The sequence below is a fragment of the Corynebacterium sp. ACRQK genome (assembly GCF_022345965.1).
In the GTDB taxonomy this organism is placed as follows: Bacteria; Actinomycetota; Actinomycetes; order Mycobacteriales; family Mycobacteriaceae; genus Corynebacterium.
Window position 1 is genome coordinate 1 of sequence record NZ_JAKRMU010000007.1, and the last position, 115343, is coordinate 115343.

The 115343-nt window shown below is 62.8% G+C and carries 93 protein-coding genes, 1 rRNA gene and 2 pseudogenes (1 of these 96 running past the window's edge); 53 read left to right on the forward strand and 43 right to left on the reverse strand.

What is annotated here, in order from left to right; genetic code table 11:
- Both rrf and MHX63_RS08310 read left to right on the forward strand, forming a co-directional pair.
- A 5S ribosomal RNA gene (gene rrf, locus MHX63_RS08305) occupies positions 1-108 on the forward strand; the annotation flags it as partial.
- 90 nt (positions 109-198) lie between these two features.
- A complete protein-coding gene (locus tag MHX63_RS08310) occupies positions 199-1710 on the forward strand; it encodes an MFS transporter (RefSeq protein WP_239388096.1) in 1512 nt (503 codons plus the stop codon).
- An 18-nt stretch (positions 1711-1728) separates the two neighbouring features.
- Here MHX63_RS08310 and MHX63_RS08315 read toward each other — a convergent pair whose 3' ends face one another.
- Complete coding sequence (locus MHX63_RS08315) at positions 1729-2571, reverse strand: pseudouridine synthase (RefSeq protein ID WP_239388097.1); 843 nt, start codon at positions 2569-2571, stop codon at positions 1729-1731.
- Between the two features lie 195 nt (positions 2572-2766).
- On the opposite strand from MHX63_RS08315, the gene MHX63_RS08320 reads away from it, so the two are divergent.
- From MHX63_RS08320 to MHX63_RS08330, 3 genes are all read left to right on the forward strand, one after another.
- Entirely contained in the window at positions 2767-2922 is a 156-nt protein-coding gene (locus MHX63_RS08320) for a hypothetical protein (RefSeq protein WP_239388098.1), read from the forward strand.
- A gap of 162 nt (positions 2923-3084) precedes the next feature.
- Positions 3085-3996 (forward strand): universal stress protein, encoded by a 912-nt coding sequence (locus MHX63_RS08325; RefSeq protein ID WP_239388099.1) that lies wholly within the window; start codon positions 3085-3087, stop codon positions 3994-3996.
- A gap of 154 nt (positions 3997-4150) precedes the next feature.
- Positions 4151-4894, forward strand: coding sequence for a TetR/AcrR family transcriptional regulator (locus tag MHX63_RS08330; protein WP_239388100.1), 744 nt, complete (start codon positions 4151-4153; stop codon positions 4892-4894).
- On the opposite strand, the gene yidC is transcribed toward MHX63_RS08330, so the two are convergent.
- Entirely contained in the window at positions 4891-5820 is a 930-nt protein-coding gene (gene yidC / locus MHX63_RS08335; RefSeq protein WP_239388101.1) for a membrane protein insertase YidC, read from the reverse strand. The genes MHX63_RS08330 and yidC overlap by 4 nt on opposite strands.
- Positions 5821-5899: 79 nt before the next feature.
- Here yidC and MHX63_RS08340 point away from each other — a divergent pair, with 79 nt between their 5' ends.
- Both MHX63_RS08340 and MHX63_RS08345 read left to right on the forward strand, forming a co-directional pair.
- Positions 5900-6700, forward strand: a complete 801-nt coding sequence (locus MHX63_RS08340; RefSeq protein ID WP_239388102.1) for a class E sortase — start codon at positions 5900-5902, stop codon at positions 6698-6700.
- The gene (locus MHX63_RS08345; protein ID WP_239388103.1) at positions 6701-6874 is read left to right on the forward strand and encodes a hypothetical protein; all 174 of its coding nucleotides are present in this window, start codon (positions 6701-6703) and stop codon (positions 6872-6874) included.
- Here the strand turns inward: MHX63_RS08345 and MHX63_RS08350 are convergent.
- The 4 genes from MHX63_RS08350 to MHX63_RS08365 all read right to left on the reverse strand — a co-directional run bounded on the left by MHX63_RS08350 (position 6864) and on the right by MHX63_RS08365 (position 10511).
- On the reverse strand, positions 6864-7433 hold the full coding sequence (locus tag MHX63_RS08350; RefSeq protein ID WP_370644181.1) for a DUF2020 domain-containing protein: 570 nt from the start codon (positions 7431-7433) through the stop codon (positions 6864-6866). The two genes, MHX63_RS08345 and MHX63_RS08350, sit on opposite strands and share 11 nt — an antisense overlap.
- 51 nt (positions 7434-7484) lie before the next feature.
- A complete protein-coding gene (locus tag MHX63_RS08355) occupies positions 7485-7829 on the reverse strand; it encodes an Lsr2 family protein (RefSeq protein ID WP_239388105.1) in 345 nt (114 codons plus the stop codon).
- Between the two features lie 214 nt (positions 7830-8043).
- Positions 8044-9822 carry an alkaline phosphatase gene (locus MHX63_RS08360; protein ID WP_239388106.1) on the reverse strand — a complete coding sequence of 593 codons (1779 nt, stop codon included), beginning with the start codon at positions 9820-9822 and terminating at the stop codon, positions 8044-8046.
- A gap of 62 nt (positions 9823-9884) precedes the next feature.
- On the reverse strand, positions 9885-10511 hold the full coding sequence (locus MHX63_RS08365) for a DUF6474 family protein (protein ID WP_239388107.1): 627 nt from the start codon (positions 10509-10511) through the stop codon (positions 9885-9887).
- A gap of 401 nt (positions 10512-10912) precedes the next feature.
- Here MHX63_RS08365 and MHX63_RS08370 point away from each other — a divergent pair, with 401 nt between their 5' ends.
- Both MHX63_RS08370 and msrA read left to right on the forward strand, forming a co-directional pair.
- Positions 10913-12352, forward strand: a complete 1440-nt coding sequence (locus MHX63_RS08370) for a TM0106 family RecB-like putative nuclease (RefSeq protein ID WP_239388183.1) — start codon at positions 10913-10915, stop codon at positions 12350-12352.
- A 15-nt stretch (positions 12353-12367) separates the two neighbouring features.
- Positions 12368-13096 carry a peptide-methionine (S)-S-oxide reductase MsrA gene (gene msrA, locus MHX63_RS08375; RefSeq protein ID WP_239388108.1) on the forward strand — a complete coding sequence of 243 codons (729 nt, stop codon included), beginning with the start codon at positions 12368-12370 and terminating at the stop codon, positions 13094-13096.
- Between the two features lie 24 nt (positions 13097-13120).
- On the opposite strand, the gene MHX63_RS08380 is transcribed toward msrA, so the two are convergent.
- Positions 13121-13762: an LppP/LprE family lipoprotein gene (locus MHX63_RS08380; protein ID WP_239388109.1), complete on the reverse strand. Its 642-nt coding sequence runs from the start codon at positions 13760-13762 to the stop codon at positions 13121-13123.
- Positions 13763-14037: 275 nt separating this feature from the next.
- A complete protein-coding gene (locus MHX63_RS08385; protein ID WP_239388110.1) occupies positions 14038-14640 on the reverse strand; it encodes a superoxide dismutase in 603 nt (200 codons plus the stop codon).
- Between the two features lie 248 nt (positions 14641-14888).
- Between MHX63_RS08385 and MHX63_RS08390 the strand changes: the two genes are divergently transcribed.
- The 4 genes and pseudogenes from MHX63_RS08390 to MHX63_RS08400 all read left to right on the forward strand — a co-directional run bounded on the left by MHX63_RS08390 (position 14889) and on the right by MHX63_RS08400 (position 17833).
- A complete protein-coding gene (locus MHX63_RS08390; RefSeq protein ID WP_239388111.1) occupies positions 14889-15890 on the forward strand; it encodes an L-lactate dehydrogenase in 1002 nt (333 codons plus the stop codon).
- A gap of 5 nt (positions 15891-15895) precedes the next feature.
- A pseudogene (locus tag MHX63_RS10525) lies at positions 15896-15958 on the forward strand (hypothetical protein); the annotation flags it as partial.
- Between the two features lie 41 nt (positions 15959-15999).
- The gene (locus MHX63_RS08395; RefSeq protein WP_239388112.1) at positions 16000-16926 is read left to right on the forward strand and encodes a glycerophosphodiester phosphodiesterase family protein; all 927 of its coding nucleotides are present in this window, start codon (positions 16000-16002) and stop codon (positions 16924-16926) included.
- Positions 16927-16960: 34 nt separating this feature from the next.
- Positions 16961-17833 carry a DUF5926 family protein gene (locus MHX63_RS08400; protein WP_255710597.1) on the forward strand — a complete coding sequence of 291 codons (873 nt, stop codon included), beginning with the start codon at positions 16961-16963 and terminating at the stop codon, positions 17831-17833.
- Between the two features lie 44 nt (positions 17834-17877).
- On the opposite strand, the gene MHX63_RS08405 is transcribed toward MHX63_RS08400, so the two are convergent.
- From MHX63_RS08405 to MHX63_RS08415, 3 genes are all read right to left on the reverse strand, one after another.
- Positions 17878-19242 (reverse strand): LCP family protein, encoded by a 1365-nt coding sequence (locus MHX63_RS08405; RefSeq protein WP_370644075.1) that lies wholly within the window; start codon positions 19240-19242, stop codon positions 17878-17880.
- Between the two features lie 81 nt (positions 19243-19323).
- Entirely contained in the window at positions 19324-20058 is a 735-nt protein-coding gene (locus MHX63_RS08410) for a type II CAAX endopeptidase family protein (RefSeq protein ID WP_239388114.1), read from the reverse strand.
- Complete coding sequence (locus MHX63_RS08415; protein WP_239388115.1) at positions 20048-21415, reverse strand: amidase; 1368 nt, start codon at positions 21413-21415, stop codon at positions 20048-20050. Before MHX63_RS08415 ends, MHX63_RS08410 begins: the two co-directional genes overlap by 11 nt.
- An 85-nt stretch (positions 21416-21500) precedes the next feature.
- On the opposite strand from MHX63_RS08415, the gene pheA reads away from it, so the two are divergent.
- Together pheA and MHX63_RS08425 are read left to right on the forward strand one after the other, a co-directional pair.
- Positions 21501-22517, forward strand: a complete 1017-nt coding sequence (gene pheA, locus MHX63_RS08420; protein WP_239388116.1) for a prephenate dehydratase — start codon at positions 21501-21503, stop codon at positions 22515-22517.
- A gap of 3 nt (positions 22518-22520) precedes the next feature.
- A complete protein-coding gene (locus tag MHX63_RS08425) occupies positions 22521-23372 on the forward strand; it encodes a histidine phosphatase family protein (protein WP_304504261.1) in 852 nt (283 codons plus the stop codon).
- Here the strand turns inward: MHX63_RS08425 and MHX63_RS08430 are convergent.
- Positions 23369-23719 carry a metallopeptidase family protein gene (locus MHX63_RS08430; RefSeq protein WP_239388117.1) on the reverse strand — a complete coding sequence of 117 codons (351 nt, stop codon included), beginning with the start codon at positions 23717-23719 and terminating at the stop codon, positions 23369-23371. The two genes, MHX63_RS08425 and MHX63_RS08430, sit on opposite strands and share 4 nt — an antisense overlap.
- Positions 23720-23732: 13 nt before the next feature.
- Entirely contained in the window at positions 23733-24776 is a 1044-nt protein-coding gene (locus MHX63_RS08435; protein WP_239388118.1) for a septum formation family protein, read from the reverse strand.
- 122 nt (positions 24777-24898) lie between these two features.
- Between MHX63_RS08435 and serS the strand changes: the two genes are divergently transcribed.
- From serS to glf, 5 genes are all read left to right on the forward strand, one after another.
- Positions 24899-26173, forward strand: coding sequence for a serine--tRNA ligase (gene serS / locus MHX63_RS08440; RefSeq protein WP_239388119.1), 1275 nt, complete (start codon positions 24899-24901; stop codon positions 26171-26173).
- A 103-nt stretch (positions 26174-26276) separates the two neighbouring features.
- On the forward strand, positions 26277-27227 hold the full coding sequence (locus tag MHX63_RS08445) for a 1-acyl-sn-glycerol-3-phosphate acyltransferase (protein ID WP_239388120.1): 951 nt from the start codon (positions 26277-26279) through the stop codon (positions 27225-27227).
- Between the two features lie 9 nt (positions 27228-27236).
- Complete coding sequence (locus MHX63_RS08450; RefSeq protein WP_239388121.1) at positions 27237-28055, forward strand: HAD family hydrolase; 819 nt, start codon at positions 27237-27239, stop codon at positions 28053-28055.
- 6 nt (positions 28056-28061) lie between these two features.
- The gene (locus MHX63_RS08455) at positions 28062-28523 is read left to right on the forward strand and encodes a TIGR02611 family protein (RefSeq protein WP_239388122.1); all 462 of its coding nucleotides are present in this window, start codon (positions 28062-28064) and stop codon (positions 28521-28523) included.
- A 76-nt stretch (positions 28524-28599) separates the two neighbouring features.
- The gene (gene glf, locus MHX63_RS08460) at positions 28600-29817 is read left to right on the forward strand and encodes a UDP-galactopyranose mutase (protein ID WP_239388123.1); all 1218 of its coding nucleotides are present in this window, start codon (positions 28600-28602) and stop codon (positions 29815-29817) included.
- Between the two features lie 43 nt (positions 29818-29860).
- On the opposite strand, the gene MHX63_RS08465 is transcribed toward glf, so the two are convergent.
- Positions 29861-30442: a GAP family protein gene (locus MHX63_RS08465; RefSeq protein WP_239388124.1), complete on the reverse strand. Its 582-nt coding sequence runs from the start codon at positions 30440-30442 to the stop codon at positions 29861-29863.
- 166 nt (positions 30443-30608) lie between these two features.
- Here MHX63_RS08465 and MHX63_RS10530 point away from each other — a divergent pair, with 166 nt between their 5' ends.
- The 13 genes from MHX63_RS10530 to MHX63_RS08525 all read left to right on the forward strand — a co-directional run bounded on the left by MHX63_RS10530 (position 30609) and on the right by MHX63_RS08525 (position 51945).
- Positions 30609-30851 carry a TetR family transcriptional regulator C-terminal domain-containing protein gene (locus MHX63_RS10530; RefSeq protein ID WP_370644182.1) on the forward strand — a complete coding sequence of 81 codons (243 nt, stop codon included), beginning with the start codon at positions 30609-30611 and terminating at the stop codon, positions 30849-30851.
- A gap of 171 nt (positions 30852-31022) precedes the next feature.
- Positions 31023-31904, forward strand: coding sequence for an EamA family transporter (locus tag MHX63_RS08470; RefSeq protein WP_239388125.1), 882 nt, complete (start codon positions 31023-31025; stop codon positions 31902-31904).
- Between the two features lie 193 nt (positions 31905-32097).
- Positions 32098-33564 (forward strand): ATP-binding protein, encoded by a 1467-nt coding sequence (locus MHX63_RS08475; protein WP_239388126.1) that lies wholly within the window; start codon positions 32098-32100, stop codon positions 33562-33564.
- A 248-nt stretch (positions 33565-33812) separates the two neighbouring features.
- A complete protein-coding gene (locus MHX63_RS08480) occupies positions 33813-35876 on the forward strand; it encodes a glycosyltransferase (protein WP_239388127.1) in 2064 nt (687 codons plus the stop codon).
- A gap of 88 nt (positions 35877-35964) precedes the next feature.
- On the forward strand, positions 35965-36567 hold the full coding sequence (locus MHX63_RS08485; protein WP_239388128.1) for a phosphatase PAP2 family protein: 603 nt from the start codon (positions 35965-35967) through the stop codon (positions 36565-36567).
- Positions 36564-37592 (forward strand): decaprenyl-phosphate phosphoribosyltransferase, encoded by a 1029-nt coding sequence (locus MHX63_RS08490; RefSeq protein ID WP_239388129.1) that lies wholly within the window; start codon positions 36564-36566, stop codon positions 37590-37592. Before MHX63_RS08485 ends, MHX63_RS08490 begins: the two co-directional genes overlap by 4 nt.
- A 319-nt stretch (positions 37593-37911) precedes the next feature.
- Positions 37912-38925: an alpha/beta hydrolase family protein gene (locus tag MHX63_RS08495; RefSeq protein ID WP_239388130.1), complete on the forward strand. Its 1014-nt coding sequence runs from the start codon at positions 37912-37914 to the stop codon at positions 38923-38925.
- Positions 38926-39409: 484 nt separating this feature from the next.
- Positions 39410-41371: an alpha/beta hydrolase-fold protein gene (locus MHX63_RS08500; RefSeq protein ID WP_239388131.1), complete on the forward strand. Its 1962-nt coding sequence runs from the start codon at positions 39410-39412 to the stop codon at positions 41369-41371.
- 2 nt (positions 41372-41373) lie between these two features.
- On the forward strand, positions 41374-41976 hold the full coding sequence (locus MHX63_RS08505; protein WP_239388132.1) for a DUF732 domain-containing protein: 603 nt from the start codon (positions 41374-41376) through the stop codon (positions 41974-41976).
- Positions 41977-42082: 106 nt separating this feature from the next.
- Positions 42083-43015, forward strand: a complete 933-nt coding sequence (locus tag MHX63_RS08510) for a cutinase family protein (protein ID WP_239388133.1) — start codon at positions 42083-42085, stop codon at positions 43013-43015.
- A 218-nt stretch (positions 43016-43233) separates the two neighbouring features.
- Positions 43234-45123 (forward strand): FadD32-like long-chain-fatty-acid--AMP ligase, encoded by a 1890-nt coding sequence (locus tag MHX63_RS08515; protein WP_239388134.1) that lies wholly within the window; start codon positions 43234-43236, stop codon positions 45121-45123.
- Between the two features lie 97 nt (positions 45124-45220).
- Positions 45221-50278 (forward strand): polyketide synthase Pks13, encoded by a 5058-nt coding sequence (gene pks13, locus MHX63_RS08520; RefSeq protein ID WP_239388135.1) that lies wholly within the window; start codon positions 45221-45223, stop codon positions 50276-50278.
- Between the two features lie 74 nt (positions 50279-50352).
- Positions 50353-51945, forward strand: a complete 1593-nt coding sequence (locus MHX63_RS08525; RefSeq protein WP_239388136.1) for an acyl-CoA carboxylase subunit beta — start codon at positions 50353-50355, stop codon at positions 51943-51945.
- A 9-nt stretch (positions 51946-51954) separates the two neighbouring features.
- Here the strand turns inward: MHX63_RS08525 and MHX63_RS08530 are convergent, their stop codons facing one another.
- The 4 genes from MHX63_RS08530 to MHX63_RS08545 all read right to left on the reverse strand — a co-directional run bounded on the left by MHX63_RS08530 (position 51955) and on the right by MHX63_RS08545 (position 55256).
- Positions 51955-52722 (reverse strand): hypothetical protein, encoded by a 768-nt coding sequence (locus MHX63_RS08530; protein WP_239388137.1) that lies wholly within the window; start codon positions 52720-52722, stop codon positions 51955-51957.
- A complete protein-coding gene (locus tag MHX63_RS08535; protein ID WP_239388138.1) occupies positions 52706-53308 on the reverse strand; it encodes a DUF6114 domain-containing protein in 603 nt (200 codons plus the stop codon). Before MHX63_RS08535 ends, MHX63_RS08530 begins: the two co-directional genes overlap by 17 nt.
- Positions 53295-53864: a DUF6230 family protein gene (locus MHX63_RS08540; protein WP_239388139.1), complete on the reverse strand. Its 570-nt coding sequence runs from the start codon at positions 53862-53864 to the stop codon at positions 53295-53297. The genes MHX63_RS08535 and MHX63_RS08540 overlap by 14 nt, the downstream gene beginning before the upstream one ends.
- A gap of 159 nt (positions 53865-54023) precedes the next feature.
- Positions 54024-55256: an MFS transporter gene (locus MHX63_RS08545; protein ID WP_239388140.1), complete on the reverse strand. Its 1233-nt coding sequence runs from the start codon at positions 55254-55256 to the stop codon at positions 54024-54026.
- A 195-nt stretch (positions 55257-55451) separates the two neighbouring features.
- Here MHX63_RS08545 and MHX63_RS08550 point away from each other — a divergent pair, with 195 nt between their 5' ends.
- Positions 55452-56360, forward strand: coding sequence for a LysR family transcriptional regulator (locus tag MHX63_RS08550; RefSeq protein WP_239388141.1), 909 nt, complete (start codon positions 55452-55454; stop codon positions 56358-56360).
- Positions 56361-56370: 10 nt separating this feature from the next.
- On the opposite strand, the gene MHX63_RS08555 is transcribed toward MHX63_RS08550, so the two are convergent.
- The 5 genes from MHX63_RS08555 to trmB all read right to left on the reverse strand — a co-directional run bounded on the left by MHX63_RS08555 (position 56371) and on the right by trmB (position 63399).
- Complete coding sequence (locus tag MHX63_RS08555; RefSeq protein WP_239388142.1) at positions 56371-58473, reverse strand: PhoX family phosphatase; 2103 nt, start codon at positions 58471-58473, stop codon at positions 56371-56373.
- 142 nt (positions 58474-58615) lie between these two features.
- Positions 58616-59101: a DUF3054 domain-containing protein gene (locus MHX63_RS08560; RefSeq protein WP_239388143.1), complete on the reverse strand. Its 486-nt coding sequence runs from the start codon at positions 59099-59101 to the stop codon at positions 58616-58618.
- Positions 59102-59131: 30 nt separating this feature from the next.
- Positions 59132-60202, reverse strand: coding sequence for a YbhN family protein (locus tag MHX63_RS08565; RefSeq protein WP_239388144.1), 1071 nt, complete (start codon positions 60200-60202; stop codon positions 59132-59134).
- A complete protein-coding gene (locus MHX63_RS08570; RefSeq protein WP_239388145.1) occupies positions 60202-62547 on the reverse strand; it encodes an MMPL family transporter in 2346 nt (781 codons plus the stop codon). The genes MHX63_RS08565 and MHX63_RS08570 overlap by 1 nt, the downstream gene beginning before the upstream one ends.
- 87 nt (positions 62548-62634) lie before the next feature.
- Positions 62635-63399 carry a tRNA (guanosine(46)-N7)-methyltransferase TrmB gene (gene trmB, locus MHX63_RS08575; RefSeq protein ID WP_239388146.1) on the reverse strand — a complete coding sequence of 255 codons (765 nt, stop codon included), beginning with the start codon at positions 63397-63399 and terminating at the stop codon, positions 62635-62637.
- Positions 63400-63451: 52 nt separating this feature from the next.
- Between trmB and MHX63_RS08580 the strand changes: the two genes are divergently transcribed.
- The 3 genes from MHX63_RS08580 to MHX63_RS08590 all read left to right on the forward strand — a co-directional run bounded on the left by MHX63_RS08580 (position 63452) and on the right by MHX63_RS08590 (position 67124).
- Entirely contained in the window at positions 63452-64432 is a 981-nt protein-coding gene (locus tag MHX63_RS08580; protein WP_239388147.1) for a hypothetical protein, read from the forward strand.
- Positions 64432-65025 (forward strand): DUF6802 family protein, encoded by a 594-nt coding sequence (locus MHX63_RS08585; RefSeq protein WP_239388148.1) that lies wholly within the window; start codon positions 64432-64434, stop codon positions 65023-65025. Before MHX63_RS08580 ends, MHX63_RS08585 begins: the two co-directional genes overlap by 1 nt.
- A gap of 278 nt (positions 65026-65303) precedes the next feature.
- Entirely contained in the window at positions 65304-67124 is a 1821-nt protein-coding gene (locus MHX63_RS08590; RefSeq protein WP_239388149.1) for a phosphoenolpyruvate carboxykinase (GTP), read from the forward strand.
- A gap of 79 nt (positions 67125-67203) precedes the next feature.
- On the opposite strand, the gene ahpF is transcribed toward MHX63_RS08590, so the two are convergent.
- Complete coding sequence (gene ahpF / locus MHX63_RS08595) at positions 67204-68784, reverse strand: alkyl hydroperoxide reductase subunit F (protein ID WP_239388150.1); 1581 nt, start codon at positions 68782-68784, stop codon at positions 67204-67206.
- A 186-nt stretch (positions 68785-68970) separates the two neighbouring features.
- Positions 68971-69534, reverse strand: coding sequence for an alkyl hydroperoxide reductase subunit C (ahpC, locus tag MHX63_RS08600; RefSeq protein WP_239388151.1), 564 nt, complete (start codon positions 69532-69534; stop codon positions 68971-68973).
- A 393-nt stretch (positions 69535-69927) separates the two neighbouring features.
- Here ahpC and MHX63_RS08605 point away from each other — a divergent pair, with 393 nt between their 5' ends.
- From MHX63_RS08605 to MHX63_RS08615, 3 genes are all read left to right on the forward strand, one after another.
- Positions 69928-71424 (forward strand): YeeE/YedE thiosulfate transporter family protein, encoded by a 1497-nt coding sequence (locus MHX63_RS08605; protein ID WP_239388152.1) that lies wholly within the window; start codon positions 69928-69930, stop codon positions 71422-71424.
- 109 nt (positions 71425-71533) lie between these two features.
- Entirely contained in the window at positions 71534-72265 is a 732-nt protein-coding gene (gene budA / locus MHX63_RS08610; RefSeq protein ID WP_239388153.1) for an acetolactate decarboxylase, read from the forward strand.
- A 76-nt stretch (positions 72266-72341) separates the two neighbouring features.
- Positions 72342-74288, forward strand: coding sequence for a VWA domain-containing protein (locus tag MHX63_RS08615; protein WP_239388154.1), 1947 nt, complete (start codon positions 72342-72344; stop codon positions 74286-74288).
- Between the two features lie 135 nt (positions 74289-74423).
- Here the strand turns inward: MHX63_RS08615 and MHX63_RS08620 are convergent, their stop codons facing one another.
- The 3 genes from MHX63_RS08620 to MHX63_RS08630 all read right to left on the reverse strand — a co-directional run bounded on the left by MHX63_RS08620 (position 74424) and on the right by MHX63_RS08630 (position 79171).
- Positions 74424-76751 carry a 3-hydroxyacyl-CoA dehydrogenase NAD-binding domain-containing protein gene (locus MHX63_RS08620; RefSeq protein ID WP_239388155.1) on the reverse strand — a complete coding sequence of 776 codons (2328 nt, stop codon included), beginning with the start codon at positions 76749-76751 and terminating at the stop codon, positions 74424-74426.
- 107 nt (positions 76752-76858) lie between these two features.
- Positions 76859-78088: an acetyl-CoA C-acetyltransferase gene (locus MHX63_RS08625; protein ID WP_239388156.1), complete on the reverse strand. Its 1230-nt coding sequence runs from the start codon at positions 78086-78088 to the stop codon at positions 76859-76861.
- Positions 78089-78322: 234 nt separating this feature from the next.
- A complete protein-coding gene (locus MHX63_RS08630; RefSeq protein ID WP_239388157.1) occupies positions 78323-79171 on the reverse strand; it encodes a bifunctional 2-polyprenyl-6-hydroxyphenol methylase/3-demethylubiquinol 3-O-methyltransferase UbiG in 849 nt (282 codons plus the stop codon).
- Positions 79172-79265: 94 nt separating this feature from the next.
- Here MHX63_RS08630 and MHX63_RS08635 point away from each other — a divergent pair, with 94 nt between their 5' ends.
- Complete coding sequence (locus MHX63_RS08635) at positions 79266-80426, forward strand: glycosyltransferase family 4 protein (protein WP_239388158.1); 1161 nt, start codon at positions 79266-79268, stop codon at positions 80424-80426.
- On the opposite strand, the gene MHX63_RS08640 is transcribed toward MHX63_RS08635, so the two are convergent.
- The gene (locus MHX63_RS08640; RefSeq protein ID WP_239388159.1) at positions 80423-82234 is read right to left on the reverse strand and encodes a hypothetical protein; all 1812 of its coding nucleotides are present in this window, start codon (positions 82232-82234) and stop codon (positions 80423-80425) included. The two genes, MHX63_RS08635 and MHX63_RS08640, sit on opposite strands and share 4 nt — an antisense overlap.
- A 40-nt stretch (positions 82235-82274) precedes the next feature.
- On the reverse strand, positions 82275-83555 hold the full coding sequence (locus MHX63_RS08645) for a DUF3068 domain-containing protein (protein ID WP_239388160.1): 1281 nt from the start codon (positions 83553-83555) through the stop codon (positions 82275-82277).
- 180 nt (positions 83556-83735) lie between these two features.
- On the opposite strand from MHX63_RS08645, the gene MHX63_RS08650 reads away from it, so the two are divergent.
- Complete coding sequence (locus tag MHX63_RS08650) at positions 83736-85031, forward strand: acyltransferase (protein ID WP_239388161.1); 1296 nt, start codon at positions 83736-83738, stop codon at positions 85029-85031.
- Between the two features lie 1391 nt (positions 85032-86422).
- Here MHX63_RS08650 and MHX63_RS08655 read toward each other — a convergent pair.
- The 3 genes and pseudogenes from MHX63_RS08655 to MHX63_RS08665 all read right to left on the reverse strand — a co-directional run.
- Positions 86423-88522: pseudogene (locus MHX63_RS08655) on the reverse strand (DUF3367 domain-containing protein); the annotation flags it as partial.
- A gap of 14 nt (positions 88523-88536) precedes the next feature.
- Positions 88537-88743: a DUF2613 domain-containing protein gene (locus tag MHX63_RS08660; protein WP_005297166.1), complete on the reverse strand. Its 207-nt coding sequence runs from the start codon at positions 88741-88743 to the stop codon at positions 88537-88539.
- A 98-nt stretch (positions 88744-88841) separates the two neighbouring features.
- Complete coding sequence (locus MHX63_RS08665) at positions 88842-89381, reverse strand: universal stress protein (protein WP_239388162.1); 540 nt, start codon at positions 89379-89381, stop codon at positions 88842-88844.
- Positions 89382-89473: 92 nt separating this feature from the next.
- On the opposite strand from MHX63_RS08665, the gene MHX63_RS08670 reads away from it, so the two are divergent.
- Entirely contained in the window at positions 89474-90679 is a 1206-nt protein-coding gene (locus tag MHX63_RS08670; protein ID WP_239388163.1) for a glycoside hydrolase family 3 N-terminal domain-containing protein, read from the forward strand.
- Between the two features lie 41 nt (positions 90680-90720).
- Positions 90721-92442, forward strand: coding sequence for a VanW family protein (locus MHX63_RS08675; RefSeq protein WP_239388164.1), 1722 nt, complete (start codon positions 90721-90723; stop codon positions 92440-92442).
- A 145-nt stretch (positions 92443-92587) separates the two neighbouring features.
- Here the strand turns inward: MHX63_RS08675 and MHX63_RS08680 are convergent, their stop codons facing one another.
- Positions 92588-92914: a hypothetical protein gene (locus MHX63_RS08680; protein WP_239388165.1), complete on the reverse strand. Its 327-nt coding sequence runs from the start codon at positions 92912-92914 to the stop codon at positions 92588-92590.
- Positions 92915-92969: 55 nt separating this feature from the next.
- Positions 92970-93314, reverse strand: a complete 345-nt coding sequence (locus MHX63_RS08685) for a hypothetical protein (RefSeq protein ID WP_239388166.1) — start codon at positions 93312-93314, stop codon at positions 92970-92972.
- A gap of 506 nt (positions 93315-93820) precedes the next feature.
- On the opposite strand from MHX63_RS08685, the gene MHX63_RS08690 reads away from it, so the two are divergent.
- On the forward strand, positions 93821-95182 hold the full coding sequence (locus tag MHX63_RS08690) for a UDP-glucose/GDP-mannose dehydrogenase family protein (protein ID WP_239388167.1): 1362 nt from the start codon (positions 93821-93823) through the stop codon (positions 95180-95182).
- 50 nt (positions 95183-95232) lie between these two features.
- Positions 95233-95799: a dCTP deaminase gene (gene dcd, locus MHX63_RS08695; protein WP_034984458.1), complete on the forward strand. Its 567-nt coding sequence runs from the start codon at positions 95233-95235 to the stop codon at positions 95797-95799.
- A gap of 22 nt (positions 95800-95821) precedes the next feature.
- Here the strand turns inward: dcd and MHX63_RS08700 are convergent, their stop codons facing one another.
- The 4 genes from MHX63_RS08700 to MHX63_RS08715 all read right to left on the reverse strand — a co-directional run bounded on the left by MHX63_RS08700 (position 95822) and on the right by MHX63_RS08715 (position 102956).
- Positions 95822-97066 carry a pyridoxal phosphate-dependent aminotransferase gene (locus MHX63_RS08700; RefSeq protein WP_304504262.1) on the reverse strand — a complete coding sequence of 415 codons (1245 nt, stop codon included), beginning with the start codon at positions 97064-97066 and terminating at the stop codon, positions 95822-95824.
- Positions 97067-97159: 93 nt separating this feature from the next.
- Positions 97160-98023 carry a hypothetical protein gene (locus MHX63_RS08705; protein ID WP_239388168.1) on the reverse strand — a complete coding sequence of 288 codons (864 nt, stop codon included), beginning with the start codon at positions 98021-98023 and terminating at the stop codon, positions 97160-97162.
- 320 nt (positions 98024-98343) lie between these two features.
- Entirely contained in the window at positions 98344-101850 is a 3507-nt protein-coding gene (locus MHX63_RS08710; protein WP_239388169.1) for a (Fe-S)-binding protein, read from the reverse strand.
- Between the two features lie 152 nt (positions 101851-102002).
- Positions 102003-102956: an alpha/beta hydrolase gene (locus tag MHX63_RS08715; RefSeq protein WP_239388170.1), complete on the reverse strand. Its 954-nt coding sequence runs from the start codon at positions 102954-102956 to the stop codon at positions 102003-102005.
- Positions 102957-103179: 223 nt separating this feature from the next.
- Here MHX63_RS08715 and dnaK point away from each other — a divergent pair, with 223 nt between their 5' ends.
- The 3 genes from dnaK (at position 103180) to MHX63_RS08730 (ending at position 107258) form a co-directional block, all read left to right on the forward strand.
- A complete protein-coding gene (dnaK, locus tag MHX63_RS08720) occupies positions 103180-105045 on the forward strand; it encodes a molecular chaperone DnaK (protein ID WP_239388171.1) in 1866 nt (621 codons plus the stop codon).
- A complete protein-coding gene (gene grpE / locus MHX63_RS08725) occupies positions 105045-105641 on the forward strand; it encodes a nucleotide exchange factor GrpE (RefSeq protein ID WP_239388172.1) in 597 nt (198 codons plus the stop codon). Before dnaK ends, grpE begins: the two co-directional genes overlap by 1 nt.
- Positions 105642-105980: 339 nt before the next feature.
- A complete protein-coding gene (locus tag MHX63_RS08730) occupies positions 105981-107258 on the forward strand; it encodes an HNH endonuclease signature motif containing protein (RefSeq protein ID WP_239388173.1) in 1278 nt (425 codons plus the stop codon).
- 16 nt (positions 107259-107274) lie between these two features.
- On the opposite strand, the gene MHX63_RS08735 is transcribed toward MHX63_RS08730, so the two are convergent.
- Entirely contained in the window at positions 107275-108456 is a 1182-nt protein-coding gene (locus MHX63_RS08735; RefSeq protein ID WP_239388174.1) for a hypothetical protein, read from the reverse strand.
- A gap of 216 nt (positions 108457-108672) precedes the next feature.
- On the opposite strand from MHX63_RS08735, the gene dnaJ reads away from it, so the two are divergent.
- Together dnaJ and MHX63_RS08745 are read left to right on the forward strand one after the other, a co-directional pair.
- Positions 108673-109878, forward strand: coding sequence for a molecular chaperone DnaJ (dnaJ, locus tag MHX63_RS08740; RefSeq protein ID WP_239388175.1), 1206 nt, complete (start codon positions 108673-108675; stop codon positions 109876-109878).
- Positions 109878-110294: a heat shock protein transcriptional repressor HspR gene (locus MHX63_RS08745; protein ID WP_070488348.1), complete on the forward strand. Its 417-nt coding sequence runs from the start codon at positions 109878-109880 to the stop codon at positions 110292-110294. The genes dnaJ and MHX63_RS08745 overlap by 1 nt, the downstream gene beginning before the upstream one ends.
- On the opposite strand, the gene MHX63_RS08750 is transcribed toward MHX63_RS08745, so the two are convergent.
- A complete protein-coding gene (locus tag MHX63_RS08750) occupies positions 110295-111791 on the reverse strand; it encodes an amino acid permease (RefSeq protein ID WP_370644077.1) in 1497 nt (498 codons plus the stop codon).
- 147 nt (positions 111792-111938) lie between these two features.
- Positions 111939-112760, reverse strand: a complete 822-nt coding sequence (locus MHX63_RS08755) for an LLM class flavin-dependent oxidoreductase (protein ID WP_239388187.1) — start codon at positions 112758-112760, stop codon at positions 111939-111941.
- A 66-nt stretch (positions 112761-112826) separates the two neighbouring features.
- Here MHX63_RS08755 and MHX63_RS08760 point away from each other — a divergent pair, with 66 nt between their 5' ends.
- Positions 112827-114332: a SulP family inorganic anion transporter gene (locus tag MHX63_RS08760; protein WP_239388176.1), complete on the forward strand. Its 1506-nt coding sequence runs from the start codon at positions 112827-112829 to the stop codon at positions 114330-114332.
- Entirely contained in the window at positions 114332-114874 is a 543-nt protein-coding gene (locus MHX63_RS08765) for a methylated-DNA--[protein]-cysteine S-methyltransferase (RefSeq protein WP_239388177.1), read from the forward strand. The genes MHX63_RS08760 and MHX63_RS08765 overlap by 1 nt, the downstream gene beginning before the upstream one ends.
- 35 nt (positions 114875-114909) lie before the next feature.
- Here the strand turns inward: MHX63_RS08765 and MHX63_RS08770 are convergent, their stop codons facing one another.
- Positions 114910-115343: the final stretch of an alpha/beta hydrolase gene (locus MHX63_RS08770; protein ID WP_239388178.1), read on the reverse strand. The gene runs 880 nt beyond the window's last position; the window shows 434 of its 1314 coding nt (coding positions 881-1314); the start codon falls outside the window, past its right edge; it ends in the stop codon at positions 114910-114912.

The following is a 115343-nucleotide window of genomic DNA, read 5'->3' on the forward strand; positions in this document are numbered from 1 at the left end:
GTTAGCGGTGGGGTCACGCCCGGTCCCTTTCCGAACCCGGAAGCTAAGCCTACCTGCGCTGATGGTACTGCACCTGGGAGGGTGTGGGAGAGTAAGTCACCGCCGGCACTAAAACTAAAGATTGAGGGAGTGTGTACGTGTTTCTACGTGCACACTCCCTTTTTTCATGCCCATTTCCGTATTGCTAAAGTCTCATTCATGAATACACAGCCAGCACCCGCCACACCCCTACAACGCTGGCTGCTTCTTGCCACAGTTGGCGTAGGCATCACCATCATTACGATCGACAACACCATCCTCTACACGGCGCTCCCCAGCCTCGTCGAGGACCTCGGCGCATCCAGCACCCAACAGCTCTGGATCGTCAACATCTACGCCATCGTGATCGCCGGCTTACTACTCGGCACCGGCACCCTCGGGGACAAGATCGGCCACCGACGCATGTTCGTCGCAGGCCTCATCATCTTCGGCCTAGCCTCGCTCATCGCGGCCTTCGCGCCTACCGCCGGAGTCCTGATTCTCGGCCGCGCCCTCCTAGCCGTAGGCGGCGCAACGATGATGCCGTCCACGCTATCGCTCATCCGACTTACCTTTACAAACCCGGCCGAGCTGAATCTCGCCATCGGCATTTGGGGAAGCCTCTCAACCGTTTCCGCCGCCCTCGGCCCGATCGCCGGCGGACTGCTTTTGGAACTGTACTGGTGGGGGTCCTGTTTCCTGATTAACGTTCCCCTCGTTATCGCAGCCCTTATAGCCGTGCCCTTCGTCGCCCCGAAGGATCAGCCACGGCCGGACAAGCATTGGGACTTCATCTCCTCCCTCTACGCGATGATCACCCTGGTGAGTGCCGTCATGCTCATCAAGGAGGGCAGCCATTCCCCGCAGAATTGGCCCGTCATTGGCCTGGCAGCCGTCATGCTCATCCTTGGCGGTTGGGCCTTTACACGGCGTCAGAACGGGCTAGAGCAACCGCTCATCACAATGGACATCTTCCGTTTCCCCGCCTTCCGCGCCGGCGCCCTGGGAGCCGCCTTGTCAATGTTTGCCCTCGCTGGCCTGCAGTACGTCATTACGCAGAAGTTGCAGCTCGCCGACGGCTTATCCCCGCTGCACTCCGGCGTGTACGTGACCTTTGCGGCTCTGGGCGCCTTGTTCACGTCAATCTACGCCGGTGCCCGCCTAACGCGCTTCGGCATTCGGCGCCTTATTGCCGGCGGTTTCGGGCTGGCCACCATTGGTGCGGCGATCGTTTGTCTTTATGGTTTTTGGGGATCGACGCCCCTTCTTCTCAGCGGCCTATTTATTAAGGGCATGGGGCTAGGCGCGGTGATGGCGGTAGCCTCCATTGCGATGATCTCTGGCGTGCCCAGCCATCGCGCAGGCATGGCCTCCTCTATAGAGGAGGTCAGCTACGAGTTCGGTTCTCTGTCTTCCATCGCTATCCTCGGCAGCCTGGTCACGGCCTTCTACTCGGCGTTGATCACTCTGCCAGCTGAAGTTCCTGTGGAAGCAAAGGAAAGCTTGCATTCGGCTGTGCACATTGCGCACTTCTCGCACGCCAGCTGGGCCGACCCGTTGCTAGCGGCTGCAGATACTGCTTACTCTCACGCCTTCGCACTGATCACCGCCCTGGTCGTGGTGACATTGGCGGCCGGTTGCCTCTATACTGCCCGAATCCTGCGCGGTGTGACCGTGGAGCTGCAAGACTGATCCATGGTCTATGGCTCGCTAGAAGCGGCTGATGAACTCCCTTTCCTGGCCGCTCAATGGGTCGGGGAAGCGGAGCTCCTTGGCAATAAGGCCCATGGGGGCGGCAAAGTCCTCGTCCTCCACGTAGACCGGGCGGGGCGTAGGGGCATCAATAGAGAAGAGTGCCGCATCCGTGAGCTCGGTGTACAGAGGATCGTTCAGGATCGGCAACCCCAGCGAGCGAAGGACGACGCGAAGCTGGTGGGTCTTGCCAGTGCGCGGTTCCAGGCGCCACACCAGGACATTACGGCCGTCGCGGTGCTCTGTACGCAGTCCCGTGACCAGGGTAAAGGCATTGGGTGGGCCGTCGGTGAGGATGGTGCTGAGGTGCCCGCGAGTCTTGGACATGGTGTGCTCCAGCCGCCATGGACGCTCCGGCGTAGGAGGATCCCACGAGCGCCAGTCAGCTAGTCGGGGGATGGGGGCGAAGGGAGCCTCCGCGGGCAGGGGAGTCAGCGCCTCGTAGACCTTGTGAGGAATGCGGCGCTCGAACATCGTCTGGTAGGCGCCGCGCACCTCCGGGCGGGCGGTCATCAGCAGCACTCCGCGGGTCAGGCGGTCGAGGCGGTGAGACGGGGACAGCTCCGGAATGCCGAGCTGCACACGAGCCTTGACCAGCGCGGTTTCGGTAATGTGCTGGCCACGGGGGAGGGTGGCTAGAAAAGGGGGCTTATCCACCACGACGATATCCGCATCCTGGTGTAGCATCGCAATCTCCCCGGGGACGGTGCGCTCCGGGGCGGGACGGCGATAAAAGTTGATAAAGCTTCCGGGGCGCAAAACGTCATCCGGGGCAAGCGGCTCACCTGAGTCAAGGCACACTTCTCCTGCGGTAAAGCGCTCTAAAACGGCGCTAAAATTATCATCTTCTGCGCGGTGGCGCTGGGAGGAAATAAGGTGCCACAAAAAATCTTTTGCCACCCACGGCGTGTCGGTGGCTGGGGGAACAAGAATCCGCGTAGGATTTAAGCCACTTTTTACTGGTAAAGGTCCCATCAATCCGTTATGCTACCCGGCATGGATATTGCTGCAATTACCGGTTCCCTGTCTAACCTGTTCAAGAGCGAGCTTGGCGGTGTTCTGCTGAACATCTTCCGCGTGCTCCTCGAGTTCTTCTCCCCGTCCAACGCGCCCGGCGCTGAGGACGTTCCGCTGCCCGGCACCCAGGCCTAGTCCCTCAACCTAAAATCTAAATTCCCACCCAAAGGGTGCCCGATTTGTCCCGAAAAGAGGGGCAAATGGGCACCCTTTCTGCATTGATTGGCGCTTTTAAGGATAATGGGAAGTGGTAGAGGATCAATCAAATAATGCCCTTGCAAGGAAGGATCGTTTCCCATGGCTACCACGAGCGATAAGGAAATCATCGTCGCAGTTGATGGCTCTGATGCCAGCAACGAGGCCGTTAGGTGGGCTGCGAACGCCGCCCTGAAGCGTAAGCAGCCGCTGAAGCTGGTGAGTGCTTACACCATGCCGCAGTTCATGTACGCCGACGGCATGGTTCCGCCGCAGGAGCTATACGACGAGCTCGAGAGCGAAGCCGGCGACAAGATTGATAACGCCCGCAAGATCGTCACCGACTTCAGCGCCGACGTTGAGGTCAGCTACCTGGTCAAGGAGGGTGCCCCGATCGATACTCTCCTGGATCTCTCCGAGACTGCGGAGATGATCGTCATGGGGTCCCGTGGCCTGGGTGGCCTCTCCGGCCTGGTTATGGGTTCCGTCTCCAGCGCTGTAGTCTCCCACGCCGAATGCCCGGTCGTGGTTGTGCGCAAGGACAACGACGTCACCGTCGATAACAAGTACGGCCCCGTCGTGGTCGGTGTGGATGGCTCCGAGATCTCCCGCCAGGCATTGAAGATCGCCTTCCGCGAGGCAGAGGCACGCGGTGCCCTGCTGCGCGCCGTTCACTCTTGGATGGACACGCAGATCCACACCACCTACGTTGGCCTGGTGGATGCTCAGAACCAGATGGATCGCATGATCGTCGAGCGTCAGAACATGATGGAAGACGAGCTGAAGGAGCTCATCAAGGAGTACCCGAGCGTACAGGTCGAAGAGATCGTGGAGCGCGAGCGCCCGGTACAGTCCCTCACCGAGGCGGCCAACGATGCGCAGCTGCTGATCGTCGGCTCCCACGGCCGTGGCGGCTTCAAGGGCATGCTGCTGGGCTCCACCTCCCGCACCCTGCTGCAGTACGCACCGTGCCCGATGATGGTTGTCCGTCCGAAGGACAATAAGCGCAAGTAAGCAAGCGCAAAATAACACAGATCCTGTAGAGTCCAATGGGCTCTACAGGATTTTGTAGACTTATGCGAGTAAGCGTGCCCAAGGCCGACAGCCAGAGATGGCGATGGTGATGGCGATGGCGATGACAAGGAAGACAAAGATAAGGAGAAAGTAGATGGCAACGGCAGAGGATAAAACCCGCACGGCGGGCTCCGCGGCCTCTACTGACTCCTCGGCCAAGGCAGCGGGCGCGAAGACGGCCAAAAAGGTCGCGAAGAAAACGGCCAAGAAAACCAGTAAGGCGACTAAGCAGACAGCGCGCTCCAGCCGCCGCAACCGTCCCGGACCGCGCCAGCGTCTGCTGGCAAGTGCGACGAACCTCTTTACCACGCAGGGCATCCGCGTGATCGGCATCGACCGAATCCTGCGCGACGCAGACGTGGCGAAGGCCAGCCTGTATTCCCTGTTTGGATCGAAGGACAATCTAGTTGTTGCCTACCTGCAGGAGCTGGATCAGAAGTGGCGCGAGGACTGGCATGCGCTGGCGGATCAGCGTGAAAAGCCGGAGGACCGCATCATCGCGTTCTTCGACCTGTGCATTCAGCAGGAGCCAGACAATAACTTCCGTGGCTCGCACTTCCAGAACGCAGCCAGCGAATACCCGCGGCCCGAGACCGACTCGGAGCAGCGCATCCGCGACGCAGCGATGGAGTACCGCCGCTGGTGTCGCGACACGATGGCCGAGCTACTCACGGAACGCTTTGGCTATGCCTCGCAGACGCTGGCCGACCAGCTGATGGTGTTCATGGATGGCGGGCTTAACGGCGCGAAGATGTCCCGCAACACCGTGCCGCTGGAAACCGCTAGAGGCCTGGCGAAGCAGCTACTGCTGACGGCGCCGATGAGCTACAACATCTAGCTATTTCGCTTGGCCTTCCGCTCCAGCTTCTTCTCCTTCTTTCGCTCGACCAGCTGGTTCTTCATCACCTTGTGGTGCTCCAGGAACTCCTCAGAGTAGGGAATCTTGCGATCCAGGATCCGCTGAATGGTGATCGTCTGGGTGGTAGTCCACAGGTTGTTGCCCACCCAGTAGATCATCAACGCGACCGGGCCGACTGCGCCCAGGGCAATGGTAAACGGAGCAAGCAGGACGATGGGACCGATCAGCCACATCAACTTCAGCAGTCCGCGGGCCAAACCTGAGTTGTGATCCACCGTGAGGTAATTCCGGTACATGGAATAACCCCAGTTAGATGTGGTGAAAATCGCCGCCAGAATAGCCATGGGGAACACTACCCAAAAGACCTGCTCTTGCGTGGTGTGGATTTCCGCGAACTGCGAATCCGACATCTGCGCGTAGGCGGCCATAGGCACCCCGAAGAGCTTTGCGGAAAGCAGTGACTGGACTTCCTCGGCATTCAGAGGGCCAAAGCCGTTGACGGAAGCGTTGATCTCTGGGTCCGGGCTGGTGACGTGAATGAGCATGCGGTACAGGCCAATCAGAACCGGAATTTGGATAAGCGCGGGAATGCAACCGTCGGAGAAGCGATACTCGTGTTCCTTCTGTAGCTCGCGCCGCCTCTTTGCCAGCTCCTTGCGGCCTTCCGCCGATTTATCGTCGCTGTATTCCTGTTCCAGCCGATAAACCTTTGGTCGGATGTTAACCAAAATACGGCTGGAATAAGACTGTCGGTAGACGAAAGGCAAAAGCAGCGACCGAACGGTAACAATCAGAAGCACAAGTGCCAGCAACCAAGATTGCGCTGCATCCCAGCCAAGAATGTCGGCAAAAAGGTAATGCCATGCCTTCAGGAATAGGGCAACGGGATACTCGACAATCTTCATGGAGGAGAGCTTACCCGCCATGAGAGATAGCTGCGGGATACGGTGGGGAAACGCCCCAGAACGTAGTACGATGTGACGCATGGCGCGACACCGACGAAAGGCGAAAACACGACTCGACCCGATTAGTGTTTTCGGCGAAATCCTCATCACGTTTGGTGTCCTCGCCTTGCTCTTCGGCTTCTGGGATGTTTTTTGGACGGATGTTCAATCCGGCCGTCAACAAGCCGCCGTCGCCCAGGAGCTGGATGATCAGTGGGATGAAAAGAACCCTCGTCCGCTGACCGAACCGGCTGAAGGCGCCGCCTTTGCCCGGCTATATGTCCCCTCCTTCGGCTCGGACTTTAACTTCTCCGTGGTCAAGGGTGTGGCCGACGAGGATCTGACCAAGGGGCCGGGCCACTACCAAGACACTCAGGCGCCGGGTAAACCCGGCAACTTCGCCATGGCCGGCCACCGCGTGGGACGCGGTTCCCCCTTTAACGACCTAGGGCTTCTGAAAACCTGCGATTCCGTGGTGGTGGAAACCGCCGGCAGCTGGAATATCTACCGTGTGCTGCCGATCGACGTAGCCCCGGGCGAGCGTCAGGCAGCGGCAGAGAAGTGCATGGACTCAGAGCTGGCGCAGAAGATCTCCAGCGGTGAATACGCGGGCGTCAACGGTCGTTATATCACTACCCCGAACGACATCAACGTGATCAACCCCGTCCCTGGCCAGGAGCGCATCGAGGTGCACCCCAAGGTCGATGCGGCGTTGCTGACGATGACGACCTGCCACCCGCAGTTTTCCAACAAGGAGCGCATGATCGTCCACGCGGCGCTCGTCCGTTCGGAGCCGAAGAAGGGCGGAGAACTGCCCGAGGAATTGACGGAGGGAGCTTAAATGTACGCGATGCTGTGGCGTAACCTGCCGGGCCCCTGGTGGATCAAACTGTTGATCGTTCTTGTGCTGCTGGCGGGCATCTTCTTCCTGCTCATGGAGGTCGTGTTCCCGTGGGTCGGACCGATGATGCCCTGGACCGATGTGGGGGTCTCGGAGGGACTACTTAGAGCTTGAGGTTCTTGATCGTCTCCTCGGCGATCTTCTGAGCCTTGACGGACTGTTCCTGTGCGGTGGTGACCACCACGGCGGTTTCGTCCTTCCACACCGCGTACACTGCGCCGGATTCCTCGTCGCCACCACGGCGCCCGCCGCTCCACCCCTCCGGGTCGAGGGCCTTCAGCGTGGAATCGATTGGCGCGGCATGGTCCACTACCGCGATCGCATCGGAGTTGGTCCGCATGTGGCGCACCATTACCGTGGCCTGCGGGTAGTCCTCGTATGACCAAAAAACGCAGGCGGGAGGGTCGAAGCGTTCGTCCGTTCCGGTTCCGGTGAGGCGCTGGCCGTTGGTGTTCTGCAACCATTCGCCGTCTAGGTAGGGGCAGACCTCCTGGCCGCCCTGGCCCACTGGCTCCGGGGCGGCGTCAATCGGCAGCTCGGTTCCCTTCACTGGGTCGACGGTGCGTTCAGCGGAGGTTTCTGAGGTCGGCTCTTCGTCTCCCGTGTCCCCACAGGCGCTAACGCTAAAAGTTAGCGCGGTGCCTGCGACCAACGCTAGGGATGCTCTTTTTATCTTGTGACGCCCCAACTTCGGAAACCTCGAATCTCTTAAAATGAAAAGCGTTTACTTGCCCTGAGCCTTTTCAAACTTTTCGATTACGTCGGCGGAAATACGGCCACGCTCGGAGACTGGAACGTTGTTTTCACGTGCCCATTCGCGGATCATACGGTTGCGCTCCGGATTGGTGTTCCGGCCAGTGGCGCGGCGTCCGACACCACTTCGGGTCTTACGGCGAGCAACCTGAATGTAAGGCTCCAAGGCCTTCTCAAAAGCCGTCCGGTTCTTGGCGGACAAATCTAGGGTGTAATCAATTCCGTTGACGCTGAAATCAACAACATTGACTTCGTCTTCGGAAAGTGGGGCATTGTCCAGATCATCAAAGAACTGGGTAATTTCGCGGCGTGCCATCGGAACATTCCCTTCTTCCAGGCGTTTGTTGGCTTTACTTAGTTAAATCCTTTCGCATCCTAGTTTAACGCATTAAAGGCAGATGTTGATGAGGTGATTTGTTTAAAGTTAAATCATCTGCAAAGGTGCTGGAAAAGGTGGCGTCATTAAGAAAAGAATAATTAAAAATACCCCCAGGTGTGTGCCTGAGGGTAATAAAGCGCCTAAACGCTTTTTAGCGAGCGGAGTGCTTAGCCGGGTCGATGCGCACGTTGGAAGTGTGAATGCCCTCGCCCCATTTGGTGGTGGCGGCCTTGCCGAAGTGCAGCGGCTGGTTCGGCTTCAGCTTGCCGTCCGGAGCCAGGAAGATCCAGTTAGCGTCCACCGCATCCTTCGTTACACGCACGACCGTGTAGCCGTGGGAGTCGAAGTCCAGGTACTTCACGTGGCGGTTCATGTTGGTGAAGGCGTACTCCACGGTGTGGGACAGTGCGTTATCCTCCGGCAACTTCAGAATGTCGTCGATGTTGGAGGAGGTAACGGAGGTGCAGACAATCTCCACGCCTGCGGTACCACCGTTCGGGTAGGTGCCCGGCTTGGCCGGAATGTCGTTGGCCCAGGAGGAGTGGATGTCGCCGGTCAGCCAGACCGTGTTGCGGATCTTGTTGTCCACCAGGTACTTGATCACGCGGCGACGCTCTGCGGCGTAGCCATCCCACTGGTCGAAGTTGTAGGGCATGCCCTCTTCCGGCAGTCCCAGCAGCTGGGTGACGGCCTTGGTGGCCTCCGGATCCAGCGGCGGAATCAGAACTGGGCTGAACATGACGGAGTTGCCGATGAAGTTCCAGCGTGCCGTCGAGGTGGATAGCTTCTTGGTCAGCCACCCGAACTGCTCGGAGCCCAGCATGGTGCGGGAGTTGTCATCGGTCTTGCGGGCAGCGGTGAAGCCGGGCTTTTCGTTGCGGTAGGTGCGCAGATCCAGCATGTTCAGCTCGACCAGGTTGCCGAAGGACAGGTTGCGGTAGATGTGGCCCTTCTCGGACAGCGGGGTGGCGCGGATCGGCAGCCACTCCAGGTAGGCCTGCATGGCGGCGTTGCGGCGGGCGATGAAGTCACCCTCCTTGTCCGGCTGGTGGTTCTCCGCACCGTGGGACCAGTTATCGTTGGCGACCTCGTGGTCATCCCAGGTGACGATCCACGGGCACGCAGCGTGCGCGGCCTGCAGGTCCGGGTCGGTGCGGTGCTGAGCATAGCGCTGGCGGTAGTCGGCCAGGGAGACGATCTCGTTGGCCGGCTCGTGCAGGCGGACGGAGCCGGTCTTACCGGTGTACTCGCCACGCGGGTACTCGTAGATGTAGTCGCCGACGTGCAGCGCGTAGTCGATGTCGCCGCGCTTGGCCATATCGCGGTAGGCGTTGAAGAAGCCAGCCTCCCAGTTGGAGCAGCTAAACAGCGCGAAGCGCAGCTCGGACACGTCGGCACCCTTGGCGGGGGCGGTGCGAGTCTTGCCGACCGGGGAAGTCTGCCCCTTGCGGGGGCCGTCGACGGTGGTGAAGCGGTAAAAGTAGCCGGTGTAGGGCTTCAGGCCTCGAGCCTCTACCTTCACGGTCATGTCGCCGGCAGGCTCAGCCTTCGCTGTGCCGGAGGTGACGATCTGGGTGAACTTTTCGTCGCTGGCGACCTCCCACTTGACGTTGGTGGCCTGGCCTTCGCCGTCACCTGGGTAGTCTTTTTCGTTGGAGGTCACGCGGGTCCACAGCAGTACGCTATCCGGGTATGGGTCACCGGAAGCAACGCCGTGCTGGAAGGCTGCCTTGCCCATCTTCTTGTTGATGGGCGGGTTCGGGCGCTTGGCGGAACCCAGCGGCGCGGCGGAGGCGGTGGAGTTGGCGGCAACGGCGCCGATGCCGGCGGCAGCTGCACCGGCCGCACTGGTCTGTAGGACTTGGCGGCGGGTGAACTGGCCGGACTGGGCCGGGGTGGGGGTGGAGTTTTCCTGAGGCTCGTTCGTCATAGCCTAATGAAACCACGCGTAAATGGGTTTCGCTTGGTGAGATCCCCCAGCTTGGGCTAGCCCTACTTGCGCTTGGCCTTAATCTGGGCTTCCACCAGATCCAGCTCGTTGGATACGGAACGCAGCACACGCTTCGCCTGGCCGTCGTTCATGGAGCGGGAGTTTTCGACGGCCGTATCCAGGTCGTCCATCCGCTCGGAGATGTCCTTAGCGAAGCCGGTCGGCACTCCATCGCCCAGGGACTTGCGGATTTTCTTGATGCGCGCCTGCTGCAGGCCGCCATCGCCAGGGAACTGGGCGGTTGCCTTGGTGGCCAGGCCGCTGCGGCGGGCCGCGGAGCTGTTGGAGGCCTCTTGCAGGGCGGTTGCGCCACGGTAGAACAGCGGGATTGCAAAGGGGGCGGCTGCGCGGGCAGCGCCGGCGATCTTCAGCACATTCTTGGCGTTGAAGCGACCGGCCTTGATCTGCTCCAGCGAAGCCTTCGCCATCTTCTCGTTGTGCTTGCGCTGAGCCTTGAGCTCCTTGGCGTCCATCTTGCGCACCTGCTTGGCCGTCTTGCGCAGGTAGGCCTCCTTGCGCTTCTCCAGCTTCGAGTCGGCCTTTACTTGTGCCTTGGCGCGAACCTTCGCTGCCTTCTCGATGGCCTTCTTTTCCTGACGGCGCTTGCGCATACCGCTGAGCAGTCCCATGTCACTCCGATGCGAATTGATCTGTCTTACTGTTCAACCAGATTACTTAAGAAACATCTTTACTGTACTTGCTTCACTGTACTTCGACACCCCGGGGCGGAAGGCTTAACCCTCTGGGGAGACGCACTGCCTGTCCGGTGGACGCGCTAGGCTTAGAAACTATTGTGAGCCTGCCTGAAGATCTTCCGCCGCTCGGCCCTAGCGACCTCGTGGGCTGCCGCCACCGTGCGGCACTGCGGCGTCAGCACAAACAGCGCCACCAAGAGCAGCGGAAACCATCGGCCAACCCGCGCATCCACATCGCACGGGACCTCGAGGCCTATGTGGAGGCCGTCCAGCACAAAGCCAACGCGGCGCTCCGCCGAGAGCAGGTGTTTCGGCGCTTGCCGAGTAAACCGCGGATGGGCGACAAAGTGTTCCCCACCAGGGTGGATATTGACCCCAGCGAGTCTGATACCGCCGTCGAGCAGACCCTGGAGGCGCTAGCTTCCGGCGCTCGACTGATCACTCGCCCCGTGCTGGCCGAAGGCCCATTTCGGGTGGAGTTGGACCTGCTTGTTCGCGCGGACCGTGGCAAGGGGGTCGACGAGTTTATGCAGTACACGCCCGTCGCCATTTCCTCGCACTCCGTGGCTCGTCGCGCCCGGGCCACACAGCTGGCGGATTGCCGCGTGACGGACATCGGTGCCCTGGGGCTGGCAGTGCCGGCGCCGACTGACTTCCGCCACCGCGCCACTGCGGGGGATGCCCAGAAAGTGGCCATCGCCCACGTCGTACTGCGGAAGTGGGGTTTCGCCGCCAGCACCGTTGCACTTATCGGTCGCGCCGGGCCGGGCAGGCCACGCTGTTTCTTTTTTGACGCCCCCTCCGTGCTCCCCGGGCTGCAGGCCGCGTTGGAGGAACCGATACCAACCGGGCCGCGCAGGATCAAGGAATGCCAGACCTGCGAATTCCACAATCTCTGCCGGGCCCAATTGCTGCAGGCGCAGGAGATCAGCCTGCTGCTGCCGGGGGATAAAGCCCGCAAGTGGCGAGAGAAGGGAATCGAAACTCTCCCGCAGCTGGCGGCCTCTGGGAACGGAGAACAGGCAGAGCTGGCGCAAGCCTGGATGGATGGGCAGGTGGCCTTGCGCCGCCCGAAGAAAGATTGGCTGGAGCAGCCGGAGCTTTGGGGCGGTGGCGCGCGAAGCGCCGCCGGGGCCTTGCGCGACTGGGTGGAGATTGACGTGGACATGGAGGCCCACCCCAACCGCGGCACGTTCCTCTGGGGCACCTTCGATGGCTCGCGCTACATCGGGTTCGGGGACTTTAGCCGGGATGGCGATGAAGGCCAACACGTTGCCGAGTTCTGGCATTGGCTGCAAACGCAGAAAAAGTGCGCCCTGGGGGAGGGAAAGAATTTCCAGGTGTGGGTGTATGCCGCGCAGGGGGAAAACTACTGGCTGCGCCACGCCGCCGAGCACTTTGGCGGGCGCCGCTACACGGTCGCGGGCACTAACGTAAAGGTGACCATGCCCACGCTGGAGGAGGTGAATGCCTTCATCGCCTCCGAGCACTGGTGCGACTGCTTCGGCCTGGTGAAAAAGGCACTGGCACCCACGGACTCGCTGGGGCTAAAGACGATCGCGCCGCTGGCGGGGTTCGAGTTCAGCCAGGCGGGCATCAACGGCAAGGCGGCGGTGGAACTGTTTGAACAGGCCATCGGCGGATCCCGTAGTACGGCGCAGGCGGCCAGGCGTAAGCTGGAGCGCTACAACGCTGACGACTGCGTGGCGACCGCGGCGGTTCGCGCGTGGCTGCGCCGGGGCGCGCCGGGATTGCGGGAGCTGCGGCGTCAATAAGAAAGAGGACAAGGCATGACGAACTTCTTCGAACGCATCATGGCGCTCAATAGCCAGGGACCGTACCGGGCTGAAAGAGTCGGGCCGGAGGACGCACTGAAGGGCGGGCGCACGCCCGTGCTGGAGAACCCGCAGCCGAATGTGGTTCTGGGCACACCGCTTTCCGGCCTGGAGGATAGCTACTGGGCTGAGGCCGCCGGGCTAGAGCAACCCGCGCAGATCGTCCTGGGCTTGGGCTGCTTCTGGGGTGTAGAGCGCATGTTCTGGGGTGTGGACGGGGTGTGGGGGACTTCCGTGGGCTATGCGGGCGGATATACTCCGAACCCCACCTACCGCGAGGTCTGCACCGGACGGACCGGCCACGCTGAGGTAGTGCAGATTGTCTTCGACACCGCCACGGTGAGCCTGGAACAACTGCTGCAGATCGCCTTTGAAAACCACGACCCTACACAGGGCGACCGGCAGGGCAACGACGTGGGCACGCAGTATCGCTCGTGCGTGTACACGCAGGGTGCCGAGCAGTTGGGGCGCGTGCAACAGGCCATCGAGGGTTGGCAGCAGCGCTTTAGCGACGCGGGCTTCGGGGAGATCACCACGGAAGTAGCCGAGCTGGCGGAGATTGGCGACGGGCAGTACTACCTGGCCGAGGACGAGCATCAGCAGTACCTACACAAGCACCCCGGCGGGTACTGCAACCACGGCCCTAATGGCGTGAGTTGCCCCGTCGGGGTGCTGGGGGACTAGCTGTGACTAGCTAGCGTTTGTACCTTAGTGGCCTCCGATTTCCTTGGGGAGGTTCTGGTTCGGGATGCGGCCTTCGGGCACGACCTTGCTGCCATCCCAGCGGAAGGTGACATCAGAGAAGTACTTGCCGGCCATGACATTGGCCTCGCCCGATTCGCGCAATGCCTCCCAGTCGCGCATACGCACCTTGACGGAGTTGGGGGTGGTGCGGAGGATCTCAGTCTGCTGAATCGTGTCGGACGCAATGCCGATGTACTTGCCCTTGTGGAAGAGCATCAGCTGCGTGGCGAATTGAGCATTACCCTGCCTTGCCTGAGTGATCAGCGCGTAGCTGAGATCGGAGCACGGGTTGTAGTTGGTCTGATTCGTCAGCTTCCAACCGTAAGGGTTATGAGGGAGCTTGCTGATGTTTTCAGTGATCTCCGGAGCGTTCGAATCTATCGGGCAATCCTGAGCTCCGTGGGCGCCATTGCCTGTGCGGGGGCTGGAGGCTGCGGCGTTGTACGTCTTGACGTTGGCGGATGCGGCGGGAGCCGCTGCGTCCTCGGGTGCCTTCTCATCACCGCAGGCAGCAGTGCCCAGCAGCAGACCGGACATGGCGATTGCGGTGCCGATCAGACGTGTACGACGGGTGCGAAAAGTGTGGTGGGTGGTCGGAGTCTTCATCGTTCTCTCCAATCTTGGAAGTGTGCGAGTGACTGTCTGCATAGGCCAGGCATGAAAACCGACCCATGCTGTGGATGCTTCCTCAGCTGGGTGAGCGAGAATGTGGGAGTCGAGTGAGTTGAAACCCCGCCCACCTTGATGGCTGGGGACGCAAAAGGCCCCATATCGATTGCCAGAATTTTTCTCCGGTGGATATAGGGCCTGCCTTATTCAGTTGGGAAATTATGAAGTTATGTATGTAGTTCTAGTGCTATGGAGTTGTAGAGTGCTTCGGGCTACTTCTTGGCAGCCTCGTAGCGCTTGGCAACCTCATCCCAGTTGAAGACGTTCCAGACAGCCTTGACGTAATCTGCCTTAACGTTCTTGTACTGCAGGTAGAAAGCGTGCTCCCACATATCCAGCAGCAGCAGCGGGGTCAGGTTGATGGACAGGTTACCCTGCTGATCGGTCATCTGCTCAACAACCAGGTTGCCAGCGATGTGGTCGTAACCCAGAACCGCCCAACCGGAGCCCTGCAGACCCAGAGCAGCGCCGGAGAAGTGATCCTTGAAGGCCTCGAAAGAGCCAAAGTCACGGTTAATGGCCTCGGCCAGCTCACCAGTTGGCTCGCCGCCGCCATTCGGGGACAGGTTCTTCCAGAACAGGGAGTGGTTGGTGTGGCCACCCAGGTTGAAGGCAAGATCCTTGGACAGTGCGGTAACTACGCCAGCGATGGAGCCATCCTTACGGGCGGCCTCCAGCTTTTCCAGAGCAGCATTAGCGCCATTGACGTAGTTCTGGTGGTGCTTGGTGTGGTGCAGCTCCATAATCTCGCCGGAGATGTGGGGCTCCAGAGCGTCGTATGCGTAATCCAGCTCGGGCAGTTCGTACTTAGCCATGGTTTCTCTTGATCCTTTCACACGTTGGAAGTGCCTGTGACAACAAGTGTGACGGCAAAAAACCGTTCCTGCAAGGTTTTTTCTCATGAACTTCTTAATTCTTGACGCCGTATTCCAAAAGTTCAATATTCAGAAACCTTTGACATGAGCTTGATTGGACGTGTCGCTATGCTGGCCGATGGCGTCAGAAAAAACGGCAGCTACCAACTAGCAACCAGCAGCACCTAGCAAGGAAGAAGGCCAAGACGTTGACGGCATCTACTGGGCAAGAACAACCACTTAACCGCAACAACACCGCAGCACCAACCCCCGGCTCCAAGATCGTCCTGATCGGCGCGGGTGACGTTGGTATCGCTTATGCATACACCCTGGTCAATCAGGGGCTCACCGATCACCTCGCCATCATCGACCTGGACGAGCGCAAGACCTGGGGTCACGTACAGGACCTGAACCACGCAGTGCCGTGGTCGCACCACAACACCCGCGTGACGGTCGGCACCTACGAGGACTGCCGCGATGCCGCGATGGTCTGCATCTGCGCGGGTGCGGCGCAGAAGCCGGGGGAAACCCGCCTGGACCTCGTCGCCAAGAACACCGCAATTTTCAAGACGATCGTCGGCGATGTGATGGAGCACGGCTTTAACGGTGTTTTCCTGGTTGCCAGCAACCCGGTGGACATCCTGAGCTACGCGACGTGGAAGTTCTCCGGTATGGACTCCAGCCGCGTGATCGGCTCCGGCACGATCCTGGATACCGCGCGCTTCCGCTACGCGCTGGGCCGCTACTTTGACCTCGCGCCGACCTCCGTGCACGCCTATGTGATCGGTGAGCACGGAGATACCGAGCTGCCGGTGCTATCCGCCGGTTCGGTGGCGGGCACTTCCATCCACCACCGCCTGGAGATGATCGGCGAATCCGCCGACGAGGACGTCGACGAAATCTTCGTGAAGACCCGCGACGCGGCCTACGAGATTATCCAGGCCAAGGGTTCCACCAGCTTCGGCATCGGCATGGGGCTGGCGCGCATCACCCAGGCAGTGTTCAGCAACCAGGATGTCGTGCTGCCGATCTCCACCCTTTTACAAGGCGAGTACGGATTCGAGGACATCTACATCGGCACTCCCGCGGTGATCAACCGCCAAGGCGTGCGCCATGCCGTGGAGCTACAGCTGGATTCCGAAGAAAAGGAGAAGTTCGACCACTCCGCGAACGTGCTGCGTAAGGTGATGGGCGAAGCGGGGCTGATCTAGCCCGGGCTGATCTAACCGGGGCTGATTTAAGTAAACAATACGTGAAACTTGGAGGCAGCCAGGCGTGAGCGGATGCCGGTTGCACGCCGGCGCATTAAAAATAGAGGGTATGAAAATTGTCGCCCACCGCGGAGCCTCCAAGGAACGCCCAGAACACACCCTGGCAGCCTATGAACTTGCCGAACAAAGGGGAGCGGACGGCTTCGAATGCGACATCCGCCTGACCCGCGACGGAGAACTCGTCTGCCTGCACGACCGCACCATCGACCGGGTGGCGGTGGACAAGCCCGCGAAATCCAACGGCGTGGTCAGTGAAATGACGTTGGCGCAGCTGCGGGAGCTCAATGTCGGCACTCCTGAAGAGCCCGCGCAGGTGCTTACCTTGCGTGAGCTTCTGACTTTCTTTAACGATGTGAATTCCTCGCGGATCGATGCCAGGCAGAAGCACAGCCAGAGGCCGGACAATGCGGCCGCTGGAGAGGGGGCGTCACTAAAGAAAGACATCTTTATCGAGACCAAGCACCCGAACCGCTACGGCCCCAAGGTCGAGCACGCCCTGCACTACGAACTGCAGCGGGCGCACTTGGCGGAAAGCCCGCACGTACACCTGATCAGCTTCAGTCCGCAATCCCTGGTGCGCTTCAAGATGATCAACCCGGCGGTTCACCGCATTCTGCTGCGGCGCGAGTACCAGCGCATGCTCAACCCAGGTCTCGAAGCTCTGCATGTTGTGGACGCCCACGGCCTGTCGGTTGCACGTGGTCGGATTCGCCCCGACATCATCGGTCGCTTCGGCGATGGAACCTACGTATGGACCGCCGATAAGGAAGACGAGGTGCGGTGGGCAGCGCGCCAAGGTGTGACCTGGCTGGCAACGAACTACCCCGGGCGGGCGCGAATGTGGCGCGACAATGAGCTAGGGCTGGATAGGCCGGTGTCTGCCAAGCTAGCGGCAGACAAGCCGGGGCCAGCCAGCGAAACCAGTGCTGCTGCATTTTCCTTGGTGCAGCCAGGTACAATTAACGACCGTGGCTAAGAAGAAAAAGAACCAAGAGAACCTGCCCGAGGGTATGAGCCGCCGTCAGGCGAAGCTCGCCGCCCGCGCCGCGGAACGCGCGAAGCTGCAGAAGGACCCGCGCCCCTTCGACGGATTCGCCATGGAGGCCGACCTGATCGCCCTGCAGGAATTCGTCCCTTCGGCGCACTTCGTTGCCGACGTGAAGGACGCAGCGCACAAGATCTCCATCGTTACCGTCCTGCCGGGTGCGGTTGCAGCGCTGCGCCGCTCGGAGGAAGACGGCGGCGAGGCCTTCGTCGCACTGCAGACCCAGCGCCGCGGTGATAACCCGAACCGTGACCTGGCCTTCGCCCTGAACTGGGTAAAGCAGGCCGAGCCGGGCCAGTCCCTGGAGGTCGGCGTGGCCGACGGTACTGAGCCCTCCCTGGCGGACATCCTGAACAAGGACGCTGCTTCCGAGATCACCGTCGCCCAGGACTTCGCCTGGTGGCTGACTGAGGAAAACCGCAACAATCCGCAGATCGCCGCTACCCTGCAGCGCGCTAACGACTCTGTGCTGCCCTCTGAGCGCGTCGAGGCAGACATCAAGGGTGCCGCATGGTGGATCGACCCGTCCGACAAGGCGCACATCCGCTGGGTTCGCCAGGAGGGTGAGGAGGAGCTGCTGAACGCTCTGGCACGCCTGCACGCCGCTGGTGAACTGCACCTGGGCGAGGGGTCCAAGTTCGCCGGTGTGTTCCGCACCCACGGCATCCTGGTTCCGGTGTGGGACCTGGACCGCAGTCGCGAGTCCGCTTCCTGGAAGGAGGGGCTAGAGGCTCTGGATCCGAAGATTGCAGAAGCCCTGGCCAAGGATGCTCCGCTGACTGCCGACGAGCAGAAGGCCAAGCAGACCATCCAGTCCCGCGAGGTAACCATCCGCTAGCAGCGGCTGGCTTGTAGCTGGCTAGCGAGTTAGCCAGCTACTGCTTAACGCAGCTTCGCGAACATCTCCTCTGCGCCGGCATCGTCCCACAGCGCGACGTTGCCGGCGTAAGTGTTTTCGTAACCTGCGATCGGCACGGTCTCTTGCGTCGCGCCGCCGGCGATAGCCAGGCCCAGTGAGGCGAGGTTCCACACGTGGTCGTCCTCGTTGACCGTCATGTTCGCACTGAGGGCGTCGGCGACCTTCAAGTTCTTAAACGGGTTCAGCAGCGTTCCGGGGGATTTGATCTTCTTGGAGAGCGCGGCCAGGAACTTGCGCTGGCGCTCCACACGGTCCAGGTCTCCCTGTGCCGAAGCGTAGCGGGAGCGCACGTACCCCAACGCGGTCGGTCCATCGAGTTCCTGGCAGCCGGCCTGCAGGTTGATGCCCGCCATCGGGTCATCCAGTGGCTCGTCCAGGCACATCTCCACTCCGCCGACCGCATCGACAACATTGGAGAATCCGCCGAAACCGATCTCTGCGTAGTGGTCCAGGTGGATGCCCGTCGCCTGCTCCACGGTCTGCTGCAGCAGTGCCGGGCCGCCGAGGGAAAACGCCTGGTTGAGCTTGTTTTGCCCGTAGCCGGGGATGTCCACCCAGCTGTCGCGCGGCAGAGAGAGCATGGTCGCGTCCCCGCCAAAGCGGGGAATGTGCACCACCATGATCGTGTCCGTGCGCCCCACCGAATCGTCCAGTTCCCCGGCCATCAGACGGTCAGCGTCTTCCTCGCTTAGCCCGGCACGGGAATCCGAACCAACCAGCAGCCAGTTGGTGCCGGAGGTGCTTCCCAGACGGCCGTCGTAATCCTGCAGGGCATCGATGCGCTGGAGTTTCGTATCGATCCACACGGCTGCGCCGATGCTGAATGCCAGCACGATGGCCAGCAACAGACCTAGCGCCTTGAAGAAGCCGAAGCGCTTGCGCTTCCTCGGCCGCTGAGCAGCCCTCCCGCGGGGGCGCCGAGTGGCGCGCGGGGGCTCGCCCCTGCCGGCACTGCCCCTGCCGGAGCGGTCGTCTGGGTAGCCGCCGAATTGCGGATCGCCGAAAGGTTGACCCTGTTGGCCCGGCTGTGGCTGGTAGCCCCGGTCGGCATTGAGGTTGGCATCGCGAGGTGGAAGCGGCTCGGCACGGCGGTAGCGCGGTCCTTCGGGCTGGTCCGGGATCTCGCGGCGCTGGGGCTCTTTGCGCCCGGTGGATCCGGTGGGCCCGTTGTTGCTCGGAGGGATGACGCCCTTACGTACCGGCCGCCCGTAGCGATCCAGGATGGGCTTGCCGTGTCGATCCCGGGCGATCTCCATGCCTCCGGTGCCATCCGTACCGCCGGAATTGTTGGCGGGGCGGCGGGAGCCGAAATTATCGCGAGAATTCATGGGGACAATAATAACGGGTTCCGGGGCTAGGGCTGGCGTCAATGCAGTGGTACGGCGGCGCTCGAACGGCCCAACCGCGCACTAGAACAGCACAGCGTAGCCGACGAATGCGACGGTATCGATCAGCCCGTGTCCGATCACGAGGGGCCAGATCCGCCCGGTTCGTTTGAAGTACCAGAGGTAGATGACGCCCATGATGATGTTGCCTAGTCCGGCGGAATACCCCTGGTAGAGGTGGTAGCTGCCACGGAGCAGCGCGCTGGCGGCGAACACCCACGCCCAGCTGATGCGCAGCTGTCGGAGGCGCGTGCTGAGCCAAGCCACGACCACTAGCTCCTCGGCGAATCCATTGGCCCAGGAGTTCACTATCAGCAACGGAAACCGCCACCAGGATTCATCCAGCTCCGTGGGTACGACTTGCTTTGATAGCCCAAGGTGCACCGCGCCGAAGTAAAACGCCAGTCCCGGCAGCCCGATGATCGCGGCCAGGCCCGCCCCATGCAGCCAGTCGCGCCCCCGGAGCCGCCAGCTGCGCACCAGCGCCGGACGGGGCAGGTGCCGTAGCAGTAGGAACATCGCCAACCCGCCCCAGGCGAAGAGCACGCCGCTGGAGAGCAGCTGCAGTATCGGGTCCAGCCAGGGCAGCACCGACTGCGCCTGGTTGAGGGTGGCTTTTTGCTCGTTGAGTGCCTCCGGGCTGACGGTTGCTTCTATCAGCCGGGCGATGGCGCGCAACCCGGAGGTGCCGAAGGTGATGCCCAGGATGAGCAGCAGCTCCCACCGCAGTGCCGTGCGGTCGCGGGTACTAGTGCTCATGCTCATGGCTGTGGCTGTTGTCGGGCTTGCCGCGGAAATCCAGGGTCTCGATATCGCCCGGCACCGCAACGCTGAGGCTTTCGGCAGGCAGGCGCGAGGCGGCGTCCATAATAAAGGCAGCGAGGGCAAGCAGCGTCGCGGCGCTCGTGCGATTGCCGACCGCACCCAGCATTAGGGCGATCGGCCAGCGGCCAGGCACGCGCTCGGGGGCGACGAGTGGCAGCGTGACGGCCGCCCAGCCGGTTAGATTCCACAGAGTACCCCACGGGGTCCAGGCGGTTTGCGCCCAGAAGTTATCAGCGGGCTTGAGCTGCGAAAATGCCCCGGGAGGCGGCGGTGCACAGGCGAGGGTTGGGGTGGCGATCACGTCGAAGTGCGGCCACGCCCGCTGTGGGTCTAGCCCTACTATCTGTTTTTCTAACTGTTGACGCCGCCATTTCGGCACCTGCCGGCCTTCTTCGCGCAGCCAGGTAGTAATGGGCGACAGCGTGCCCGGCAGATCTGCACAGCGGGCGGCGATGAGGTCGCGGAAGAGCTGGAAGGTGGCCGGGGGATAGGGTGCGGGCGCCTGGGTTACGGACTCGACGCGCGGATGCGTGGTGGCCAGAGCTGTGGCCGCGGCGGTGGCGGCGGCGATCTCCGGGGAGACAACGCTGCGAGTGTGGAAGGGCTGGTTGGTATAGCCGATGCGCAGAGGCTGTGGCGATTGGGCGGGCTCCAGGTGCAGCGTGTCCATATCCGGCTCGGGCAGGCCGTAAGCGCGGGCGGTGGTGGGCAGGTCGGAGGCGATAAACCCCTGTGCGACCGGCGTAAAAGAGCCAAACCGGTGGTTGTGGGTGGGCTTCAACGCGGCAAGCCCGCAGCAGGCCGCGGGGATGCGGATGGAACCGCCGCCGTCGGTGGCGTGGGCAATGTTTACCAATCCACGGGCGACGGCCGTGGCCGCCCCGCCGGAGGAGCCGCCGACCATCATCGCGGAATTCAGCGGGTTAACGGGCTGAGGCATGCCGACGGGCTCGGTATAGGCGGTGGTGCCGTACTCCGCGGAGGAAGACGCACCCACTAGCGTGGCTCCGCCCACTAGCAGCCGGTGGGCGGCCGTGTCGTGGTAGTTGGCCACGAAGCTGTGGTGAACCGAGCCCATGGTCGTGACCTCGCCCGCCACCTGCTGCAGGTCCTTGATCAGCACCTCCTCGCCGCCGAGGGGAAGATCCGGGTGACTGCGCAGGAAGTCGTAGCTGTGGGGGTTGTCGTAGACGCGGGCCACGCCCAATTGTGCGTTGCTGAGGCCGGTATCGCGCCGGGCGCGGGCGAGGCGGGCGGCGAAAGTGCTGGGCTGGTTGGGCGTGCGGTTCATTGCTTCCCAAGGATATACCCGGGGTATCGCCTGGGAGGCTTCGTCTCCGGGAATTCCCGGTGGGGTTCTCTACTAGACTGGCCGCATGAATGGTTGCAAGAACGGTTCGACGAGTGATTCTTCTGTGTGCGTAGCGTTCCTAGGCCCCGAAGGGACCTTCACCGAGCAGGCGCTGAAGCAGTTTAAGCAGCTCGGCGCGGTGCCGGAGGAAGCAACGGAGATTCCTGTCACCTCCCCACGCGAGGCGCTGGACATGGTGCGCGACGGCGAGGCCGACTTCGCCTGCGTGGCGCTGGAAAGCTCTGTGGATGGGCCGGTCTCGCAGACGGAAGATGCGCTGACCTACGGTAAGCAGCTACAGATCTACCGCGAGGTGCTTGTCGCGGTGGAGTTCTCCATCCTGGTACGCCCCGGCACCAAGTTGGAGGATATTAAGACGCTGACCACCCACCCCGTAGGCGAGGCACAGGTACGCAACTGGGTGGCGGAGAACCTGCCGGACGTTTCCTTCGTCCCCGCCTCCAGCAATGGTGCAGCTGCGGCCGCGGTGAAGGCCGGGCAGGCGGATGCCGCCGCAGCGCCGGCCCGCGCAGGGGAAATCCACCAGTTAGATGCCGTGGCCGAGGGGGTGGCCGACGTCGCCGGTGCCCAGACCCGCTTCATCCTGGTCGGCAACCCCGGCAAGCCCACCGAACGCACGGGCAACGACCGCAGCGGCATGGTGCTCTGGCTACCGAACGTGCCCTCCAGCCTGTTGGACGCCATCGCCGAGCTGTCCACCCGTCAGGTGGATATGGCGCGCATTGGCTCCCGCCCCCGCCGTACCGGGGAGAAGGGTGAGGGCGCAGCCAACGGCAATTACGTCTTCCACATCGGCATTGTTGGCCACATCGAGGATGCCGCCGTGGCCGAAGCCTTGGCGGGCCTGTACCGCCGCGCGGAGGACGTGCGCTTCCTAGGCAGCTGGCCCTCGGCGGAAGCTCTACCGGTCGCGGAAGCCGCCACCCATCGACTGCATCGCCATGCGGGCAGTGCCCCGCCGAACTACGCTGAGTCCAGTAGATGGATTGAGGAACTCAAGAGCGGCCAGAAGGGTAGCTAGGCAATGGCACAATCGACACGTCTTTTCCTGGTCAGGCACGGCCAGACGACCTCCAACGCCATTCACGCCCTGGATACCGCGCTACCCGGCGCCGACCTCACCGAACTGGGCTGGGAGCAGGCCGCCGAGGCCGGCCACTGGCTCACCGAGCGCACCCAACGCCTGAAGATCGCCTCCTCGTTCGCCGCCCGCGCACAGCAAACGGCCGTGGGCCTAGCCGGTGCCTTCGGCGGAGAGATCGTTCCTGCGGGCTTCTCCCGCGGGGAATCCTTAGATGACGCCACCGCCTCCGCCCGCGCGACGGATCACATTCAAGCTGCGCTGCAGCGCCTACCTCGGGTCTCCGAGATTCCCGCCGGGCAGTACGAGATGAAGAACGACGAGGACTCACACGAGGCCTACCACTCCATCCTGGGCACCTGGATGCTCGGCCGGGTGGACAAGGCCGTGCCCGGCGGCCTGTCCGGCGCGGAGGTGCTGCGCGAGTACCTTGCCACGCTGCTGGTTGCGCTGGCTGACAACGAGGCGGCGAGCCGGGAGGCAGTGCGAAGAGGAGCTGAGCCCACCGATGTTGCGCTGGTCAGCCATGGTGCCGTGATCCGCCTGGTCGCGCGTTTCCTGGGTGGGGTGGATCCCGAATGGGCCTTCATGCACTACCTGGCCAACGGCAACGTCATTACCCTGCGTGTGCCAGACAACATTGCCGAGTTGGCTGATGTTGCGGTGGGCCGGCCTGGGGCGTCACAAAGAAAGACAGAAAAGAATAATGCGGAGAACAAGGCAGCGCCTTCCGGTGTGCTCGACAGCCTGGAGGGCTCTTTCGAAGTGCTGGGGTGGGGCGCGGCGACGCTCTAGCCCCAGCCGAGCTCGTGCAGGCGGTCGTCGTCGATGCCGAAGTGGTGGCCGAGCTCGTGAATGACGGTGATGGCGACCTGCTCGACTAGCTCTTCCTCGGAGTCGCAGATGTCCTCGAGGGCGTAGCGGTAGATCGTGATCTTGTCGGGCAGGGCGGAGGTGTACTCGGAAGTGCGCTCAGTCAGTGCGATGCCCTCGTAGAGCCCCAGGATGTCTGGGCTTTCGGGGTTGTAGTCCTCGGTGACGATGGCGACGTTGCTGACGTTATCCAGCAGCTCGCGGGGGATGCGCCGAAGTCCGAGGTCAACGAGCTCTTCGAAACGCTCGGGGGAAACGTCGATGGCCATGGAAAGCGCCCGCCTACGGTGCCGGAGTAGGGTCGGCGTTCTCAGCATTCTCGGCATTGCCGGGCCGTGAATCCCGGCGCAGCGGGTTGCGCTTCGGCGGGGTCTTCGGTGGGTGGCCGTTGATGGTGAATTCGCTGCGCACATCGCCGGCCAGGGTGGCGAATCCGCCGCCGGGGCGGCCGAACGTCAACGCGCAGTTTACGGTGCGTGAGCCCGCATCCCAGGACTGGCGCTGCAGCGTGGTCCAGAACGGCGTGAGCGTGGAGTTGTACAGCGCATCGTCGCCGCCTAGGTAATCCTGCGCGTCCTTGGTACAGACCTTGTTCAGGAACTCGTTCTGCTTCTTCGTATCCGGCCACGCGCCGGGGAACTCCTCGCCAAGGTTCACCACGGAGGTCACCTGCCAGGCGTGCGGCTCTTCGCACGGAACCTCGTTGGTCAAATCGCCATCGGCGCGGACGCAACGGTCCTTTTCGAAGTAGCGCGACTGATCCTGCTTAGCGGCGAAGCCGGTGGTCTCGGTGGTGCGGCCGGTGGCGTCCGGCACCATCACGCCGCACAGCATCGTGCGATCGCCGTCGTTCCACGCGGACTGCGGGGGCAGGATCGGGGAGATGGAGTAGCGTCCTTCTGGGTCTAGCTTGCCTTCGAGGTACTGCATCGTCGGCCCGGTGCATAGCTCGTTGGTCAATTCTTCTTGACGCTTCAAGTCTGGCTGCTTTGCGGATGGGCCAAACTCGCTGGTGGGGTACTGGCCGAGGTCTTCACGGGAGCTGACCTCGAAGCGGTGAGGTTGCTCGCAATCCACGGTGGCGAAGCCGGAGTTCACACCGTCTTTGCCGGGCTTCCAATTTACGCAGTCGCCGTAGTTGGCCTCGGTGAACGTGGTGTTGTTTACGTGCTGCCCCTGCTTTTCATCGGCCGGTACCAGCGGGGTGCTGCCTTCGGGGGCGACGAAGGCGAACGCTGCAGCGCTTACACCACCGCACAGGGCGGAGAATAATGCGATGGTGAGGCTGCGTGCTCTGCGGCGGGTTTTCGCTTCGCTGGTGGTCATGGGCTCGCTCTAAATCTGCTTCGTAATTTTCGGCTGTAATTGGAGGCCAGTCTAGTAGGGGTTGTGCCATAGGGGGGAACTGGGCGGACAACTGCGCGGGCGAACCGGCTAAGCTAAGCACCATGATTGATCTGAAGTTTCTGCGCGATAACCCCGATGTAGCCCGTGAATCCCAGCGCACTCGTGGGGAGGATCCGACGCTGATCGACCAGCTGCTGGAAGCCGATTCCCAGCGCCGCGAGGCCATCAGCGCCGCCGACGCGGCCCGTGCGGAACAGAAGGCATTCTCCAAGGAGATGGGGCAGAAGATGCGCTCCGCCTCCGACGAGGAGAAGCAGACTCTGCGCGAGGAGGGCAAGCAGAAGGCTGAGGAAGTCAAGAAGCTAGAAGAGGCACAGTCCAACGCCGAGCAGGCCGTCTACGACCTGCAGATGCAGATCTCCAACATTGTGGAGGAAGGCGCGCCGGCCGGTGGCGAGGAGGACTTCGTCACCCTCGACGTGGTGGGCGAGCCGCCGCAGTTCGACTTTGAGCCGAAGGATCACCTCGAGCTGGGCGAATCCCTGGGGCTGATCGACATGAAGCGCGGCACGAAGGTCTCCGGCGCCCGCTTCTACTTCCTCACCGGCGACGGTGCGCTGCTGCAGCTGGGCATGCTGCAGCTGGCAGCTCAGAAGGCGGTGGAGCACGGCTTTAAGCTTATGATTCCGCCGGTGCTGGTGCGCCCCGAGATCATGTCCGGCACCGGTTTCCTGGGTGCCCACGCCGATGAGATCTACCACCTGGAGGAAGACGACATGTACCTGGTCGGCACCTCCGAGGTGGCGCTGGCCGGTTACCACTCCGAGGAGATTATCGACCTTTCCAACGGCCCGCTGCGCTACGCCGGCTGGTCTTCTTGCTTCCGCCGCGAAGCTGGCTCCTACGGCAAAGACACCCGCGGCATCATCCGCGTCCACCAGTTCGACAAGGTGGAGATGTTCGTTTACTGCAAGCCGGAGGAGGCCACGGAGCTGCACCAGGAGCTGTTGGCCATGGAGCGCGAAATGCTGGCTGCCATCGAGGTGCCTTACCGCGTGATCGACGTTGCCGGTGGCGACCTCGGCTCCTCGGCGGCCCGCAAGTTCGACACGGAGGCGTGGGTTCCCACCCAGCAGACGTACCGTGAGCTGACCAGTACCTCTAACTGCACCACTTTCCAGGGCCGCCGCCTGAAGACTCGCTACCGCGATGCTGACGGCAAGGCGCAGACCGCCGCTACCCTGAACGGCACGCTGGCGACAACCCGCTGGTTGGTGGCTATTTTGGAGAACCACCAGCAGGCCGACGGCTCCGTGGTTGTGCCGAAGGCGCTGCGTCCTTTCGTAGGTAAAGATATTCTGAAGCCCAGCAAATAGCTCAGCGAATCCGGCGCCTAAAACGCCGACTCGGCCCAGTGTGCGACCCCGCGCGCTGGTTGAGCCACAGTTTCCAAGGACCCAGGAGAGGTAACCGCCACCCATGTCGTTGCTCGATAGCTTCAGCTTCCCCGATGGCTACCAGCCCAAGATCACCGGCCACAAGGAAGCCAAGGAGTTCCCCTATGGCTTCCCGACGATCGGCATCGCCAAGCTGTGGTTCCGCTACATGCAGCACCTAGATTGCGCGGTCTACGGCGCGGAAAACATCCCCGCCGATGGTCCGGCAATGATCGCCGTTAACCACACTGGCTACTGGGACTTCACCTACGGCGGCATCCCGGCGCACGTGCGCGGCGGCCGCCTGGTGCGGTTCATGGCGAAAAAGGAGATCTTCGACGTCAAGGGCGTGGGCGCGCTCATGGGCTCTTATAACCACATCCCGGTCGACCGTGCGGACGGCCAAGCCTCGGTGGATCAGGCCATCAAGCAGCTGAAGGCCGGCGACCTGGTGGGCATCTTCCCGGAGGCCACGATCTCTCGATCCTTCGAGATCAAGGAGTTCCGCCAGGGCGCCGCGCGTATCGCCTACCAGGCCGGCGTGCCCCTGATCCCCTTGACGATTTGGGGTTCCCAGCGCGTGTGGACGAAGGGCCGCAAGCCGATTTGGCGGCCGAAGGAGACCCAGCTGGTGATCACCGTCGGCAAGCCGGTCGAGGTCACCGAGGATGCTCAGGCCACCACCGAGCGACTGCACCAGGCCATGGTTGAGCAAATGGATCTGACTCGCCAGCGTTGGGAAGAGCGCTTCGGCTCCATGCCCAAGGGCGAATTCTGGGTGCCGGCTGCCCTCGGCGGAACCGCGCCGACGCTGGAGGAAGCCACCGTCCAGGATCGCGCCGATGCCGCAGCCCGTAAGGAAAAGCGTGCCCAGGAGAAGGCCGAGGCCGAGCGTCGCGCCGCCGCCGAGGCTCGCGAACGCGAGCAGGCCACGGGCATCAATAAGATCCTGGTGCCGCTGCGACAGCGCATTAACCGTCTGCGCAAAAAGTAGGCCCGAGCGATGCAGGATTCCCCGTTGCTGGTGGTCAGCGACGTTGACGGCACCCTGCTCAACAGCAGGGAGCGGGTCTCGCAGCGGATGCGCCGCGCGGTGAATTCGATGCTGCGCCGAGGCACCGTCTTCACCATCGCCACCGGCCGCCCGCCGCGCTGGCTGATGCCCGTCTTCGAGCAGCTGCCCGTCCGGCCCGTTTGCGCCTGCGCCAACGGCGCAATTATTTATGACGCCGACCGGGATCAGATCGTGCACGCCGCGACCCTCGAGCCCGACCTCATCCGGGCGCTCATTGAGCAGCTCAGCGAGTCCGTCCCTGGGGTGGGCTTCGCCGTCGAGCGTGCCGGGACCAGCGCCTTCGACCGTGCCGACGAGCTATTTTCCGTCTCTCCCGGCTACGACCACGCCTGGGATTCCACCGAGCATGCGGTTCAATCCCTCGCCGAGCTTGCCGCCACACCCGTGGTGAAGTTGCTGGTTCGGGATCCCAATCGAACCTCGGCCGAGCTCTTTGCCGCGGTGCGGCCTTTTATTGACGCCACCCAGGCGAAAGCCACCTACAGCTATGAAGGGGGGCTGGTGGAGGTGGCGGCAGCGGGGATCTCCAAGCGCTCCGCGCTGGAATGGATTGCCGCACAGATCGGCGTAGAGGCTGCGCAGACCATCGCCTTTGGGGATATGCCGAATGACACGGAGATGCTTTCCTGGGCGGGGCACGGCGTGGCGATGGGCAATGCCGAGGAATCGCTGAAGGAAATCGCCGATGAGGTCACCCTGACGAATGACGAGGACGGCGTGGCCACCGTCCTCGAACGGTGGTTTTAGGCAGCCATGTCCAAGCTGAGCGAAAGCGTACGTCGGAAGGTAGCCCAGCTGCAGGTGCGCCACGAGGGGCTGAAGAAGCGCAGCTATGGATTCCTGGTCGGCCCGCTGACGCTGCTCATAGGGTGGCTGCTGGTGGTCGGCGGCATCCTCATTATCCCCACTCCCGGGCCAGGCTGGTTCCTGCTGTTCTTCGGCATCGGCGTGCTCTCTTTCGAGATGGCCTGGCCCAACCGACTGTTGGATTGGGGGCTGCGGAAATACGACGACTTCGAGCACTTTTGGAAGGGCCAAGGGCCCGGTATGAAGACCCTTATCGGCGTGCTTTTTCTGCTCGGCTGCGCCGTGGTCTTCAGCGGCATCTTCTGGGTGATGTGGAACACCGGGATGCTCGGCTTCGCTGAAGGCTGGCTGGGGGAGTGGGTGGAGGAGCTGCCCGACTGGGCTGGGTTTAAAGAACCGCTTGCTTGAAATCGCTGCACCGGGCGGCACACCGAGGTGGCGTCATGACCAAAAAACAGTGAGTTAGCGCGGTAACCTGGCAGGCATGACTGAGCAGACACAGAGCGGACAGAACTACGACCTCATCGTTGTCGGCAGCGGCTTCTTCGGCCTTACCGTGGCCGAGCGCGCGGCAACCCAGGCCGGCAAGAATGTGCTGGTGGTGGAGAAGCGTTCCCACATCGGCGGCAACGCATACTCCGAGGCCGAGCCGGAGACGGGCATCGAGATTCACAAGTACGGTGCGCACCTGTTCCACACCTCCAACAAGCGCGTGTGGGATTACGTCAACCAGTTCACGGACTTCACCGACTACCAGCACCGCGTGTTTGCAATGCACAAGGGCACCGCCTACCAGTTCCCGATGGGGCTGGGGCTGATCAACCAGTTCTTCGGCAAGTACTACAGCCCGGACGAGGCTCGCCAGCTGATTAAGGACCAGACCGACGGGCTGGACCCGGCAGAGGCCAAGAACCTCGAGGAGAAAGGCATCGCCCTGATCGGCCGCCCGCTGTACGAAGCCTTCGTGCGCGACTACACCGCCAAGCAGTGGCAGACCGACCCCAAGGAACTGCCGGCCTCTAATATCTCCCGCCTGCCGGTGCGCTACACCTTCAACAACCGCTACTTCAACGACACCTACGAGGGCCTGCCGGTGGAGGGCTACACTGCGTGGCTGGAGAACATGGCCGCCGATGAGAAGATCGAGGTGCGCCTGGATACCGACTGGTTCGAGATCCGCGACGAGGTTCGCGCGGCCAACCCGGATGCGCCGGTTGTCTACACCGGCCCGCTGGACCGCTACTTCGACTATGCCGAAGGCCACCTGGGCTGGCGCACCCTCGACTTCGAGACCGAGGTGCTGAACACCGGCGACTTCCAGGGCACCCCGGTGATGAACTACAACGATGCCGAGTTCCCGTACACCCGCATCCACGAGTTCCGCCACTTCCACCCGGAACGGGGCGACAAGTACCCGAAGGACAAGACGGTCATCATGAAGGAGTTCTCCCGCTTCGCGGAGGAGGGCGACGAACCGTACTACCCGATCAACACCCCGGAAGACCGCGAGAAGCTGGAGGCCTACCGCAAGCTGGCCGCGGCGGAGGCCGCGGAGAACAAGGTGCTATTCGGCGGACGCCTGGGCACTTACCAGTACCTGGACATGCACATGGCCATCGGTTCTGCGCTGTCGATGTACGACAACAAGCTGGCGCCGTTCTTTGAGTCGGGCGAGCCGCTGGAGCAGGAGCGCGGGCACTAGGGCGATTAGTGAGGTAGGGGCCATGGGCGGCAAGTGGGGCCGATTAGGCTCCTAGATTCAGCATGCCAATGCTGTTCACTACTTTGTAGATTCCGACAATCGCGGCGACCCACAGTAACGTCACTTTTGCCTCGTATTCCATTCGAGGGGCAATACGTTCGAGTAGAGGAAGAACCTTTTCTTTGAATGCCAGTGCAAAGGCTGCAAAAGTGAATGCGGGAATAACCATGACTAGGCAGTAGATTCCCACGGTTGAGGCCTTAGCGACTGGCGATACGTCCCAGCTGCTGATAATGCCCATGGCGGCGATGTGAGGGAGCATCGTCGCAGCCTCAGTGAGCGACGCGCCGAGTCCGAGAGCGAGCATTCCGGACACACCGTTTCGGGGGTTCGGTAGCTGTTTTGGCATTTCTCCCGGATTCGACTTTCGCGGGGTGCGTGCAAATACTCCGAAGCCGGCAAGGGCGACGCCGAGTATCAGAGTTATCCATGGGAAGACGCTGGCCTGTGTGAATTGCTTGGCGAAGGTGCTTAGACCCGAGAAGCCGAGCAGTATGGCTATGCCCAAGAGGAAGTAAACGGCTGCGACTGTAGATAGATAGGCCGTCAGGGCGGGGGTTTTCACCGTGCGCGAAGTCGCTAAAGAGTCCGGATTTGCCCCGGGATCTGTGCAATACCACGCTCCAAACAAGGAAATTCTGCTTGCTCACGTGTTCATTCGCTCCTTTCAACGGCAAACCGCTCGTCTGAAAGAAGTGTCAGTGCCAGACGACAGGTTGGAGGCGCATGTAGTGAGGTTTGCTGAGCTTCTCCCTCTCGGGGGCGAACGGTCCGAAGACTCCGCGATGTGGGTTACGTATGGCTCGGCATCGGCCACACGTGATTGGATGGCCGACCTCTACGATCAAGTTCTCCGCTATTTTCAAGGAGCTGTCACAAAGGCACTTGATGGCACGGATCAAGCTGCTCTTAAAGGGCGATTGATCACAGCACTCGTCAACGGTTTAACTCTTGATAATCTGCGGGCCCCGTAGCGGACGCAGATCGCATTGTCGGAGACCTTCGTGAGGGTTTGCGCCTAATCGTCGGTGACTAGACCTGTTGGCTCGAACGATGGCTCCGTACTTTGCTGCACTAATATCGCACGAGTGTCGCGTGAGGAAACCCAAACAAAGGCAGCTCAGCAAGAGCCATCGTCGCGGCGAGTGAGCAAGTTCCTCGCCTTGCCGGTTGCACCGATCCTGTTAGTTCTCGTCGGGTCACTGGGTACCCAAGCTGCGGCGGTACTGGTCACGGACATTCTTACTACGGTCGGCGCGTCGGGCGTATCGGGCCTGCGCATGACTGCCGCCGCCATCATCATGGTGGTTGTCTTCCGCCCGAAGCTGTCTGGCATGACACGCGCCCGCGCCCTCAACATCGTCGTTTACGGCATCGCCATTGGCATGATGAACATGATGGTTTATGCAGCCATCGCCCGCCTGCCCCAGGGGGTTGCCTTCACTATTGACTTCCTTGGCCCTTGCGTCGTGTCTTTTCTAGGACTGACCATCTGGCGCTCCCGCCTGTGGGCTATTGCCGCTTTCGTCGGCGTTACTCTGATCGCGCAGCCTTCCAATGGCCTGGATATCGTCGGTATTGGATTCGGCGCGGTCGGCGCGATTTTCTTCGGCGCCTACACGCTGTTTGCCGCCCGTGTCGGCAAGACCGAGGGTGGTGGCATGCCGGATCTGGCGCTGTCTGTGGTCGTCGCCGCGATAGTGCTCGCACCGTTCTCTGTCCCGGCGGTGCCGCATGTTGACGGCTCGATGTGGGGCATCATCGTCATCTCTGGTTTTATCGGCGCCGTTGTTCCCTATGTAGTGGATACGATCGCTGCTGGAATTGTCTCGGCGGCGGTTGTCGGCACGCTCTTCGCGCTGGATCCTGTGATCGGAGCAATCCTGGGCTGGGCTTTTTCCGGAGACCAGCTCACCTGGTCCATGGTGATGGGCATCGTCCTGATCGCGACAGCCGGCGCGGTTATTACCTGGCGGGGAGCCCAGGAATCTCGGGATCTGACGCCGCCCCCTTATGGGCAGGACTGAAACAAAGTCATTCTGCCTCCGCAGGATCTGTTCACAGCTTCACCAATGTGAAACAGTGCAGGCTTCTTGCGGCGAGTCTGTCATTCTTGCACTGAATGGGAAGAGAAGCATAACACCTAGCTTCCCACTTAACATCCCACAGTGTTATGTTAGGTGTGAAGATGAGTGGGAAGTTGATTTAGGTGGAGCCACCATGGACGAAGGTTCTTTGAAGGAAATCGTCGCGAATCTACGCCTGGTAGGTTCAGACACTCAAGCTGTTGAAGTTAAGGGCAACGTCGGCAAGAGTATTCGTGAAACTCTGAGCGCCTTTGCTAATGCTGGTGGCGGTCTCATCATTGTCGGGCTTGACGAAGATGCTGGATTTGTTCCAGTAGACAAATTCGATGCTCTCAAAGCGCAGGATGCGCTAGAGACGCGCTGCAGGCAAGTGACGCCACCAGTACGACCGCAAATATCGGTGCTTCCTTTTGAAGGCGGCCGTATCGTCGCGGCGGAACTGGAGGAATTCAGCCCCTTCGACAAACCTTGCTACGTAACGGATCAAGGCCGATACGGAGGAAGCTACATTCGTACGGGGGAGGGGGATACCAAGCTTTCAAATTACGAAATCGACAAGCTTCTCGAAGAGCGTACCCAGCCAAAATGGGACGAAAGGCCAGTTCCCGAGGCCACTGTAGAGGATCTAGATCCAGAGGTGCTCGGAGAATATCTGCAGGTGCAGCAACGGCAGCGCCCCAAGACTTTCAAAGAAGGTCGTGAAGTAGCGCTAAAAAGGCTCAGAATCACCAAGGATGGGAGTGCGACCTTGGCTGCCTTGTTGGTCATGGGGGAGTATCCTCAAGAGTTCTTCCCACGCTTGACTGTTACATTTGCGCTCTTTCCAGGGACAAGTAAAGGTAGCGTAACCACTGGTTTGAGGCTTCTCGACAGTGCAAGGCTGACGGGTACTATCCCCGAACTGGTTGACGCCGGTGTCGATATAGTCAAGCGGAATATGCGCACTGGGGCCATGATTAGTGAAAAGTTTCGGACCGATCTTCCCGACTATCCGCCAATTGCCGTACGTGAGGCTTTAGTGAACGCGCTGATGCACCGAGATTACTCGCCATCAGCTCAAGGGAGTCAGGTGCAGATCAATATGTTTATAGATCGGCTAGAGATTACAAGTTCAGGTGGCCTATATGGTGGTGTAACGGTTCGTCATTTGGGGGAACCCGGGGTTAGCTCCACTCGTAACCAACGGATTTCAAGTTTCTTGGAGGAAGTTTCCCTGCCGGGTGAAGGGAATCAGGCGGGGCGCGTGGCGGAGAATCGTGGTACGGGTATCGCAACGATTAATCAGTCCTTGGAAGACGCTCTTATGCCAAAACCTGAGTACATTAATCGGCTTGATAGTTTCACAATAATATTCCACCGTCGGCGGGTTGCTACCCAGGAGAGGTATACAACGGCGCGGGACCATGTTCTGGCAATTCTAAAAGAGGGGTCCTCTTCTTCGACTAGCGAAATTGTAGGGAAAACCCAGTTGAGCCGGACAGCTGTTCAAAAAGCAGTCAATGCTCTGATTGGTGAAGGTTTGGTAGAGCGAACGGAACCTGCGAGGAGCCCGAAGCAGCGTTATCGAATGCTCGAAGATCGGAAGAACCCTGGTAGATAGTGGAAAAGAGTGGAAATCTGCAGCTAGAGGAGGGTGCGGCGACAGCATAACACCTAGCTTCCCACTTAACATCACACAGTGTTATGTTAGGTGTGAAGTTATCAGCTGCTAAGCGTGCGCTTCTCGGCTAAGAGTCCAACTTGGGCTGAACTGGGGCTGTGTCGCACAAGCTCTTGTGACGGGCTTTCATGGATAATCGGATATATTCCAATGTCTTTATTGCCTATGCGGAGGTCTGTGTTCAGCAAATGAACGCTCAGCCAGTGAAAGCCAATACCAACGATGAGTTCGATGCCACCCGCTTGGCGCGCATCTTGCTGCCGAAGCGTGGCGAACCACGCAACGTGCGTTCCCTGTACTTCGTAGAGAACGAGGCCACCACCCCCGGCCGCGTTAACGCCGTCTCCCGTACCGAAGCGATCCTGCCAGCGGGCAGCGAGACGTCCTTCGAGACTTACTTCAACGCCTTCCCCGCCTCCTACTGGCGCCGCTGGTCCCAGCTGGACGAGGTCAAGCTGCGCATCGAAATCACTGGTGAGGCTCGCGTAGACCTATACCGCTCCAAGTACGACGGCTCCCGCATTGGCATCGAGGGCGCCCAGATCGAAACCGACGAAAGCGGCCACGGAATCGCCGAGTTCACCATCTCCCTGGCTCCTTTCGAGGACGGCGGCTGGATCTGGTTCGACCTGACCTGCGAGAAGGAAACCCGCCTGCACTCCGCGGGCTGGTACGCCACCGTCGATGCCGGCGAGCAGACCTTCGAAGGCGAGACGCTGCCGGTCGCTGAGCCGAGCGTCACCATCGGCATCCCAACGTTCAACCGTCCGGCCGACGCGGTCGCAGCACTCCACGCACTCGCTTCCGACCCCGAGGTCGATGGCCGCATCGAGGCCATCATCATGCCCGACCAGGGCGACAAGCACCCCGCCGACGAACCGGACTTTGACGAGGTTGCGGAGCACTTCGGCGACCGTCTGCACATCGTGCAACAGGGCAATTTGGGCGGATCCGGCGGCTACTCCCGCATCATGTACGAGGCTCTCCACGAGGAGCGAGGCACCACCAGCCCGTACATCCTGTACATGGACGACGACATCGCCATCGAGCCCGATAGCGTGCTGCGCGCCCTGGCGGCTGCTCGCTACGCGAAGTCCCCGATGCTGATCGGCGGCCAGATGCTGAACCTGCAGGAGCGCAGCCACCTGCACACCATGGGTGAGGTCATCGACCGTGGCTCCTTCATGTGGACCGCCGCACCCCACACCCACTACGACCACGACTTTTACCAGCACCCGCTACGCGACCTGGGCGATGGTGCGGCCCACAACGCGGCAGGCCAGCCCATCGCGCCGGTGGCCCGGGACGTGGTGAGCAAGGGCTACGGCACCCCGAACAGTTCGGAGAACTCCAAGGATCTGCACCGCCGCATCGACGTTGACTACAACGGCTGGTGGATGTGCATGATCCCGCGCGTTGTCGCGAAAACCATTGGTCAGCCTCTCCCGCTGTTCATCAAGTGGGATGATGGCGAGTTCGGCCTGCGCGCGAAAGATGCTGGCTTCCCGACCGCCTCCTGGCCGGGTATCGCGATCTGGCACATGGCCTGGTCCGATAAGGACGATGCCATCGACTGGCAGGCATACTTCCACCTGCGAAACCGCCTGATTGTCGCTGCGATCCAGCACGATGGAAGCCCGCGTGGCATCGTTGCCTCGATGGCGAAGGCCACCGCCAAGCACCTGCTGTGCCTCGAGTACTCCACCGTCGCAATCCAGAACGAGGCGATGAAGGACTTCCTGGCTGGTCCGGATCAGCTGTTCGACATCCTGGAGACTTCTCTGCCGCGCATTGCGAAGCTGCGTAAGAACTACTCCGATGCGGTCGTTATCCCGTCGGCCACCGACCTGCCCGCCGCGACGGGCGGACCGGCCGACCTCACACGCATTCCGCTGAGCAAGAAGGCCAAGATTGTCACGCTCGCCAAGGGCCTGCTGAACAACGCTAAGCCCGCCGACGCCCGCCACCACCACGCACCGCAGGTAAACCTCCCGCCCATCGAGGCTCGATGGTTCAGCCTTTCCCGCGTGGACGGGGCGACCGTGACCACCGCTGATGGCAAGGGGGTGGTGTACCGCAAGCGCGACCGCGGCCAAATGCTCGCGTTGGCACAGGAGTCCATGCGCCTGCAGAAGCAGGTCGCGGACCGTTTCGGCGAGCTCCGCGATGCTTACCGGGCCGCTCACCCGTACCTGACCAGCCGGGAAGGCTGGGCGCAGATCTTCGAGCCCGAGCGCGCGGCTGAAAACTAACGCCTCATATCTCGACCAAGACCACGCCCCAGACCGAACCCGAGCCAGACTGAAAAGCCAGACTGAAGTTAAGGACAACGCAGAAACAATGAGCTCCACACGCATAAGCGGCGATCCGCTGGGCGAGTCCGACCTGCTGGTCGCGCTGCAAAAGCAGCTGACCGGCAAGCCGGGAGTGCTGCCCACCGCCAGGGGCATGAGCCACTTCGGCGAGCACGCCCTCGGCTGGATGGGCTCCGCCGCCCTGGGCTACGGCCTGGCCGCCGCGCAAGGCAAGCCCGCCGATGGGCCGGAACGCCGCGGATGGCTGACCGTGGGGGTCAGCGCCTTCTTGGCGCACGCCGCCAGCGTGGTGCTCAAGCGCATCATTCGCCGCCCGCGCCCGCACGATCCGCGCATTAAGATCGGCGTGGGTACTCCCTCGAAGCTCAGCTTCCCGTCTTCGCATGCAACCAGCTCCACCGCCGCGCTTGTGGCTTTTACTCAGTCGGCGAACAACCGCACCGGAGCGTTGCCGCTCGTGGGTATCCCGGCGATGGCGCTGTCGCGCATGGTGTTGGGCGTACACTATCCCTCTGACGTCGCCCTCGGAAGCTGCATCGGCGCTGCTACGGCCATCGCCGTGCGCGGGGTTGTCGATGGGGGACGTGGGGGCGTCACAAAGAAAAACAGTGAGGAGAAGAGTCAGTGAGCGAACAGCCTAGCAACGGCCGGCCGGAGCCGTTGATCGGCACGGAGCCGCACACGTCCGGGCTGGAAGATCCCAACCAGGCGACCAGCACCGCCACCGAAACGAAGAAGCTGCGCCCGCCGCGCAACCTGCCGGAGGCGATGATCAAGGCGCTGCGTCCGAAGCAGTGGGTCAAGAACGTGCTGGTCATCGCGGCTCCTGCGGCGGCTGGTGGAGAATTGCTCTTCCACAGCCGGGTGCTGTTGGACGTGCTGATCGCATTCGTTGCCTTCTGCCTGGCGGCCAGCTCGATCTACCTGATCAACGATGCCCGCGACGTGGAGGCCGACCGCGCGCACCCGACCAAGCGCTTCCGCCCGATCGCGGCGGGCGTGCTGCCGGTGGGGTTGGCGTATGCGATGTCGGTGGTGCTGATCATCGCGGCGATCGGTGGTTCACTGTTGGCCTCGTCGGGCACGAACCTGGCGATCGTCGTGGCTGTGTATATCGCACTGCAGCTGGGCTACTGTTTCGGATGGAAGCACCAGCCGGTTATCGACATTGCGCTGGTGAGCTCCGGTTTTATGCTGCGCGCGATGGCCGGCGGTGTGGCCGCTTCGATCCTGCTTTCCCAGTGGTTCCTGCTGGTCGCGGCGTTCGGCTCGCTGTTCATGGCGGCGGGTAAGCGCTACGCGGAGCTGAAGCTTTCGCTGCGTTCAGGTGCGAAGATCCGCAAGTCCCTGGAGAGCTACACCCCGACCTACCTGCGCTTTGTCTGGACCCTGGCCGCCACTGCTGTGGTGTTGAGCTACGCACTGTGGGGCTTTGGCCTGGCGCAGACGGTCGAGTCCGGTGTGGCCGCCGTGTGGTACCAGGTCTCGATGGTGCCGTTTACCATCGCGATCCTGCGTTATGCCGCGGACGTCGACCGTGGTGAGGGCGGCGCACCCGACGAGATCGCCCTCGAGGATCGTACCCTGCAGCTGCTGGCTCTGGCCTGGCTGTTTTGTGTGGCGATGGCGGTTTACATCGTGCCGCTGTTCTAGGTTTAACTCTCTGTTCTTTCTTTGTGACGCCGACTTCTCCTTTGTTGGGGAGTCGGCGTTCTGCACTTTCGGGGGTGGGCTGGGTTTCCAGATTGCGAGTGGTGGGGTTGCAGTGGTGCGAGTGAAGCGAGGGGAGCGGGTGATTAGGTGGATCTAAGGATATGCTGAGAAGCTTCTAGGGGTGTAGCGTTTTGGGGAAGAGATTCGATCATTACGTTGAGTGCAATCGTAAAGATTTGGTAACGTATACGCATCCTGTGTTTCGAGACGAGCCTTCGGCGCGTCTCTCGTCAGAACGTTTCAAGACATTTAGGACTACATGAACACGACTAAGAAGACCAAGGGTCTGGGCTCCAAGCTCACCGCTTTCCTAGTTGCAGTCGCCACTGCACTGGGCATGGCTGTTGTCACTGCACCCACCGCTGCTGCTGACAACCGCGGGCACCTGCGCCCAGGCTGCTACTGGAGCAAGCACAAGTACTACCTGCAGAACTGCTGGGTCTACTCCCCGGCGATGGGTCAGAAGATCCAGGTGCAGATCAAGCCATCTTCCCGTGGTGGTAACGCTGGCGTCTACATGCTGGATGGCCTGCGGGCGCGCCAGGACTGGAACGCTTGGGTTTGGTCGGGCAACGCTGTAAAGAAGTTTGTTAACGACGACGTGACTCTGGTCATGCCGGTCGGTGGCCAGGCTCAGTTCTACACGGACTGGATGGGCCCGTACGGCGGTAAGGGTGGCCCGAAGAAGCCGCGTTGGGAGACCTTCTTGACCCGCGAGCTGCCGGGCTACCTGCAGCGCAACTTCGGCGTGAGCCCGACCCGCAACTCCATCGTTGGTCTTTCCATGGGTGGCACTGCCGCAATGAACCTGGCTGCATGGCACCGCAACCAGTTCAAGCAGGCAACCTCCCTGTCCGGTTACCTGAACCCGACCTGGCCAGGCATGTACGCCGGAATCCAGTACGCGATGTCCGACGCTGACAAGGGTGCGAACCTCTGGGATATGTGGGGCAGCCCGGTCGACCCGCGCCGCTTCCGCAATGACCCGACTGTTCAGGCCGGCCGCTTCCGCGGTATGCCGCTGTACCTGGCCGCTTCCGGTGGTGTGCCGTCTCGTGGCGAGAAGTTCCTGGATAACCCGCGGGGTGTTGCTGCTGGCATCGGCCTGGAGTGGATGGCGCGTACTTCCACCGCAAAGTTCGAGATGGCCGCCCGCGCAGCTGGCGCTCGCCCGGTTGTGAGCTACCCGATCAACGGCCTGCACGCATGGCCGTACTGGGATGCGGAGCTGAATAAGGCTCGTCCGCACATTCTGCGTGCGCTGGGTGCCTAAACTTAGGTCGCTCTAGCGATTTCCTAAACTCTTAAAGCCACTGCCCTAGGTACTGCCTGGGGCGGTGGCTTTTTGCTTGCCTGAGGGTTGACGCTGCGCGTGAGGGGGGGGATTGAGGCTTAATGGCGAATGAGGTGTAGGGGGGCGTCAATAAGAAAGAACATCAAGCGTCACATAAGCGACACTGGTAACACGGTAGGCTAACCCTCAAGTAAAACTTTAAATGCTCCGCGTGTTGTCCATGTGAAAGCGCTTTTGCTTGCCATAATTGCTCACGTGCTAGAAGCGCACCTGCGATAAAAGCTCGAGAAGCTATAGAGAATCCAGGTCGTGATAGACGCAAACGTGAATACAGAATGGCCTAATGAAGCGCCCGGTGGTGTTCGAAGCAGGAGGGGAACCTGCTTCGAGCCAATCAGACCACAGCAGCTAAAGCCACCAAAGCTACTACAACAACCAAAAAGCAACAGAAAGAATGAAGACTATGCGCCTTGCAGCGAACCTCTCCCGTCGCACTCGCTCCGCCCGCAGCCCCCGTCGTATGGGCTCGGCAATCCTGGCCCTGCCGCTTTCCGTTGCGCTGGCAATGCCAATGATGCCGGCTGCCACCGCGCAGAGCTCCCTCGGCGGCTCCATGGGCCCGGGTTCTGGCACCAGCTATCTGGACCCGGACAGCATTCCGAAGCGCACCCCGCGCCAGGTCACCGAGCAGCACCTGGAAGGCCTGCCGGAGGGCGTGAGCGTGGACCGCGTTGAGTGGATCACCGAGCGCTGGGCCAACGTCTTCATCAACTCCGCCGCCATGCCGGACAAGCCCATCAAGGTGCAAATCCTGCTGGCCCGTGACTGGTACTCCCAGCCCGACCGCAAGTTCCCGACCGTATGGGCCCTGGATGGTCTGCGCGCCCGCGAGGACGAGTCCGGCTGGACCCTGTCCACCAACATCGCCAACCAGTACGCCGACCGCAACGTCAACGTGATTCTGCCCGTCGGCGGCGAGTCTTCCTTCTACACGGACTGGCAGCAGCCGGAAAACGGCAAGCACTACAAGTGGGAGACCTTCCTGACTAAGGAGCTGCCTTCCGTGCTGCGCGAGGGCTGGCGCGCCAACGAAGATCGCGCGATCACCGGCCTGTCCATGGGCGGCACCGCCGCAATGAACCTGGCCGAGCGCTTCCCGGACATGTGGAAGTTCGCCGGATCCTTCTCTGGCTACCTGGACACGACCTCCTACGGCATGCCGGAAGCCATCGCCTACGCCACCAACGACGGTAATGGTTACGACGCGAAGAAGATGTGGGGCGAGTTCGGCTCTCAGGACTGGATCGACCACGACCCGAAGCTGGGTGTGGATGCGCTGAAGGACATGACCGTCTACGTTTCCGCGGGTAACGGCAACGCCGGAAAATTCGACAAGCCGGGCACCATCCCGGGCATGCCCGACAACATGGCCGGCTTCGGCCTGGAGGTCATGTCCCGCATGACCACCGAGACTTTCGTCAAGTACGCAAAGAAGGCCGGCGTGAAGCCGATCACGGCCTTCCGCCCGTCCGGTACCCACGACTGGCCGTACTGGCAGTACGAGATGATCCAGGCATGGCCGCACATTGCGGACGCTCTGGGCATCCCGGAAGCTGACCGCGGCGCGAAGTGCAAGATTGGCGGTGCCATCGCGGAGAATATGAAGAACGCCCCGGAGACCCTGGGCGCCTGCATCTCCAACGAGTACGACGCCAAGGACGGCGGCAAGGTTCAGGACTTCCGCGGCGGCCGTGCCTACTGGTCCCCGAAGACCGGCGCCCACTTCGTATGGGGCCGCATCGGCGCCCACTACGCCTCCATGAACGGTCCGGACTCCTGGTTGGGCTACCCGACCTCCGAGGAGAACGTCATCTCCAACGGTCGCGGCCGCTATACCACCTTCGAGAACGGCGCGATCTACTGGACCCACGAGACCGGCGCCCACGCTGTGCCGAAGGACTTCATGGATGAGTGGGGCAAGACCGGCTGGGAGAACGGCCCGCTGGGCTACCCGATCTCCGAGCTGGAGAAGGTCGGCGATAGCTACATGCAGAAGTACCAGAACGGCGTGATTGTCCGCGACAAGGACAACAAGACCCACTACGTCCAGGGCAAGATCGCCGAGAAGTACCTGCAGTTGGGTGGCGTGACCTCTAAGCTGGGCAACCCGAAGAGCGGCGAGCTGAAAATCAAGGGTGGCCGCTTCTCCGAGTTCGAGCACGGCAACATCTACTGGTCCCCGTCCACTGGTGCGCACGTGATCTACTACGGAAACGTGTTCGACGAGTGGGGTAAGCGTGGCTGGGAGCAGGGCAAGCTCGGCTACCCGATCAGCGACCACGAGGACATCCCGGAGGGCGGAACTCGGATCAAGTTCCAGCACGGCGAGATCCGCGAGGTCAACGGACGCGTTGAGGTGCTCTAACTGTGGGCGTCACAAAGAATAGGCAGTTTCGTGTGGCCGCTGGTGCCGCGTGTGCGGCGCTACTGTCGCTGGCCACGCTGACGGCGTGCGGCGGCGATGAGACGGTCGACAATTCGGCGGAGTCCACGACGGTACCTTCAGTGACGGAGTCCGCGACCGAGACCGAAAAGTCCGACGGCGACGACGACAAGGACGGCAAGGACGCTAAGGGCGACGAGGACGGCGAATCTGGTTCTTCGGAAGGTAATGACGCCCCAGAACCCGCCGGTGACCGTGGCGGCGCCCCGGCACAGGATGGCGCCGTGGGCGAGGTCGACGACATTCCATCCGGTGCGCAGCGCAGCGATGAGGACAAGGATTTCCTGAAGCGCCTGAAGGATAGCGGCATCGACCTGGCGAAGGCCAACGACGCAGCGGAGATCGGTGGCCTGGAAGATCAGCTCATCGCGGCTGGTCACGCCCACTGCGCCGCCGAGGGTGGCGGACAGGCCGATGTGTACACCCCGCTGGCTGCGGGACAGCTGGAGGCCAACGGCGTGATCGACGGCGATCCGAAGAAGGCCGAGGACGCTATTCGCAAGGCCGCGAAATCCGCGTATTGTTAGTGGTCACTCGTTTCCCATAACCAGGTTGTCCGCCATAGGTGGCGAGGGCAGCCTGGTTTTGTTTTAGAAGCTCTAGAACCCCTAGAGGAAGGTCTAGAAAGAAGCTATGAAGAAAGTTTTGACCATCCTGGCAGTGCTGGTCCTGCTCGCACTCATTGTGGTGGGCGTGGGCAATTGGCTGCTCACCGGCGACGGTGTTGATGTCCCGGGGCCGGACAAGCCCGCCTCTCCGCCCGCCCCGGAGGCACAGAACCCGCCTGGGTGCGTGGACGTAGAGGTGCTGGCCGCACCGGGCACGTGGGAATCCAAGGCCGACGACGATCCGCTGGCACCGCACGCCAACCCTCACTCGCTGATGCTGAACGTCACCCGCCCGCTGGCCGATGAGTTTTCTCCGGACAAGGTGAAGGTGTGGACCCTGCCGTACACCGCACAGTTCCGCAACATGAACGCACAGCACGAGATGAGTTATGACGACTCCCGTAACCAGGGCTTCGAGCGGATGAAGGAGGAGCTGCGGGTGATGCACGAGAAGTGTCCGGCAACGTCCTTCATCCTGACCGGCTTTAGCCAGGGCGCGGTGATAACTGGTGACCTGGCAGGAGAGATCGGCAATGGGCGCGGCCCCGTGCCTGCCGATCGGGTGCTGGGAGTGTCGCTGATCGCCGACGGTAGGCAGGAGCTGGATAAAGGCAAACTAGTTGGCGCGCAGGGCATACGCGGCATTGGTGCGGAGATTGCGCTGAACCCGGTGAGCGGGCTGATTCAGACGATCGTGCCGGGCGCTACGATGCGCGGCCCGCGCCCGGATGGGTTCGGTGAACTGAACGATCGGGTGAATAACTACTGCGCCCCTGCGGATCTTATTTGTGACGCCCCAGCGGATCTGGGCAACGCTCTTGTGCGAGCCAAGGACCTAGTGGCCGCCAACGCTGTGCATGCGGAGTATGCGACAAACGGGAAGGTCGTGGAGGGCCAGACCGTTCCGGAATACATCGTTGGATGGGCGCGGGATCTGATTAACGAGCGCGTGCAGTAGCCGCTCGCCGTTTCGGCGGGCCCATGCGTGCCGATGTGCCGGAGCTGTGGGGGCACACGGCACACGGGAATGCGAAATTGCCGGGTAACAGGAGCGGTGCCCGGTACGATGTGTTTCACAAGTGAAACTAAATGTTTATGGCGTTAGGGCTATGGCGTTGGAGCTAGGTAGCTAACCCGATACCGTTTGAACCGAGTGGATAAGTAGAGGAGACCCGCGTGGACATCACTGCAGCAATGGGCCAGTTTTACGACGAGCAGGGCGACATCAACGTCCCCGATCAGCTCACCCTTTCCGGCATGTGCGAGATGCTTTACACCATGGCGCAGATGGAGGGCACGGTAGATAATGTGCTGATCCGCTACTGGGACTTCGCCGAGTCCCGCGAGGGCACGGTGCACGAGATCACCCGCGCGCAGGTGAACACCCGCATCAAGGCCGTGTGTGTCCGTCTGCAGCAGGTCGCCAAGCCCGGCGACCGCGTGGCCATCCTGGCTAATAACTCCCCGGAGTACATGTACGCCTTCCTGGGTGCGATGTATGCCCGCATGGTGCCCGTGCCGCTGTATGACCCGAACGAGCCGGGCCACACCGGCCACCTGACTGCCGTGCTGGGTTCCTCCGAGCCGACGGTGGTGCTGACGAATAAGCGCTCCGCCACGGCCGTGCGCAAGCACTTCGCCTCCACGCCCACCACCGAGCGCCCCCGCGTGCTGACGGTGGATGCGCTGCCGGATGCGCTAGCCGACGACTGGCAGAACCCCATGGCCGCCATCATGGCGGATCCATCGCTGGCGCCGAAGTCCAGCGAGGAGGCGTTCCTGCAGTACACCTCCGGCTCCACGCGTACCCCGGCGGGCGTGGTGCTTACCCACAAGTCAATCGTCACCAACGTGCTGCAGATCTTCAAGGCAGCGAGCCTGCAGACTCCGCTGCGCCTGAGCACCTGGCTGCCGCTACACCACGATATGGGCGTGATCCTGTCCGCCTTCGTGATCATCCTGGGCCTGCCCTTCGACCTGATGTCCCCGCGTGATTTCATCCAGGACCCGGCCCGCTGGGTTCGCCAGCTGAACCGCCAGAGCGAGGAAGAGAACGTCTACACCGTCGTGCCGAACTTCGCCCTGGAGCTGGCCGTTCGCTACGCCGACCCGGCAAAGGTCGCGGAGCTGGCCGACGTGGATCTGTCCGCAATCGACGGCATCATCAACGGTTCCGAGCCGGTGCACCACAGCTCTGTGCAGAAGTTCCTGGATACCTTCGGCCCCTATGGCTTTAAGAAGGAGGCCATGCGTCCGTCCTACGGCTTGGCCGAGGCCACGCTGCTGGTCACCACTCCGCAGACTGACGAGCGTCCCCTGACGAAGTGGTTCAAGCGCGAGGAGCTCTCCGAAGGCACCGTCGTGGAGGGCAGCGCGGATGACGCAGACAGTCTCTCCCTGGTATCCCTGGGCCAAGTGTGTGCCCCGCAGACCATTGCGATCGTCGATCCGGAGACCGGCAAGGAGCTGACGGATGGAAACGTCGGCGAGATCTGGGTCCACGGCGACAACATGGCCGCGGGCTACCTGAACCGTCCAGAGGAGACCCAGGAGACGTTCCGCAACTCCCTGCCGACCGCCAACCGCCTGGATTCCGATAGCCGCGCGGGCGACGCTCCGGAGGACAACTGGATGCGCACCGGTGACCTGGCGGTCATCGTGGATGGTCACCTGTTCATCACCGGACGCCTGAAGGACCTCATCATCGTCGCCGGCCGTAACCACTACCCGCAGGACATTGAGGCCACCGCCGACGAGGCCACCGAGCAGACCGCCCCGGCCGTCATCGCCGCCTTCGCAGTGGAGGCCGGTGGTTCCGCAAGCGGTGCCGTCGACGGCGAGTTCGTCGAAGGTCTCATCATCGTCGCCGAGCGCGATCCGGACGCCAGCGAGGACGGGGACGCGGAGGCAATCGAGGCCATGCGCGCGGCCGTCACCGCTACCCACGGTGTGCAGCCTTCCGATGTGCGCATCATTGCACCGGGCACCCTGCCGCGTTCCTCCGCCAACAAGATCGCCCGCCGTGTGGCCGCGAAGGCATATCTGGAGGGCACGCTGGGCGCTTAATCCATAAAGCGACCTCGGCGCGTTAAAATATAGCGCTACTGCGACTCACTCACGCCTTGCATAAGGCATCCCGGCACGAAAGGAAACGCGACCTTCCATGGCAGACAACCAGCAGGGCGCCCCCACAGCTGACCAGCAATCCCGCCCCGCCACGATTCAGCAGATGCGGGAGTGGTTACGCACCTGGGTGGCGAACACCACCGGTTTGGATGCCACGGAGATCTCCGACGAACGCTCGATGCAGGACTTCGGCCTGTCTTCCCGCGACGTCGTAGTCCTTTCCGGCGACCTGGAGCGCCTGCTTGGCACCACACTCGACGCGACGATTGCCTACGAGTTCAACACCATTGCCGCCCTGGCCGAGCACCTGATGCAGGGTCGTGGTTCCGGCGCTGTTTTTGGTAGTGACGCCACCACCTCCGCCGACGCGGCGGCCAGCGCAGGTGGCCCGCTTCCACTGGGCCAGCGCGACATCGCTGTGGTCGGCATGGCGGGGCGCTACCCCGGGGCAGACAGTGCGGATGAGATGTGGGAGCTGTTTTCCAACTACCGCTCCGGCGTGGGCGAGCTGCCCGCGGGCCGTTGGTCGGAGTACTCCCGCGACCCGGAGATGACCCGCCGCATGGAGCAGGCTCAGCTGACGGGCGGCTACATCGAGGACATCGCCTCCTTCGACGCGGAGTTCTTCGGTCTCTCCCCGCTGGAGGCCGCGAACATGGACCCTCAGCAGCGCATTATCCTGCAGCTGACGTGGGAGGCACTGGAGGACGCGCACATTCCCGCCAATCAGCTGCGCGGCAAGCACGTCGGCGTGTTCATGGGCAACACCAATAACGACTACGGCATGTTAATCTCCGCCGACCCGGCGGAGGCGCACCCCTATGCGCTGATTGGTAACTCCAGCTCCATCATCGCCAACCGCGTTTCCTATGCTTTCGACTTCCGCGGCCCATCCGTGGCGATGGATACGGCCTGCTCTTCGTCGCTGGTGGCAATTCACCAGGCGGTGCGCTCCCTGCGTGATGGTGATTCTGAGGTCGCTGTGGCGGGTGGCGTCAACCTCCTGTGCAGCCCCTTTGCAACCGTGGCGTTTTCCGAGCTCGGCGTGCTCAGCCCGACGGGCGGCATTCGTGCCTTCAGCGATGATGCCGACGGCATCGTGCGTTCCGACGGCGCGGGCGTGGTTGTGTTGAAGCGCCTGGAGGATGCGCGCCGCGACGGCGACAACGTGCTGGCCGTGATCAAGGGCTCGGCGGTGAACTCCGATGGCCGTTCGAACGGCCTGACCGCCCCGAACCCGGATGCGCAGGTGGACGTGTTGCGCAGCGCCTACGCCGACGCGCGGATCGATCCGCAGGCCGTGGACTACGTGGAGGCGCACGGCACCGGCACCATCCTGGGCGACCCGATCGAAGCCACTGCCCTGGGGACTGTCCTGGGGCGCCAACGCGACGTGGCCGAGCCGCTGCTGCTGGGTAGTGCGAAGACGAACTTTGGCCACACCGAGGCCGCCGCGGGCGTCGCGGGCGTGATGAAGGTCGTGCTGGCAATGCGCGAGGGCGTGCTGCCGCCGAGCCTGAACTACAGCGGCCCGAACCCGTACATCGATTTCGACCGCGAACACCTGGAGGTCGTGGAGGATCCGCGCGAGTGGCCGGAGTACTCCGGGCGCGCCATCGCCGGTGTGTCCGGCTTCGGCTTCGGCGGCACGAACGCGCACGTGGTCATCGCGGCGCCGAATCTGGAAGAAGAGGCCGCGGCGGGCGTTGGGGCGGCCGGCGCAAACTCCGCTGCCCCCATCGGCCTGGACCGTGAGGATTCCGCGGGCGAGGCCCCGCGCGTGCTGCTGCCCGTCAGCGGGCTGCTGCCTTCCCGCCGTCGCCAGGCCGCGGAAGCACTGGCCGCGTACCTGGAGCAGAACAAGGAATCCTTCACCAAGGCAGGCGATGAAGCCGACCAGCTACGCGGCGTAGCCCTGGCGCTGGCTGGCCACAACCACGGCCGTTCCCGCGGCGTGGTTTCCGCCGCCACCTTCGACGAAGCCATCGCCGGGTTGCAGCGCATCGCCGCCGGCAAGCAGGGCGCGACGGTGAAGACTGCCGACTCGCCCTCGGTAAATGGTCCGGTGTGGGTCTTCTCGGGCTTCGGCTCCCAGCACCGCAAGATGGCCAAGGATCTCTACGAGCTCTCCGATTTCTTCGCCGCCCGCCTGGACGAGCTGGACCAGGTCGTGCTGGCGGAATCCGGCTGGTCTTTCGTCGAGATGGTGCTGGACGACGAGCAGAACTACGACACGGAGCGCGCCCAGGTGGGTATCACCTGCGTGCAAATTGCACTGAACGACCTCGTGCGCGCCCTGGGTGCCAAGCCCGCCGCCGTCGTCGGCCAGTCCATGGGCGAGATTGCGGCGGCCTACGCCGTGGGGGGTATCACCGCTGAGGAGGCCGTGCGCACCGCCTGCCACCGCGCCCGCCTGATGGGCGAGGGCGAGCGCCTGCTGCCAGAGGACAAACAGGGCGCCATGGCTGTGGTCGAGTTCGGCGTGGAGGAGCTCGCGACCTTCACCTCCGAGCACCCCGAATACGCCCAGGTGGAGCCCGCCGTGTACGCCGCGCCGGGCATGACCACCGTCGGCGGCCCCGCCGAGCCAGTGCAGAAGCTGGTGGAGTACCTCGAGGGGGAGGGCAAGTTCGCCCGCCTGCTGAAGGTCAAGGGCGCGGGCCACACCTCGATGCTGGATCCGATCCTGGGCGAGCTCCACTACGAGATCAGCGACCTGGATCCGCAGTCGATCCACACCCCGCTGTACTCCACCGTGGACCGTGGCCGCGTGTACCAGCCGGGCGAGGTCGTCCACGATGCCGAGTACTTCCTGCGCTGCACCCGCCAGCCCGTCTGGTTCTCCGAGGCGACGGGCAAGCAGTTCGACGATGGCTACCGGACCTTCATCGAGTTCTCCCCGAACCCGGTAGCTCTGATGCCGCTGATGAACAACTCCTTCGCGCACAACGCCAGCGATTCCAAGCTGATGTTCCTGCTTAAGCGCAAGGAGCCGGTTTCCCAGACCCTACTGTCCACCCTCGCGGAGCTGTACGTGCAGGGCGCGGATCTGAACCTGAAGGCTCTGGCAGGTGGCTCCCGCGCGAGCCTGCCGAAGGTGCCGGGCACGCAGTGGAACCTGCAGCGCCACTGGACGAGCGCTCGCCCGTCTTCCGGCCCTGCCGTGGACCTGCCGGGCACGCGCGTGGATCTGCCCGACGGTCGCGTTGTCTTCAGCGTGCCGGCCGAGGATGTGCCGAGCATCGAGCTGCTGGCCGAAGCTGCGGCGGAGGTGCTGGCCGACGGTGCCACGGTGGCCGCCACCCGCGACCACGCCCCGCTGCCGACGGCGGGCCAGCTGACGACCATCGCCGCCGGTTCCCTCGGCGGCTGGTCCCTGTCCGTCTACGCCGCCGATGCGCCCGGTGCACAGTCGATGCCGCTGGTCGCGGAGGCTTTCGTCGCTACTCTCGGTGGCGTGGTTGGGGCTCTGGGCGCTAAGGGTACTGACGCCGCCTCGGCCTCTGCTTCCGCGAAGATCAGCGGGGCGCCGAACGCCTCCGCCGCTGACACTTCCACAAAGGAGAGCGCGGGCAACGCGCTGCCCGAAGTAGACGAGTCTGCTGACCGCTGGGATCCGAACTCCGGTGAGTCCGCCGGAGACCGCCTGCGCGCCATCGTCTCCGAATCCATGGGTTATGACATCGAGGATCTGCCGGGCGAGCTGCCCCTGATCGACCTGGGCCTGGATTCCCTGATGGGCATGCGCATCAAGAACCGCGTGGAGTATGATTTCGACCTGCCGCCGCTGCAGGTCCAGGCACTCCGCGATGGCTCGGTGGACGACGTGATCGCGCTCGTGGAGCAGATGATCGCGGAGCGTCACGCAAGCGCTGCCGACGCTGATGGTGCCGACAGTGCTGAGGTCGCTGCCGGGGGAGAAGGTGGCGTCACTAAACAAGACACTGGTGAAGAAGACAGCGCAAACGAAGACGGCGCAGCGACCGACTACACCGCGACCGGGGGCGGCGTGGCACCGCGAGATGCGAGCGAGCGCCTGGTGTTCGCCACCTGGGCAAAGGTCACCGGCAAGGCAGCCCAGGGCGTAACGAGCCAGCTGCCGAGCATCGACGAGGAGCAGGCGCGGGGCATCGCGGACCGCTTGACCGAACGCTCTGGAGCGGAGGTCAGCGCCGAGGATGTGCTGGCCGCCGAAACCCTCGAGCCGCTGAGCGAGAAGGTACGCAGCAGCTTCGAAAGCGAAGTGGAGGGCAACATTCGCGTGCTGCGGGCGCGCCCTGCAGGCAGCACTCAGCCTGCGGTGTTCCTGTTCCACCCTGCTGGTGGTTCCTCGGTGGTGTACGCGCCACTAATGCGCCGCCTGCCGGACGACGTGCCGGTCTACGGCGTGGAGCGCCTGGAAGGCGAACTCGCGGACCGCGCGGCGGCTTACCTGGAGGAGATCATCGAGCTGGCCGACGGCCGCCCGGTTCTGCTGGGAGGCTGGAGCTTCGGTGGCGCCCTGGCGTACGAAGTTGCCCACCAGCTGGGTAAACGCGCCGCAGCGGGCGAACCGAGCGCAGAGGTCGAGCGCATCGTGCTGCTGGACACCGTGCAGCCGAAGAACCCCGCCCCGGATACGAAGGAAGAAATGCACGCGCGCTGGGATCGTTACGCGGCGTTTGCGCAGAAGACCTACGGCCTGCCGCTAGAGGTTCCCCACGAGCTGCTGGACCAGCAGGGCGAGGGCGTGATGATGCAGATGTTCCAGCAGTTCCTTACCTCCCCGGAGGCCAAGGGGATGGGCCTGCCCGCGGGCGTGCTGGAGCACCAGCGCGCCAGCTTCGTGGATAACCGCATCCTGGAATCCCTGGACTTCCGGGCTTGGGCGGAGGTGAAGGCACCCGTCACGCTGTTCCGCGCGGAGCGGATGCACGACGGCGCGATCGAGCTGGAACCGGCCTACGCCGAGGTGGCGCCAGACGGTGGCTGGGGTGAGATCGTCGAGGATCTGGAGATCGTCCAGCTACGCGGCGACCACCTGGCTATTGTGGACGAGCCAGAGATCTCTAAAGTGGGACGTGTGATCGCCAAGCACATTGCGGACGGCGTTTAGCTGAAACGCGCACGGCGACTAAATAGATAGCCCCTTAGTAGAAGGGGTTTGTCGAATACGAAGGGACTTTCACTGTGACTGTTGCCGATGAGGGAGCAACCGCCGCTAACGGCACCGAAGCCACCGGCGCTACCGCCGAGAAGCTGGCGGAGCTGCACCGGAGGTTGGAACAGGCGCAGGACCCGGGCTCCGAGAAGGCCAAGGCCAGGCGCGATGAGGCCGGGCTGACCACGCCCCGCCAGCGCATCGATGCGCTGCTGGACGAGGGCACGTTCGTGGAGATTGGCGCGCTGGGACGCACCCCCGGCGAGGAGGATGCCCCCTACGGCGACGGCGTGGTCACCGGCTACGGCCGGGTGGGCGGTCGCACCGTGGCGGTGTACGCCCACGATAAGACGGTGTACGGCGGCTCGGTGGGCGAGACCTTCGGCAAGAAGGTCTGCGAGGTCATGGACATGGCCATCCGCATCGGCTGCCCGGTCATCGGCATTAACGATTCCGGCGGCGCCCGCATTCAGGATGCCGTGATGTCCCTGGCGATGTACTCCGAGATCTCCCGCCGTCAACTGCCGCTGAGTGGCCAGTCCCCGCAGATCTCCATCCTGCTCGGCCCGTCCGCCGGTGGCGCCGTCTATGCGCCTGTGACCACCGACTTTGTAGTGGCAGTCGAAGGCCGCACGCAGATGTTCGTGACGGGCCCGGCGGTCATCGAATCGGTGACGGGCGAGAAAATTTCGATGGAAGAGCTCGGTGGGGCGCGTCAGCAAGCCCGCAACGGCAACGTCTCCTACGTCGCAACCAGCGAGGAAGACGCTTTCAACTACGTCAAGGACCTGCTGGACTTCCTGCCTTCCAGCTCCTTCGACGAGACCCCGGAGTTCTGGGCGCCTAACGACGAGCTCACCGAGCGAGACTTCGAACTGAACGACATCATCCCGGACGATCCGAACGCGGGCTACGACATCATGGAGGTGCTCACCCGCATCTTCGACGACGACAACGTGCTGGAGGTGCAGGGCGATTACGGCTCCAACGTCGTCACCGCCTTCGCCCGCATCGACGGCCATGCGGTGGGCGTGGTGGCCAACCAGCCGATGGAGCTGGCCGGTTGCCTGGACGCCGAGGCTGCGGATAAGGCCGCGCGTTTTATCCGTATTTGTGACGCCTACAATGTCCCCCTCGTCTGGGTCGTGGATACACCCGGGTACATGCCTGGTGTGGAGCAGGAAAAGGCCGGCCTGATTCACCGCGGAGCGAAGCTGGGCTTCGCCACTGTGGAGGCGACGGTGCCGAAGGTGACCGTGGTCGTGCGCAAGGCCTTTGGCGGTGGCTATGCCGTGATGGGCTCGAAGAACCTGGGCGCGGACATCAACCTGGTGTGGCCGACGGCGCAGATCGCAGTGATGGGCGCGGAGGCCGCCGTGGTGATGATGCAGGGCAAGGCTCTGGCCGCCATGCCGGAGGAGCAGCGCCCCGCGGCGAAGAAGATGTTCATGGACTTCTACAACGCGAACATGACCAGCCCCTATGTGGCGGCCGAGCGTGGCTACGTGGACTCCGTCATCACCCCGGACCAGACCCGAATCCGCCTGCGCCAGGCGATGCGCCAGCTGCGCAACAAGCAGGTGGTGGATACTCCGAAGAAGCACACCATCATGCCGATGTAATCGGTTGGCCTAGAGGCCGATGTTGGTTCCCGCGGGCAGTTTCAGAGTGTCGGCCTTCACGAAGTAGGTGTGCATCGTGCCATTCGTCATCTCCAAGTGATTGGAGAGCGCGTCTGGCGTACCGAGGCCGATCTTCTTGGCAGCTTCCTGCAGCTCCTTCGGCGCCATGTTTGCGTCGATGGGCAGCGGGATCAGCGGCAGCCCGGCCACGCGTGGCGTGACCTCCAGGGAGCTCACTACGATGTGGAAGTTCCCGGTCAGCGTGGTGGTCTGCCCCGGGCCGGTGCGCTGCCAGATGCCACCTTCCGGGGCTGCTCCCGGCGTGGGGAACTGCACGGACAGGTTCGTCAGAACGGCCTTGTCGGCATCGATGCGCAGCGCCGGCTTCGGGCCTTGCGGGGTGGATTGTTGAATCAGCGACATCTTCACGTGCCCAAGCAGGCGCGTGTTGTCTGCCTTGATGATGTACGTCCCCTGCTGGACCGGCTTTTCGCCCTCGATCGGCCCCGGCGGGGTGAGGTCCATCCGCAGGTCCTCCGGCACCTCGGGCGGTGGTGGCGGTGGTGGCAAATCCGGCAGCGGTGGAAGCTTTGGCGCCTCGTTATCCGGAGCCTGCCCCGGGAGTGGAGGAAGCGGCGGTGGCGGCGGAAGCTGCAGCTGCGCTTCGGCGCTCGGCGTGGACTCGACAGCCAGCGCCGCTACTAGCCCGCACATCGACGCCGCTGCGACGACGGCCTTCGCAGCGCTGGAGCCGCCGCGTTTACGCTGCTTGCTCATCTACCTTCCTCTTCTTGCCTTTATTCTTGCCCATCTTTTTGACGCTTTTAGGTGCCCTTTCTTCATCCGTCCACGACAGCGCCAGGGCTCCGCCGATAACGGCGCACAGGGTGCCCAGAACGAAGCCGCCGATATTCGACATAGGCAGAGCCACGATGCCGAGGATCAGGGAGGCCACGCCCGTGAGTAGGCGAGTATCCGGCTTGAACCACGTCATGAGTGCCGAGGTGATCAGCAACGCGCCGATCAGAAGTGTGGATACGCCAGAGATCGTGGATACCTGTATGACGATGTTCGATACCTCGAAGGACAGGTATGCCGGGACGATCATGATGATGCCCGACAGCAGCATGAACAGTCCCGCTGCAAAAGGGCGACGGCGGCGCCAGTTGCCGAAGCCGCGAGTGTTCTTTATCGCGGGAACGTCCTGCTCCTCGACCTCTTGATATGCGGTGCCTTGTATCTCTGTGCCCTGGTTGGCATCGGCCTCTAGGTTTGACTGCAGGTCGTCATCCAGGTCGGGGTCGTAGTTCGGATCTAGCTCTGGGTTCGTGTTGGGATCCGTGCCGGGGTTAGCACTCGGCATTGTCGTTATCCACAATCGCGATCTTGCTGCCGCCAGCGGTCATCTTGTCAGCCGACAGAGAGGTTGCCTCGATGCCCTGGCCCTTCGCAGACAGGGAATCGGCAACGATTCCCCAGCCGCCGTCGGGTGCGTCCTTGTCGACCTTGCCCGCATCAATGCCGATCTGCGGGTTCTTCAGAGTTAGGTCGCCCGTTAGCTTGCGGGCGCCGATCAGCATGTTCTCTGCGGAGAAGTTCTGGCCGGGAACGGTCATTTGGAACTTCTTATCCCCAACGCCCGGAATCTTGATTGGTGCCGTCATACAGACGTCGGTCACCTTGGCATCCTTGATGCGCAGTCGGGAGATCGCCTGGTCGCCATTGTGCATTTTGTCGACGTCGGTGAAGAGGTCGAAGCCCTTACCGTCCAGCTCCCCGACATGCATGTTGAAGATGGTGCCGGAGAGCGCCAGGTGAGCCGACACGCCGCCCTGGGCAACTGCGACGCCCATGCCTGCGGTGGCCAACAATCCCACGCCGAGGATTGATGCGAAACGTAGTTTGCGAGTATGTCCCATGCAAGTGATCTTAAACACACTTTTGGGTAAGTGGGAGGTTTTTATCTAAAAAGATCTGATAGATCTAATAATTTTTCTCGTAAACTTGAGAATGAAAGGGTTATCCGCTCAAGAGCTAAGAACCTGCTGAAAGGGTGCGGGTTGGAGCTAGGGGCGTCATTAAGAAACGGCCTTATCGCGCCGCATGGCGGCGAAGGCGGTGACGAGGGCGACGAGAGTCAACAGCATTAACCACCCGATAAACAAGCCCCAACCGTGGGCGAAGAAGTAACCGGAGACCCAGCCGATGAGGGAGGAGCCCAGGTAGTAGCTCAAGATGTACAAGCTGGAAGCTTCGGCGCGATCCTGTTGAGCGACCTCGCCGACCCACGCGCTGGCGATCGAGTGGGCGGGGAAGAAAGTAGCGGTGAAGATCAGTACTGCCACCAGCGTGGTGGGAACCGTCGGGATGAAAGCCAACAAGAGACCCGCAAGAGCCATGGCGATGCAGGCGACCACGACCTTCGCCTGGCCATAGCGGTTCACCATCTTGCCCGTGCGTGTGGAGGTCCACGTGCCCGACAGGTAGATGACGAAAACCAGCGCGGCCAGGGATTCCGGCAGGCCGAAGGTATTAATCAGCCGGAAGGTCATGTAGTTGTACATGGAAACGAAGCTGCCCATCAAAAGGAATGGCAACAGGAAGAGCTTCAGCAAGATCGGGTCGCGCAGGTGGTTGGCGAAAGCCTCCACCTCGTGTGACAAGGTGATCTTCTTCGGGGTGAAGAAGCGCTGCTGTGGCAGCACCCAGGTGGTCACAAGCGCCATCGAAAACGCGAAGAGAGCGCTGAGCAGGGTGGCAATGCGCCAATCTGTGAACTCCAGGGCGATGCCAGGGATTAGCCTGCCAATGAGGCCGCCCAGTGAGTTGCCCGCAATATAGAACCCCATGATGCGGGGAAGGTAGCTGCGGTCGATCTCCTCGGAAAGGAAGGCCATTGTCACGGCCGGGACACCCGCCACTGCGCAGCCCTGCAGGAGACGCAGCGCGATGATCGACTGGATCGAGGGCAGGGCGACCAAGGCGATGGAAAGGAGAGTGGCTACCAAGACCGATACCTGGATCACGCGGCGGCGGCCGAAGCGCTCGGAAACCACGCTGAGTGGAATGACCATGAAAGCCAGGCCGCCCGTGGTGGCGGAGACGGTCAGCGCGGCCAGCGAGGGTGAAATGCCGAAGTCTTCCGACAGCGCCGGGAGGACAGCTTGGGTGGCGTACAGAGCGTTGTACGAAGCCAGGCCTGAACACAAGGAGGCGATGAGTGCCATCTTGTAGCCCTTATCCTCCGGGGTGAGGGGGCGAACGTCTGCGGTGTTCGCGGTGTCTGCAGTGTCTGCGAGGGTGTCCGGCACCGATGAAGCTCCTTCCTGCGAGTCTGGGCAGTTCTCTAGCGGCTCATGTTCACAATCGATGTGTCTAGTGTGACGCAACCAGTATCAATTCGCTAAATGCAATAAATAGAGTTAGGTGTCCCGGAGAACGCATATGCTGAAGTGTGGGCGTCGATAAGCAGGGCAAGAAGGAAGGCAAGAAGGAAGATACAGAGTGTGAAAGACCTAACGTGGCTCCTGGACCTGGCCGAGACTCAGAACATGGTGGATACGTCGCTGCGCCTGGGGATCAGTCAGTCGGCGCTCTCCCGGCGGCTATCGGCGCTGGAAAGAGAGCTCGGTGCGGAGCTATTCGACCGCAACGGCAGGCACCTCGCCTTGAACGAATGCGGAGCCGCGCTGGCCAGGCACGCCCGCGAGGCCGACGAAGCATGGCAGCGGGGAGTCGACGAAGTACACCGGCTGATGGATCCAGAGCGGGGAACCGTGCGCGTGGACTTCATGCACTCACTGGGCACGTGGATGGTGCCGCAGCTGCTGCGGGAGTTCAGGAACGCGCACCCGCAGGTAAGGTTCGAGCTGGTGCAGGGCGCCGCACGGCCACTGACGGATCGCGTGATAGCCGGGGAATCCGACGTAGCGATGGTAGGGCCGAAGCCACATGCGCTGGTGGAGGCCGGCGAAGTGCGATGGCAGCAGCTGGCCACCCAAAGGCTGGCAATGGCGGTGCCGACGAACCACCGCTGGGCGGGGCGCACAAGCATTAGCATCGCAGAGGCCGCGGACGAGCCCTTCGTGGCCATGCTGCCGGGGTACGGAACCCGTATGCTGTTGGACGATCTGGCGGCCGCGGCGCGCTTCCGGCCACGCCTGGTGTTTGAGTCGATGGAGCTGACCACGATGGCGGGGCTGGTAAGCGCCGGGCTGGGGGTGGCCCTGCTGCCGATGGGGGACCCGAACCTGGTGGTCGCGGGCATAGAAATGCTCCCCCTCGAGGAAGACCGCGAGAGGGAGCTAGGGATGGTCTGGAGTGCACGCGCTCGGTCGGCTCCCGCCGCCGAGGCGTTCCGCGCGTTCGTCGTGGACCAGGCTGTCCGGCGCGACGGCAGGCTGCGCTTCGGCTAGGCGCTGAACCTTAAGCGCCGATGGTGCCGAAGTCGTCCTTCCAGGCAACCACGGTCGCCGGGCGGGCGATGGAGTCGCCACCATCCGGCCAGTGGGAGGTAGAGGTCTTGACGGTGGCCTCTTCGTCCTCACCCGGGTGCTGAACGTTGACGATCACGCGCTTGTCGAAGACCAGCGGGCCACAGGTCTCGGCGCCAGCCGGGACAGTCAGGAACTGCTTGGTCAGACCGCGGGTCTCGCCTTCCAGGGCGACAGCGAATAGGCCGTCGTTGGACTCCAGGGCGTTGCCGTCGGTGGAGACCCACAGGTTGCCGAAGGAGTCGAAGGTGACGTTGTCCGGGCAGGAGATCGGGGAGACCTTGGACTTGTCGAAGCCGCCGAAGTAGGTCTCGGCCTCGTCCGGGTCACCACACACCAGCAGCAGGTTCCACTTCAGTTCCTCGCCGGTGAAGTCGTCCTCGATCTCGAGAACCATGCCGTTCTTGTTCTCCTTGACCGGGGCGTACTCCTTGACCTCTTCGTAGTCCTTGCCCTCTTCCTGCACGCCGCGGTACTTGTTGTTGGTCATCGCAGCGTAGATCTTGCCGGTGGTCGGGTGCGGCTCGACGTCCTCCGGGCGGTCCATCTTGGTGGCACCGACCTTGTCGCCAGCCTCGCGGGTGTAGATGATGACCTCTTCCGCGGACATGCCGTCGACGTGGGACTCTGCGGAACCGTCCTCCTTGACGGTAACCAGCTTGATCCACTTGCCGGTGCCGTCGCACTCCTCGCCCTTCGGCGGGTTCTCCGGGTCGAAGTCCTTGTTGTTGCCCTCGAAGGTGGCAACGTATAGGGTGCCCTCGTCCAGGATCTTCATGTTCTCTTCGCGATCCTTGTCGGTGTTGCCGCTGCGGATCTTGCGGGAGGAGACGAACTTGTAGATGTACTCGAAGCGGGAGTCGTCGCCGGAGTACGCAACCACGGTGCCGTCGTTGGTGACGTGGATGTTGGAGCCCTCGTGCTTGAAGCGGCCCAGAGCGGTGTGCTTCACCGGGGTGGACTTCGGATCCCACGGGTTCACCTCAACCACGTAGTTGAAGCGGTTCGGCTCGTTCGGCTCCTTGGTCACGTCGAAGCGGTCGTAGTGCTTCTCCCACTGACGAGCGGTCTTGGCATCCTCGATGCCGTAGCGGCTCAGGCGCTCGCGGACCTTCTCGTCCTTAACGTTCTCGCCACCAGCGAAGTACTGGTCAACGTTCTCCTCACCGGAGAGGATGGTGCCCCACGGGGTAACGCCACCGGAGCAGTTGTTGAAGGTGCCCTTGACGATCTTGCCTTCCTTGTCGTCAGAGGTCTTCACCAGCTTGTGGCCAACGATCGGGCCACGCAGCTCGAACTCGGTGTTGCCGGTCAGGCGGCGGTTGTACTTGCCCATGACGGGCTTAAGCTTGCCATCCTTGTCGTTGCCCTCAACCTCGACAATGGACATGCCGTGGTTAGCCAGTTCGATGTCGACATGCTCCTTGGAGGGGTTCTCCAGGTCATAGTCCGGGATCATCTGCTGCGGGGTGGTGTACTCGTGGTTAGAGACCAGCAGGAAGCGGTTGTCCTCGCCCTCGATCGGCAGCAGTGCCGCGAAGTCGCAGTTGAAGCCGTACTGCTTAGCGGCCTGCTCCGCGGTCTGGTTGTCTACGTCGAACTCCTCGGCGCCTTCCTCGACCGGGTCGCCCCAGCGGATAACAACCTCGGACTTGTAGCCGGCCGGAACAACAACCTCGTCCTTGGTGTTCGGCTCGACCATTTCGAACTTCAGGCCGTCCGGAGCGTCTGCACTGTTGCCGGAACCGCCATTGTTCTCGCCGTTGCCGCCCTTGGCGTTGCTGCCCTCGCCGTTGTCGTCGCTGCAAGCTGCCAGGAAGGAAGCGCCGCCAACGGTGACCATAGCGGCACCACCGGCGCGCAGTGCGGTGCGGCGCGAGAAGGTGCCCTGGATCAGGTCCATGAAGTAGTTGTTGTCGGACTTGTTGTTCACCGGCTTGGAGCAAGCGTCGCCGCACTTGTACACGCAGGTGCGGTGGGAACGGCTGGACGTGAAGTCCATCTTCTTCAGCAGGTTGCGCCCCTTAAGGCCCATGGGGATCTCTCCTCAGTGTTGGTCAGTGTTTGTCAGTCTTCGTCAGCAGCTAACTGCAGATGGCTTACAAGACCTTAAGCAACGCGAACGAACCTGACGTAGCGCGAAGATGTACGTCAGGTTAATTAAGCTGAAATGTACTTCACTTACCGAATACTCGGCCCATGCGCTTCATGCGAGAAAGTCTGCGCAGCTGTCCCAGGCGGAAAGCACCGCGCCAACCGAACAGCAACAGGCCGCTCATCACGGTGGCTACGATCATGAAAGACCAATGGGGAACCTCCCCGTGGCGCACGCCCCAGATCCCCAGCCCGGCGATCACGTTGACGATCCAGACCAACGCACCGGTGGAGAACTCGAAACCGCTGAAGCCCGCCCCCTTGGAACCTCCCGGTCGGATCACGCCGATCCACAGCAGTGCCCAGGCGATCGCCACACCGATGAGAAAAGGCCAGGAGGTATCCAGCCAGCCGCCGAAGCTCAGCGGCATCTCCGGAGTGTTGTGTGCAATGCGCGCCAGCAGCGCAAACAGCAGGACGGCGATTACGTCGAGAAACAGCGCGACCCCCGGCGATCGTTGGGCGGTGCCGGGGGCGTCTCCCGTGGAGGTGCTATCGAGGTTGCTCATGACCCTAATCTTACTGTGCCTAGTTGAGCCTTAGCGTGCCCTGCCTACGGGTTCTTCCTGCTTTTCTTCTTGACGCCCCGTCTCCGCGGCTGCATCCTCAGCATTGCCTTTGGGGTTGACCATCTTGGTGGCGAAAAAGACGATCCATCCCACCAACGTCAGCCCCACGAAGCTGAGCATGCGGAAGACGATGACGGCTCCGAATGCCTGAACGGAGGTCAGGGTGCCGAATCCGACCAGGGCACTGGTCAGTGCAACATCCACCGGCCCCAGTCCGCCGGGGGTGACCTGCGCTTGCCCCACCAGTTTGGCGGTGAGGAAGGCCAGTACCACGCCCGCGATGGGCGGGGTGGCGCCGACGGCGTAGATACAGGCCAGCAGGCAGAGGATCTCGAAAACCCAGTTGCCCAGGCTGGCGGCGATCGCTACGGCCAGTTTGGTCAGTGGCAGTTCCACGGCCGACAGCTGGCGGGAGAACCCGCGGACATTGTCGGTGAAGCGGTCAACGGGCTTGCCACGGCGGGCGTTGAAAGTCCGCAGTCGGTTGACTAGCCAGCGCTCCACCTTGTCCCGGTTCTTTGCCACCCAGTTGGTGAGGATCGCTAGTGCAACAAGGGCGATCAGGGACATCGCCAACGTCAACGGTTTAACTGTCAGCCCCAGGAAGAACACAGCACCGATGGCCAGGATCGCCATGCCGCCGCCAGCTAGCGCTCCCGAAAGCAGCATGTACCAGCTGGCAATTACGGCAGTGGCGCCCCACTTGAGCTGCTCGCGGAAGATCATGGCCGCCGACAACGCGGGCCCGCCAGGGAAAGTCGAGGACCAGGCATTAGCTGCCAGCCCCAGCGAGTTGGCGCTGATGCGCTTCACTTTCACCCCGGCGCTGCGCAGCAGTACGACCATCACCTCGGCCTGCGCGACCATGGAGGCTGCGAGCGCGAGGATGGCCAGGCCGATCCAGCGCTTGTCGGCGTGTGCCAACTCTCGCCAACCGTCGCCAATGAAGTGCAGGTGCTCCCGGGCGAGGAAGACGATGATGCCAATCAGCACCAGACTGAGCAGAGTCCTGACTTCTGTGCGCCGCCACAAATCACGCATTAGCGCTCGCCTCCGCCCCCGCCGTCGGCCTGAGTGCCAGCACTGCTGCGGCTTTCTTCGACACGCCGCATCAGCTCCGCGAAAGGCAGGTTCCGCTGACGTGCGGGAGCCTCACCGGGGCGCTGGGCGGGCACGGGGGCGATGGCGTCCACACCAGAAAGTTCCGCAACCGTCACCCGCGACGAACGGACAGCAGGCGCTGCTTCGTGCGGCGAGGATTCCAGCTGCTCGTTGTGCCCAACCTTCTCCGACAGGCGCTTGACCCACTTTGGCGCCCACCAGTTGTCGGTGCCCAGCAGGTGCATGACGGACGGGACGAGGAGCATGCGGATGATTGTGGCGTCGAGTAGTAGTGCGATCACCATGCCGAAGGCGATGTACTTCATCATCACGATCGAGGAGAACCCGAAGGCGCCGCAGACCACGATCATGATTAGCGCGGCGGCGGTGATGATGCTGCCGGTGGTGGCCGTGCCGAAGCGGATCGCCTGATCCGTCGACGCACCCCGGGCGCGAGCCTCCACCATGCGGGAGACCAGGAATACCTCATAGTCGGTCGAGAGGCCGAAGACGATGGCGATGATCAGCACCAGTACCGGGGAGGTCAGCGGCCCGGCGGTGAAGTTAAACATGTCCGCGCCGTGGCCGTCGACGAAGATCAACGTCAGCAGGCCGAGGGTTGCGCCGGTGCCCAGGATGTTCATGATCACGGCCTTGGCCGGAATGATCAGCGAGCCGAAGATCATGGCCATCAGCACGAAGCTGACGAGCACGATATACAGCAACATCCACGGCAGTTTCTCGAACAGCGCGTCGATGGATTCGACCTCCAGGGCCGGGGTGCCGGCGACGTACACGCTGGCGCCGTCGACGTTGATGTCCTCCAGAGCGTTGACAATGCGGTCGTTGTCATCGCGGTCGGCAATGCCGGTGGACAGCACCGTCACGTCGTCCTTCGTGGGGCGTGAGACCTGGAACGGGGCCGTCAGTCCCGGAATCGCGTTGGCCTCCTTGTAGACCGCAGCCACGGTCTTGGAATCGCCCTCGATGACCAGCTTGATCGGGTCGGTGCGGAACTGCGGGAACTTCTCGGTGAACTCCTCCTGGTTCACGCGCGTTTGGTTCGACGGCGGCAGGTAGGTCTCGTTCATGCCACCCAGCTTGATGCCCGCAATCGGTACCGCCATCAGCAGCATGCCACCGACGATCACGACCGTAAACAGCTTCGAGTGGCGCATGGCGAAGGCCGGGATGCGGCCCCAAATGCCTTCGACCTGCTCGGAGCGCCGGCGGGTCCGCTTCTTCTTAAACGACCACTTGTCGATGTTCGGCCCGAGCATTGCGAAGACACTCGGCAGCACAGCCACGGACAGCAGCGCGGCCAGACCCACCGCGGAGATCGCGCCGAAGGCCACGGACTTCAGGAAGGCCTGCGGGAAGATGAACAACCCGGACAGCGCCACGGCCACCATCGCCGCAGAGAAGACCACGGTCTTGCCCGCGGTGGCGGTGGTGTTGCGCACGGCGGTGCGGGTGTCGTGGCCCTCCGCCATCTCCTCGCGGAAGCGGGAGACCATGAACAGGCCGTAGTCGATGGCTAGGCCCAGACCCAGCAGCGTGACCACGGACTGCGCGAACACGTTGATCTGCGTGAAGCTAGCCAGGATCGCCAGCACGCCCATGGATCCCAGGATCGACAGGCCGCCCACCAACAGCGGCATAAACGCAGCGATCAGACCGCCGAAAACGATCAGCAGCAGCAGGCCCACAGCGGGCAGCGCGTAGATCTCGGCACGGTGAATATCGCCGGCCATGCCTTCGTCCAGGGAGTCCGAAACCGCCGTGGCGCCGGCGATCTTCACATCTACGCCCGGGGCGCTGATGGCCCGCAGGTCGTCCTCGATCTTGCGGAAGTTAATCAGCACATCGTCTTCGATGCCCTGCAGCCCGATGGATGCGAAGGCCGCGGTGCCGTCCGGGTTGGCCATGGCCGCCGGACCGCGGTTGAAGTAGCTAGTCACGCCCCCGATCTCGTCGGGGTGATCCTTGCGCAGCTGCTCGATCTGCTGGGTTATGGACTGCTTGACCTCGTCCGAGGTTGCAGACCCCGGCTTATCGCCGGTGACCATCAGGATGACATCCCCGTTGGCGTCACGACCAAAAACCTCTTGCTCGATCTGCGCAGCCTTCGTGGACTGCGAGTTCGGGTCGTCCCACCCCTCCTGGCTCATCCGGTCGGCCAGTTTCAGCCCGGCGACGACATACAGCACCAGGATCGCCGCGATGATCACCAGAGGGATCAGCCGGCGGAACCGGTAGGCGACATCGCCCCAAGAGCTAAACAACGTGAGTGGTCCTTTCTATAACGCCAGAATTCCCTCTAGTCTACGAACCCGACCAGGGCGAACAGCAAATTTTCCGGGGCGTGTTAGCTATTTCTTCCGCCACAGGTACTCGCGGATGATGTGTTCCTTGTCCAGGCCCTTGCCCTCGAACTTGGTGATTACCTGGCGGTCCGTCAGCTGTGGAATGTCCGACTGGTCCTCGGGCCAGCCCAGGTATTCCAGCTGCTCTTCGACCTCCACCAGCTCGTCGATCCACTCTGCGTAGTCCGCGTGGTCGGTAGCGATGTGCAGAATGCCGCCCGGCTTCAGGCGGGAGGCAATCAGGTGCAGCGTGCCGGATTGCACGATGCGTCGCTTGTGGTGGCGGGCCTTGGGCCACGGGTCCGGGAAGTAGATGCGCACGCCGGACAGCGACTCGGGTGCGAACATACGCTGCAGAACCTCCACGCCGTCGCCGCGGATCATGCGCACGTTGTGGATGTCTCCGCGCACCACGGAGCCCAGAAGCTTGGCCAGCCCGGGGCGGTAGAGCTCGACGGCGACGATATTCTTTTCCGCCTCCAGCGGCGCCATCGCAGCGGTCGAGGTGCCCGTTCCGGAGCCAATTTCCACAATTGTTTCGGCGTCGCGGTCGAACCATTCGGGTAGGCTAATAACCTCGTCGGAGAGGACTTTGCCCAGCTCAGGCCAGTGTTCGTTCCACAGGGCCTCCTGGTTGTCGGTCAGGGTGCCGCGCCGGAAGCTAAAGTTCCCTAGTCGCGGATAGTCGCGACCGTCGTTAAACTCTGTCTGTAGTGGGCGGCCTGGGGGAAGGCTGCCTGGCGTGTTATCGGAATTATTCATCCAGACCATTCTTGCAGATGGCCTGCGGAATGTCTTAAGCCAAGTGGGGGACCTAACAAAGATGTTGAAGACCATTTCGGTCATTGGCCCGGATGCGCATGCGGTTGCAGAGTGTGCCGCACAGTTGCGTACGCGGATGGAAAGTAGGGGAAGTTCAAGCACAGCGGGGGAGCGTTTCGAGGTAGTGGAGGGCGCTGGCCCAGAGCAGCACCCCGACGTTGTTGTTGCGGCAGTAGGGCACGCTACCGCGGAGGATCGCGAGGTTGCCCGGGCCGTCGCGCAGGCTATGGGCGTGGTGTTGCTCTGGCCCTTTGGTAGTGACGCTCCTTCGTCTGAATGGGCCCGCACCCCAGGCTGGGTATGGTGCGAGGACGTGGACGAGGTGTGTGGGTGGATCCGGGCGCTGGGCGTGGATGTTAACGAGTGGGAGGGTCAGGCGCGCCGGGCGGATGCCGAGCGGCTGGATCGGGTGCGCATCGCCACGCGGCTCAGCGCGACTCGGATTGCCCAGGAGGTGCTGGAAGACGTCGGTGCTGCTGACCAGGCGCGCGGCACTATTGGTGTCAGGGGAGCTGGCGGTGCTAGGGAAGTTAGGGGTGCTAGGGGTGCCGACAGGTTCGAGTATCTGCATGCTGCATTCATGGCGCGATTGCGTGTGGCGGTACTGGAGCAGGGCGTGGTCTTCCCCGCACTTCCGGAAGCACAGGAGGAGGCCCCAGCCCGGCCTGCTATGGCGGTGGGCTCGCGGGCGAGTGTGGTGCTGGCCGCCGCAGCTGGCCTGGCAGCGGGGCTCGGGTTGGGAACTATGGTCGGCCGGCTTTCCGGGCCGGTGGCCGGCGTGATAGTCGGAGTGGTGGTGGCCCTGGCAGTGGTAGGGGCGCGGCTGGTCATGCTGCGCTCTGAGGCGCTGAAAGCCCGCGCCGCCAAGGAGGACGCGGCCTTGCGACAGCATTGGGCGACGGTGGTGACGGAGGTGGTCGCCCGGCTGGAGATCCCGCCGGTGGCACCCCGCATCCGCAGCCTGGCGATGGAGGCGAACTGATGGGTGAACTAATGGAAATGGGTATGTTCGACTTTCCAGATGACGGGATCAATGGGGCAGGCGGTGCCGGGGGTGCTGTTCCGCAGAACCCTCTGGCAGATCTGATTGGCAGCCACGAGTTGCACGAGCTACACGGTGGCGCGCCGGGCACCGTGGGCGGGCTGACTGACGGGCTCGGCGGCCTGACCGTCGAGTACGGCGGGCGCGAATACTACGTGGATGAACTCAACTCTCACGACCCGAATGCCCACGACCCCAATCGAGCCCCCGGTCAGCACAACGCTGCCGGTGCAGACAGCACCAATTCGACCAATACGCGAGCCAACTCGTGGCACGGCAGCGGTGGCGTGGAAGAGTCCGTCACCATCGCCGACGACCAGGGGATGAGCATCCTCAGCGATACGGACGGCGACGGCAAGGTGGACTACGTCTCTTCAGTTTCCTACGACGGACAATGGTCAGCCTGGCGGTGGATAGAGACCGGTGAGGCCGAGGGGGCGTCACAAAGAAAGAATACCAATACCCCCGATCCGGGGAACAATCAATGGCAGGCAGATGCCTGGAAATGCGTTGATCGGGGGGAATGGGGTTAGCCGGGGTGTGATGTACAACCACTGGCCACGGAACCAAAACACGGTTCCGGCGCTTCACGATAGTCTGGGGGCGGAAGGGATACCTGTGTCTTTGCGCAGACCCGGATAATTACAGATCACAGCTATATTGAATGCCCAAAAACCGCAGGATTTAGTAGAGTTAATAATGAATACAACCGGGTTTGAACTGGAAGTTTAAACCGACGGTCGGCTATTGAATGCTTGTGCATATTTGGCCGGGCCGGGTTGTGGGACACAAACACGTAGGGAGAAAATCGATGACCATTCGAGGGCTTGTCGGCGAGGCGCCCACCAAGAACCAGGAAATGCTGAACTGGATCGAGGAGGCCGTGGAGCTCTTCCAGCCAGAATCAGTCGTGTTCTGTGATGGCTCCGAGGAGGAGTGGAACCAGCTGGCAGAGCAGCTGGTCGAGCACGGCACCCTGATCAAGCTGGATGAAAAGGCGCAGCCGAACTCCTTCCTGGCACGCTCCAACCCGGCCGACGTTGCGCGTGTGGAGTCCCGCACCTTCATCTGCTCCAAGACTGAGGAAGACGCCGGCCCCACCAACAACTGGATGGATCCGGAGCAGATGCGCGCCGAGATGCGCGAGCACTTCTCCGGCTCCATGAAGGGCCGTCGCATGTACATCGTGCCTTTCTGCATGGGTCCGATCACTGATCCATCCCCGAAGCTGGGCATCGAGATCACCGACTCCCCGTATGTGGTTATGTCCATGCGCATCATGACCCGCATGGGTAAGGAAGCCCTGGACAAGATCGGCGAGAACGGTGAGTTCGTGAAGGGGCTGCACTCCGTGGGGGCTCCGCTGGAACCGGGTCAGGAAGATTCCACCTGGCCGTGCAACGACACGAAGTACATCACCCACTTCCCGGAGGACCGTGAGATCTGGTCCTACGGCTCCGGCTACGGCGGCAACGCCATCCTGGCTAAGAAGTGCTACGCACTGCGCATCGCCTCCGCCATGGCGCGGGACGAAGGCTGGATGGCAGAGCACATGCTGATCCTGAAGCTGATCAGCCCAGAGGACAAGACCTACTACATCTGTGCGGCTTTCCCATCCGCGTGTGGCAAGACCAACCTGGCCATGATCCAGCCGACCATTCCGGGCTGGCGTGCAGAGGTCGTCGGCGACGACATCGCATGGTTGCACTTCGGCGAGGACGGCCGCCTGTACGCCGTGAACCCGGAGAACGGCTTCTTCGGCGTGGCGCCGGGCACCAACCACGCCTCCAACCCGATCGCCATGAAGTCCATGGAGCCGGGCAACACCCTGTACACCAACGTGGCTCTGACCGATGACAACAACGTCTGGTGGGAGTCCAAGGAAGGCGAGCCGCAGCACCTCATTGACTGGCTTGGCAACGAGTGGACCCCGGATTCCGGCAACAAGGCCGCACACCCGAACTCCCGCTACTGCGTGCCGATCGAGCAGTGCCCGGTTGCCGCACCGGAGTTCAATGACCCGAAGGGCGTGCCGGTTTCCGCCATTCTGTTCGGCGGTCGCCGTGCGGACACCGTGCCTTTGATTACCCAGGCTCGCGACTGGAACCACGCCACCTTCATCGGTGCCACCCTGGCTTCCGGCCAGACCGCCGCTGCGGCCGAGGCCGCCGTTGGCTCCCTGCGCCACGACCCGATGGCTATGCTGCCGTTCATCGGCTACAACGCCGGTGACTACCTGCAGCACTGGATCAACATGGGCAACAAGGGCGGCGACAAGATGCCAGAGGTCTTCCTGGTGAACTGGTTCCGCCGTGGCGAGGACGGCCGCTTCCTGTGGCCGGGCTTCGGCGAGAACTCCCGCGTGCTGAAGTGGATCGTTGACCGCATCGAAGGCCGCGTGGAGGCTGATGAGACCGTTGTTGGCTACACCGCCCGCTACGAGGACATCGACACCGAGGGCCTGAAGGAGACCGAGGAGGACATCCGCGAGGCACTGTCCGTGAACCCGGCTGACTGGGAGCGCGATCTGGCCGACAACGAGGAATGGCTGAAGTTCCTGGGTCCGAAGGTCCCGTCCGAGGTCTGGGACGAGTTCAAGGGTCTGAAGGATCGCGTGGAGGCTGCGAAGTAGCTGGTTCGCTGTGGTGGAGAATTGGCTTCTTGGGAGGGTCGCGCCGCCAAACCAGCTAGGCTTTCGGCGCACCCAGTCCCTAGGCCTTCGGCGTAGTCACCGTGTACTGCCACGCACCCAGCGCAGCGTTTGCGCCAGCGCCCTGGGCAATCACAATCTGCTTGAACGGCACTTCGGTGCAGTCGCCGGCGGCGTACACTCCCGGGATATTGGTGGCATTGTGCTCGTCCACCACAATCTCACCCATCTTGTTCAGCTCCACGCCACTCTCACCCAGCCACTGGGTATTCGGCACCAGGCCGATCTGGATGAACACGCCCGCGACGTCCAGCGACTTCGACTCGTCGTTAGTGCGGTCCGTGTAGGTCAGGCCGGTGACGTTCTTGCCGTCGCCCACGATCTCCGTCGTAGCCGCCGAGGTAATCACGTCGATGTTCGCGGTTTCCTCCACGCGCTGCATCAGGATGTCATCGGCACGGCAGGCCTCGCCGAACTCCAGAACTGTCACGTGCTTCACCACACCTGCCAGGTCCAGCGCGGCTTCGATGCCCGAGTTTCCGCCGCCGATCACGGCCACGGACTTCCCCTTGAACAGCGGGCCGTCGCAGTGCGGGCAGAAGGTCACGCCCTTGTTGCGGTACTCCTCCTCGCCTGGAACGCCCAGGGTTCGCCACTGTGCGCCCGTGGCGATTACCAGGGCGCGGGCGCGCAGGGTGGCGTCATCCCCAAAGTGCACCGTGTGTAGGCCACCCGCCTCGGTGGCAGTGGTCAGACCGGTCGCGGCCTGGGACTTCACCACGTCAATGTCGTACTGGCCGACGTGCTCCTCGAACTCCGCCGCCAGCTTCGGGCCCTCGGTGGCGGGCACGGAGATGAAGTTTTCGATGGAGTTCGTGTCCAGCACCTGGCCGCCGAAGCGCTCGCCGATGAGGCCGACGCTCAGGCCCTTGCGGGCGACGTAGATGGAGGCTGCTGCACCTGCCGGGCCCTGGCCAACGACCAGCACCTCGTAGGCGTCCTTCTCATTCAGCTTCTTCGCCTCGCGCGCGGCGGAACCAGTGTCCAGCTTGCGTACGAAGTCCTCGATGGTGGTGCGGCCCTGGCCGAACTCTTCGCCGTTCAGGTAGATGGTCGGCACGGCCAGGACGTTGTTCTCCTTGACTTCGTCCTGGAATAGCGAGCCTTCCACCGCGGTGTGCTTGATGCGCGGGTTCAGGACCGCCATGGTATTCAGCGCCTGCACCACGGTCGGGCAGTTCTGGCATGTCAGGGACATGTAGGTGACGAATTCGTAGTCGCCGTCCAGATTTTCTACCTGCTCGATCAGGTCCTGGTCTTCCTTGATCGGGTTGCCGCCGACCTGCAAAAGCGCCAGCACCAGGGAGCTAAATTCGTGGCCCATCGGGATGCCCGCGAAGGCCACGGAAATGTCGCTGCCGGTGCGGACGATGCTGAAGGAGGGCTTGCGCTCGTGCGCGTCGTCGTTGCGGCGGGCGGTGATCTTGTCGGACAGCTCGGCGATGTCCTGCAGCAGCTTCTCCAGGTCCTCGGAGGCCGAACGGTCGTCCAGGCTGTACACCAGCTCAATGTCTTCGGTGATGCGGGGGACGAGCTGGCCGAGCTGCTTGCGCAGGTTGTCGTCCAGTAGTTGCTTAGCCATGGGGTGCTCTCTTTCTTTGTTTATTGACGCCACCCTAAGGGGGTGCGCGCCACACGGGGGTTCTGCGGGGAATGGGGTTTATTGGTGAGTTAAAGGCGCTAAAAATGGCGGGCGGGATCCGTAAGTGGAAAGCCCGGCCCGCCGTGGGTTTCCCGCCTGGGTGCGGCGGGGGAGTGGAAGGGGAAGTTAGATCTTGCCAACCAGGTCGATGCCCGGGGTCAGGGTGTCTTCGCCCTCTTCCCACTTCGCGGGGCAGACCTCGCCCGGGTGCTCTGCGACGTACTTAGCGGCCTTGACCTTGCGAACCAGCTCGGAAGCGTCACGGCCGATGCCCTCGGCGGTCTGCTCGATGTACTGGATCTTGCCCTCCGGGTCTACCAGGAACGTTGCGCGGTCTGCCTGGCCGGCGCCCGGGCGCATGTTCTGGAAGTTGTTGGTCAGCTGACCGGTGGAGTCGCCCAGCATGTAGTAGTTAACCTTGCCGACCTGCTCGGACTCTGCGTGCCATGCCTTGTGCACGAAGTGGGAGTCGGTGGATACGGCGTAAACCTCTACGCCCAGACCCTTCAGCTCTTCGTAGTGGTCAGCCAGGTCGCCCAGCTCGGTGGGGCAGACGAAGGTGAAGTCGCCCGGGTAGAAGAAGAAGATGGACCACTTGCCCAGGACGTCGTCCTTGGAAACCTCGGTGAACTCACCGTTGAAGAAAGCGGGGTTCTTGAAATCCAGAATTTCGGTGTTGATGAGGGACATGCTGTGCCTCCTTGGGGGCTTGGTTTCGGGTGTTAGTTGGCAGTTATTCACAACCGTCGCCACAAAGCCTACCGATTTTCTTCAGTCTTGTTTTGGAGCTGAAGTGGATCATCGGGGGCGGCAATGGGGGCTGCTTGGTTGCGATCCACCACCCATTATAGCGATGACTTTGTAAAAGTCAATGATTGATAGGTTTACATTGGTGGCGGGTTATGGGTTTGAATCGGAGGTCGCTATCAATACTGATTCACGGAGCTCGTGTGTGGGGCCACGATACCGCGTGAGTGGTGTAGCTCACCTTGGGCTTGAGGGAGGGGGTGGTTGGCAGCTAGTATGGCCGCATTCAAATAGACAGACAGATCGGTTCATTTTTAGTTTGGAGTTAGGGAACCCATGATTGTCACCGGATTGGTATTAGGTGCTGTTCTCGGCTGGGTCATGCAACGCGGCAGGTTCTGCGTAACTGGCATGATCCGCGACATTTTCTTGAATAAGACGTGGCGAGGCTTCACCGCCCTGCTCATCGTCATCGCAGTACACGCGGTCGGCCTTGCCGCCCTTACGACTGCGGGAGTGATTACGCCCGAGTACAAGCAGTTCGCACCGCTCGCCGTCGTGCTGGGTGGTCTGCTTTTCGGCATGGGCATCGTGCTGGCGGGCGGCTGCGCATCCGGCACCTGGTACCGCTCCGCCGAAGGCCTTATTGGCTCGTGGCTGGCGCTGATCTTTTATGCCGGCAGTGCTGCAGCTATGAAGGGCGGCTCGCTTAACGCTCTCAACGAGGGGATGCGCAGCTGGACGCTGCCCATCACCACCATCCACGGGTCTCTGGGGATCTCCGTGTGGTGGCTCGTTATCCCCTTCGCGCTAGGGGTTGGCTTCCTGACCCGCCACTTCCTCGCTCAGGAAGCTAAGGCGCCGAAGATGGCGACCCTGAAGCCGAAGAAGACAGGCCTCGCGCACCTGATGGCGGAAAAGCCCTGGCACTTCTATCCCACCGCGGCCATCATCGGTGCGCTGGGTGTGCTCGCATGGCCACTGTCGGCAGCGACGGGCCGCAACGACGGACTAGGTATCACCAGCCCATCGTCCAACCTCTCTAAGTTCCTCGTCAGCGGCGAAGATACGGTGGACTGGGGAGTCATGTTGGTGCTCGGCCTGCTGGTGGGTGCATTCTTCGCTGCCAAGGCGTCTGGTGAATTCCGACTGCGCGTTCCCTCTGCCGAGCAAGCTGTTCGTTCCGTCATTGGCGGCGTGCTGATGGGCGTGGGCGCTTCCGCTGCCGGCGGCTGCACCGTGGGCAACGGCATGGTGCAGACCTCCTTGTTCAGCTACCAGGGTTGGGTTGCACTGCTGTTCATCGCCATCGGAATCGGCGTTGCCGCAAAGCTGTGGCTCAAGCCCACCGATGCGGTGCCAGGTCAGACGTCTAATCCTACGACCGACCAGCCAAGCCAGCTAACCGGCCTGCACGCTAGCCAGGCGCAGTCTTCCCCACACGCCGCACAGTCTGTACAGTCCGCCGCAGAGCAGAAGGCCATGGCGGCGCAGTTGGGCTTCCAAACCACGGGCACCCTGCTGCTGGATCGCAAGGCCACGGTTGCGGAAAGCGCCGAATCGGTAGGCGCCAGCGGAGATAGCGACCTCAAATTGGTCGGCGATCGGACCTACAAACTCGACACCCTCGGTGCGGTGTGCCCGTTCCCTCTGATCGACGCCAAGGCGGCGATGGCCGACATGTCCGTCGGGGATTCGCTGCAGATCGACTTTGACTGCACCCAAGCCACCGATGCCATCCCGCGGTGGGCTGCCACCGATGGTCATGAAGTCACGAACTTTGAGCAGACCTCCGACGCTGGCTGGACCATCACCGTTAAGAAGGGCAGCTAGGCTGCCGGCAGCCTATTCGGCCCCACCACCCCATAGTGGGGGTGGTTGGGGCGAGAGGGGCGTCACTAAGAAAAGCGAGCGACGGGCGAGCGCGGCAACAATGGGGAGCATGAGCGACTCACCGGTAACTAGGCACACAATCTTCCAGAACTCCCTGATGACCGCCCTGCTGGACGGCATCTACGACGGCGAGATGACCGTCGGTGAGCTGCTGGGCAGGGGAAACTTTGGGCTGGGGACGTTCGACGCGCTGGATGGCGAGATGGTCATCATCGACGGCGTTTGCTACCAGCTGCGCCACGACGGCAGCGCCACCCGCGCCGATCTGGAAACCCGCAGCCCTTATGCCGTGGCCACCAACTTCGTGCCACGCATCCGCCGCCGCGCGCCGGAAAACATCCGTCGTGCGGACCTGTCGAAGTTCATCGACGGCATGACGCCCTCCTCGAACTACATGTACGCCGTCCGCATTACCGGGCACTTCAGCAGCGTGGTCACCCGCACGGTCGTGAAGCAGAAGCCGCCCTACCGGCCGATGGTTGAGGCGACGGACGATGACGCCGAGCAGCACTTCACCGACGTGACGGGCATTATCGCGGGCTTCCGCACGCCGGTCTATGAGAAGGGAATCTCCGTCCCCGGCTGCCACGTGCACTTTATCGACGACTCGCGCACCGTCGGCGGGCACGTGCTGGACTTCACCCTGGAAGAGGGTAAGATCGAGCTGTGCCCAGGCACCGACCTGGAGCTACGCCTGCCGCTGACCAGTGCGTTCTCCGAGGCGAACCTGGACCCGGAGGATCTGGACGCCCAGCTGCACAAGACGGAGGTTAAGGACTAGCCACCCTCAAAAAGCCTGCCATTGTTTCCCGGTCGATATAAGGTGATCTGCAGGGATTACCGAAGGGTGTTAATCAATGGCTAAAAGAAGCTCGCTGCTATTCGCAGTTGCGCTGATCGCGGCGCTGGTGACAATCGTCGTACCACCGGCACAGGAAGTTCGGGCGGAGGATGAGGGTAAGAACATCCCGCCGACGATGCTGATTTTGGACGCTTCCGGGTCGATGAAAACTCCGGACGCTGACGGGCAGACGCGCCTAGCCGCAGCAAAGGACGCGGCGCAGATGTTTTCTGTGGCCGTACCCAGCGACGCGGAGTTGGGATTCATGGTCTACGGAACGGAGGTCGGCAACTCGCCGGAAGAGCGCGAGGCCGGCTGTAAGGACGTAAAAACCCTGCTGCCAGTGGAAAAAGGGAACGTAACCAAGATTCCTGCAGAAGTCGGCAAGGTCGAGGCTTCCGGTCACACACCGATGGGGCCGGCTTTGAAGCAGGCTGCCAAGGAACTGCCCGAGGACGGCGAGCGCTCGATCGTGCTCGTTTCCGACGGCGAGGACACCTGCGCACCACCACCAGTGTGCGAGGTCGCCAAGGACCTGAAGAAGGAAGGCATTGACCTCACCATCAACACCGTCGGCTTTCTGGTGGATTCTAAAGCCCGCAAGGAGCTGGAGTGCATCGCCGAAGCGGGAGGCGGCGAGTACATGGACGCCAAGGACACCGTGAGTTTGGCTGATTCCATGAAGCGGCTGACTACCCGCACGGCCCAGACCACTGAGACGGAAGCGGAGGAGATCAGCGGAGGAGATGATTACTCATCGGCGGCTGAGGTGCCGGCCGATGTGGAGACGTTCTCCACGAATCTGCGTGAAAAGTCCGATAGCGACCGGGCGGACGAGGACGGCGCCGAGTACTTCAGCACCCCCATCGCCGAAGGCGAGCGCCTGGCGCTCAGCGTGGCCACGATGCCGCCGCCTTCTCAGGGCGATGGGCTGGGGAAGTCTAACTTCACACTCAAGCTGGACGTAGAGGAATCAAACTGCTTCCTGGACAGCAGCGGAGACACCGGGATCATCGATTCCAACGGACCGTTCTTCTCCTCCTACACAACGAAGCGAGCAGGCGAAGACTGCCCAGCGGGCGACTTCAAGTTCAAGGTAGTGCGCAAGAGTGGCCCGTACGAGGGGCAGGAAATTCCCGCGGAGGTCTCCATCAAGCGCTTCGCGAACGAAGACCTCAATGGTGTTCCGGAGCCTTTCGAAGAGGAGAGCTTCTCCCATGAGGATTCCCTGCAAGCTACCGAAGACGTGGAGACGGTGAAGCCGGGGGCGTGGTTCCACAATGCCACGGAGCTCAAGGCGGACGGTAAGTCTACGGTGAAGGCCGACATCGTGCCCGGTGAAACTCACGTGTACAAGATCAACGCTGAGTATGGGCAGAAGCTGCGGGGTGGGATGAAGCTGGTCGCGGCTCCTGACAAGGAGCTAGCGCGCATCTCTGAATTGCAGGTACAAACCCTAAACTCTGTGCGACAAGCAGCTTCTTTGCAGGAAAGTCAAGCCGTCAATTCGGCCACCGAGGGCCAGTCCGTTGCGTTCGGCCACGCCGCCAGGCTGAACTACCGCAACATGGTTGGTGATGGTGAGGAACAACCGGGCGATGTTGCGGCGCGGAAATCTTGGCTGGATGGGGACCAGTACATCGTGGTTTTCTTCAACAACAGCTGGGGCGGCGGCGAGCCCAGGGACCTTTCAGAGGAGAAGAACGAGGCCGCCACCTATGAGCTCACCACAGAGCTCACGGGGGAGAAGATCCCCGGCCCGAAGTTCTCGGAGGCTTCGCATCCGCAAGACGGCGATGACGAAGGCAACTCCAAGCAGGGTGCTGAATCCGAGGAAAAGGACAGCAAGGACAGCGAGGAGTCCGACTCGAGCAGCAACCTGATCTGGTACAGCGTCATCGTGGGAATGCTGCTTGCACTGGGCGGTGGCGGTGTGGCCCTCGCCTACAGCCGCAAGCGTTAGGCACTGAGCCCCCTACCCGCGCATAAATTAAGCCCCTAACTCCAGCGGAGGTAATCCGCAAAGGGAGTTGGGGGCTTTAAGCGTTCTCGCTCTGGGGGACGCCCTTGGGGGCGATGCCCTGGGGCGGAAGAAGGACTACTTCTTCAGGGACTCCAGCGGGGTGAAGCGCTCGCCGTACTTGGCGGCCAGCTCCTCAGCGCGGGCAACGAAGCCTGCAACGCCGCGGGTCGGGTAGTCGCCACCGTCGCGGTCCGCGACCTTGCCCTCTGGCAGGGCAGCGGCGGCCGGGCGGTCGTAGTTCTTGATGTACTGGCGGGTACCGCCGGTCCAGGCCGGGAAGCCGATACCCATGATGGAGCCGATGTTGGCATCCGCATCAGAGGTCAGCACGCCCTCGTCGATGCACTTCTGGGTCTCCAGAGCCTCGGCGAACAGTGGGCGCTCCACCAGGTCGATGAAGGCCGGAGCATCAGCCGGAACGTTGGAGCCAGCAGCCACGCCGCTCGGGTCAGCAGCAGCCTTCTGGGCTGCGCCAGTGGCGGCCGAGTCCAGGCCGGAGCCTGCAACGGTGGACTCGCCGTCGGCGACCTTCACCTTGCCGGCGCCCAGCTCGTCCCACAGGCCGCGCCACAGGCCGGTACGGCGGCCCTCCTCGTTGTACTCGTAGAAGCCCTTGCCCTCCAGCTTGCCCGGGCGGTCGTAAACGTCCAGCATCTTGTCTACGATCTCGGTCACGCCACCGTCGTCGACGGTCAGGCCAGCGGCCTCCTGAGCAGCGCGAGTCTCGGAACCGATCTTGCGGGCCAGCTTCAGGTTCAGCTCGTCCTGCAGCTGCAGCGGCGGTGCCGGGTAGCCAGCCTGGCGGCCAGCAGCCTCGATGACGGCTGGGTCGATGCCCTCAGCCAGCATGCGCATAGCCTCGTTCAGGAAGAAGCCGATGACGCGGGAGGTGTAGAAGCCGCGGGAGTCGTTCACGACGATCGGGGTCTTGCGGATCTGGCCAGTGAAGTCCAGCGCCGCAGCCAGGGTCTCGTCGGAGGTCTCCTCGCCCTTGATGATCTCCACCAGCGGCATCTTGTCTACCGGGGAGAAGAAGTGGATACCGATGAAGTCCTTCGGGCGCTTCACGCCGGTAGCCAGCTCGGTGATCGGCAGGGTGGAGGTGTTGGAGCCCAGCACGCAATCCTCCGGTACGGCTGCCTCGATCTCTGCCCAGACCTTGTGCTTCAGCTCGGTGTTCTCGAACACGGCCTCGATCACGATGTCACAGTCGGACAGGTCGGAGTAGTCAACGGAAGGCTTGATGCGGTCCAGCAGTGCCTTCGACTTCTCCTCGGTGGTCTTGCCGCGCTTCAGCGCCTTGGCCTCCAGGCCCTCGGAGTAGGACTTGCCCTTCTCAGCGGCTTCCATCTTGATGTCCTTCAGCACGACCTCCATGCCAGCCTTTGCTGCCACGTAGGCGATCGCTGCGCCCATCATGCCGGCACCAACCATGCCCAGCTTCTTGAACTGCTTCTTCTCAACGTCCTTCGGGCGGGAGCCGCCACCGTTGCAGTACTGCAGGTCGAAGAAGAATGCCTGCATCATGTTCTTGGAGGTCGTGCCGGTGACCAGCTCCACGAAGTAGCGGGTCTCTACGGCCAGGGCCTCTTCGATGTTCTTCAGCTGTGCGCCCTCAACGGCGGCCTTCAGAATGGCCTTCGGTGCCGGCATCGGTGCGCCCTTGATCTGCTTGGTCACGTTAGCCGGGAAGGAGGGCAGGAACTGCGCCAGCTTCGGGTTAGTCGGGGTGCCGCCCGGGATCTTGAAGCCCTTCTGGTCCCACGGCTGGGATGCTTCCGGGTTCTCCTTGATCCACTTCTTGGCAGCGTCGATCAGCTGGTCTGCCGGAACGACCTCGTCGATCAGGCCGGTCTTCAGTGCGTCCTCCGCACGGAACTGTCGGCCGGTGGTCAGGACCTTCATCAGTGCGTCCTGGATGCCCAGCATGCGGACCACGCGGGTCACACCGCCGCCACCCGGCAGCAGACCCAGGGTGACCTCTGGCAGGCCAACTTTCAGGCCCTTGGCGTCAGAAGCGATGCGGTGGTGCGTGGCCAGAGCGATCTCCAGCCCGCCGCCGAGCGCCGCACCGTTGATAGCGGCGACAACCGGCACGCCGAGGGTCTCGATGGCGCGCAGGCCGGCCTTCATGCCGTTGATCTGCTTGGTGATTGCTTCTGCGTCTTCCGGGGTGGACTTGATCATCGACTTGATGTCGCCGCCCGCAAAGAAGGTCTTCTTTGCGGAGGTGATGACCACACCCTTGGCCTCGCCGGACTCCACTGCGCCCTGCAGCTTCTCCACCAGCTCAGGCAGCTCGCCCTGGAAGGTGTCGTTCATGGTGTTGACCGGCTGGTTCGGGTCGTCCATGGTGATGGTTACGATGCCGTCGCCATCCTGGTCCCACTTGAACATGCTCATGTGTGATGCTCCTTGTTTTATTTATTGACGCCCTCACGCTTGCGTCCGCGGGAGTTTGTCAGAGGAAAATTGAGTGTTTCTTGTGTTTTGGTCTGCGGGAAGGTCGGTTAGACGCGCTCGATGATCGTGGCCACACCCATGCCGGCTGCGACACAGAGGGTGATCAGGGCGTAGCGGCCGCCGGTGCGGTGCAGCTCGTCGACGGCTGTGCCGGTGATGATCGCGCCGGTTGCACCCAGCGGGTGGCCCATGGCGATGGCGCCACCGGAGACGTTCAGCTTCTCGTCCGGGATGTCCAGCTCGCGCTGTGCACGCAGGACGACGGAGGAGAATGCCTCGTTGATCTCCCAGATGTCGATGTCCTCGGGCTTCAGGCCAGCCTTGGCCAGAGCGGCGCGGGAGGCCGGTGCCGGGGCGGTCAGCATGATGGTCGGCTCCACACCGGAGGTGGCGACGGAGACAACGCGGGCGCGCGGGGTCAGGTCGAAGTCCTTACCGGCCTGCTCGGAACCGATGGCCAGCAGGGCTGCGCCGTCGACAATGCCGGAGGAGTTACCTGCGTGGTGCAGGTGGTTGATGCGCTCCAGCTGCGGGTACTTGGTCTGCGCGACAGCGTCGAAGCCACCCTGGTCGCCGATCATGGCGAAGGCGGGCTTCAGGCCGGACAGGCCCTCGACGGTGGTGCCAGGGCGAATGGTCTCGTCGCGGTCCAGCAGGGTGATGCCGTTCTGGTCCTTCACCGGAACGACGGTGCGGTCGAAGCGGCCCTCTTCCCATGCCTTGGATGCGCGCTCGTGGGAGCGGGCAGCGAAAGCGTCGAGGTCCTCACGGGACAGGCCGTCGAGGCTGGCGATGATGTCAGCGGAGATACCCTGCGGGATGAAGTCGTTGTAGAAGTTGGAGGCGGGATCCATTGCCAGGGCGCCGCCGTCGGAGCCCATCGGGACGCGGGACATGGACTCCACGCCGCCGACGAAGACCAGGTCGTCCCAGCCGGAGCGGATCTTCTGTGCGCCCAGGTTCACGGCGGTCAGGCCGGAAGCGCAGTAGCGGTTCACCTGGAGGCCGGTGGCGGTGTACGGCAGGCCGGCGTTCAGGGCGGCGGTGCGGGCGATGTCCATGCCCTGGTCGCCGACGGGGGTGACACAGCCAGCGATGACGTCGCTGATGCGGTTGGGGTCGATGCCCGGGTTACGCTCGATGATCGCCTCGATCAGGCCGGAGAGCAGGTCGACGGGCTTGGCGGTGTGTAGGGAACCGCCCGGCTTGCCCTTGCCACGCGGGGTGCGGACGGCGTCGTAAATGAATGCCTCGGGGGCGCCAGTGTTACTGGTCATGTCAGTCCTATTTCCTATCGTTCTCGACAGTGATCCTTTAGTGCAGTGATCGGCTAGGACAGTGGCTCATGAACCCTGTGGTTCATAAAACCAGCGGCTCATGATTCCAGTGACCTAGCAGGTCGCAACACTAGACTTGTGTCTCACGCCACATTACCCGTTCTTCGAGGAAGTAGTTGTAGTCTTATGTCTTTTTCTTACCCTATAAGGTGCCCCCGCTAGGTTGAGGCTGACCTAGCGCTTCTGAAACACCAGCACCAGGTTGGAAACCGCGAACTCGCGGAGCCCCGGCACTCGCACCATCCACCAGGCCCACCAGGGGTGATAGCGCGGGAACGCGGCCACCAACTCGGCACTTTCGCCGTGCACCTTGCGCGCGTACTCCAGGCCTTCGGCTGCGGAGACGTTGAACAGGCTCTCGCCCCAGCGGTTCTTCGGCGGCTTGCCCATCTTCTTCTCATAGCGCCGGGCGGCGAATTCCCCGCCCACGTAGTGCTGCCACAGCCCGGTTTCGTGCCCGCCGAATGGACCCAGCCACACCGTATAGCTGTAGATCATCACTCCGCCTGGCTTCGTCACCCGCAGCATCTCGTCTGCCATCCGCCACGGATCCGGTACGTGCTCGGCGACATTGGAAGAGTAGGTGATGTCGAAGGCGTCACTAAGAAAGGGTAGGTCCAGCCCCGAACCCCGCACCGAGGTCTGCAACTTAATGCCCGCAGCAGCCATCTCGCCGACGTCGGGTTCGCATGTGTAGTAGTCCGCGCCGGCCTTGTCGAAGGCCACGCCGAAGTAACCCGGGCCGCCGCCGACGTCCAGGATCTTGGTGCCGTGCAGGGGCTCACCCTGGTCTTCAGCTTGTCTAGCCTCCCACCCAGAACCCTGCCCCGCGCCGCGTACGCCCGCGTAAATGTCGCGGATCAGCCCGACGGTGTCCTCGGCTAGGTGGCCGTAGAAGATGTCTGGGCGGGTCTGCTCGTATTTGAAGTCGCTCAGCAGGCCGAAGGAGCGGCGCAGCGTGGCGCGGCGACGGAAAACGCTCAGCGTCTGGCGCTGGCGGTCGGGGTGGTTGTTCTGGCTCATCGAGTGTCTATCTTTTCAGGTTGTGCTAACTCTTTCTGCAGATTCACCAAACCCTGCAAAGTCGCAGGCGGTGGCGACTAACATAGTGTCCATCATGAAAGTACTGCTTCTCTGCTGGCGCGACACAAACCACCCCGAAGGTGGCGGCAGCGAACGTTACTTGGAGCGCGTGGGGGAGTACCTGGCCAACCAGGGCCACCAGGTGGTATTCCGTACCGCACACTATCCCGGCTCCACACGATCGCAGCAGGTCGGCCGCAATTTCCGTTTTTCTCGTGGCGGCGGCAACCTGACGGTTTACCCGCGTGCGCTGGCCGCGATTCTGGCTGCCCGCCGAGGGCGCGGGTCGCTGGCGGATATCGGCCGCCCGGACGTTGTGGTGGATACCCAAAACGGCGTGCCTTTCTTCGCCTCCCTGGTCAGCGGTGCGCCCACGGTCGTTTTGACCCACCACTGCCACCGCGAGCAGTGGTCCGTCGCCGGCCCAATCCTCTCCCGCATCGGCTGGCTGATCGAGTCCACCATCTCGCCGTGGATCCACCGGCGCCGCCGCTGGGTCACTGTCTCCGCACCCTCGGCCGAGGAGCTGGTGGAGCTTGGCGTGCCACGCGGCAACATCGAGATCATTCGCAACGGCATCGATCCGGTCGCTCCTTCTTTGATTCCGGACGCCCCCAACCCCAACTCCGACCACGCCAGCGAGGAGCAGACGATCCACCTGGTGGCGCTATCCCGACTGGTCCCCCACAAGCAGATCGAGCACGCACTGGACGCGCTGGCCGCCGTGGCGCGCACCCATCCGAACGTGCGCCTGGACGTGATCGGCGACGGATGGTGGGCTGACCGCCTGCGCGATTATGCCCGCGAGCTGGGGATTGAGCCATTGGTGGTGTTCCACGGATTCGTGTCTGAGGAGCTTAAGCACCGCATCCTCAACCGCGCCTCTGTGCACGTGATGCCCTCGCGCAAGGAGGGCTGGGGTCTGGCCGTGATCGAGGCGGGACAGCACGCGGTGCCGACGGTCGGCTATGAGCCCTCCGCCGGGTTGCGCGATTCCGTCATCGACGGGGAAACCGGCCTGCTGTGTTCTTCCCCCGGTGGGCTGATGAACGCGGTCGAGTACCTGCTGGATAATCCGGAGAAGCGCCGGGAGATGGGCCGGGCCGCGAAGCGCCGAGCCGAGGAGTTCTCCTGGGACGCCACCGGCGCCGCCTGGGAGAAGCTGCTGCGCCAGGAGGTCGCGCGCGGGCGCTAATCAGCGCTGTCGGCGCTGTGAGTTTTGCCTGTCTTGTCGGGCAGCGGCCGGTTACGGCCGTTGAGCTGCAGCCGACGGGTGACGCGCCACAGCCACACGCACATGCCCCACATCATGAGCATCCAGTAGAACGTCATGCCCACGAACAGTGGCGCGCGATCCTGGACCGGCGAGCGCGGCAGGGTGGGGCTCTGCACCCGGTAGAGGTCGTAGTTATCGGCGCTGAGTACGCGCCGAATGCCCTTGGAGTTCAGCACCTGCAGCGCCTTCGTCATCGCCGCGCCGTCGGTGATGGAATACCAGTCCACCAGCACCCAACTCACGCCATTGCGCTGCAGGGTGTTCTTGCCGTTCATAAGGTCCGACAGGATCCCCATGCTGGTCGGGTTGCCATCCACCACCTGGCCATCGACGATCAGGAACCCAGGATCCATCGGCGATCCCGGCAGCAACTTTAGCCCCGGATCCACGTGCGGTCGGTCGCCGCGGGTGCGGTAGTTGCCCGGCGGGAGTAGCACAATCTTGCCGTTCGGAGCACCAGAGATGATGGTGAACATCTGGCTCCACGTCTCCGAGATCTGCACCCGTTTCAGTGGCGCCATATCCGCCGGATATGCGGGGACGGTCAGTACACACGCAACAGCCAGGCCGGCGGCCGCGGCCCGCGGCGCCCACCGCGAACGGCTGGAATTGTCCGCCTTAGCTGGGGTATCGCGGGGATCCCCAACGCTGCGGCGTGGGTCCATCCGCTCCACCGCCACGGCGATCAGCAGCACAAACCCCGGAATCGCTAGGCAGACGAACTTCGAGGTATCGCGGAACATGCCCGCGCCGGGCACGTGGCTAATTGCAAAGCCCATCAAATCCACGCCCCAGCCGGTGGCCAGCAGAGGGGGCGTCACTAAGGCAAGAACAGTTAGCACCGCAACGCCGCGATAGACGCGCCACAGCTCCTTGAAGCCGAGCATCAGCACCACGCAAAGGATCACGCTTATGACCACCGAAAACAGGGTGCGCGAGGGCGGGATAGCCTCGGCATTCCAAATCCCCGAAAGCCCCATCGTGGAGGCAAGCGGGCCTAAGAAGCTTTCTCCGCGGGCGGAGAACAGGACGGCGGACAGGGCATCGGAGCGGGTCTGCGAAGGATTAGAAACCCAGATCGCCGGCAGCAACCACGGCAACGCGGCGATGATGCTGGCAATGAGGCTGCGCAGGCGCTCCCCGTGCGAGGGGGCGAATACCAGCGCCGTGATCAGCGCCAGGATCAGACCAGTCGGCACAAAGCCACACAAGCAGATCGCCACATACAGCAGACCGTGGGAGCGCGCGGCGGCCAGAAAAGCGACCGCAGGCAGCAGCATGCCCGCAGTGGCGACGGTCCACTGGCCCTGCAGAAAACGCTCGATGACGAACGGATTCCACACCACAAACAAAGCGGCAACCAGCTGCGCGGACATTCGCCCGCCCGCCATATCCCGCACCATCGCGGCGGCGAAGTAGCAGCCCATCAGGCAGGAAACCAGGACGAGTGCGCTGGCCAGGAGCGTAGCGGAGACGGTGGGGGAGAAGAGCGTTAGCACCGCATCCTGCGGCAGGGCGCGCGGGGCGCCGTCGTTGATGCCCAGGTTGTTGGAATTCTCCGGCAGGGAATCGGGCACGAACATGTCCCGCAGCAGAAACGCCTTCGAGGAATCCGGGCGCAGACCCAGCCAGAACGGCCACAAAGTGACGATAGAGACGAGGAAAGACCACCCAAGCGCGATCCGGCGATCGCGCTTGGTGGTGGTCTTCGGCGGCTGTGGCTTCACAGCCAACAGTCTAGTGGCTCGGCGGAAATAATTGCGGGAATTACTTAGCCGCCAGGCGTGCGGAACGGTGAGCGATCCAGCCGACAACCAGCAGGATCAGGCCAACCACGCCCAGGATCCATGGCAGGATGGTGCTCATCAGCTTCATCTTGTCCAGCCCCTCGCTGGCCTTCTTCATCTGCCCCTCGCGGGACTCGTCATCCCATTCACCCGGGAAGTACACGGCGGTGCGGGTCGGGTTCTTGATCTCCTCTTCCTTGTTCTCGAGGATCTGCTGTGCCTCTTCGTCGTCCTGCGCGTAGTACTGGAAGACTTCCTCGGAACCGTTGACGATCACGCCGGTATCCGGCTGCACGCGCAGTACGCGGTGGACGGTGTAGTAGCGGGACAGCTCAACCTCGGGGCCGAGGTCCTCCTTGTCGCCGTCCTTGCCCTCTTCGCCTTCCTTTTTCTCGTCGGCCTTTTCATCCTTCTTCTCGGCCTGTTCGCCGTCTTTGTTCTTGATGTCGGCCGGGTCGATGCCCCAGACCTTCGCCGGGAACTTCAGACGCAGTGCGGAAAGGGTGCCCTTGTCGCCCTTGGACAGTTCGCCGTCGGCCTCCAGGCGCTCGCGCAGAGCTGGGTACAGCTCGGTCGGGGGAACGGTCTGCTCGAAGCGGTAGACCTTTTCGCCGTCCTGCTCTTCCTCACCGACGTAGTCGATCGGCTGGGTCTTCAGGATCTGCATGTCGAAGTAGTCGTAGGACTTGCGGTCCGTGCCCATCGGGAACTGATAGGTGATGCCGGGGCGGGTGAACGGAGCGACGGAAGCCTCTACCTCTTCGTCCTTACCCTCGTTGGCGGCTGCATCCAGCGCCGGGGCGTTCAGCTCAACCGAGGAAGTCGGATCTGGCACAGGCATCTGGGTCTTGCGATCCAGGGTGACGTGGTCGATCGACGCGCTGATCAGGTTCTTCGGCTCTTCCTTGTCCGTACGGAACAGGGTCTGGCCGGCCTCCAGCGTGACGACCTCCTTGTCCGAAGGCTCCTGTGCAGTGGTGAAGCGCTGGGACTGCATCTCCACGTCCTTGTTGATGAAGCAGCTCACCCGGGGGTTGTCGCCCTTGCATTCCGGCTTGTTCTTGTTATCGCCCACAGGCTTGCCGGCAGCTAGCGCACCGGAATCCAACAGGTTACCGGGGGTCTTCGGGGTGCCGGTGGTGGAAACCAAGTCCAGCGGCAGCACCTTGCCCTTGGGGACAACATAGGTGGGCAGGGCGATAGCAAAGACCAGCATCGCTACGCCGAGCACAATCGCTACGGAGGAAAGGATTCTCTTCATAGGAGGGGGTTCCTGACTCTATCTGTTGAAATCGGTTGAAATTTATCTGGTGACTACATTTAGCCCTTAAAGCTTCCAATACTTTAGCCAATCAAAACTAGATACTTCGTAGATTTAGAATATTTTTCGAGAAAAATCGTCGGGGGTGTTTTCGCGTACAGGTCGGTTAGGCTGATCCTGATGAGCACGAAAAAAGTCACAGCCCGGCCCGCGCCCTTTCTGCCTGCACTGGAGGGGCTGCGCGCGATTGCCTGTTCCGGCATTATCATCACCCACGTTGCGTTCCAAACCGGCGCGGATACGGGGAACCTGCTGAACCGCATGATGGCGCGCACGGACTTCTTTGTGCCCGTGTTCTTCGCTCTTTCCGGGTTTCTGCTGTGGCGCCGCCACCGCGCGGACTTTGCGGTATCTACCTCGCAGGACAATCTGCTGACCTTGGCGGGTTACTACGTGAAGCGCCTGGGGCGCATCTTCCCGGCCTACCTGGTTACCGTCGCGGTTGTGCTGTTGTTCTTCCCGGTTGCGGGAGCGCCGACGGTGTGGCAGATGATCTCGAACGTCATCATGGTGCAGATCTACGTCGACGGTGGGCTGATCGGCGGGCTGACCCACCTGTGGAGCTTGTGCGTAGAGATGGCTTTCTACCTGGTGCTGCCTGTGATTGCGGTGGCGTGGGGGCGTCGAGAAAGAAAATGGCGCATCGTGTGGATCGTTGTAGTGGCGGCGGCGAGTTTCGGCTGGGCCTTCATCCCCGCCTTCGCCGAGTCCCCGGCGCCGGGTGGTTTGAACCCGCACATCATGCCACCTGCGTTTATCGCGTGGTTTGGGGTGGGGCTGCTCGGCGCGGAGCTGGAGTCTATCGTGCAGGATCGTGCTTACGCGCGCACGGGTAAGGACGGGGCCGAGGGTATTGACGCCCGGTACCAGCTGCCGGAGGTGCGATTTGTAGCGAAGTTTCGCTGGGGGTTCTGGTTGCTGGCTATCGGTGCGCTGGCGGTCGCGGCCTCGGACGGGCCGGAGGGCCTGACGCACGCGGCGCCGGCGGAGTTCGCCCGCCGGACGCTATATGGCCTGGTGTTCGCTGCCGCGCTGATCGTTCCTTATACGCTGGCGCCGCGGTCGAGGTTCTTGGAGTCGGCACTGATGCAGGCGCTGGGCCGCTGGTCGTATGCGATCTTCCTGTGGCACATGTCGCTGCTATCGCTGGTGTTTCCGCTGCTGGGCGTGCCACTGTTCAGCGGGCACACCGCCCTGGTGCTGGTGGCTACGTTTGTGCTGAGCGTGCCGGTGGCCGCGCTGAGCTACTCCTTTGTGGAGGAGCCCGCGCGCCGGGCTATTAATTCCTGGTGGCGCTCGGTTCGGGATGCCAAGCGCGGGGCTCGCGCTGCAGAGGCTGCAGTAGCCAAGACAGAGACCACCACGGCCAGCAGCACGACGGCGAGCGCGCCGTTCACCACGAACCCGCCCGCGTAGTAGTTTCCGCTGCCCCAGGCGCCGCGGATGCAGAGTAGCAGTGCCAAAAACGCGGCCGCCCCGGTGATGGTTTTGCCCGCCAGAATGGCGCGGCGGAAGGCACGGCTCCGTGGGGTGTGCTCTGTAGCCTGGGCCTTGTCTGCTGCCGCTGTCTCAGCTATCGCTGCCGCCGTACTATCCGGCAGCGCCGACATCCGGCGGGTCCGCCGCACCACGAAGACGCACAGTCCCACCAGCACCAGCGCCGCCATTAGGCCGATGGCCAGCCACGCGCGGTATAGTTTCGTGCCCTCAAAGTGGATGGTGACCAGCCCGGCCTTGCCCTCCGGGACGAGCCACCCTTGCTGCCAGCCATTCACCGTGATCGGCGTGAGCTGCGTGGTTTCGCCGCCTTCTTCCAGCGTGGCGATGCGCCCAGGGTTCGCCTGTGAGGGGCTGAACAGCACGCGCTTCTTATCCGAGGCCTCCAGGCGGGTGGATTGTTCGCCGGGCGCCAGCTGCTCTCGCGGCCTGGCCTGCTCCACCGGCTGTGCCGCCGGGATTTCCCGCACGGCAGCACCGAACAGCGGCTCGGCGACGGAGAGCGCCACCCAGCGCGCCGTGGTGGACAGCACGTGCTTGCCCGCGGACAGGTTCAGGGTGTCGCCGCAGGTATAGTCCTTGCCGTCGATGGTCACGGGCGCCTGGTTCTCGCGGGCACATTCGGAGGTGTGCACCACAACCGGCAGCTCGCCCGGGCCGTTGCCAATTGCTTCCGGCACCTCGAAGCCGCGCAGCATGACGGATTCGTTGATTTCCTGGCCGAATACCCACCGGTTCAGTGTTGATCCTGCGGTCGACCCCGCGTTGGCCTGTGGAGCGTCGCCGCCATCCACCGGGGGCACCGTCGGCACGCGCCGCGGCGTGACATCCTTCTCTCCATCGGCCAGTACCTTCGCCTCGGCCACGCCGAAGTCGCCGAAGGAGCCCACGATCGTCATGCGGATCGCATCGGCCCGCCCGGCGGGAACCTTCACTTTGTTGGTCTCGCCGGTCTTAAGGGTTGCCGACGTGCCCGACACGATTTTCCCCTGCAGGTACGTCGTCACCTGCACACGCGTAGGCCGGCCCTGAATTTCCAAATGCAGGCCCAGCCTGTTGTATGCCTCGTCCATGCGGAACTCGATGTACTGCCCCGCCGCGTTGCCGACCGTCGGCCGCCATGCTGTCCTGTGCGAACCATCCACCGCGGAGGTTGCGGAAGAGTACGTTTCCGCTCCGCCGAAGCTCGTCGGGTCCGCGGCGGTGGAGGAGACCCGCACCTCGCCGCGGCCTTCCACGTGCGTCATCTGCTCCGGCGGAACCTCCTGCCCGTCCGCATCGCGCACGGGGTAGTCGCGCACCGGGTTCAGCACCTGCACCGGGTCGTCTTCGCTGCGGATCTCGCTGTCCGCGCCCACTACGTTGCCGTAGTTGTGGTCGCGCAGCGCGGGCGTGTCCGTCACCGTCTGTGCGGGTAGCTCTAGTTCTTTGCCTTGTGACGCCCCCACACGCGCCCGCGCCGCACCCTGCCTACCCAGGGCCGCGTCCGCCGCTGCCAGGCGGGGGAGGGATTCGGCGCTGGAATGGGAGACGTCGAGGCGTTCGGCGTCAATAATCCGCAGGTCACCCGCAGTGCCCACAGTACCCTCAGTGCCCGCAGTGTCAGAAGCAACAGGATCGACCCGATAGATCCGCACCTGCTCGTCGTCGCCGAAGGCGGCGGCCTTGCTGAAACCTCCGGAGCGTTCGAGGGTGCGTTCGATCCGCTTGGCGCCGGGGGTGTCGGCGGCGGTGGTCAGGTCGTAGCGTAGTGCCAGGTAGCCCACGCCCTGCTGCCACAGTGCGGCGGCGAGGGAGGGGCTGGCGGTGCCGGCTTCCAGCTCCCGCTGCACGCCGTCGAGGCCGCGGATGGCCTCGGGCTGCACTAGCGGCACGGAGTCGCGCACGACCCACGGCACGTCCAACAGGGGCTGGGCGGGTTCGTCGCGGGTGTTTCCCCAGGTCTGGCGAGCAAAGCGCGCCTTGGGGAGGATCATGGTGCGGGCGGGGGCGTGGGTTTCCCCTGCTTCCTTGGCGACTTCCGAGTTCAGCCAGTCCGCGGCCTCGGTCCAGTAGTCGGGCACGCTCCGGTAGGCGTCCGCGGCGGCGATGCGCCCGGACCAGCCCGTGGCGGTGACCACGACGACTAGCAGGCAGATGGCAATGGCGCGGGGGACCTCCGCGTGCTTCTCCGGGTGGAGCCACCGCGCCCAGCGCTCGCGGCTAAACCCCGGCCAGGGTAGGCGCGCCAGGCCGTGGGCGATGCCCACAACCAGCGCCAACCGCACCAGAGGGTCGAACTTGTGCAGGTTGCGCAGCGGGGCGCCCGCGCCGTCCAGGAACTCCCGCCCCCAGGAGGCCAGCGGGGAGATCGGGGCGGTGGCAAAGACCATCGCGGCCACGCCCACCAGCAGGATCGTCAGCCAGCGGCGAGCGAATGGCAGCTGCGGGCGGGTGAGCCCCCACAAGCCTAGGAATGCCACCAGCAGGGTTCCGGCGACGAAGACGGGCTCGCCGACCAACTCGTAGCCGCCCTGGCGCTCGGCGGAGAGGAAGGGAGTCCAGCTGGTGGTGCCGCGCAGGATCTCCGCGAGGTTCATCCAGTTGGTGGTTAGGGATGCGGACTCGATGTAGTCCGTGAACGGCGGGGAGTATTTGCCCAGCAGGAGCAGTGGGCCGATCCACCAGAAGGTGGCCAGCAGGCCTGCGGGCACCCACCACAGCGCGAAGTACAGGCCCACGCGCGGGCGGCGGATGCACATACCCAGCCAGAAGATCACGGCGGGCAGGATGGCCACGGCGGTGGCGATGGCGTTCACCGCGCCCAGGCACAGTACAGCCAGGGCGCTCAGCAGGGCGTATTTAGCCAGGTAGGAGCGTGTGCGACGGTCGGGCCAGCTACGGTTACCTGCGCGAGAGCCAGCAGCATTCCGCGCCAGCATCGCCGCGCTCGCCACGGGTAGTAGTACCCACGGCACCAGCGCGCATACCCACGCCTCGGAGCTAATGGCCCCGAGCGTGGTGAGGATCCGCGGGGAGAGCGCAAAGAGAATGCCGGCGATCACGCACGAGCTGCGGCTGCCGATGCTTAGCCGCTGCAGCAGCAGAACCGTGCCGGCGAATGCGAGAGCCAGCAGCAGCCCCCACCAGAGGCGCTGAGTGACCCAATCGGGCAGGAAAGAGAATATCGCGAAGAACAGGCCGTGCGGGAACAGGTACCCGTAGGCCTGGTTCTGCAGCTGCCCCAGCGGGAAGGTATCCGTCCAGGGGTATAACGCTTGGCGGAGGAATCCCCAGGGGCTGGCCGTGAGGTCCAGCTTCGTGTCGGCTGAGGTCAGCCCGGGGGATTGTAGGAATGCGAAAAGAAACCACGCGAGGGTGCTATACACCCAAGCGCGGCGAGAAAGGGGGCGATGCGCCGTGGTTGGCACGTGATGGTGCGCCTTTATTCGGAAATGCGGCCGCCGTACTGGACGGCGCCCAGGAAGGCGTTGTCCTGGTTCACGGCGATCTGTTCGTCGGTGGGCAGTTCAGTGGTATCGGCCATTGCGCCAGCGCCGAAAGTTGCGGCGCCGCCCAGGACCAGGCCTGCAACTGCGGAGGCGACCAGTGCGCCCAGGCCGCGACGGTTAGAGGCAGTTTCGTTAGCCATGTTAATTCCTGTTCCTAGTGGGATTGTTGTGGTTTTAGCGTACTAGCTTCTTGTAGATCGTACCCAATCAAACGCCAGCAGACCTTCGTTTGGGAAAACTAGTCCTCATCTTCGATCGGCGGGACGATGAGCACGGGACGACCGGCGTTCTTGATGATGCTCTCCGACACGCTGGACTGTAGGAAAGACTTCCAACCCGATAGCGCGCGAGTGCCTGCGACGATCAGATCCACGTCCAGTTCATCGGCCGCGTCAACAATGGCGCTCCAAATAGCTGTTCCGGACTCTACCAGAAAGGGTTCGGTAACAAAACCATGGGAGTTGGCCAGATCCACGCCCTCGTTGCAGATGTTCACGGCCTCTGCGTACGCCGGATCGTCGTCCTCCGGCTGCTCGCCGGTTTCGTTGGACCAATCGTGCTGCATCATGCCGCTCATGCCCGCCGCGCGCGCAGCCTGGCGGTGGATCGGCTCCCACACGGTCAGAATGTAGGCGTTCTTGGCGGACAGGAAGCGTCCGGCGTGCTCCACAGCGCCGTGGGCTTCGGCGGAGCCGTCGTAGGCGATCAGGACGGTATCGCCGCTCGCGTCGAAAGCCGGCTGGTGTGCTTGCTGGGCTTGTTCTGCCTGCTCGGTCATGTGTATCGCTCCTCGGTGGGCACTTCGGTGGCAACTCAGAGGCATTGCACGATTGGTGCACTGCTTGTTGCGTTTGTTACTACGTTAATACTATGCCCCGTAGACATGTAGCCGCTGGCGCTTTAGGTTTCGTTCTTGTTGTTGCCTCTAGCGCTTGTTCCTTATCGACGCCCACTGACCAGCCAGCCGATACCTCCACATCCGCAGCCACTTCCGCCGCACCCAGCTCCGAAAGCTCCGACGCTGCCGAATCCAGCGCGCCCCCAGCGGAGAACCGGCAGGCGTGTGCCCAGGTGGAAGGTAAGGCACCTAGGGAGATGGCTGGCCGGATGCTTGCTGTGGGCGTCACCACCTACGAATCAGCAGAACAAGCCGTCGACGAAGGTGTGCGCCACCTCTTCATTGGCTCGCAGACCGATAAATCCATTCTGAATGGGCAGGGCGATCCCGCGCGTAGCCTGGCAGCGCTCGAGGAACGCGCGGGCGAACCGCTGACCGTGAGCGTGGACGAGGAAGGCGGGCTGGTGCAGCGCCTTTCCGAGATCGTCGGTGAGCTGCCGAGTGCGCAGCAGATGGCGGAGACGATGAGCCCCGAGGAGGTGCGCGACCTCATGGCCGAACACGGCAAGAAGGTCCGCGACTTGGGAATCACCGTGGACTTCGCGCCGGTGGTGGACCTGGCCGGCGGTCAGGAGGTTTCCGATAACGCGATCGGCTCGCGCTCGTTTAGCGCCGACCCGAAGGTGGCGGCGGATTACGCGCGCGCCTACTCGGAGGGCTTGCAGCAGGCGGGAGTGACCCCAGTGCTGAAGCACTTCCCGGGTCACGGCCACGCCACGGGTGATTCGCACATGGGTGCCGTGACCACCCCGCCGCTGGAGCAGATGCAGGGCAACGACCTGCTGCCTTTCCGCGAGCTGGTGGATGTTGAGGGCATGGCCGTGATGGTTGGCCACGTGGAGGTGCCGGGATTGGGTGAGTCTTTGCCGTCCTCGGTGAACCCTGCGGCCTACAGGCTGCTGCGGGAGGGCGGTTATGGTCCGAGGCATGACGCCCCAGGTTTCGACGGCGTGATCTACACCGACGACCTAACGGGCATGAAGGCCGTGACGGATCGTTACCCCGGCCCGGAGGCAGCCGTGGCCGCACTGGAGGCGGGAGCGGACGTGGCGCTTGCCGCAGCGGGAGCCGTGGAGATTCCCGATGTGGTGGAGGCCATCCGCGTGGCGATCGACGAAGGGCGGATCCCTGAGGATCATGTGCGCGATTCTGTGAATCGCACCTGTGTAACGGAGTAAAAGAATTCCCTGTTCGGGGGATTCGCGATACACTAACCTGCGTGAATTCTCAGGATCAGACTAACCGGAGCCGTCGGCCCGTCAAGCCACGCAAGCGCCGCGGCATTCCGTGGTGGGCGTGGTTCTTCGTCGGCTTGATCGGCCTGGGGGGTCTCCTCTACGGCGTGGATCTGGCCATGAGTGAGGGCAAGGTGCCGCGCGGCGTGACCGTCGGTGGCGTGGACATCAGTGGTGTGGATAAATCCCAGGCGGAGCAGCGACTGCGCAATGACTTGGGCGAACGCACCCGCCAGCCGGTGACGGTTCTGGCGGGCAACATGAGCTCCACCATCGAGCCCGCCAAGTCCGGCATGCAGGTGGACTGGGGTGCCACGGTGGACCAGGCGGGCCAGCAGCCGCTGAACCCGATCACTCGCATCCGTTCCTTCTTCGAGACCCGCGAAGTGGGCATTATCTCGAAGATTACGGACGAGGGGCTGAACCGTTCCCTGAGCCGTGTGGAGCGGGAGCTTACCCGCGACGCGGAAAACGCCAAGTTGTCCGTCGGTGCTGACGGCAAGGCGGATGTTAAGGAGGACAAGCCGGGGCAGACCGTGGATCGGGCGCTGCTGGATACCGAGGTGAGGGAAAACTGGCTGAACACCGATGGGCGCGTGAACGTGGAGGCCACGATCACCCCGGCGGATGCGGATAAGGACGCCGCCGAGCGCGCCGCTAAGCAGTACGTAAAGCCGGCGACGGCGAAGAACCTGGTGTTCCACGGACGCGACAAGGTCGATGGTGTGATCACTCCGCAGAACTGGCACGAAATCCTGACCTTCAAGGTAGACGGTGGCGAGTTCATGCCGGAGTGGAACACGGAGAAGGCGCAGGAGATCCTGAGCGAGCAGCTTTCCAGCACTGAGGTGGAGTACCGCGACGCGAGCTTCGAATTCCACGGCGATGACATCACTGTGGTGCCTTCCAAGGATGGTGTGATCATTAAGTGGAAGGAAACGCTAGGCGACCTGCAAGCCAAGGCGCTGGATAAGAAGAAGCGCGACCACGAGGTTGTGTACGAGGACAAGAAGGCCGAGTACACAACCGAGCAGGCGAAGAAGGCCCACTTTGACGATGTTGTGGGCACCTTCACCACTGGCGGTTTCAGCGGCCCTTCGGGTACCAACATTCGCCGCGTGGCGGAGATGGTGAATGGCGCGATTGTGCTGCCGGGGGAGACGTTCTCTCTAGATGGTCACACCGGCCCGCGCGGTACTGCGCAGGGCTTTGTGGAGTCCGGCATTATTATCGATGGCCACGCCGGCAAGGCGGTCGGCGGTGGTATTTCGCAGTTCGCAACTACGCTGTACAACGCCTCGTACTTCGCGGGCATGGAGGACGTGGCGCACACCCCGCACTCCTATTACATCTCCCGCTACCCGGCCGGCCGTGAGGCGACCGTGTATGAGGGTGCGATCGACCTGAAGTTTAAGAACCCGTTCGATACGCCGGTGCGCATCACCACGGACGTGAGCGGGGATTCCATCACTGTGCGTCTGCACGGTGTGAAGCAGGTGGATGTGGAATCGATCCCGGGCGAGCGCACCAATCCGACCTCGCCGAAGAAGATGGAACTGGACGGTGACGACTGCTCGCCATCCTCCGGCGCGCCGGGCTTCACCATCACCGACACTCGCGTGGTGAAGGACCTGAAGGGCAAGGAGCTTTCCCGCGAGACCCAGCGCACGGTCTACGACCCGCAGCCGATCGTGAGCTGTAAGTAGGGGCTAGTTGACTGGCCCTAGGCCTGGCGCGCGGAGCAGCGCGCGCCCAACAGGTGTTGTACACATGCGAAAAGGGGGCGGGAACGAATATCCGTTCCCGCCCCCTTTGGCTACCAAAGCCCGGAGCTTAAAGCTCTAACAGGTCTTAGATGATGATGCCCTGGTTCTTCAGGTAGTTGCCGATGGCGATGCCAACACCAGCGATAGCGCCAACAACAGCGGTGAAGGTCAGGGTCTTGGTCAGGATCCACCAGCCAGGCTGGTTGTCAATCTGCTCCGGGCCCCACAGGTTAGCGCCGTGAACCTTGTCGCCGGTGTTCAGCGCCTTGCCGACGTTCTCGTTAGCCTCAGCGGAGGAGCCGTAGATCGGGGACAGGTTCTGGTGCGTCTCAGCGGAAGCAACAGCGGTGCCAGCCAGTGCAACGGAGGAAGCGGTGGCGATGGCCAGAGCGGCCTTGCGGAAGTTCTTCATGTTAGGAATCCTTTTCCTTAGAAATCGTGTGATGTAAGAAAACTGCAGCTCTGGATTAGCCCAGGAAGCCGTTGTACTTCAGGAAGTTGTAGGCCGGAGCAACGATCAGGCCCAGGACGGAAGCAGCTGCAGCAGCGATGCCACCACCGACGAAGATCTTGGTCCACAGAGGCAGGTCATTCTTGTCCTCGCCGTCGTACTTCGGGTTCAGCCAGTTACCGACCTGGTCACCGGTGAAGTCATCCCACCAGCCCAGCTTCTCCTTCAGGTCGGAGGAGCCGGAGAGGGACGAAGCCGGGGTGTCGTTCTGGTTCTCCTGAGCGGAAGCAACGGAAACGCCGGAGATGGCAACGGTGGTAGCAGTAGCAACAGCCAGAGCTGCGTTGCGGAACTTACGCATCTGAAATGCCTTTCTGTAAGTGTGAGTGGTTCGAAGTCAAGGACTTCACTTAAGTTTCTCTTGGCTCCTTGATCGCCGCTCACTTTTCCATGAGAGATTCCGGCTACGAAGCTGTTGAAACGCTGGCAAGTCCTAACAGATAGCAACCTTAACAGGGAATTTAGGATTTCGCTAAGTAGGGGAGCGTCCTTCTTGGTGATATGTGTCACTTACGGTAAAGTCCTTGGGAACTTTTTCTGAATCCCACGTCATTCCCCCAGGTATATGCATAAAGTTATGTCGATATGAACTCTTTGTGCCTGCTTCACATTAGGGGGTGAATTAAGGGGGTGAAAGGGGTGTGTCTGCTCGAGATTCTTAGAATCTGAGGGAAGGCGCGACTATTCGGCGCACAGTCCCACCTCAGTTTTCGTTCACCCGCACTTAAACCCCGTTAACCTAGAACTGCCCGCAAGATCACCTGAAGGTCACTTCCTGTTCACCTGTCAATTGTAGATTTGCCTGCTATGCGTATGACAGTCTTTGGAACGGGATACCTCGGCGCAACCCACGCCGCCTGTATGGCCGAAATGGGCCACGACGTACTCGGAGTCGATGTTGACCCGGAGAAAATCCAAGCTCTCTCAGAAGGGCGCGTCCCCTTCTTCGAGCCCGGCCTGCCGGAGATCCTCACCCGCAACATCGAAGCCGGCCGCCTGCGCTTCACCACCGACTACGCCGAAGCCGCTGAGTTCGCCGATGTCCACTTCATCGGCGTGGGTACCCCGCAACGCAAGGGCTCCTATGCCGCGGACACCACCTATGTAAATGCCGTCATCGAAACGCTTGCCCCACTAGCCAAGGGCAATCACACCATCTTCGGCAAGTCCACCGTCCCGGTCGGCACTGCGCACGAGCTGCAGCAGAAGGCGGATGAGATCGTGGCGGCGTCCCCAAACAATGCCCGACTCACCATCGCGTGGAACCCCGAGTTCCTGCGCGAAGGCCACGCGGTGAAGGACACGCTGCACCCCGACCGCATCGTCCTCGGCCTCGGCGGCGATAGCTCCAACAGCGACGACCGCGCCGAGCAGCAGCGGGTAGAGGACCTCGCCCGCGAGATCTACGCCCCCGCACTCGAGGAAGGCACGCCCTTCCTGGTCATGGACTTGCCGACCGCGGAGCTGGTCAAGGTCTCCGCGAACGCCTTCCTGGCCACCAAGATCTCCTTCATCAACGCGGTCTCGGAGCTGTGCGAGATCGTCGGCGCGGACGTCACCGCACTCGCCGACGCGATTGGCATGGACGAGCGCATCGGGCGCAAATTCCTCGGCGCCGGCCTGGGCTTCGGCGGCGGTTGCCTGCCGAAGGATATTCGCGCGTTCATGGCGCGCGCAGGTGAGCTCGGCGCGGACCAGGCGCTGACGTTCCTTCGTGAGGTGGACGCCATCAATATGCGCCGCCGCGAGAAGACAGTAGAGCTGGCGCGCGAAACGCTGGGCGGCTCCCTGATCGGCCGGAACGTGACGGTTCTCGGTGCGGCCTTCAAGCCCAACAGCGACGATGTGCGCGATTCGCCGGCCCTGGCCGTGGCCGGCTCACTCTCTCTGAGCGGCGCGAACGTGACCGTGTACGACCCGCAGGGTATGGAGAACGCAGCGAAGATCTTCCCCACGCTGACCTACGCGCCGAACGTAGAGGAAGCACTCGAAGGCGCGGAGATCGTAATCGTGGCAACCGAGTGGAAGCAATTCCAGGAGCTCGACCCGGTAGCCGCCCGCAAGCTCGTGGCCGGTGACAATTCCACCGTGCTGGACGGCCGCAACTGTCTGCCGCGCAAGGAATGGGAGGCCGCGGGCTGGAACTTCCTGGCGCTGGGCCGGGGTTAGTACACGGCTAGCTGGCTGCGCACAGCCCCACACCCGCTAGGCTATAGAGCGTGTTACTTTCAGACCGAGATATCCGTGCCGCCATCAACTCCGGCGAGCTGACGATCGACCCCCACGACGATCAGATGGTCCAGCCATCCAGCATCGACGTGCGCCTCGACGGCCTGTTCCGCGTGTTCAATAACTCCAAGTACACGCACATCGACCCGAAGCAGCCGCAAGAGGAACTCACCACCCTGGTGGAAGTCCCCGACGACGAGGCCTTCATCCTGCACCCCGGCGAGTTCGTCTTGGGCGCGACCCTGGAATGCTTCGGCATTCCCGCCCACCTGGCCGGCCGCCTAGAGGGCAAGTCCTCCCTGGGCCGCCTGGGCCTGCTCACGCACTCCACGGCCGGGTTCATCGACCCGGGCTTCACCGGGCACATCACCCTGGAGCTTTCCAACACCGCCAACCTGCCCATCGCCCTCTACCCGGGCATGAAGATCGGCCAGCTGGCACTTTTCACCATGACTAGCCCGGCGGAAGCCCCCTACGGCAGTGGCGCCCTGGGCTCCAAGTACCAGGGGCAGCGCGGCCCGACCCCCTCCAAGGCCTACCTGAACTTCCAGAACTAGCTGGGGCGCCAGCCTGTAACAGCTATTGCCGGTAGCTAGCCAGGAAGTTACCCAAGCGCTCGATCGCGGTGCGTAGGTCACGAGCCCACGGCAGAGTGACCATGCGGAAGTGGTCCGGGGTCGGCCAGTTAAAGCCCGTGCCCTGCACCAGGTGGATCTTCTCCGAACGCAGCAGGTCGAACATGAACTGCTCGTCGTCGTGGATCTCGTGCACATTCGGATCCAGGCGCGGGAAGGCATACAGCGCACCCATCGGCTTCACGCAGCTCACGCCCGGGATCTCGTTCAGCGCCTCGTAAGCGGCGTTGCGCTGCTCCAGCAGGCGCCCACCCGGCAGCACCAAATCGTCGATGGACTGGCGGCCGGAAATAGCCACCTGGATCGCATGCTGCGCCGGCACATTCGGGCACAGGCGCGTGCCCGCCAGCACATTCACACCCTCGATGAAGCCCTTCGCATGCCCCTTCGGGCCAGTAACCACCATCCAGCCCGAACGGTAACCCGCCACGCGGTACGCCTTCGACAGGCCGTTGTAGGTGATGCACAGCAGGTCCGGGCACAGGGACGCAATGTTGATGTGCTGGGCTCCGTCGTACAGGATCTTGTCGTAGATCTCGTCGGCCAGGATCAGCAGGGAGTGCTCGCGCGCCACGTCCACGATCTGCTGCAGGATCTCACGGGAGTACACCGCGCCCGTCGGGTTATTCGGGTTAATGACCACGATGGCCTTCGTGCGCTCCGTGACCTTCGCCTTGATGTCCTCGATGGAGGGCATCCAGTCGTTCTCCTCATCGCACAGGTAGTGCACGGGGCGGCCGCCGGACAGGGAGGTGGAGGCGGTCCACAGCGGGTAGTCCGGGGAGGGGATCAGCACCTCGTCACCGTCGTTGAGCAGCGCCTGCATCGTCATGGTGATCAGCTCGGATACACCATTGCCCAGGTAGACATCCTCGACGTCGAACTGGGGGAAGCCGGGGATGACCTCGTAGCGGGAGACAATCGCGCGGCGGGCGCTGATGATGCCCTTCGACGTGGAGTAGCCCTGCGCCGTCGGCAGCGCGGCGATCATGTCGCGCATGATCACATCCGGCGCCTCGAAGCCGAACACCGCGGGGTTGCCCGTGTTGAGCTTCAGGATGCGGTGCCCGTCGGCCTCCATTCGCTCCGCCTCGGTGTTCACCGGGCCGCGAATTTCGTAGAGGACGTTTTGCAGCTTCGTCGATTGATCCAGCGTGCGCAGTTCGCTTGGGCGTTTGGGGGTACTCATTCTCCCCATTGTGCCACTGTGCTTGCTATTTTTATAGTTTTTTATTGACGCCCCCTCGCGGTTCGGACGGTCGAGGTGTGGCTGTCGGGAGGGTTAGTCGTCGTCCGGGGCGGCGTTTTCGTCGTCGTCCGGGGCGCCATTGCCAGGACCGTTGCCAGCGCCATTGCCGGTGCCGTTTCCGTTGTTGCCGGTGCCGGGGGAGGGGTTGCCACCGGCATCTCCGCCGATGCCACCGGGGCGAGGGGTGCCTCGGTTTGGCGAGCTGGGGCGCGGTTCGTTATCGCGTGGCGGGCGAGAGGGCTTCGTGCTGCTAGACGGCTCGGAGCTTTCGGATTCGGATTCGGACTCGGTGGGGGTTTCCTGCTCCGTCTGCACGGGCTCCTGGGGCGCGTAGTAGTTCTGGTTGCCGCCTCCGTAGCCGGGGCCCGCGTCTGGGGTTGGCGGCGTTTCGTCTTTGTCGTATTTTCCGGTGGTGGTGGGTTTGGGGTATGAGGGTTTCAGCTGCTCAGTGTTGCTAGAGCTTCCGGGGGCGCCGGTTTCCGTGGAGCGCATGGCGGTGAAGGCGCCGACGGCGACGATGATGGTGGCGATCAGGCCTAGGGTGAGTACCCAGGCCCAGAAAGGCATGATCCCGAAGAACTTTCGGAGGCCCGATTTTGGCTTTTCTTCTTCCAGCTCGTCTGGGTTCTCTGGGTCTTCTGGGGTCTCCGGGGACTCGGGGTTTTCCGGGTTGGCTGGGTTTGCGGGGTTCTCCTGGGCTTCTGGGGTATTGGGGTTAGCGGCCGCGCCCGAGGCTTTGCCAGCAGCCGCGCCACCAGACCCCGCGCCAGCCGCCGTGCTACCGGCGTTTAGGTCAGAGTCGGTGACAGCCTTCATTACGGAGGTTTCTTCGGCGTCGCTGACGGACTTCCCCGAGTTGAGGGGGTTGTTCTTGTCGTTCGAATCAGCGTCAGTCATGGAAACCTACCTCTGTCTGTGGGCGTGAGGCTTGTGCGCACGGGTTCTTTCTATGGGATTTCATTCTAGGATATTGCGCGCCGTGGGTACATTCCCAGCCCCGGGATTGGCTGGAGGGCGGATGTCTCAAATCTTCCACTCTGTTTATATAACTATCTCTTTCGTGCAGGTCAGGGCATTTTGACGATGTCGTCATTTCAGTGAGAAGCGTCAAGAGTGGAAGATTTGGGACATCACGTCGGTGCTGAAAGCAAAAGCGGCGGCAAATCCAGCGTTCTGCTGGATCCGCCGCCGCTATTCAGCGTGTGAGCTAATCGCTTTTACTGCGCGCCTGGTGCGCCAGGAGCACCCGGAGCGCCGGGGACGATGTTGGTCAGCTTAATCGGACCGGCATCGTTGGTTGGCTGTGCCGGCTGTGCCGGTTGTGCTGGCTGAGTCGGTTGTGCTGGCTGAGTCGGAGCTTCTTCTGCCGGAGCCTCCTCGGCCTGTTCGGCTTCAGCCTGCTCGGCCTCAGTCTGCTCAACTTCAGCTTGTGGCTCCTCGGTCGGAGCCTCTGCCTCAGCAGGTGCTTCGGTCGGAGCCTCAGCCTTCGGATCCTCTGCCGGGGCAGCAGCGGGAGCAGCAGCTGCAGCCGGAGCTGCAGGGGCCGGTGCACCCGGTGCACCCGGAGTGGTAGCCGTCAGCTTGATCGGACCGCCATCCTGTGCGGGCTGAGCCGCCGGTGCTGCCTGCTCTGCCGGTGCTGCCGGTGCGGTTGGAGCTGCCGGAGCGGCCTGCGGAGCCTCAGCGGACTCAGTTTCAGCCTCTTCCGGTGCGGCTTCCTGTGCCTCTGCCTGGTCCGAGTCGTCGGAAGCTGCGGCTGCAGCGGCGCTAGCGCCGGCTGCAGCGGCACCTGCACCAGCGGCGGCAGCCGGAGCTGCGGCCGGGGCGGCAGGAGCACCCGGTGCGCCCGGGGCACCCGGAGCGGTGGCGTTCAGCTTGATCGGGCCACCATCCTGAGCCGGCTGCGCAGCCGGTGCCGCCGGAGCGGCCTGCTCAGCCTTCGGGGCCTCTGCAGCCTCGTTGGACTCAGCTGCCGGAGCAGCAGGCGCTGCCGGTGCGCCAGGAGCTGCCGGAGCGCCCGGGGCAGCCGGAGCGTCAGCGGAAGGTGCAGAAGGAGCAGCAGGTGCGCCCGGAGCTGCTGGGGCACCCGGGGCGGCCGGAGCACCCGGGGCAGCCGGTGCACCAGCGGAAGGTGCCGACGGAGCTGCCGGAGCACCCGGGGCAGCCGGTGCACCAGCGGAAGGTGCCGACGGAGCACTAGGTGCACCCGGAGCTGCCGGTGCGCTCGGTGCGGACGGCGCCGCAGCAGCACCCGCAGCGGCAGCGCCGCCAGCAGCAGCCGCGCCACCAGCGGCGGCAGCAGCTTCCTTCTTCTTCTTAGCCTCTTCAGCCTTGCGCTTCTTCTCCTCGGCAGCCTTCTTCTTGGCTTCCTCTTCGGCCTTGCGCTCGGCTTCCTCGCGGGCCAGCTTCTCCTCGTCTACCCAGCCACGCTCAGGCGCAACCAGGAACTCCGGAGACTTCGGTGCCGGCAGCTCGCCGTCGACCAGGACGGACTCGCGGAACATCTGGGCGATATCCAGAACCTGGGTGCGGTCCTGCTTGTTGTCGATGTCGGCCTGACGGTTGTTCACACCGTCGGTCATCATCGTCTTACAGAATGGGCAGCCGATAGCGATGGCTTCCGAGCCGGTGGCCAGAGCCTCGTCCGTACGGTTCAGGTTGATGCGCTCGCCCAGATCCTCTTCCATCCACATGCGGGCACCACCGGCACCACAGCAGAAGCCGGTATCGCGGTTGCGCTCCATCTCCACCAGGTTGGCGCCGGAAGCGCCGATCAGCTCACGCGGAGCCTCGAAGACCTTGTTGTGGCGGCCCAGGAAGCAAGGATCGTGGTAGGTGACCTGACGGCCGTTCTGCGGTGCAGATACCGGCTCCAGGCGACCCTCGCGGATCAGCTTGTTCAGCAGCTGGGTGTGGTGGACGACCTGGTAGTTACCGCCCAGCTCCGGGTACTCGTTGCGCAGGGTGTTGAAGCAGTGCGCACAGGTAACAACAATCTTGCGCTGCTTCGGAGGCACGCCCTCGAAGGCGTTATCCAGCATCTCGATGTTCTGCTCTGCCAGCATCTGGAAGAGGAACTCGTTACCGGCGCGGCGGGCGGAGTCACCAGTACAGCCCTCGCCCTCGCCCAGCACGGCGTACTTCACGCCGGCGGTGTACAGCAGGTCAGCGACGGCACGCGTGGTCTTTACAGCGTTGTCGTCGTACACGCCAGCACAGCCAACCCAGAACAGGTATTCGGTGTCGTCGAAGTTCTCGATGTCCTCACCGAAGACCGGCACCTCGATGCCGTCTTCCTTGGCCTTCTCAATCCAGTCGGAGCGCTTGTTGTTGTTCTGGCCCCACGGGTTGCCCTTGGTCTCCAGGTTCTTGAACAGGCTACCCAGCTCGGTTGGGAAGTCAGACTCAACCAGCACCTGGTAGCGGCGCATGTCGACGATGTGGTCGATGTGCTCGATGTCCACCGGGCACTGCTCCACACAGGCACCACAGTTGGTGCAGGACCACAGAACGTCGGGGTCGATAACACCCATCTCGCCCGCAGCGACCAGCTGCAGCAACGGCATGTCCGCGTGGGCGTCAACAGAAGGATCGTCTAGAACGGCAGTGTCGGTAGCCTCACCGGAGAACATGCCACCTGCGTGGGCGGCGTCCTTACGTGCGGCCTTCAGGTACGGCGCAGACTCGATGGCGTGGTCGCGCAGGTTGGTGATCAGCAGCTTTGGGCTCAGCGGCTTCGCGGTGTTCCAAGCCGGGCACTGCTCCTGGCAGCGGCCACACTCGGTACACGAGGTGAAGTCCATCCAGCCCTTCCAGGTGAAGTCGTCGATCTTGCCAACGCCGATCGAGTCTTCCTCCGGGTCTGCGTTTTCCATGGTCAGCATGCGGCCACCGGAGGTCAGCGGCTTCGCTGCACCCAGTGCGTTGCGGCCGTCGGCGTTGCGCTTCAGGAAGATGTTGAAGAACGCCATGAAGCGGTGCCAGGCAACGCCCCACTTGATGTTCATACCGACGATGAACAGCCAGATCATGCCGGACAGCAGCTTGATCAGCGCGAAGATGGAGACCAGCAGCGGGGATTCCGGCAGGAACTTGGCCAGCTGCATGGTGAAGAAGTCGGTGGCCGCGTGGCCGCCCTCGTAGCTGGCGAAGGTGGCGATCTTGGATGCCTTCACGAACATCATGCCCAGGCCCTCGATCAGCACAACGGCCTCAACGAAGTAAGCCGCGCCGGAGTTGGAGCCGTAGAAGCGGGCCTTCTTGTCCTTGTCGCCGATCTTCTGGCGAATGATGATCAGCGTGATGATACCGATGACGGTGCCCAGGCCCAGCAGCTCGTCCACGAAGTGGTACACGGCCCAGTCACCGATGATGGGCCAGCCGCCTTCAGGGTTGAAGATCTGAATGTAGGCCTCGAACCACACCATGGCTCCCAGCAGGAAGCCGACCATGACGAGCCAGTGGGCGATTGCCACGCCTGGCTTCTTGGCCATCTTGGTGTGACCGACGATCTCCTTGATCAGGTTCATCAGTCGGCCGGCGGGGTTATCTGTCCTCTTCAGCGCCGGTTGGCCCAGTCGGATCGTGGTAAAGATCTGCGCCGCGCCGCGGATGAAGAACACCCAGGCGGGGAGGGATAGCAGTGCGCCAATGATGCCCAGTGGGACGGTGATGCCCCAGGGGATATCGGATGACGTCGCCTGCCCTGCTGCCAGCAGGTCCATGTGAAGCTCCTCGCAAGTCCAGTTATGTATGAAGTAATTACTTACTGGGGCAGATTAGCAGGGCGTGGGGCTATTTTTGAACTTTTCTAGATCCGGGTTGGCCTGGGGTGGAGCTGGCGTTGACCTGCCGAAATAGGCAACATTCGTGTTGTTTAAATGCGGCTGGCGATCTCGATCTGCTCGCGCCGCGCTGCCTTGCCCGCACGGGTGTTGCCGAGGTGGTACATGTGTTGCTCGCCACGCGCGACGATGAGGGTCGTGGCGAGTCCTTGTTCCTTTATTGCTGACGCCCACTCCTCCACGTCTGGCAGCGAAATATCGCGGTCGCCGCAGTAGAGGGTGACTTCGGAGCCTCCGAAAGCTGCTTGGAGCTGGTCGGCGGTGAGGTGCAGGGGGCTCACCCGCGGATCCTCCGTGGGGATTTCCCCCGCCCACAGTGCGCCCTGGCGGCGCAGCTGCACGGGATTGAGGATTGTATCTTTCGGCTCGAAGTCGGGGATGCGCGGGTTGGCGAGGTCCATGTCCAGCCACGGGGCATTCAAGATGAGGCGCGCCGGTGGCTCTAGTTGTTGGGTGTGCTCGGGGGTAGTAGCGAGAGCAGACAGTGCCAACCCGCCGCCCGCTGAATCCCCAATAATGGTGATGTTTTTGGCACCATGTTCTGCCACCAGCTGCTCATAGCAGCGGCGGATTAGCGGTAGCGCCTCTGCGTGGTTGTGTTCGGGCAGTAGGCCGTAGAGGGGGATGTCCACCCGCACGCCCGCATCTGCCAGCTGGGCGACGAAGTCCCAGTTGCGTTGCTTGATCGGGTTCACAAACCCGCCGGGCAGTACGTACAGCACGGCCTTCGTTGCTGCCTGTGCGGGGGAGAGCTCCTTAATTGCTGTGGTGTGCGGGTCGTAATCTCCCGTGTCGCCCGCGCCTCCAAACTCCATGGGGGCCACAGAGTAGACCGTGAACTCGCTGGAATCGCCCTCCGTCCGTTCACTGACGGCAAAGTGTTGGCGCAGGGAATGTGGTGGTTCGGCTGAGGTGGGAGGGGTGGAGGAGCTGGCGTCATTACCTGTTCCGGAAGAACGGCCAACCAGGCGTTTGAGGAAAGACATGGGCACAATTCTAGCTTTTTTAAAAAAAGTTGAGCGAAGTGGGAACAACTTTGAGCAGGCATGGGTTGTAGGAGATGTGAGCGAGTTGAGTGAGACGAACTCAAGTCAGCTTGACTAGACGCGAAAAACGCGGATACTGGTTGGCAGAGACGGGCGAAGTTGAGTCCGCTCGACTAAGGCTCGATAGGTTTTATTCGCCCCAGAAGCAATAGGAGGAACTGATATGGGACGCGCAGTAGGAATTGACTTGGGCACCACCAACTCTGTGGTGTCTGTACTGGAAGGCGGTGAGGCAAAGGTCATCGCCAACTCCGAGGGATCCCGTACCACCCCGTCCATCGTGGCTTTCGCCAAGAACGGCGAGGTGCTGGTTGGCCAGTCCGCCAAGAACCAGGCAGTAGCCAACGTGGATCGCACCATCCGCTCCGTCAAGCGCCACATGGGCACGGACTGGAAGGTCTCCATCGACGACAAGGAGTACACCGCTCCGGAGATCTCCGCCCGTACCCTGCAGAAGCTGAAGAGGGACGCGGAGAGCTACCTGGGTGAGGACGTAACCGACGCAGTCATTACCGTCCCCGCCTACTTCAACGACGCACAGCGCCAGGCAACCAAGGATGCCGGCCAGATCGCCGGCCTGAACGTCCTGCGCATCGTCAACGAGCCGACCGCAGCCGCCCTGGCCTACGGCCTGGAGAAGGGCGACAAGGAGCAGACCATCCTGGTATTCGACCTGGGTGGTGGCACCTTCGATGTCTCCCTGCTGGAGATCGGCGACGGCGTGGTTGAAGTTCGTGCAACCGCCGGCGACAACGAGCTGGGTGGCGACGACTGGGATCAGCGCATCGTCGACTGGCTGGCCGACAAGTTCAAGGCAAGCCACGGCGTGGACCTGACCAAGGACAAGATGGCCCTACAGCGCCTGCGCGAGGCAGCGGAGAAGGCCAAGATCGAGCTGTCCAGCTCCCAGCAGGCCTCCATCAACCTGCCGTACATCACGGTGGACGAGGACAAGAACCCGCTGTTCCTGGACGAGACCCTGAGTCGCACCGAGTTCCAGAAGATCACCCAGGATCTGCTGGACCGCACCAAGACCCCGTTCCAGGCAGTGCTGAAGGACGCGGAAATTAGCGTGGACGAGATCGACCACGTTGTGCTGGTCGGTGGCTCCACCCGCATGGTTGCCGTCTCCGAGCTGGTCACCGAGCTGACCAACGGCAAGGAGCCCAACAAGGGTGTAAACCCGGACGAGGTCGTGGCCGTGGGTGCTGCCCTGCAGGCCGGCGTGCTGCGTGGCGAGGTTAAGGACGTGCTGCTGCTGGACGTCACCCCGCTGTCCCTGGGTATCGAGACCAAGGGTGGCGTGATGACCAAGCTGATCGAGCGCAACACCACCATCCCGACCAAGCGTTCCGAGACCTTCACCACCGCTGAGGATAGCCAGCCCAGCGTGCAGATCCAGGTTTTCCAGGGCGAGCGCGAGATGGCTGCGCACAACAAGCTGCTCGGCTCCTTCGAGCTGGCGGGCATCGCTCCGGCACCGCGTGGCGTTCCGCAGATCGAGGTCACCTTCGATATTGACGCCAACGGCATCGTCTCCGTCTCTGCAAAGGACAAGGCCACCGGCAAGGAGAACACGATCAAGATCCAGGAAGGCTCCGGCCTGTCCCAGGAGGAGATCGACCGCATGGTCAAGGATGCCGAGACTCACGCAGAGGAGGACAAGAAGCGCCGCGAGGAGCAGGAAGTCCGCAACTCCGCAGAGTCCATGGCATACCAGACCCGCAAGTTCGTCGAGGACAACAAGGAGAAGGTCGACGAGGACACCCAGAACAAGGTCGAGGAAGCAGCCAAGGCTGTTGACGAGGCTTTGAAGGGTGACGACATCGAGGCCATCAAGGATGCAGTGGAGAAGCTGAACGCCGAGTCTCAGGAGATGGGCAAGGCCATCTACGAGGCTGAGGCAGCCGCCGGCGCCGAGGGTGCTGGTGCTGGTGCGGACGCAGGCTCCGCCGCAAACGATGACCCGAACGTTGTGGACGCCGAGGTTGTCGACGAGGACACTTCCGCAGAGGATGATAAGAAGTAATGGCTGAAGATCTGAATCAGGACCCGGGCGCCCCGGAGAACACTGACCCGGAGGCAACCTCGGCCGAAAGTGCCGAAGCTGCCGCCGCGGAAGCTGCTGAGGCGCAGGGTGTCGACGAGGGTCTGGCTGATGGTGAGGCGGCCGTGGCTGATGCTGAGGGCGTCAATCCCGAAGACAACAACAGCATCGAAGCCGAGCTGGCCGAACGCACCGAGGACCTGCAGCGCGTGACGGCGGAGTACACCAACTACCGCCGCCGCGTGGAGCGTGACCGCGCGAGCGTGATCACCGGCGCGAAGGCCGAGGTGGCCGCCGAGCTGCTGCCGATCCTAGACGACCTGGAGATGGCAGAGCAGCACGGCGACCTGACCGGGCCGCTGAAGTCCATGTCGGACAAGCTGCAGTCTGTGATGGCCTCCATGAAGGTGGAGAAGTTCGGCGAGGAAAGCGACGAGTTCGACCCGAACTGCCACGAGGCCGTGCAGGACACGAGCAGTGGCGACGACAAGGTGCTGGCCACCATCCTCCGCCGCGGCTACCGCCTGGGTGACCGGGTGCTGCGCAACGCGATGGTCATCATTGGCGATCCGCAATAGTTAGATCCAGAGAGCTCCATGGCTTTTGCTGTGGGGCTTTCTTTTTGTGAGGGCGCTCGAACAGGTGTTCGATTATTGAAGGTTCTTCTGAAGGGGTTGTCCGGGGCGTTTTCTATGCTGATCGCGTACGGAAAACCACGGGACACGAGCCGCGGAATTCGGGCCACGATGCACGAGCTGCGGAACACTGGTGACTTCCATCATCGGAGGGGAATGATGTTCGACCAGCCCACACCACCCGACAGACCGCCGCAATACTCACCACAAGACCCACCACGGAACCAACCGCAAGACCAACCCCAGGGGCCGTTCTGGAAAGTTACCGACCCCACTGACCCGATGAGCGCAGCAATCTGCGACATCAACCGCAACCACGCGCGCCTCGCCTTAGCGTGCGCGCCTCACGAGGACGAATGCATCACCGACGTGACCACCCGCCTGGGCGTCCGCCTGGGCCTCCCGGAGTTCCGAGTGGTCCAGCTCGTCGATGTCGGAACCACCTTCCGCCGCTTCCCATCGCTGGTGGAGCTGGCGGAAACCGGGGCATACTCTATCGAGCTGTGGCGGATCGTCGCGCATAGCCTTGTTGCTGTTAGTGACGCCCACATCTCCGCCGTAGAAGCCGATGTCTACACTGCACTTTCACCCACTCGGCCTAACCAGGCGATGCTTGGGCAGAGTACGATCCGCCAACGCCTGAAGAAGATCGTCATGGATCACGAGCCCTTGGCCTGCCCGATCGATCCTGCCGAACTGACCTCGCCAGCGGGTGCCGGCACGGATGGCGCAGCTAGTGCAGACGGCGAAGGGGACACAGACGGCATGGGTTCAGACGTAGAGGGCGTCAGTACCGAAGACCTGGCGGTCCTAGGCGCCGCAACGCGACTAGCTATCGACGACCGGTCGGCCGACTACACCGAGTTCTACCTGACTCTCCCGAAGCTCGAGGGGCTGGAGCTGATTCAGGCGCTCGATAGCGTGAGGAACAAGCAGAATTGTTCCAGGGTGCGGGCGCTTTTGAGCCTGGTGCGGGGGAGTGCGACCGCAGAGGTGAACCTAAACCTGTACCGCCAGGTGGATGCTCCGGAGGCGCAGATCTGGGCCGCCGGCAGCTGGCTCAACCCGCTGGCCACGAAGGAGTGGATGGAGCGGATAACCCACCTGCAGGCTCCGGGGAAGGCCGCCACTGCCGGCTATACTCCGACGCCCCTCATCCGCGCGAGTGTGGAAGGCCGGGATGGGACCTGCCGCTTCCCGGGCTGCGACACCCCGGCGCACAAATGCCAGCTAGACCACGTCAAACGCTTCGTGCAGGGCAGCTCGAACGGCGGGCCGGATGGCGCCCCGAACGGCGGACCAACCGACACCTCAAACCTCCACTGCCTCTGCCCCAAACACCACAATGCGAAAACGACGGGAGCCTGGGATGTGACAATCAACCCCGACGGGGAGGAAACCTGGACAAGCTTCGGAGATGGCCACACGGTCATCACCACACCAAACGGCCCGCTGGGAAGAATCACCTTCCGGCACCGAGCAGTGAAGCGAGCGCGGAAGGTGGTGGAGCACAACCAGCGGAAGCAGAAGCGCAACCAGGAGGACGAGCCGCCGTTCTAGGAGCGCAACCGCCGTTCTAGCGCTTGCCCTGGTTGATCCTCTCCATGAGGTACGCCGGGGGCTGAATGTCGATCTCCGCCCTGCCGTCACCTTTCGCCTTGATGTCGGTGAACGTGGTGATCTCAGCCATGTGCGAAAACATCAGGCGTGGGCTCAGTGCGCCCGCCTGCCGCGAGAACTCCTGGGCGGTCACGGCCGCCATCATCTTGATGGAACCCAGCATGTCGGTGCCTTCGCCCATTTCTCGAACCAGGGTGATGTGGCGATGCGGCGTGGAAAAAACAAGTCCTTCGCTAGGGTCGATCTGCGGCAGGTAGCGTTCGAGGATCTCGTTCATGAGCAGGGGCACTGATCCCGCATAGTAAGAGCCGCTTTCGATCGCCCAGAAGCGCTCGTTGGGGCGGTCTTCGCTTGCCTGAACGGGCTGCGCCTCCAGGCCGGAATCGATCAGCTCCTGCCAGAGGTTGCGGTAGCCAATCCGGAACAAGTCCTCAATCGGGCCGCGATTGTTCAGCGAACCTGGGCTCAGTGCCATAACGGAGTTTGGTGTATCCAGAACCAGGTTGATGCACAGGTCGTCCGAATAGGGCCGAATTGGCGAATCCGGGTTGAACTCTAGCGCATCCGCCCGCGACTGCTCCGGCAGAAGATCGATCGCCATTAGGCGCGCCCGCAAGTGGGAGTAGAACTCCGCATCCGGGAGCGAAAGCAAATCCCGCTCCGAGCTGGCAGCCGGCCCGACCAGACTATTGACGAAGTGCTCTACCAGCACAGGCATGTCCCTGCCGAAATCCTCGGCATTGGCGCATTGCTTCGCGATGTTCTCGAGCCCCAGGCGCGCACCCTCGCCATAGTCCGGCGCGGGGAGCCGCCCGCCGTAGGGTCCGGGCGTGGGGCCTGGGTAGCTCAGCGGCTTCTGAATGTGCTCGGGCTTGCTGTAGTACACGACTTCGGGCGTGGGGGTTGCGCCGTAGCCCAACCCGTTAAGTGTTCGCACAATCTGCCGGATCAGCGCCGTCGATTGGTGCAGATCCAGGCGGGGCAGCGGCACCGGCGGGTCCTGCGGGCCGGGCTCTGTGGGCACGGGGTCGCCCCCTGCGTTCTGCGGGGTGGCCTGCAATGCGTCCTGCGGGGTGTGGTGTGATGCATCGTGCGAGCCGAAGATCCGATTCAACCAGTTGCGCTTCTTAGGTGCCATGACTCCCACCCTAGCTAGTTTCGGGCTGGCAAGTCTTCGGCAAAGCCTGCTGCAAGTCTCCGGTAATGCACGCTGCAAGGCCCGAAGTGATGTGGGGAGGGAATAAATACGTGGGGGCGTCGTTAAAGAAGATTAGATAACGAAAGTTCAGCGCGGTAGACTCAAGGTTGAGTATTGACACCCCGCGTGAACAGCGCAATAAGGAAGGAGCGACACATGGCGCACAGTGAATGGGCCGAGAAGGATTATTACAGAGACCTCGGCGTGTCCTCCACCGCATCGGCAGAGGAGATCAAGAAAGCTTATCGCAAGATCGCCCGCGAGAATCATCCGGACGCGAACCCGGGAGACACGGCGGCGGAGGAGCGTTTCAAGAAGGCTTCCGAAGCGTACAGCGTGGTGGGGGACAAGGAAAAGCGCGCGGAGTATGACGAGCTGAAGCAGATGCTCGCTAGCGGGGCTTACTCGAGCTTCGGCGGTGCAGGTGGCACAAGCTTTGGTGGCGGCGGCTTTAATGTCTCTGATCTTTTTGGAAATGACGCCGCCAGTGGCGGATTCGGGGATGTCTTCAGCGGACTCTTCGGCGACGATCCGACCGCTGGCGCCTCCCGCAGCCGATTCGGTAGCCGGGGTAGCCGGGGTGGCCGGGCTGGACGCCGCACCCAGCGCAGCCGCGGGGCGGACGTGGAGACGGAGCTGACCCTCGAATTCCGCGAGGCCACCAAGGGTGTGACCGTGCCGATCCGCCTGACCAAGCCCGAACCGTGCGAAAACTGTCACGGTTCGGGCGCTAAGGCGGGCACCTCGCCACAGAACTGTGGCACCTGTAGCGGCAGTGGCATGGTCAGCGAGAATAGGGGAGCCTTTGGGTTCTCCCGCCCGTGCCCGGATTGTTCTGGCACTGGCTCGGTGATTAAGGACAAGTGCCCGGATTGTTCCGGCACGGGGCGGACTACTCAGTCCCGCACGATTACCGTGCGCGTGCCTGCGGGCGTGGTCGACGGGCAGAAGGTGCGCCTGGCCGGGCAGGGCTCGGCGGGGCAGCGCGGTAAGCCGGCTGGCGACCTGTTCGTGACGGTGCACGTGAAGCCCGACAAGGTGTTCAGTCGCGACGGCGACGACCTGAAACTGACCGTGCCGGTGAGCTACCCCGAGCTGGTGCTCGGCGGAGCGGTGACGGTGCCGACCCTGGCCTCCAAGGTGCGGGTGCGCATCCCCGCCGGCACGCAGGACGGCACCACGCTGCGCGTGCGCGGCCACGGTGTGAACAAGCGCAACGGAGCTAGCGGCGACCTGCTGGTAACCGTGAAGGTGGCCGTGCCGAAGAACCTTGACGAGGGTGCGATGAGCGCGCTGCGCAAGTACTCGGAAGAGGAAAAGCGCTCCGGATTCGACCCTCGCGAAGGATGGGAGGGTAACTGATGAGTAAAGGCAAGAACGGCGGCGAGCGCGAGGTTTTCGTGATCTCCGTCGCCGCGCGGATTACCGGAATGCACGCCCAGACGCTGCGCACGTATGACCGGATGGGTTTGGTGACGCCCCAACGCACCAGTGGCGGCGGCCGTCGCTACTCGCGCGAGGATATTGAGCAGCTGCAGGAGATCCAGCGCCTCTCCCACGAGGAGGGTGTGAACCTGGCAGGCATCAAGACGATCATCGCCCAGCAGAACCGGCTGGACGAGCTGGAAGAAGAAAACGCGGCACTGCGCCGCCGCCTGGCGGAGATGCAGGCCCGCGTGGAGCGGGGCGAGGGCGCGGGAGGGCGCTCTCGCGGTGAGATTGTGCACGTCCCGCGCTCTACCTCTGTGGTCCTGTGGGACCGGCAGAAGCGGCGGTAACTAGAGGCTGATCTGGCCGGTGGCGATCAGGTACAAAGCACCGAGGGCGGAGGCCACGACGAGGGCGCTAATGACCCACTCGAAGGCGTTGAACACGCGCCCGCCGGCCTTGATGCGGGTGGCGACGTAGACCACCAGGCCGGGCACGATCAGCAGCGTTCCGAGTAGGACGAACTGCAGCTCGGCGGCGTACAGCAGCCAGAGGGAGTAGCCGAAAGCTACGATACTGATGAGCAGGTGCCCGCGGTTGGTCTTCTTGCTGACCTCCGGGCCGGAGATGTCGAACTTCGAGCCTGCGTCCGGGTGCTTGAACCCATGGCCACGGGTGGCCAGGAACAGCAGGTACAGGCTGGAGAACACGTAAGGCACCAGGTACAGGGACGTAGCCAGCTGCACCATCGTGGTGTACGTGGATTCGTTCAGGTAGAAGATGATGATGAACGCCTGGATAACCACGGCGGACAGGAACTGCGAGACGTATGGGGCGCCCATGTCGTTGGTGCGTCCAACGGCCTTCGGTAGCAGCCCATCCTGAGCCATCAGGGTGATCGGTTCGGCACACAGCATCTGCCAGGAGACGTAGGCGCCCAGAACGGAGATGCACAGGCCGACGGAGATCAGGCCAGCACCCCACGGGCCGACGACGTGCTCCAGGACGGTGCCCATGGAGTTATCGCCCATCGCGGCGAGCTCCTCGCGGGAGACCACGCCGAAGGACAGGAAGCTCACGGCGGTGAGCAGGAAAAACACGGAGACGAATCCCAGGAAGGTGGCCAGGGAAACATCCTTACGGTGGCGTGCGCGCTTCGAGTAGGTGGAAGCGCCCTCCACGCCGATGAAGGCCCACACGGTGAACAGCATCATGCCCTTAACCTGGTCGCCGAGGGAAAGCGCCTGGTCCTGGTTCTCACCGAAGGTGGCGGCGCGACCCCAGAAGTCGGAGGTGAACACGTCCGTGTTGAAGCCGACGAAGGCCACGAGCACCAGGAACGCCAGGATCGGCAGGATCTTCGCCACTGTGGTGATGACGTTCATGATCGCCGCTTGGCGCACGCCGCGGGAAAGAATCAGGAAAATTCCCCAGGTGAGAGCTGATACGCAGATCGACTGCACCAGCGGATGATCGCCGCCGAAAATGGGGAAGAAGAAGCTCAGGGAGCCGAAGAACAGCGTCGCGTAGCCCACCTGGGCGATGATGGTGCCCAGCCAGTAGCCCCACGCGGAGGCGAAGCCGACGAAGTCACCCAGGCCGGCACGCACGTAGGAGTACACGCCAGAATCCAGGTGCGGTTTACGCAGTGCTAGAGCCTGGAAGACGTAGGCGATGCACAGCATGCCCATGCCGGTGATGCCCCAGCCGATCAGGGCGGCACCCGGCGAGGCGACAGACGCAATGTTCTGCGGCAGCGCGAAGATGCCGGCGCCGACGGTGGAGCCGATGATCAGGCTGACGAGCGTGCCCATGCGGACGGTGCGTGGGTCGTCCTTGACCAGCACTTCGGCAGTGGAGGCCTGCGGGTGGTAAGCCTCGGCAGCATCCTGAGTAGATGGGGTATCCCCATTATTAGAGATATTCACGGTTAGTACCGTACAACGTGCCCACTGGTTAGACCAACCGGCTGGGGTTTCTGGTGCTAGCTCTCGCTAGTTGTCCTCGGCTGTGCTCGGCTCCCAGCCCAGCGAAGGTGCAACGTGGGTGGCGAAGTTCTTCAACAGGCGAACATTGGCCTCTACGCCCAGCTGATTCGGGATAGTGAGCATCAACGTGTCGGCCGCGGCCACTGCGGCGTCATTAAGAATATCCTCGATGAGCTGGTCGGGTTCACCAATATAGGTTCGGCCGAAGCTGTCGCCGTTGCTCTCGGTGAGGAGGGTGGAGCTCATGAGGTTGACGCCCACCTGCCCCGCCCACTTGGCCGTTTCGCGCGTGCCCGCGCCCCACCAGACGCGACGGTCCAGGTTAGGGGAGTGCGGAAGCACGGGGATGGAGGCGCTGGGTGTGTACATGTGCGGGTACTGCTTCTCCGCCGAGTGGGCGGTGGCCATGCCTACCCCGCGGATGGCGGCTAGATAGCGCAGGAAATGCTCGCGCGCGATGTCCGCACCTCGAGGGTCGGTGGAGCCGGTGTGACCGAAGGCTTCCCAGCCGCGTTCGACGGCTTCGGGGGCTCCGCGGGAAACGCCGAGGGCGATGCGGCCGTCGGCGATGAGGTCCAGCGCGGCGGACTCTTCGGCGAGGTGAAGGGGGTTTTCGTAGCGCATGTCGATCACGCCGGTGCCGACCTCGATGTTCTTGGTGCGGGCGGCGATGGCGGATAGTAGGGGCATGGGGGCGGCCTGCTGGGGTGCGAAGTGGTGGACGCGGAAGTAGGCGCCGTTCACTCCCAGGCGGTCGGCTTCTACTGCGAGCTCGATCGACTGGTGCAGTGGAGTGGAAAGCGCAGCCTGTATGGCGCCGATACATATGGTGCCGGTATAACATTGATTGTTCTTTCGTGATTTAGAGGGGTGCTTGGTTTGGCAGCTGAAGTGATGAGGAGCACAGAAGATCCGGACCGGTATCGGCCGGACCCGTCACTGAAGGTCGCGCTGACAACCCCGCGGATCCTGGTTCGGGAAATGCTCGCCGGGCTAGTGGTGGGGCTGGCGCTGATCCCGGAGGCGATCTCTTTCGCCGTTATCGCTGGAGTGGATCCGAAGGTGGGGCTTTTCTCGGCTTTCGTCATGGCGATCACCATTGCCTTTGTGGGCGGTCGCCCGGCCATGATTTCCGCTGCGACAGGTGCGGTGGCGTTGGTGGTCGCACCAATTGCTCGGAACTATGGCATGGACTATCTGATCGCTACTGTGTTGTTGGCGGGTGTGTTCCAAATCGTGTTGGCGGTTCTGGGAGTTGCGAAGCTAATGCGCTTCATCCCGCGGAGCGTAATGGTCGGATTCGTGAACTCCCTGGCTATCTTGATCTTTTCCGCGCAGATCCCGGAGCTCATTGATGTGCCTTGGCTGGTTTACCCGCTGGTGGCCCTGGGGATTTTGCTGCTGGTGTTTTTCCCGAAGTTAACCACGGCAATTCCAGCGCCGCTCGTTTCCATCGTGGTCGTTACGGTGCTGGTGGTGGTCTGTTCCATTTCCGTGCCGACGGTGGGCGATAAGGGTGAGCTGCCGCGCAACTTGCCGGAGCTGTTCATCCCCCAGGTGCCGTGGACATGGGAGACTCTGCAGATCATCGCTCCCGTTGCTTTCGCGATGGCGCTGGTGGGGCTGATGGAGTCTCTGATGACGGCGAAGCTGGTGGACGAGATCACCGATACCCACTCCAACAAGACGCGCGAGAGCTTCGGCCAGGGCATTGCAAACATTGCTTCCGGCCTTTTCGGTGGAATGGGCGGCTGCGCGATGATCGGCCAGACAATGATCAACGTGAAGGCGTCGGGCGCGAGGACTCGCATTTCTACCTTCATGGCGGGCGTTTTCTTGATCCTCCTGCTCTTGGTGTTGGGGGACATCGTGGCGATCATTCCGATGGCGGCGCTGGTCGCGGTGATGGTCATGGTCTCTGTGGGCACTTTCGACTGGCACTCGATTAAACCGTCGACGTTGAAGCGGATGCCGAAAAGCGAGACCATTGTGATGTTGATCATCGTTGTGGTGGTTGTGGCCACCCATAACCTAGCGATTGGCGTGGTGGCGGGTGTGCTGACGGCGAGCGTGATGTTTGTGCGCCGCGTGGCCCACCTGATCGATGTACGGCGCGAGGTTGATGACGCCGCAGCTTTGGCCCGCTACACGGTCGAGGGGCAGCTGCTGTTTGCGTCTAGCAACGACCTCACCACGCAGTTTGAGTATGCGCAGGACCCAGATCGGGTTGTAATTGATTTTTCTAAGTCCAACATTTGGGATGCTTCTTCGGTGGCTGCGCTAGACACCATTGAGAACAAGTACCGGCAGCGTGGCAAGACGGTGGAATTTGTGGGTATGAATGAGTTCTCCTCGGCATTCCATACGCGCCTGACGGGCGAGCTGGGCGGCGAAGGCTAGTGGCAGGCCAGATAGGTAGGGCAGTGCTGGAGTTTGAGTTCTTCCCCGGAGGTGAGCTGTTGGCGCTCGCCACGGAACGGGGATTGATGGCCATAGAGTTTGCGCCCTTGCGACAATGCAGTGGCGCAGCTGAGTGGGATACTTGCGCAGGTGAGTGGTGGGGGCGGGAGCTGCCGGCTGCCGAGGGCGCGGCCGCTCAGCATTTGGAGGAGGCTGCGAGGCAGCTGGGGGAGTACCTCGCGGGAGAGCGACGAGAGTTCACCGTGCCCGTGGACTTCAGTGGCGTGGCCACTCCTTTCCGGCGCCGGGCGACACAGGCCCTGGCGCAGATCCCGTACGGGCAGACCATTACATATACCCAGCTGGCGGCGTTGGCGGGCAATCCGCGCGCGGTGCGTGCCGCAGCCTCGGCGTGCGCGCGCAACCCGCTGCCGATCCTGTACCCCTGCCACCGGGTGATCCGCAGCGACGGGAGCCTCGGCCAGTACCGGGGCGGCACGGAGACCAAAAGGGGGCTGCTGGAGATGGAGTGCGCACTCTGATTTCGCACGTTAATTTCGCGGGTTAGCTCCGCACATTAACTTCGCGCATTCACCTCCGGGGACCACATGTAGGAACTGTGGGCGTCGGTCTCCCCGCGGCTTATGAGGTAAAGATCGAGGATCCGGCCCCAGCCGTAGGCGCTCCAGCTGCGGGAGTCTGGTGCAAAGTCTGGCGACGCGGGATCCTTACCGTGCACTCCAAAGCCCGAGGTAGTGGTCAGCCGGATCATGTCGCCGGGCACATGTTCGTTGATGACTTGGCCGTGACTGCCCTGTGCGTCTGGCCGTTCGTCCAGCTGTGTGTTTAGCTTCAGCTCCTCGGCGTGCCGTGCGTGTACGCCGGGGCTGCCCCAGAAGCGCACCTCGTCGGCGGTGAGCCCCTCGCTGCCTTTCGCTGTGGCCTCCCCGACCACAACTGAACCGTAGCTATAGCCAACCACCTGCAGTTTTGCGTCAGGGTGGCGCTCGC

Bases quoted from the DNA above. Each gene is read 5' to 3' on its own strand.
- MHX63_RS08605 (WP_239388152.1), top strand. From the start codon at position 69,928: ATGATTGTCACCGGATTGGTATTAGGTGCTGTTCTCGGCTGGGTCATG.
- pheA (WP_239388116.1), top strand. From the start codon at position 21,501: ATGAATGGTTGCAAGAACGGTTCGACGAGTGATTCTTCTGTGTGCGTA.
- budA (WP_239388153.1), top strand. From the start codon at position 71,534: ATGAGCGACTCACCGGTAACTAGGCACACAATCTTCCAGAACTCCCTG.
- MHX63_RS08340 (WP_239388102.1), top strand. From the start codon at position 5,900: ATGGCGCGACACCGACGAAAGGCGAAAACACGACTCGACCCGATTAGT.
- MHX63_RS08540 (WP_239388139.1), bottom strand. From the start codon at position 53,864: ATGGGACATACTCGCAAACTACGTTTCGCATCAATCCTCGGCGTGGGA.
- MHX63_RS08530 (WP_239388137.1), bottom strand. From the start codon at position 52,722: ATGAGCAAGCAGCGTAAACGCGGCGGCTCCAGCGCTGCGAAGGCCGTC.
- MHX63_RS08625 (WP_239388156.1), bottom strand. From the start codon at position 78,088: ATGACCAGTAACACTGGCGCCCCCGAGGCATTCATTTACGACGCCGTC.
- MHX63_RS08560 (WP_239388143.1), bottom strand. From the start codon at position 59,101: ATGAGCAACCTCGATAGCACCTCCACGGGAGACGCCCCCGGCACCGCC.
- MHX63_RS08365 (WP_239388107.1), bottom strand. From the start codon at position 10,511: ATGGGACTGCTCAGCGGTATGCGCAAGCGCCGTCAGGAAAAGAAGGCC.
- MHX63_RS08665 (WP_239388162.1), bottom strand. From the start codon at position 89,381: ATGACCGAGCAGGCAGAACAAGCCCAGCAAGCACACCAGCCGGCTTTC.
- MHX63_RS08635 (WP_239388158.1), top strand. From the start codon at position 79,266: ATGAAAGTACTGCTTCTCTGCTGGCGCGACACAAACCACCCCGAAGGT.
- MHX63_RS08445 (WP_239388120.1), top strand. From the start codon at position 26,277: ATGTCGTTGCTCGATAGCTTCAGCTTCCCCGATGGCTACCAGCCCAAG.
- MHX63_RS08480 (WP_239388127.1), top strand. From the start codon at position 33,813: ATGAACGCTCAGCCAGTGAAAGCCAATACCAACGATGAGTTCGATGCC.
- MHX63_RS08630 (WP_239388157.1), bottom strand. From the start codon at position 79,171: ATGAGCCAGAACAACCACCCCGACCGCCAGCGCCAGACGCTGAGCGTT.
- MHX63_RS08510 (WP_239388133.1), top strand. From the start codon at position 42,083: ATGAAGAAAGTTTTGACCATCCTGGCAGTGCTGGTCCTGCTCGCACTC.
- MHX63_RS08355 (WP_239388105.1), bottom strand. From the start codon at position 7,829: ATGGCACGCCGCGAAATTACCCAGTTCTTTGATGATCTGGACAATGCC.
- MHX63_RS08475 (WP_239388126.1), top strand. From the start codon at position 32,098: ATGGACGAAGGTTCTTTGAAGGAAATCGTCGCGAATCTACGCCTGGTA.
- trmB (WP_239388146.1), bottom strand. From the start codon at position 63,399: ATGGTCTGGATGAATAATTCCGATAACACGCCAGGCAGCCTTCCCCCA.
- MHX63_RS08650 (WP_239388161.1), top strand. From the start codon at position 83,736: ATGAGCACGAAAAAAGTCACAGCCCGGCCCGCGCCCTTTCTGCCTGCA.
- MHX63_RS08615 (WP_239388154.1), top strand. From the start codon at position 72,342: ATGGCTAAAAGAAGCTCGCTGCTATTCGCAGTTGCGCTGATCGCGGCG.
- MHX63_RS08685 (WP_239388166.1), bottom strand. From the start codon at position 93,314: ATGCGTAAGTTCCGCAACGCAGCTCTGGCTGTTGCTACTGCTACCACC.
- MHX63_RS08690 (WP_239388167.1), top strand. From the start codon at position 93,821: ATGCGTATGACAGTCTTTGGAACGGGATACCTCGGCGCAACCCACGCC.
- MHX63_RS08485 (WP_239388128.1), top strand. From the start codon at position 35,965: ATGAGCTCCACACGCATAAGCGGCGATCCGCTGGGCGAGTCCGACCTG.
- MHX63_RS08660 (WP_005297166.1), bottom strand. From the start codon at position 88,743: ATGGCTAACGAAACTGCCTCTAACCGTCGCGGCCTGGGCGCACTGGTC.
- MHX63_RS08395 (WP_239388112.1), top strand. From the start codon at position 16,000: ATGAAAATTGTCGCCCACCGCGGAGCCTCCAAGGAACGCCCAGAACAC.
- MHX63_RS08450 (WP_239388121.1), top strand. From the start codon at position 27,237: ATGCAGGATTCCCCGTTGCTGGTGGTCAGCGACGTTGACGGCACCCTG.
- MHX63_RS08620 (WP_239388155.1), bottom strand. From the start codon at position 76,751: ATGAGCATGTTCAAGTGGGACCAGGATGGCGACGGCATCGTAACCATC.
- MHX63_RS08500 (WP_239388131.1), top strand. From the start codon at position 39,410: ATGCGCCTTGCAGCGAACCTCTCCCGTCGCACTCGCTCCGCCCGCAGC.
- MHX63_RS08495 (WP_239388130.1), top strand. From the start codon at position 37,912: ATGAACACGACTAAGAAGACCAAGGGTCTGGGCTCCAAGCTCACCGCT.
- MHX63_RS08370 (WP_239388183.1), top strand. From the start codon at position 10,913: ATGGGCGACAAAGTGTTCCCCACCAGGGTGGATATTGACCCCAGCGAG.
- MHX63_RS08565 (WP_239388144.1), bottom strand. From the start codon at position 60,202: ATGCGTGATTTGTGGCGGCGCACAGAAGTCAGGACTCTGCTCAGTCTG.
- MHX63_RS08645 (WP_239388160.1), bottom strand. From the start codon at position 83,555: ATGAAGAGAATCCTTTCCTCCGTAGCGATTGTGCTCGGCGTAGCGATG.
- MHX63_RS08680 (WP_239388165.1), bottom strand. From the start codon at position 92,914: ATGAAGAACTTCCGCAAGGCCGCTCTGGCCATCGCCACCGCTTCCTCC.
- msrA (WP_239388108.1), top strand. From the start codon at position 12,368: ATGACGAACTTCTTCGAACGCATCATGGCGCTCAATAGCCAGGGACCG.
- ahpF (WP_239388150.1), bottom strand. From the start codon at position 68,784: ATGGCTAAGCAACTACTGGACGACAACCTGCGCAAGCAGCTCGGCCAG.
- MHX63_RS08585 (WP_239388148.1), top strand. From the start codon at position 64,432: ATGGGTGAACTAATGGAAATGGGTATGTTCGACTTTCCAGATGACGGG.
- MHX63_RS08385 (WP_239388110.1), bottom strand. From the start codon at position 14,640: ATGGCTAAGTACGAACTGCCCGAGCTGGATTACGCATACGACGCTCTG.
- MHX63_RS08405 (WP_370644075.1), bottom strand. From the start codon at position 19,242: ATGAATTCTCGCGATAATTTCGGCTCCCGCCGCCCCGCCAACAATTCC.
- MHX63_RS08425 (WP_304504261.1), top strand. From the start codon at position 22,521: ATGGCACAATCGACACGTCTTTTCCTGGTCAGGCACGGCCAGACGACC.
- MHX63_RS08430 (WP_239388117.1), bottom strand. From the start codon at position 23,719: ATGGCCATCGACGTTTCCCCCGAGCGTTTCGAAGAGCTCGTTGACCTC.
- MHX63_RS08555 (WP_239388142.1), bottom strand. From the start codon at position 58,473: ATGGGCCTTAAGGGGCGCAACCTGCTGAAGAAGATGGACTTCACGTCC.
- MHX63_RS08320 (WP_239388098.1), top strand. From the start codon at position 2,767: ATGGATATTGCTGCAATTACCGGTTCCCTGTCTAACCTGTTCAAGAGC.
- MHX63_RS08745 (WP_070488348.1), top strand. From the start codon at position 109,878: ATGAGTAAAGGCAAGAACGGCGGCGAGCGCGAGGTTTTCGTGATCTCC.
- MHX63_RS08435 (WP_239388118.1), bottom strand. From the start codon at position 24,776: ATGACCACCAGCGAAGCGAAAACCCGCCGCAGAGCACGCAGCCTCACC.
- dnaJ (WP_239388175.1), top strand. From the start codon at position 108,673: ATGGCGCACAGTGAATGGGCCGAGAAGGATTATTACAGAGACCTCGGC.
- MHX63_RS08535 (WP_239388138.1), bottom strand. From the start codon at position 53,308: ATGCCGAGTGCTAACCCCGGCACGGATCCCAACACGAACCCAGAGCTA.
- MHX63_RS08580 (WP_239388147.1), top strand. From the start codon at position 63,452: ATGTTGAAGACCATTTCGGTCATTGGCCCGGATGCGCATGCGGTTGCA.
- dnaK (WP_239388171.1), top strand. From the start codon at position 103,180: ATGGGACGCGCAGTAGGAATTGACTTGGGCACCACCAACTCTGTGGTG.
- MHX63_RS08400 (WP_255710597.1), top strand. From the start codon at position 16,961: ATGAGCCGCCGTCAGGCGAAGCTCGCCGCCCGCGCCGCGGAACGCGCG.
- MHX63_RS08760 (WP_239388176.1), top strand. From the start codon at position 112,827: ATGAGGAGCACAGAAGATCCGGACCGGTATCGGCCGGACCCGTCACTG.
- MHX63_RS08325 (WP_239388099.1), top strand. From the start codon at position 3,085: ATGGCTACCACGAGCGATAAGGAAATCATCGTCGCAGTTGATGGCTCT.
- MHX63_RS08730 (WP_239388173.1), top strand. From the start codon at position 105,981: ATGAGCGCAGCAATCTGCGACATCAACCGCAACCACGCGCGCCTCGCC.
- MHX63_RS08715 (WP_239388170.1), bottom strand. From the start codon at position 102,956: ATGTCTTTCCTCAAACGCCTGGTTGGCCGTTCTTCCGGAACAGGTAAT.
- MHX63_RS08360 (WP_239388106.1), bottom strand. From the start codon at position 9,822: ATGACGAACGAGCCTCAGGAAAACTCCACCCCCACCCCGGCCCAGTCC.
- MHX63_RS08310 (WP_239388096.1), top strand. From the start codon at position 199: ATGAATACACAGCCAGCACCCGCCACACCCCTACAACGCTGGCTGCTT.
- MHX63_RS08415 (WP_239388115.1), bottom strand. From the start codon at position 21,415: ATGAACCGCACGCCCAACCAGCCCAGCACTTTCGCCGCCCGCCTCGCC.
- MHX63_RS08700 (WP_304504262.1), bottom strand. From the start codon at position 97,066: ATGAGTACCCCCAAACGCCCAAGCGAACTGCGCACGCTGGATCAATCG.
- MHX63_RS08705 (WP_239388168.1), bottom strand. From the start codon at position 98,023: ATGACTGACGCTGATTCGAACGACAAGAACAACCCCCTCAACTCGGGG.
- pks13 (WP_239388135.1), top strand. From the start codon at position 45,221: ATGGCAGACAACCAGCAGGGCGCCCCCACAGCTGACCAGCAATCCCGC.
- MHX63_RS08380 (WP_239388109.1), bottom strand. From the start codon at position 13,762: ATGAAGACTCCGACCACCCACCACACTTTTCGCACCCGTCGTACACGT.
- yidC (WP_239388101.1), bottom strand. From the start codon at position 5,820: ATGAAGATTGTCGAGTATCCCGTTGCCCTATTCCTGAAGGCATGGCAT.
- MHX63_RS08670 (WP_239388163.1), top strand. From the start codon at position 89,474: ATGCCCCGTAGACATGTAGCCGCTGGCGCTTTAGGTTTCGTTCTTGTT.
- glf (WP_239388123.1), top strand. From the start codon at position 28,600: ATGACTGAGCAGACACAGAGCGGACAGAACTACGACCTCATCGTTGTC.
- grpE (WP_239388172.1), top strand. From the start codon at position 105,045: ATGGCTGAAGATCTGAATCAGGACCCGGGCGCCCCGGAGAACACTGAC.
- ahpC (WP_239388151.1), bottom strand. From the start codon at position 69,534: ATGTCCCTCATCAACACCGAAATTCTGGATTTCAAGAACCCCGCTTTC.
- MHX63_RS08455 (WP_239388122.1), top strand. From the start codon at position 28,062: ATGTCCAAGCTGAGCGAAAGCGTACGTCGGAAGGTAGCCCAGCTGCAG.
- MHX63_RS08590 (WP_239388149.1), top strand. From the start codon at position 65,304: ATGACCATTCGAGGGCTTGTCGGCGAGGCGCCCACCAAGAACCAGGAA.
- MHX63_RS08410 (WP_239388114.1), bottom strand. From the start codon at position 20,058: ATGAGCACTAGTACCCGCGACCGCACGGCACTGCGGTGGGAGCTGCTG.
- MHX63_RS08345 (WP_239388103.1), top strand. From the start codon at position 6,701: ATGTACGCGATGCTGTGGCGTAACCTGCCGGGCCCCTGGTGGATCAAA.
- serS (WP_239388119.1), top strand. From the start codon at position 24,899: ATGATTGATCTGAAGTTTCTGCGCGATAACCCCGATGTAGCCCGTGAA.
- MHX63_RS08330 (WP_239388100.1), top strand. From the start codon at position 4,151: ATGGCAACGGCAGAGGATAAAACCCGCACGGCGGGCTCCGCGGCCTCT.
- MHX63_RS08710 (WP_239388169.1), bottom strand. From the start codon at position 101,850: ATGGACCTGCTGGCAGCAGGGCAGGCGACGTCATCCGATATCCCCTGG.
- MHX63_RS08735 (WP_239388174.1), bottom strand. From the start codon at position 108,456: ATGGCACCTAAGAAGCGCAACTGGTTGAATCGGATCTTCGGCTCGCAC.